This is a genomic window from Stutzerimonas sp. 21-1 (genome assembly GCF_056336065.1).
Genome location: NZ_CM150500.1, coordinates 1,467,672 through 1,580,741, shown reverse-complemented (window position 1 = coordinate 1,580,741; position 113,070 = coordinate 1,467,672). Strand labels below are relative to the sequence as shown.

108 protein-coding genes, 1 tRNA gene and 2 pseudogenes (2 of these 111 running past the window's edge) are annotated in these 113,070 nt (G+C 61.0%); 50 read left to right on the top strand and 61 right to left on the bottom strand.

Annotated elements, in window-relative coordinates:
* Positions 1-2,534 carry the 3' portion of an AAA family ATPase gene (locus tag AC0ZJQ_RS07830; RefSeq protein ID WP_476477645.1) on the top strand. 1,759 nt of this gene lie to the left of the window's left edge, so 2,534 of the gene's 4,293 nt are visible here — the last part of the coding sequence; its start codon lies off the left edge, out of view; it ends in the stop codon at positions 2,532-2,534.
* Positions 2,535-2,561: 27 nt separating this feature from the next.
* Here the strand turns inward: AC0ZJQ_RS07830 and AC0ZJQ_RS07825 are convergent, their stop codons facing one another.
* Entirely contained in the window at positions 2,562-3,164 is a 603-nt protein-coding gene (locus tag AC0ZJQ_RS07825) for a recombinase family protein (RefSeq protein WP_476477644.1), read from the bottom strand.
* A gap of 155 nt (positions 3,165-3,319) precedes the next feature.
* On the opposite strand from AC0ZJQ_RS07825, the pseudogene AC0ZJQ_RS07820 reads away from it, so the two are divergent.
* A pseudogene (locus AC0ZJQ_RS07820) lies at positions 3,320-3,442 on the top strand (DDE-type integrase/transposase/recombinase); the annotation flags it as partial.
* On the opposite strand, the pseudogene AC0ZJQ_RS07815 reads toward AC0ZJQ_RS07820, so the two are convergent.
* The 4 genes and pseudogenes from AC0ZJQ_RS07815 to AC0ZJQ_RS07800 all read right to left on the bottom strand — a co-directional run.
* A pseudogene (locus tag AC0ZJQ_RS07815) lies at positions 3,438-4,466 on the bottom strand (SNF2-related protein); the annotation flags it as partial. The pseudogenes AC0ZJQ_RS07820 and AC0ZJQ_RS07815 sit on opposite strands and share 5 nt — an antisense overlap.
* A 337-nt stretch (positions 4,467-4,803) precedes the next feature.
* Entirely contained in the window at positions 4,804-5,319 is a 516-nt protein-coding gene (locus AC0ZJQ_RS07810; protein ID WP_476477643.1) for a hypothetical protein, read from the bottom strand.
* A 292-nt stretch (positions 5,320-5,611) separates the two neighbouring features.
* Positions 5,612-6,553: an integrase domain-containing protein gene (locus AC0ZJQ_RS07805; protein ID WP_476477642.1), complete on the bottom strand. Its 942-nt coding sequence runs from the start codon at positions 6,551-6,553 to the stop codon at positions 5,612-5,614.
* A gap of 1,642 nt (positions 6,554-8,195) precedes the next feature.
* Positions 8,196-8,327 carry a molybdopterin cofactor-binding domain-containing protein gene (locus AC0ZJQ_RS07800; protein WP_476477641.1) on the bottom strand — a complete coding sequence of 44 codons (132 nt, stop codon included), beginning with the start codon at positions 8,325-8,327 and terminating at the stop codon, positions 8,196-8,198.
* 152 nt (positions 8,328-8,479) lie between these two features.
* Here AC0ZJQ_RS07800 and AC0ZJQ_RS07795 point away from each other — a divergent pair, with 152 nt between their 5' ends.
* The 5 genes from AC0ZJQ_RS07795 to AC0ZJQ_RS07775 are packed head-to-tail and all read left to right on the top strand — an operon-like array spanning position 8,480 to position 11,257.
* Complete coding sequence (locus AC0ZJQ_RS07795) at positions 8,480-9,148, top strand: hypothetical protein (protein ID WP_234302330.1); 669 nt, start codon at positions 8,480-8,482, stop codon at positions 9,146-9,148.
* An 8-nt stretch (positions 9,149-9,156) separates the two neighbouring features.
* Positions 9,157-9,498, top strand: a complete 342-nt coding sequence (locus AC0ZJQ_RS07790) for a hypothetical protein (protein ID WP_234302329.1) — start codon at positions 9,157-9,159, stop codon at positions 9,496-9,498.
* 13 nt (positions 9,499-9,511) lie between these two features.
* Positions 9,512-10,297 carry a hypothetical protein gene (locus AC0ZJQ_RS07785; protein ID WP_476477640.1) on the top strand — a complete coding sequence of 262 codons (786 nt, stop codon included), beginning with the start codon at positions 9,512-9,514 and terminating at the stop codon, positions 10,295-10,297.
* A complete protein-coding gene (locus AC0ZJQ_RS07780) occupies positions 10,297-10,551 on the top strand; it encodes a hypothetical protein (RefSeq protein WP_476477639.1) in 255 nt (84 codons plus the stop codon). The genes AC0ZJQ_RS07785 and AC0ZJQ_RS07780 overlap by 1 nt, the downstream gene beginning before the upstream one ends.
* A 37-nt stretch (positions 10,552-10,588) precedes the next feature.
* Positions 10,589-11,257 carry a hypothetical protein gene (locus AC0ZJQ_RS07775; RefSeq protein ID WP_476477638.1) on the top strand — a complete coding sequence of 223 codons (669 nt, stop codon included), beginning with the start codon at positions 10,589-10,591 and terminating at the stop codon, positions 11,255-11,257.
* A gap of 44 nt (positions 11,258-11,301) precedes the next feature.
* Here AC0ZJQ_RS07775 and AC0ZJQ_RS07770 read toward each other — a convergent pair whose 3' ends face one another.
* Positions 11,302-11,481, bottom strand: coding sequence for a DUF5334 family protein (locus AC0ZJQ_RS07770; RefSeq protein WP_476477761.1), 180 nt, complete (start codon positions 11,479-11,481; stop codon positions 11,302-11,304).
* 118 nt (positions 11,482-11,599) lie between these two features.
* On the opposite strand from AC0ZJQ_RS07770, the gene AC0ZJQ_RS07765 reads away from it, so the two are divergent.
* From AC0ZJQ_RS07765 to fdxA, 4 genes are all read left to right on the top strand, one after another.
* Positions 11,600-12,753 (top strand): IS3 family transposase gene (locus AC0ZJQ_RS07765; protein ID WP_476477637.1). Its coding sequence is split into 2 segments (ribosomal slippage): positions 11,600-11,837 and positions 11,837-12,753, totalling 1,155 coding nucleotides; the frame shifts between segments, so codons are not numbered across the junction.
* A gap of 122 nt (positions 12,754-12,875) precedes the next feature.
* Positions 12,876-13,679 (top strand): tyrosine-type recombinase/integrase, encoded by an 804-nt coding sequence (locus tag AC0ZJQ_RS07760; RefSeq protein WP_476477636.1) that lies wholly within the window; start codon positions 12,876-12,878, stop codon positions 13,677-13,679.
* Between the two features lie 50 nt (positions 13,680-13,729).
* On the top strand, positions 13,730-16,309 hold the full coding sequence (gene mutS, locus AC0ZJQ_RS07755; protein ID WP_476477635.1) for a DNA mismatch repair protein MutS: 2,580 nt from the start codon (positions 13,730-13,732) through the stop codon (positions 16,307-16,309).
* Positions 16,310-16,440: 131 nt separating this feature from the next.
* A complete protein-coding gene (fdxA, locus tag AC0ZJQ_RS07750) occupies positions 16,441-16,764 on the top strand; it encodes a ferredoxin FdxA (RefSeq protein ID WP_003290439.1) in 324 nt (107 codons plus the stop codon).
* Between the two features lie 62 nt (positions 16,765-16,826).
* On the opposite strand, the gene AC0ZJQ_RS07745 is transcribed toward fdxA, so the two are convergent.
* The 5 genes from AC0ZJQ_RS07745 to AC0ZJQ_RS07725 form a co-directional block, all read right to left on the bottom strand.
* Complete coding sequence (locus AC0ZJQ_RS07745) at positions 16,827-17,018, bottom strand: CsbD family protein (RefSeq protein ID WP_003290440.1); 192 nt, start codon at positions 17,016-17,018, stop codon at positions 16,827-16,829.
* Positions 17,019-17,109: 91 nt separating this feature from the next.
* Entirely contained in the window at positions 17,110-18,108 is a 999-nt protein-coding gene (locus AC0ZJQ_RS07740) for a lysylphosphatidylglycerol synthase transmembrane domain-containing protein (RefSeq protein ID WP_476477634.1), read from the bottom strand.
* Positions 18,105-18,866 (bottom strand): DUF2334 domain-containing protein, encoded by a 762-nt coding sequence (locus AC0ZJQ_RS07735; protein WP_476477633.1) that lies wholly within the window; start codon positions 18,864-18,866, stop codon positions 18,105-18,107. The genes AC0ZJQ_RS07740 and AC0ZJQ_RS07735 overlap by 4 nt, the downstream gene beginning before the upstream one ends.
* Positions 18,859-19,974 carry a glycosyltransferase family 4 protein gene (locus tag AC0ZJQ_RS07730; protein ID WP_102829437.1) on the bottom strand — a complete coding sequence of 372 codons (1,116 nt, stop codon included), beginning with the start codon at positions 19,972-19,974 and terminating at the stop codon, positions 18,859-18,861. The genes AC0ZJQ_RS07735 and AC0ZJQ_RS07730 overlap by 8 nt, the downstream gene beginning before the upstream one ends.
* A gap of 164 nt (positions 19,975-20,138) precedes the next feature.
* Complete coding sequence (locus AC0ZJQ_RS07725; protein WP_476477632.1) at positions 20,139-21,014, bottom strand: YihY/virulence factor BrkB family protein; 876 nt, start codon at positions 21,012-21,014, stop codon at positions 20,139-20,141.
* Positions 21,015-21,163: 149 nt separating this feature from the next.
* On the opposite strand from AC0ZJQ_RS07725, the gene AC0ZJQ_RS07720 reads away from it, so the two are divergent.
* A complete protein-coding gene (locus AC0ZJQ_RS07720) occupies positions 21,164-23,611 on the top strand; it encodes an acyl-CoA dehydrogenase (RefSeq protein WP_476477631.1) in 2,448 nt (815 codons plus the stop codon).
* A 136-nt stretch (positions 23,612-23,747) separates the two neighbouring features.
* The gene (locus tag AC0ZJQ_RS07715; protein ID WP_138299673.1) at positions 23,748-24,155 is read left to right on the top strand and encodes a PA2817 family protein; all 408 of its coding nucleotides are present in this window, start codon (positions 23,748-23,750) and stop codon (positions 24,153-24,155) included.
* Positions 24,156-24,514: 359 nt separating this feature from the next.
* Here AC0ZJQ_RS07715 and AC0ZJQ_RS07710 read toward each other — a convergent pair whose 3' ends face one another.
* The 18 genes from AC0ZJQ_RS07710 to ihfB all read right to left on the bottom strand — a co-directional run bounded on the left by AC0ZJQ_RS07710 (position 24,515) and on the right by ihfB (position 46,131).
* Positions 24,515-26,506, bottom strand: a complete 1,992-nt coding sequence (locus AC0ZJQ_RS07710; RefSeq protein ID WP_476477760.1) for a polysaccharide biosynthesis protein — start codon at positions 26,504-26,506, stop codon at positions 24,515-24,517.
* Between the two features lie 359 nt (positions 26,507-26,865).
* Positions 26,866-28,041 carry a DegT/DnrJ/EryC1/StrS family aminotransferase gene (locus AC0ZJQ_RS07705; RefSeq protein ID WP_043296636.1) on the bottom strand — a complete coding sequence of 392 codons (1,176 nt, stop codon included), beginning with the start codon at positions 28,039-28,041 and terminating at the stop codon, positions 26,866-26,868.
* Between the two features lie 10 nt (positions 28,042-28,051).
* Complete coding sequence (locus AC0ZJQ_RS07700; protein WP_043296637.1) at positions 28,052-28,669, bottom strand: acetyltransferase; 618 nt, start codon at positions 28,667-28,669, stop codon at positions 28,052-28,054.
* A complete protein-coding gene (locus AC0ZJQ_RS07695; protein WP_476477630.1) occupies positions 28,666-29,280 on the bottom strand; it encodes a sugar transferase in 615 nt (204 codons plus the stop codon). Before AC0ZJQ_RS07695 ends, AC0ZJQ_RS07700 begins: the two co-directional genes overlap by 4 nt.
* A 27-nt stretch (positions 29,281-29,307) precedes the next feature.
* Complete coding sequence (locus AC0ZJQ_RS07690; protein ID WP_476477629.1) at positions 29,308-31,428, bottom strand: CDP-glycerol glycerophosphotransferase family protein; 2,121 nt, start codon at positions 31,426-31,428, stop codon at positions 29,308-29,310.
* Between the two features lie 49 nt (positions 31,429-31,477).
* Positions 31,478-32,884, bottom strand: coding sequence for a hypothetical protein (locus tag AC0ZJQ_RS07685; protein WP_476477628.1), 1,407 nt, complete (start codon positions 32,882-32,884; stop codon positions 31,478-31,480).
* Positions 32,871-34,118, bottom strand: coding sequence for a hypothetical protein (locus AC0ZJQ_RS07680; protein WP_476477627.1), 1,248 nt, complete (start codon positions 34,116-34,118; stop codon positions 32,871-32,873). Before AC0ZJQ_RS07680 ends, AC0ZJQ_RS07685 begins: the two co-directional genes overlap by 14 nt.
* A gap of 529 nt (positions 34,119-34,647) precedes the next feature.
* A complete protein-coding gene (locus AC0ZJQ_RS07675) occupies positions 34,648-35,334 on the bottom strand; it encodes a hypothetical protein (protein ID WP_476477626.1) in 687 nt (228 codons plus the stop codon).
* A gap of 163 nt (positions 35,335-35,497) precedes the next feature.
* The gene (locus AC0ZJQ_RS07670; RefSeq protein WP_043296639.1) at positions 35,498-36,457 is read right to left on the bottom strand and encodes a Gfo/Idh/MocA family oxidoreductase; all 960 of its coding nucleotides are present in this window, start codon (positions 36,455-36,457) and stop codon (positions 35,498-35,500) included.
* Complete coding sequence (locus AC0ZJQ_RS07665) at positions 36,454-37,425, bottom strand: Gfo/Idh/MocA family oxidoreductase (protein WP_081973325.1); 972 nt, start codon at positions 37,423-37,425, stop codon at positions 36,454-36,456. Before AC0ZJQ_RS07665 ends, AC0ZJQ_RS07670 begins: the two co-directional genes overlap by 4 nt.
* An 8-nt stretch (positions 37,426-37,433) precedes the next feature.
* A complete protein-coding gene (locus AC0ZJQ_RS07660; RefSeq protein WP_043296641.1) occupies positions 37,434-38,141 on the bottom strand; it encodes an acylneuraminate cytidylyltransferase family protein in 708 nt (235 codons plus the stop codon).
* A complete protein-coding gene (neuB, locus tag AC0ZJQ_RS07655; RefSeq protein WP_043296642.1) occupies positions 38,138-39,211 on the bottom strand; it encodes an N-acetylneuraminate synthase in 1,074 nt (357 codons plus the stop codon). Before neuB ends, AC0ZJQ_RS07660 begins: the two co-directional genes overlap by 4 nt.
* Positions 39,208-40,359 (bottom strand): UDP-N-acetylglucosamine 2-epimerase, encoded by a 1,152-nt coding sequence (gene neuC / locus AC0ZJQ_RS07650; protein WP_043296643.1) that lies wholly within the window; start codon positions 40,357-40,359, stop codon positions 39,208-39,210. Before neuC ends, neuB begins: the two co-directional genes overlap by 4 nt.
* 65 nt (positions 40,360-40,424) lie before the next feature.
* Complete coding sequence (locus AC0ZJQ_RS07645; protein WP_081973326.1) at positions 40,425-41,648, bottom strand: glycosyltransferase family 4 protein; 1,224 nt, start codon at positions 41,646-41,648, stop codon at positions 40,425-40,427.
* A 1-nt stretch (position 41,649) separates the two neighbouring features.
* A complete protein-coding gene (locus tag AC0ZJQ_RS07640; RefSeq protein WP_476477625.1) occupies positions 41,650-42,705 on the bottom strand; it encodes a glycosyltransferase family 4 protein in 1,056 nt (351 codons plus the stop codon).
* Positions 42,706-42,788: 83 nt separating this feature from the next.
* On the bottom strand, positions 42,789-43,832 hold the full coding sequence (locus AC0ZJQ_RS07635) for an SDR family oxidoreductase (RefSeq protein WP_077683927.1): 1,044 nt from the start codon (positions 43,830-43,832) through the stop codon (positions 42,789-42,791).
* A 26-nt stretch (positions 43,833-43,858) separates the two neighbouring features.
* Positions 43,859-45,103 (bottom strand): Vi polysaccharide biosynthesis UDP-N-acetylglucosamine C-6 dehydrogenase TviB, encoded by a 1,245-nt coding sequence (gene tviB / locus AC0ZJQ_RS07630; RefSeq protein ID WP_223250062.1) that lies wholly within the window; start codon positions 45,101-45,103, stop codon positions 43,859-43,861.
* A 746-nt stretch (positions 45,104-45,849) separates the two neighbouring features.
* Positions 45,850-46,131 carry an integration host factor subunit beta gene (gene ihfB, locus AC0ZJQ_RS07625; protein ID WP_221104613.1) on the bottom strand — a complete coding sequence of 94 codons (282 nt, stop codon included), beginning with the start codon at positions 46,129-46,131 and terminating at the stop codon, positions 45,850-45,852.
* Positions 46,132-46,531: 400 nt separating this feature from the next.
* On the opposite strand from ihfB, the gene AC0ZJQ_RS07620 reads away from it, so the two are divergent.
* Positions 46,532-47,209: a TIGR04211 family SH3 domain-containing protein gene (locus tag AC0ZJQ_RS07620; RefSeq protein ID WP_476477624.1), complete on the top strand. Its 678-nt coding sequence runs from the start codon at positions 46,532-46,534 to the stop codon at positions 47,207-47,209.
* Positions 47,210-47,295: 86 nt separating this feature from the next.
* On the opposite strand, the gene fahA is transcribed toward AC0ZJQ_RS07620, so the two are convergent.
* Both fahA and hmgA read right to left on the bottom strand, forming a co-directional pair.
* Positions 47,296-48,615, bottom strand: a complete 1,320-nt coding sequence (gene fahA, locus AC0ZJQ_RS07615; protein WP_476477623.1) for a fumarylacetoacetase — start codon at positions 48,613-48,615, stop codon at positions 47,296-47,298.
* Position 48,616: 1 nt separating this feature from the next.
* Positions 48,617-49,921 (bottom strand): homogentisate 1,2-dioxygenase, encoded by a 1,305-nt coding sequence (gene hmgA / locus AC0ZJQ_RS07610; protein ID WP_476477622.1) that lies wholly within the window; start codon positions 49,919-49,921, stop codon positions 48,617-48,619.
* A 98-nt stretch (positions 49,922-50,019) separates the two neighbouring features.
* On the opposite strand from hmgA, the gene AC0ZJQ_RS07605 reads away from it, so the two are divergent.
* The gene (locus AC0ZJQ_RS07605) at positions 50,020-50,799 is read left to right on the top strand and encodes an IclR family transcriptional regulator (protein WP_476477621.1); all 780 of its coding nucleotides are present in this window, start codon (positions 50,020-50,022) and stop codon (positions 50,797-50,799) included.
* Between the two features lie 52 nt (positions 50,800-50,851).
* Here AC0ZJQ_RS07605 and AC0ZJQ_RS07600 read toward each other — a convergent pair whose 3' ends face one another.
* Complete coding sequence (locus AC0ZJQ_RS07600; RefSeq protein WP_476477759.1) at positions 50,852-52,279, bottom strand: sensor domain-containing diguanylate cyclase; 1,428 nt, start codon at positions 52,277-52,279, stop codon at positions 50,852-50,854.
* Between the two features lie 239 nt (positions 52,280-52,518).
* On the opposite strand from AC0ZJQ_RS07600, the gene AC0ZJQ_RS07595 reads away from it, so the two are divergent.
* The 5 genes from AC0ZJQ_RS07595 to AC0ZJQ_RS07575 all read left to right on the top strand — a co-directional run bounded on the left by AC0ZJQ_RS07595 (position 52,519) and on the right by AC0ZJQ_RS07575 (position 57,765).
* A complete protein-coding gene (locus tag AC0ZJQ_RS07595) occupies positions 52,519-53,433 on the top strand; it encodes a LysR family transcriptional regulator (RefSeq protein ID WP_476477620.1) in 915 nt (304 codons plus the stop codon).
* 20 nt (positions 53,434-53,453) lie between these two features.
* On the top strand, positions 53,454-54,341 hold the full coding sequence (locus AC0ZJQ_RS07590; protein ID WP_476477619.1) for a LysR family transcriptional regulator: 888 nt from the start codon (positions 53,454-53,456) through the stop codon (positions 54,339-54,341).
* Positions 54,342-54,504: 163 nt separating this feature from the next.
* Positions 54,505-55,131: a glutathione S-transferase family protein gene (locus tag AC0ZJQ_RS07585; protein WP_155552863.1), complete on the top strand. Its 627-nt coding sequence runs from the start codon at positions 54,505-54,507 to the stop codon at positions 55,129-55,131.
* Positions 55,132-55,179: 48 nt separating this feature from the next.
* Complete coding sequence (locus AC0ZJQ_RS07580) at positions 55,180-57,228, top strand: pyridoxamine 5'-phosphate oxidase family protein (protein WP_476477618.1); 2,049 nt, start codon at positions 55,180-55,182, stop codon at positions 57,226-57,228.
* Positions 57,229-57,288: 60 nt separating this feature from the next.
* Complete coding sequence (locus AC0ZJQ_RS07575; RefSeq protein ID WP_155552859.1) at positions 57,289-57,765, top strand: nuclear transport factor 2 family protein; 477 nt, start codon at positions 57,289-57,291, stop codon at positions 57,763-57,765.
* 217 nt (positions 57,766-57,982) lie between these two features.
* Here AC0ZJQ_RS07575 and AC0ZJQ_RS07570 read toward each other — a convergent pair.
* The 5 genes from AC0ZJQ_RS07570 to AC0ZJQ_RS07550 all read right to left on the bottom strand — a co-directional run bounded on the left by AC0ZJQ_RS07570 (position 57,983) and on the right by AC0ZJQ_RS07550 (position 62,572).
* Positions 57,983-58,058 (bottom strand) — tRNA-Thr (locus tag AC0ZJQ_RS07570).
* A 69-nt stretch (positions 58,059-58,127) separates the two neighbouring features.
* Complete coding sequence (locus tag AC0ZJQ_RS07565) at positions 58,128-58,892, bottom strand: DUF3618 domain-containing protein (protein WP_155552929.1); 765 nt, start codon at positions 58,890-58,892, stop codon at positions 58,128-58,130.
* On the bottom strand, positions 58,892-59,317 hold the full coding sequence (locus AC0ZJQ_RS07560; RefSeq protein ID WP_476477617.1) for a phage holin family protein: 426 nt from the start codon (positions 59,315-59,317) through the stop codon (positions 58,892-58,894). The genes AC0ZJQ_RS07565 and AC0ZJQ_RS07560 overlap by 1 nt, the downstream gene beginning before the upstream one ends.
* Entirely contained in the window at positions 59,314-60,045 is a 732-nt protein-coding gene (locus tag AC0ZJQ_RS07555; RefSeq protein WP_476477616.1) for a hypothetical protein, read from the bottom strand. The genes AC0ZJQ_RS07560 and AC0ZJQ_RS07555 overlap by 4 nt, the downstream gene beginning before the upstream one ends.
* A 424-nt stretch (positions 60,046-60,469) precedes the next feature.
* The gene (locus tag AC0ZJQ_RS07550) at positions 60,470-62,572 is read right to left on the bottom strand and encodes a glycoside hydrolase family 5 protein (RefSeq protein WP_476477615.1); all 2,103 of its coding nucleotides are present in this window, start codon (positions 62,570-62,572) and stop codon (positions 60,470-60,472) included.
* Between the two features lie 513 nt (positions 62,573-63,085).
* On the opposite strand from AC0ZJQ_RS07550, the gene AC0ZJQ_RS07545 reads away from it, so the two are divergent.
* Together AC0ZJQ_RS07545 and AC0ZJQ_RS07540 are read left to right on the top strand one after the other, a co-directional pair.
* Entirely contained in the window at positions 63,086-63,295 is a 210-nt protein-coding gene (locus tag AC0ZJQ_RS07545; protein WP_237264894.1) for a hypervirulence associated TUDOR domain-containing protein, read from the top strand.
* Between the two features lie 6 nt (positions 63,296-63,301).
* Positions 63,302-63,886, top strand: coding sequence for a DUF488 domain-containing protein (locus tag AC0ZJQ_RS07540; protein ID WP_237264895.1), 585 nt, complete (start codon positions 63,302-63,304; stop codon positions 63,884-63,886).
* 20 nt (positions 63,887-63,906) lie between these two features.
* Here the strand turns inward: AC0ZJQ_RS07540 and AC0ZJQ_RS07535 are convergent, their stop codons facing one another.
* The 3 genes from AC0ZJQ_RS07535 to AC0ZJQ_RS07525 all read right to left on the bottom strand — a co-directional run bounded on the left by AC0ZJQ_RS07535 (position 63,907) and on the right by AC0ZJQ_RS07525 (position 68,369).
* Entirely contained in the window at positions 63,907-64,743 is an 837-nt protein-coding gene (locus AC0ZJQ_RS07535) for a CvfB family protein (RefSeq protein WP_008570067.1), read from the bottom strand.
* Between the two features lie 48 nt (positions 64,744-64,791).
* Positions 64,792-67,125 carry a membrane-bound PQQ-dependent dehydrogenase, glucose/quinate/shikimate family gene (locus AC0ZJQ_RS07530; protein WP_314020269.1) on the bottom strand — a complete coding sequence of 778 codons (2,334 nt, stop codon included), beginning with the start codon at positions 67,123-67,125 and terminating at the stop codon, positions 64,792-64,794.
* Positions 67,126-67,223: 98 nt separating this feature from the next.
* The gene (locus AC0ZJQ_RS07525; protein ID WP_155552850.1) at positions 67,224-68,369 is read right to left on the bottom strand and encodes a PQQ-dependent sugar dehydrogenase; all 1,146 of its coding nucleotides are present in this window, start codon (positions 68,367-68,369) and stop codon (positions 67,224-67,226) included.
* Between the two features lie 157 nt (positions 68,370-68,526).
* Here AC0ZJQ_RS07525 and AC0ZJQ_RS07520 point away from each other — a divergent pair, with 157 nt between their 5' ends.
* From AC0ZJQ_RS07520 to AC0ZJQ_RS07505, 4 genes are all read left to right on the top strand, one after another.
* A complete protein-coding gene (locus AC0ZJQ_RS07520; protein WP_008570070.1) occupies positions 68,527-68,703 on the top strand; it encodes a hypothetical protein in 177 nt (58 codons plus the stop codon).
* Positions 68,704-68,790: 87 nt separating this feature from the next.
* Positions 68,791-69,516 (top strand): RNA pseudouridine synthase, encoded by a 726-nt coding sequence (locus tag AC0ZJQ_RS07515; RefSeq protein WP_155552848.1) that lies wholly within the window; start codon positions 68,791-68,793, stop codon positions 69,514-69,516.
* A gap of 158 nt (positions 69,517-69,674) precedes the next feature.
* Positions 69,675-70,442, top strand: a complete 768-nt coding sequence (locus AC0ZJQ_RS07510; RefSeq protein ID WP_155552846.1) for a substrate-binding periplasmic protein — start codon at positions 69,675-69,677, stop codon at positions 70,440-70,442.
* 73 nt (positions 70,443-70,515) lie between these two features.
* The gene (locus tag AC0ZJQ_RS07505; RefSeq protein ID WP_003289485.1) at positions 70,516-71,076 is read left to right on the top strand and encodes a hypothetical protein; all 561 of its coding nucleotides are present in this window, start codon (positions 70,516-70,518) and stop codon (positions 71,074-71,076) included.
* A gap of 7 nt (positions 71,077-71,083) precedes the next feature.
* On the opposite strand, the gene AC0ZJQ_RS07500 is transcribed toward AC0ZJQ_RS07505, so the two are convergent.
* On the bottom strand, positions 71,084-71,272 hold the full coding sequence (locus AC0ZJQ_RS07500) for a hypothetical protein (protein WP_314020267.1): 189 nt from the start codon (positions 71,270-71,272) through the stop codon (positions 71,084-71,086).
* Between the two features lie 152 nt (positions 71,273-71,424).
* On the opposite strand from AC0ZJQ_RS07500, the gene AC0ZJQ_RS07495 reads away from it, so the two are divergent.
* A complete protein-coding gene (locus tag AC0ZJQ_RS07495) occupies positions 71,425-72,303 on the top strand; it encodes a DUF6279 family lipoprotein (protein WP_476477614.1) in 879 nt (292 codons plus the stop codon).
* On the opposite strand, the gene AC0ZJQ_RS07490 is transcribed toward AC0ZJQ_RS07495, so the two are convergent.
* Complete coding sequence (locus AC0ZJQ_RS07490) at positions 72,278-76,594, bottom strand: DEAD/DEAH box helicase (protein WP_476477613.1); 4,317 nt, start codon at positions 76,592-76,594, stop codon at positions 72,278-72,280. The genes AC0ZJQ_RS07495 and AC0ZJQ_RS07490 overlap by 26 nt on opposite strands.
* Before the next feature lie 117 nt (positions 76,595-76,711).
* On the opposite strand from AC0ZJQ_RS07490, the gene AC0ZJQ_RS07485 reads away from it, so the two are divergent.
* The 4 genes from AC0ZJQ_RS07485 (at position 76,712) to AC0ZJQ_RS07470 (ending at position 81,164) form a co-directional block, all read left to right on the top strand.
* Positions 76,712-77,017, top strand: coding sequence for a hypothetical protein (locus tag AC0ZJQ_RS07485; protein WP_476477612.1), 306 nt, complete (start codon positions 76,712-76,714; stop codon positions 77,015-77,017).
* Between the two features lie 132 nt (positions 77,018-77,149).
* Positions 77,150-78,445: an ergothioneine biosynthesis protein EgtB gene (gene egtB, locus AC0ZJQ_RS07480; protein ID WP_476477611.1), complete on the top strand. Its 1,296-nt coding sequence runs from the start codon at positions 77,150-77,152 to the stop codon at positions 78,443-78,445.
* A gap of 2 nt (positions 78,446-78,447) precedes the next feature.
* Positions 78,448-79,410: an L-histidine N(alpha)-methyltransferase gene (gene egtD / locus AC0ZJQ_RS07475; RefSeq protein ID WP_476477610.1), complete on the top strand. Its 963-nt coding sequence runs from the start codon at positions 78,448-78,450 to the stop codon at positions 79,408-79,410.
* Positions 79,411-79,412: 2 nt separating this feature from the next.
* Complete coding sequence (locus AC0ZJQ_RS07470) at positions 79,413-81,164, top strand: S8/S53 family peptidase (protein ID WP_476477609.1); 1,752 nt, start codon at positions 79,413-79,415, stop codon at positions 81,162-81,164.
* 2 nt (positions 81,165-81,166) lie between these two features.
* Here the strand turns inward: AC0ZJQ_RS07470 and AC0ZJQ_RS07465 are convergent, their stop codons facing one another.
* A complete protein-coding gene (locus tag AC0ZJQ_RS07465; protein WP_476477608.1) occupies positions 81,167-81,553 on the bottom strand; it encodes a transcriptional regulator in 387 nt (128 codons plus the stop codon).
* Positions 81,554-81,710: 157 nt separating this feature from the next.
* On the opposite strand from AC0ZJQ_RS07465, the gene AC0ZJQ_RS07460 reads away from it, so the two are divergent.
* On the top strand, positions 81,711-81,992 hold the full coding sequence (locus tag AC0ZJQ_RS07460; RefSeq protein WP_476477607.1) for a hypothetical protein: 282 nt from the start codon (positions 81,711-81,713) through the stop codon (positions 81,990-81,992).
* 16 nt (positions 81,993-82,008) lie between these two features.
* Here the strand turns inward: AC0ZJQ_RS07460 and AC0ZJQ_RS07455 are convergent, their stop codons facing one another.
* The gene (locus AC0ZJQ_RS07455; protein WP_008570083.1) at positions 82,009-83,343 is read right to left on the bottom strand and encodes a DEAD/DEAH box helicase; all 1,335 of its coding nucleotides are present in this window, start codon (positions 83,341-83,343) and stop codon (positions 82,009-82,011) included.
* A 147-nt stretch (positions 83,344-83,490) separates the two neighbouring features.
* Here AC0ZJQ_RS07455 and AC0ZJQ_RS07450 point away from each other — a divergent pair, with 147 nt between their 5' ends.
* Complete coding sequence (locus tag AC0ZJQ_RS07450; protein ID WP_008570085.1) at positions 83,491-83,922, top strand: anti-virulence regulator CigR family protein; 432 nt, start codon at positions 83,491-83,493, stop codon at positions 83,920-83,922.
* A 14-nt stretch (positions 83,923-83,936) separates the two neighbouring features.
* Here AC0ZJQ_RS07450 and AC0ZJQ_RS07445 read toward each other — a convergent pair whose 3' ends face one another.
* Entirely contained in the window at positions 83,937-84,257 is a 321-nt protein-coding gene (locus AC0ZJQ_RS07445) for a hypothetical protein (protein ID WP_008570086.1), read from the bottom strand.
* 62 nt (positions 84,258-84,319) lie between these two features.
* Between AC0ZJQ_RS07445 and AC0ZJQ_RS07440 the strand changes: the two genes are divergently transcribed.
* From AC0ZJQ_RS07440 to AC0ZJQ_RS07430, 3 genes are all read left to right on the top strand, one after another.
* Complete coding sequence (locus AC0ZJQ_RS07440; protein ID WP_008570087.1) at positions 84,320-85,225, top strand: LysR family transcriptional regulator; 906 nt, start codon at positions 84,320-84,322, stop codon at positions 85,223-85,225.
* Positions 85,226-85,254: 29 nt separating this feature from the next.
* The gene (locus AC0ZJQ_RS07435) at positions 85,255-85,809 is read left to right on the top strand and encodes a peptidylprolyl isomerase (RefSeq protein WP_476477606.1); all 555 of its coding nucleotides are present in this window, start codon (positions 85,255-85,257) and stop codon (positions 85,807-85,809) included.
* A gap of 104 nt (positions 85,810-85,913) precedes the next feature.
* Positions 85,914-86,333, top strand: a complete 420-nt coding sequence (locus AC0ZJQ_RS07430; protein WP_476477605.1) for a DUF6306 domain-containing protein — start codon at positions 85,914-85,916, stop codon at positions 86,331-86,333.
* 42 nt (positions 86,334-86,375) lie between these two features.
* On the opposite strand, the gene AC0ZJQ_RS07425 is transcribed toward AC0ZJQ_RS07430, so the two are convergent.
* From AC0ZJQ_RS07425 to tcdA, 3 genes are all read right to left on the bottom strand, one after another.
* Positions 86,376-87,503 (bottom strand): GNAT family N-acetyltransferase, encoded by a 1,128-nt coding sequence (locus tag AC0ZJQ_RS07425; RefSeq protein ID WP_301620194.1) that lies wholly within the window; start codon positions 87,501-87,503, stop codon positions 86,376-86,378.
* A gap of 86 nt (positions 87,504-87,589) precedes the next feature.
* Positions 87,590-88,927 carry an OprO/OprP family phosphate-selective porin gene (locus AC0ZJQ_RS07420; RefSeq protein ID WP_476477604.1) on the bottom strand — a complete coding sequence of 446 codons (1,338 nt, stop codon included), beginning with the start codon at positions 88,925-88,927 and terminating at the stop codon, positions 87,590-87,592.
* A 196-nt stretch (positions 88,928-89,123) separates the two neighbouring features.
* The gene (gene tcdA / locus AC0ZJQ_RS07415; RefSeq protein WP_314020263.1) at positions 89,124-89,933 is read right to left on the bottom strand and encodes a tRNA cyclic N6-threonylcarbamoyladenosine(37) synthase TcdA; all 810 of its coding nucleotides are present in this window, start codon (positions 89,931-89,933) and stop codon (positions 89,124-89,126) included.
* Between the two features lie 128 nt (positions 89,934-90,061).
* Between tcdA and dapE the strand changes: the two genes are divergently transcribed.
* From dapE to AC0ZJQ_RS07400, 3 genes are read left to right on the top strand one after another with little or no spacing between them, the layout of a single operon-like run.
* Positions 90,062-91,210, top strand: a complete 1,149-nt coding sequence (gene dapE, locus AC0ZJQ_RS07410; RefSeq protein WP_314020262.1) for a succinyl-diaminopimelate desuccinylase — start codon at positions 90,062-90,064, stop codon at positions 91,208-91,210.
* Positions 91,204-92,007, top strand: a complete 804-nt coding sequence (locus AC0ZJQ_RS07405; protein WP_476477603.1) for a putative RNA methyltransferase — start codon at positions 91,204-91,206, stop codon at positions 92,005-92,007. Before dapE ends, AC0ZJQ_RS07405 begins: the two co-directional genes overlap by 7 nt.
* A 38-nt stretch (positions 92,008-92,045) precedes the next feature.
* Entirely contained in the window at positions 92,046-92,417 is a 372-nt protein-coding gene (locus tag AC0ZJQ_RS07400) for a hypothetical protein (RefSeq protein ID WP_476477602.1), read from the top strand.
* Positions 92,418-92,494: 77 nt separating this feature from the next.
* Here AC0ZJQ_RS07400 and AC0ZJQ_RS07395 read toward each other — a convergent pair whose 3' ends face one another.
* The 9 genes from AC0ZJQ_RS07395 to AC0ZJQ_RS07355 form a co-directional block, all read right to left on the bottom strand.
* Positions 92,495-92,704, bottom strand: a complete 210-nt coding sequence (locus AC0ZJQ_RS07395; RefSeq protein ID WP_008570095.1) for a cold-shock protein — start codon at positions 92,702-92,704, stop codon at positions 92,495-92,497.
* Positions 92,705-92,875: 171 nt separating this feature from the next.
* Positions 92,876-94,708, bottom strand: coding sequence for a GldG family protein (locus AC0ZJQ_RS07390; RefSeq protein WP_476477601.1), 1,833 nt, complete (start codon positions 94,706-94,708; stop codon positions 92,876-92,878).
* A 9-nt stretch (positions 94,709-94,717) separates the two neighbouring features.
* Positions 94,718-95,449: an ABC transporter permease subunit gene (locus AC0ZJQ_RS07385; RefSeq protein ID WP_043296683.1), complete on the bottom strand. Its 732-nt coding sequence runs from the start codon at positions 95,447-95,449 to the stop codon at positions 94,718-94,720.
* Entirely contained in the window at positions 95,446-96,369 is a 924-nt protein-coding gene (locus tag AC0ZJQ_RS07380; protein WP_008570098.1) for an ABC transporter ATP-binding protein, read from the bottom strand. Before AC0ZJQ_RS07380 ends, AC0ZJQ_RS07385 begins: the two co-directional genes overlap by 4 nt.
* A 163-nt stretch (positions 96,370-96,532) precedes the next feature.
* Positions 96,533-97,294: an SMC-Scp complex subunit ScpB gene (scpB, locus tag AC0ZJQ_RS07375; protein WP_043296684.1), complete on the bottom strand. Its 762-nt coding sequence runs from the start codon at positions 97,292-97,294 to the stop codon at positions 96,533-96,535.
* A 19-nt stretch (positions 97,295-97,313) separates the two neighbouring features.
* The gene (locus AC0ZJQ_RS07370) at positions 97,314-98,135 is read right to left on the bottom strand and encodes a segregation and condensation protein A (RefSeq protein ID WP_008570100.1); all 822 of its coding nucleotides are present in this window, start codon (positions 98,133-98,135) and stop codon (positions 97,314-97,316) included.
* A gap of 19 nt (positions 98,136-98,154) precedes the next feature.
* Positions 98,155-99,330: a tryptophan--tRNA ligase gene (locus AC0ZJQ_RS07365; RefSeq protein WP_051018688.1), complete on the bottom strand. Its 1,176-nt coding sequence runs from the start codon at positions 99,328-99,330 to the stop codon at positions 98,155-98,157.
* A 76-nt stretch (positions 99,331-99,406) separates the two neighbouring features.
* A complete protein-coding gene (locus AC0ZJQ_RS07360) occupies positions 99,407-100,030 on the bottom strand; it encodes an L-threonylcarbamoyladenylate synthase (RefSeq protein ID WP_008570102.1) in 624 nt (207 codons plus the stop codon).
* Between the two features lie 13 nt (positions 100,031-100,043).
* Positions 100,044-100,910 carry a PHP domain-containing protein gene (locus tag AC0ZJQ_RS07355; protein ID WP_008570104.1) on the bottom strand — a complete coding sequence of 289 codons (867 nt, stop codon included), beginning with the start codon at positions 100,908-100,910 and terminating at the stop codon, positions 100,044-100,046.
* Positions 100,911-101,154: 244 nt separating this feature from the next.
* Between AC0ZJQ_RS07355 and ispZ the strand changes: the two genes are divergently transcribed.
* The 6 genes from ispZ (at position 101,155) to AC0ZJQ_RS07325 (ending at position 105,092) form a co-directional block, all read left to right on the top strand.
* A complete protein-coding gene (ispZ, locus tag AC0ZJQ_RS07350) occupies positions 101,155-101,742 on the top strand; it encodes a septation protein IspZ (RefSeq protein WP_008570105.1) in 588 nt (195 codons plus the stop codon).
* Positions 101,743-101,744: 2 nt separating this feature from the next.
* Entirely contained in the window at positions 101,745-102,044 is a 300-nt protein-coding gene (locus AC0ZJQ_RS07345; RefSeq protein ID WP_003289447.1) for a YciI family protein, read from the top strand.
* 65 nt (positions 102,045-102,109) lie between these two features.
* A complete protein-coding gene (locus tag AC0ZJQ_RS07340; protein ID WP_476477600.1) occupies positions 102,110-102,454 on the top strand; it encodes a hypothetical protein in 345 nt (114 codons plus the stop codon).
* A 7-nt stretch (positions 102,455-102,461) separates the two neighbouring features.
* On the top strand, positions 102,462-103,139 hold the full coding sequence (locus tag AC0ZJQ_RS07335) for a response regulator transcription factor (RefSeq protein WP_008570107.1): 678 nt from the start codon (positions 102,462-102,464) through the stop codon (positions 103,137-103,139).
* Between the two features lie 144 nt (positions 103,140-103,283).
* On the top strand, positions 103,284-103,706 hold the full coding sequence (locus AC0ZJQ_RS07330; protein ID WP_167137786.1) for a Spy/CpxP family protein refolding chaperone: 423 nt from the start codon (positions 103,284-103,286) through the stop codon (positions 103,704-103,706).
* Between the two features lie 66 nt (positions 103,707-103,772).
* On the top strand, positions 103,773-105,092 hold the full coding sequence (locus tag AC0ZJQ_RS07325; protein ID WP_167137789.1) for a sensor histidine kinase: 1,320 nt from the start codon (positions 103,773-103,775) through the stop codon (positions 105,090-105,092).
* Here AC0ZJQ_RS07325 and AC0ZJQ_RS07320 read toward each other — a convergent pair whose 3' ends face one another.
* Together AC0ZJQ_RS07320 and AC0ZJQ_RS07315 are read right to left on the bottom strand one after the other, a co-directional pair.
* The gene (locus tag AC0ZJQ_RS07320) at positions 105,093-105,656 is read right to left on the bottom strand and encodes a nitroreductase family protein (RefSeq protein WP_167137792.1); all 564 of its coding nucleotides are present in this window, start codon (positions 105,654-105,656) and stop codon (positions 105,093-105,095) included.
* Between the two features lie 76 nt (positions 105,657-105,732).
* On the bottom strand, positions 105,733-106,104 hold the full coding sequence (locus AC0ZJQ_RS07315) for a YkgJ family cysteine cluster protein (protein ID WP_167137794.1): 372 nt from the start codon (positions 106,102-106,104) through the stop codon (positions 105,733-105,735).
* A 175-nt stretch (positions 106,105-106,279) separates the two neighbouring features.
* Here AC0ZJQ_RS07315 and AC0ZJQ_RS07310 point away from each other — a divergent pair, with 175 nt between their 5' ends.
* Positions 106,280-107,731 carry a TrkH family potassium uptake protein gene (locus AC0ZJQ_RS07310; protein ID WP_167137797.1) on the top strand — a complete coding sequence of 484 codons (1,452 nt, stop codon included), beginning with the start codon at positions 106,280-106,282 and terminating at the stop codon, positions 107,729-107,731.
* Here AC0ZJQ_RS07310 and AC0ZJQ_RS07305 read toward each other — a convergent pair whose 3' ends face one another.
* On the bottom strand, positions 107,732-108,661 hold the full coding sequence (locus AC0ZJQ_RS07305) for a DUF808 domain-containing protein (RefSeq protein WP_476477599.1): 930 nt from the start codon (positions 108,659-108,661) through the stop codon (positions 107,732-107,734).
* A gap of 309 nt (positions 108,662-108,970) precedes the next feature.
* Here AC0ZJQ_RS07305 and AC0ZJQ_RS07300 point away from each other — a divergent pair, with 309 nt between their 5' ends.
* The 3 genes from AC0ZJQ_RS07300 to AC0ZJQ_RS07290 all read left to right on the top strand — a co-directional run bounded on the left by AC0ZJQ_RS07300 (position 108,971) and on the right by AC0ZJQ_RS07290 (position 112,103).
* Positions 108,971-110,359 (top strand): adenylate/guanylate cyclase domain-containing protein, encoded by a 1,389-nt coding sequence (locus AC0ZJQ_RS07300; protein ID WP_314020258.1) that lies wholly within the window; start codon positions 108,971-108,973, stop codon positions 110,357-110,359.
* 29 nt (positions 110,360-110,388) lie between these two features.
* Complete coding sequence (locus AC0ZJQ_RS07295; RefSeq protein ID WP_476477758.1) at positions 110,389-111,135, top strand: AraC family transcriptional regulator; 747 nt, start codon at positions 110,389-110,391, stop codon at positions 111,133-111,135.
* 107 nt (positions 111,136-111,242) lie between these two features.
* The gene (locus AC0ZJQ_RS07290) at positions 111,243-112,103 is read left to right on the top strand and encodes a DMT family transporter (protein ID WP_476477598.1); all 861 of its coding nucleotides are present in this window, start codon (positions 111,243-111,245) and stop codon (positions 112,101-112,103) included.
* A 3-nt stretch (positions 112,104-112,106) separates the two neighbouring features.
* On the opposite strand, the gene AC0ZJQ_RS07285 is transcribed toward AC0ZJQ_RS07290, so the two are convergent.
* On the bottom strand, positions 112,107-112,388 hold the full coding sequence (locus AC0ZJQ_RS07285) for an Rdx family protein (RefSeq protein WP_213663028.1): 282 nt from the start codon (positions 112,386-112,388) through the stop codon (positions 112,107-112,109).
* Between the two features lie 70 nt (positions 112,389-112,458).
* Between AC0ZJQ_RS07285 and AC0ZJQ_RS07280 the strand changes: the two genes are divergently transcribed.
* Positions 112,459-113,070, top strand: the 5' portion of a protein-coding gene (locus AC0ZJQ_RS07280; protein ID WP_476477597.1) for a patatin-like phospholipase family protein. Its footprint extends 1,572 nt past the window's final position; only the first 612 of its 2,184 coding nucleotides appear in the window; its start codon is at positions 112,459-112,461; the stop codon falls past the right edge of the window.

Here is a 113,070-nt window from a genome sequence, read left to right as displayed (position 1 = left end):
CCCACGCACCCCATGATCTGATAGCGGCGCAGTTCGATCGCCTGAAGCTAAACACCGACCAACGACGTCAATTAGCAAAAAGAACAGACGACGAGTCGCTGCAGCAACGGTTGTTGGCAGATCAGGAGTCGCTGGTACGGGAGGCACTAGCAACCAACAAGGCCGTGGGCAAAAGCATTCAACATCAACTGGCCGAGGATGCGGTGGTCACCGTGCGCGAACGCCTGGTCAGCAACGACAACCTCTACCCCGAAGTACAGGAAGACCTCGCTCGCGATCTGTCCTACGAGGTGCGCGAACGCCTGGCCAGTCGTGACGAGCTGTGTGAAATGGCCCAACTACAGTTGGCTCGTGATGATGACCAAGACGTTCTCACAGAGCTTGCCAGCCGGACGGGAGCAGCTGACCTACCCGACCGAGTGCAACTTGAACTTGTGAAATTTAGTCCTGAGGTGCGCGCGGCTCTGGCACGCAACGGCAACCTGGGCGCCCCAGCCCAGTTGCTGCTAGCCCGGGATCCGAGTGCAGAGGTGCGGCGCGTTCTCGCCGAACATCCGAATCTCATCAGCGCCGCCCTTCAATGCCTGAGCACAGACGTCGAGGAAGTGCAGGCCAGCCTGGCAGGCAACCGTCATTTAAGCTCCGCACCGCTGCAAATGAGCTTGAGCCAACATGAGTCGAAATCCGTCCGAACCGCTTTGGCAGGCAACCCCGCACTTCACACTGAAATACAAGCGCGGCTGCTCAAGGACGATAGTCACGAAGTTCGCGAGGCGCTGGCAGAAAATAGCGGCATTGATGAAAGTTTCCTTGAAGTTCTGATGCGTGATGAAAACGAAACTGTCAGAGAGCGACTGGTGGGCTGGAATAAATCGGTTGCACATGACGTCCAGCGGCATCTGGCGAAAGATCCGAACTCCGACGTCCGAAAAAACCTAGCACGCACCGCAGACCTGCTGGAAGATGTGCAGCAACAGTTGGCCAACGATGAGCCCGAAGTGCGTCAGATACTTGCACAGAACGCGGGCCTATCTCCGGAGATCCAGCAACGCCTGCTTGAAAGAGGTGATACGCCCACACTTTGTGAACTGGCCTGCAACAGCGCCCTGATACCAGTGCTGCAGGCCAGGCTTGCCGATGACAGTAATGTGGAGGTGCGCAGCCGCCTGGCCCGAAATCCAGCCTTGAGCGGGCCTGTCGCTGACAAGATGGTCAACGATGTAGAAACAGTGCAGAAAGCCCTTGCCGTCAACCGCCACCTGGGCGAGGCACAGTACATGCCGCTTTACAAAGCCGGCAGTACTGAAATCCGCGAAACCCTGGCAGCAAACACGAGCATCGGCGAAAACCTGATGCGCCTGATCTTCCAGGCGAATACGGAAGCTAAACCCTGCGCTTCAACAGAGAGGGGCGTCAGTTCCTTCCTCTTCCCCAGCACGATCATGCAGGAACAAACTCCGAGCCAGGAACAACTGATACTGGCCGCTAAAGGCAACCTGCCGGATTACTTGCAGTCTGCATTATTGGGCCAGGGCGAAAATGCGGAAACCTTGCTAGAGGCGTTGGCCGGCAACTCAGTGCTGATCAGGCCCGTGCAACAGGCTCTGGCGGAGCACAAGTGCTCCAAGGTCAGAGCGCGACTGGCCGCTAACGAGGCCGTGGATATCGACATTCTGCGCCAGTTGCTTCGCGATCCAATAGCCGAAGTTCGCGCTGCATCGCTGCGCGACTATTGGATGGACCGGGCGATGGAACTGGAATTGGCCCAGGATAAAGCTGTCAGCGTGCGCTGCGCCGTCGCCGCCAAGAGTCACCTTGGCAAAGCCGTACAACTGATGCTCGCCAACGACCCGGAGAAAAGCGTACGTGCGCAGCTATTGAAACGAGATTTCGACTTCATGTTCGCCCTGCACCCAAAAGCACAGGAACTGCTTGCACGGGACAATAACCAATCGATCCGGGAATTGCTGGCTATCTATCCCCAACTGAAGCCGTCAGTACAATTGGTACTGGCCAGGGACGACAAGATCAGTGTTCGCGCAGCATTGGCAAGGGGTAACGATGAGTGGCTTGGGAACCACCTGTGTGAGGAAGCGCAACTGCTTCTCTGCGAGGACAAGGTAAGTAGCGTGCGCACGGCCTTGGCTGAAAGGCGCAGGCTTTCCACTGCCGCCCAGGCACTGCTGGCGCAAGATGCCCTGGCGAGCGTAAGGCTGAAGTTGGTAGAGGCTTCCAGTTACCTGAACCCACTTGCTCCCGAGGCTCAGAGACTCCTGGCCAAGGACCCGGATAGCCAAGTCCGTCAGGAACTGGCGCTGAATCTGTTTGGCGTGCTTGTCCAGCCCAGTGAGGAGGATGTGCAGCTAGCTCTAGCTGGCGACCCGGACCAAGATGTCAAACGCGCTGTCCTGGCTTGTCTGCGATATGGCAGCTCGCGAGTGAGCGATGAGGTAAAAGAGCTATTGGTCCAGGGGCTGGATGAGGAGACCCGTCACACCGTAATAGAAATGCTGGATAGTTACGAGGAAGATTAAGCTTCTTACCAGGTTTGTCTCCACGAGTTAGAGCAACTGCTCGTGGAGACCGCCCGCTTCGCCCTCTCCGACCGCCGGAGCTCGCAAGTACTCATAGAGCGTTGCCCTGCTGATCCCGAACTCTCGTGCTAAGCCTGCTTTTGGCTCACGAGCCTCGACGCGGCGGAGCAGGTCATCGACCTGATTGTCGCTCAGAGCTCTTTTTCTCCCCCGATAAACACCGCGCTGTTTCGCCAGGGAAATACCTTCCCGCTGACGTTCACGAATCAACGCGCGCTCGAACTCGGCGAAAGCCCCCATGACCGACAGCAGCAGATTGGCCATTGGCGAATCCTCCCCGGTGAAGGCCAGCGACTCCTTCACGAATTCGATCCGCACGCCCCGCCTGGTGAGCTGCTGAACCATACGGCGCAGGTCATCGAGATTACGCGCCAACCGGTCCAGGCTGTGTACGACCAAGGTGTCACCCTCGCGGATGTAATTGAGCAACGCCTCAAGCTGCGGGCGCTGTGTGTCCTTGCCTGAGGCTTTGTCGATGAACATCTTGCTCACCTGAACGCCTTCCAATTGACGATCTGGGTTTTGATCGAGCGTACTGACCCGTATGTAACCAATTCGCTGCCCGTGCATGCTGCCTCTCAGAGAAAATGTGTAACGCCGAGATCATAAAGGCAGCCGTACAGATGCCAAATAATGAAAAAAACGACCCTATCCAGACAGGTGCCAGTGAGTTTAAGGATGTCTGGTTAGGCTATAGGTCAGATGGGCAATGGATGAAAGAGCATCGGCAGTTCACCGTGAGCGGCCCGAACCAAGTGTGGTGCGGCGACATAACGTATATCTGCGCTGGTAATCGCTGGATCTACATGGCGGCGGTTATGGATCTGTATGCACGGCGCATCGTCGGCTGCGGGTCAGATCGGTGTGGCAGAGCACGTCGTAGTTGAAGCGATCCTTGGCGAAAAAATTGGTCTTGAGGTTGCGGTTGTAGTTCAGCCAGTTGTCGGCGAGCTTCTTCGGGCAGAGCACCAGGACGGATTTGTTGCGCAGCTCGTAGTACTTGATGACCGCCAACGCGGTGAAGGTTTTGCCCAGGCCCACGCTGTCGGCCAGGATGCAACCACTGTAGGTCTCAAGCTTGTTGATCAAGCCGGTAGCCGCGTCGCGCTGGAAGTTGAACAGCTTCTGCCAGATCAGGCTGTCCTGGTAACCGGTGCGGTCGTTGGGCAGTACATCTTCGTTCACGTCTTCCAGGAACTCACGGAAGATGTTGTAGAGCATCAGGAAGGAGATCCGCTCCGGTGCATTCTCCTGGTAGACCGACGCTATGTGGTCGCAGAGCCTCGCGGTTACATCCTCAAGCTTCTCCGGGTCGCTCCAGATCTGCTCGAACAGACTGAGGAACATGCCAGTGTGGGCCGGCTCATCGAAACGCGTGACGATGTTCGAGAGCGCGTTGCCTTTCTGGTAACCAAGGTCGACAGCGGTAAACCCCTGAACAGGCATAAAGACGGCGTCACCCGCCGCTGCGCGCGTACCTATAAAGGGCTGCATCGGAGCCTGGCCACGGTTGGAGCGGAACGTAGCTTTGCGGCGTATCCAGTCAGCACACTCTTTGGCGATAGCCTTTTGCGTGAGCTGATTCTTCAGCTGGATTTCAAATTCGCTGCCCGTCAGGCTGCGCTCGCGCTCAGCCTTGGGGATATGGAACTCACGCTGCTCTTTTTTGATCTTGTCGCTGGCCTCGTTGGGCACAAAGGTTGGCGAGGTGAAGATGAATTCAAGGGAGTCGATGCTCTCCAGTTCCCTCTTCAACGCCACGTAGGCGTAGATCGAAAAGCACGAAGCGGCGATCTTCAGCTTCGAGCCCGGCTTGAGCGTACCTTTGAGATTTTCACCAAGCAGGGTGTTGATGTTGTCGATCAGTTCCATGAGGCCTCTTCCCTTGTGCGTGCCGGCTGGATTATCCCCAACCAGAGGGAAAATGATGTCTCGGGAGCAGCAGGGACAACCCCAGACGAATATCCAATGGCAGCCTCTCAGTCAGCGCAAGAATTTCTGCTGTCCATGCGTAGCGTACGACCAGAAAAGCGGTCAGTAGAGCTTTCTCTGGAGGGAGCCTTCCAACCGCCGCTCACAATTAAAGATATTTGGTTTAATCGGTAGAACCATATTCCCTTATCATTAGAAACTTTTCAGCAGCGAAAACAAAAAACCTTGCTTGCACTGAATAAACAGCGCAAGCAAGGCATTGGGTCTGACCCCGTTATTACATTAGCTTTGACAGCAACCCGCGAATGGAAAAAGCTTTCACCACGGGAATAAACCTCTCCCCAGATAGAGCCCGAAAATTTTTATTCCGGTGATCTTTTCCAGCAGACAGCCTCACAGTACTGGCAACGTTAAAATAATAGCTAATCAGCTTTGCTTTATCCTCAGGCGGCAGCTCTTTCCCCTCTGCGTCAACCAGAGACACAAACTTAGAGTAGTAGATTTTATCCCCATGATAACTCCAGCATTTTTTACGCATACTGTTAAAAGATACTACATCGATGCGCGATGGGCCTTCTTTTACAAAAGGTTCTGGGCAGACCCGCAGCAAGACACTACCTTGGGTTAGATAGTGAAGCAAAATAATCCCACGCACCACCTTCGACTTATCCAACTCAGCATACAGCTGATCAACGCTTTGCTGCGGCACCATCACAAAGGCGTGTTTGATGCTGGGCATTTTCAGCGGCCTTTCACCTAAGTCAAATTTTATATGAACTTTATTTTCTAACATGTCGCAAATACCTGTTGAGAATAATTATTAAGAAGATGCCTTTACCGGCCTCTTCAGGGCGCATGGCTTGGGCGGTTCTCCAACACGCCCCATAAGCTCCCAAAGCGTTTTAATTGCGTACCAGTAATCACGCACGGTAGATGGTGCAAAGTTTTTTTCCTCAAAAAACTTATGGACATGTTTTTTCCCGGACTGATGTGCCTCGCAATTGCACCAATTAACAAACTCCAACATGCGCTGAGCAGAACGCCTCCGACTCGCCTTTCCACCGCGAGACTTATAAAGGTGGATTTTATGGTTGAGTTCGCGCGTCAGCATTGCGAGCTCCTAGATAAGAGTTAGTTACATCAATCCGACCATGTCCTAGCTCAATAGCAACTTTTATTCGAGCCATATTTCCTAGTGGCGTTTCTATACCTCCTAGCACTGGAGCAGGCACACCTGAAAGCTGCTCATAGCGCTCACAGGCATATGCCGCACGCAACTCGTGTAGTCGACTGATGCCGTGCTTCTGTAATGCCTCTCGCATCTGGCGAATCTGATTTCCTCGAAACTTCTCCCAGTTGCTGTCTTTTGGAATCAAAAGATTTCTCTGACCCTGAACAAAAGCACAAAACCCCAAGGCCTGAATCTGAGAAGATGATGAAAGTGGAACTTTTCTTTTGCGCCCACCTTTAGTGCCGCGCGTGATATTTACACGTCCGCCGTCGTGCGCTTCCTCAAGTGCTTTTTTGCTATCAAGGAGAGCTGCCTCTTTAGTTCTGAGCCCAAACTCCCGAGCTAGAATTGCAACCGCTTTTCCCTCGGAGAACTCGCCGTCTAACGCATTCAATGCGCGATAAAATGCCTCACGGCACAATCCATCTGGAGGCGACGTCCTTATGTGCGAGCGCTCCGGAATCCCGCAATCCAATGTCGGGCTGACCGAATGCCATGCACCAAGAGTTGCCATTTTCATAACCGTGTTAACCGCGCTTACCAGGTTCTGCGCATACGGAACGGATATTTCATCATCGCCAACACGATCAGAAAGCAGCACCCCATACCCAATCAGATCCTCTCGGGATAAATCCTTAAGGTCTTTGATATTATTCTCAGTCATATAACTAGCGAACGGTTTCCAGCGGTCAGCAATTGTCGCCGCAGAGCTAAATGAAAGATTGCCTCGCTTAAGTGAAAATTCGCCGGCTTTTTTAATATCTCTCGTTTTCAAACCTAAGTTGCGAGTTACCATACAAAACCTCAAAATGAAATTAGTTAAAGGAGAGCCCGCGCCCTTAAAACTGGTAAGTTTTTCGCGAGAGTTTTTTGGTTCTCGCCGACCGTGCGGGCAGCACCGTGCAGGCGGTGCGTACGAGGAGATTTTTTCCGTAGGGCGGGGGGTGGGAGCTATGGCGGGGCTAATCGCAACCCCCTGCAGTTTTTCGCTGCAGCAGTCCGGCATCGGCCTATGTCGGCCTGCCCACCGCCTCGACCGGTGGGCCCCAGTTCATTTCTACGGGTGATTCGTCCGGTTTCGTCCGTAAATCGAACGGCTGAAACCCACGCAGCACTAAGCGTCTGGCCCTTTTTGAGAGAGCCGTCTCTGTGTGCGACTTTTAGACTGGTGGCAGGGGCGCATGGGGGCGCAGGGCGTGTAGATGCCGATGAACGCTGCGCGGCGCGTGCTGATAGCCAGTTCGAGATTTGTGCTCAGCGGGCTCGTTAGGGCTACTGAGAGGTGATCCCTGGGATCGATTCGGCGGGCGCGCCTGTAGCGTGCACACCGCGGCTTTTGCCTTGATGCGGGCGTAAAGGCCCGATTTGATTATGTGTATCGCCGATTTGCGATCGCACTTTTTGTTAACTACACCACGCGTAAGGCAGTGTAGCGACGACACTACGTGTCGTATTTTCCGCCATTGGCGGCGGGGCGATAGGCTCGCCCGGTGCCTTTGTGAGCTTTGAGGCTATCTCGGCGTTCTCACCCTGTCCAGCCTGAAAGCTGAAAATTTTATAATTTGAAACTGACTATCTGAGTGTTCTGTTGAGAAAGTCCCTTTGTAGCTTCTACTAACAATGACCCACTGCTTTCAGGCGACCCTATCCATCGGAAGCTTCTTGGCTAGTGCCTTTCCAGCTGCGGAATTGAAGGCTGCGGGGCCAATGCTGAACTAGCAGCCTTGCCCAGCGACGGCCTTTGGCTCGGATGCCGTTCCGATTCACAGGATGAAGCTCGCCACGCCTCTTGAAAGCATCATAGTCGGCCTCGGGAATAATAAACGCTGAGGCCAGCGTTGCCGTTTGGCATCCGCTGCGGCAACAGAATTGCGCTTTAAGGGTGGTGTTTCAGTCAGACAGCGCCATCGCGTTGCCATCGGACATCCACTGCGGCAACACCCCCTTCCGCCAGTGCCGTTGAAGGGTTTGGTGGCGCTGCCTTTCCCGACGATCCCATCAGTAATCGCGCGCTCGTGCCGCTTCTGGCCGGGCGCTGCCATCTCACCGACGACGGCTAACGGCCAAGAGCAGCCCTTCGTTGACGTGGCTTGTCGACTCCTTTCGTCTCAGCTCCTCAGCTAAGACTGATCAAGCAGCGCATAACTTTCTTAGCCTGCCTGTATGCTCACAACCAGAGAATACTCACCCCACAGTGCGCACAGGCAAGCTACGCACCTGTTTGCCGGTTGCAGCAAAGATGATATTGCATAGCGCCGGTGCCACTGGCGGCACTGGGGGTACGCCTACACCGCTAGGTGGTAGGTTGTGGTCGTCGTTAACTAGATGGGTTCGGCTCGTTCGCGGAGATGCGTTATGGCGCAGCACTTCGTAGTCGTGGAGGTTGCTTTGGGTTACACGCCCCTTTCCAAAAGGGATCTCGCCACTCAGCGCCAGGCTCAGCCCATGATGGCGCCACCTTCGAGCTGCGCACGAGTACGTTCCGGGTTGACTTGTGGGCCGCAGTCAATCGCCATATCGACGCTCATCACTCGCACCTTGTTGGCGTTCTTCGACTGCTCTAATCGCACTGATCCGTCTCATTACAGTACTAGGGGCGGCAAGCCATCCTAGGCAGTGAATTCAACTCCTTCAAAATATTCCTTAACCGGCATCATATATTCACTTGCTCATATCATATTAGTAGCGCTATGCTGCGAGCACGCCCACTGGAGTGCCCGCCATGCGCCGCAAAGAACAGCTCGACGACGAAATTTCTATTCGACTTGAAGACCAGCTTTGCCCCTATGCAATACCCAATCTCAGGATCCTCCGCTCGGACCTAGAGAAAGAGGTCGCAGCGGCTTACCGCGGCCATCTGGAAGCTGAAGCAGAGAAGTACGGGTGCGATGTAAATGAACTTGATCGGGTCCTGGATGGATCCACACGCTTCTTGAGCATCGCCGAGCGCTGCTTTGACTACGCAGCGAATGGGCAGCTGAAGTCAGGGGGCATCGAATTGGAAGATCATGACTGGTTGGATTTCGCATCCTTCATCAATCAGGCTCGTTGGGATGCCGAGTTTCACTCCGTGAACTCTCTGCCTCTCAAGTTGGAACAGGTGTTCAAGCTTGCGTCGGTAAGAGCGAGACTGGACTGCGACATTCATGGGGATGTTGCCTACAACGCTCTACCCGAGATCCTGCGAAATACAGCCGAGGGCTATTTGACTCTCAACGACATCGCCTTCCTGGCCGGGATGACTGAGAAAGCAGTGCGCAATGCCGCACAGCCCAAGGTTGAAGATCGCCTAGTGACTAGCAAGAAAGGTGCTCGGACTGTCGTCGAATCGCACGAAGCTCTGCGTTGGCTGAATGGCCGCAGGCTCTTCGTAGCGACCCAGATTGTGTAGGTGACGCCGTGATCCTCACTAAGCACGCCGAACAACGTTGTCAGGAGAGACTGATCAACACCCAGCAGCTGGAATGGCTGCTCTGCTACGGCGAAGAAAGCCACAATCGCGGGGTTTGCCTGTTCCACTTTGACAGGGATAGCTATCTGCAGTTGCTCAAAGACGTGGATTCGAACGATCTAGAGCTCGCCCTGCGCAGTCGCAACATCTACGCGGTGATCACCGAGGAGGTAGTCATCACGGCGGGTTACCGAGACGCACGTCTTAAGCCAACGAAATCCCATAAACGCATTTGGCGGGGTGTACCCACCCACCCCGCTGGCCGTCGCCTGCTAAACGGCAAACGCTAATCAAGGAATGAACATGAGCCTTTTTGAAAAATTCACACCGCTGCTGTCCAATAACGCCGTTGCCCTGACCGGTTCCGAGCTGCCCAAGGACTTGTTGCTGTCCTCAGAAGGAAGCCTGCAGACGTTCTACGCGCCCTTCGACTACATCAACACGCAAGCCCGCATCACCATCTGCGGTATCACGCCTGGCATGCATCAAGCGGTGGTGGCTCTGAAAGAGGCACGTCGCCTGCTCAACGCCGGCGCCCCCAGCGAGGAAGTCAAGCGCAAGGCGAAGGAAACGGCCAGCTTTGCCGGTGCAATGCGCAAGAACCTGATTAACCTGCTCGACTCGGTCGGTATTGCTGACCTGCTAGGGATCAACAGCTGCGCCCACCTATTCGACACACATACCCACCTGGTGCATTACACCTCGGCCTTGCGCTACCCAGTGCTCATCAACGGTGGGAATTACAACGGCACCCCCAAAATGCTGACCGCCCCATCCCTGCGCCACCAGGTCGATACTTATCTGGCAGAAGAGGTGAAAGCCTTGAATGCCAACTGCCTTTTTGTCCCCTTGGGCGAGAAGGTAAGCGCAGCATTCGAGCACCTGCAGAGCAAAGGATTGGTGAAGGATGAGCAGGTTCTGTCCGGCTTGCCGCACCCCTCCCCGGCCAGCATGGAGCGCATCAACTACTTCCTCGGCAAGAAGGATCGTCCCGACCTCTCCATCAAAACCAATCCTGACAAACTCGATGCAGCTCGCGCCCAGTTGCTCACGAAGGTTGCAGGCCTGCGCGACAAGGGCTGGTTGTGATGCGCCACTTCTTTAACTGGCCGTTGGTGCTGGTGCTATCGCTCAAGCGACGCACCTTGCGCATGGCGCTGCGTATAGCCAAAGAACAGACCGAGGATGCAAAGGCGCTCTTCTGTAAGAACTGCAGCCCAAATACAGAAGGCTGCCAGCAACCTACGCAGTGCCGTGTTCAACGACTCAAGGATAGAGAAACGTTCTTTGTCGATGAGCTGGAAAACCTCCAACAACGCATCGCGATCCTCACCAGCGCTTAAGGCGCTGGTGGTACTAAAACACAAGGATCACGCCATCATGTCCCAGCTTTTTTCCGGCCCCTACTTCGACTATGTGATGTCCCAGGAGCCGCTTCGCGGTGCCGAATACTTTAAGCATGGATCATCAGCAATGCTGTTCCAGCGTGACGGCAATCTGTATCGCCTCAGCACCGATGGTAAATGCCATGTGTTTCTTGCAGAGCAGTCGGCCAAAGGCAATCCCTCGGTGGTACATGTGATCAAGGACTTTGGCCCGATAGCTCCGTTTGATGAGGATGAAGAACTCTATTACTGGCTGGCCCAGGTCGAATGGTTGGAACCGATTGCCCCCGAGAGTCCTCAGGGCACTCGCCTCAATGAGGTTCTGCTTTCGCTCACCAATGGGGAGTCAAATGTGGAGCCCCATGATCGCCCACAGTTCATGACTGATTGCGAAGCCGCTACCTCTGTGTACGAAGAGTTCGCCCCCCTACTGACGACTCTGTTGCTTGCTGCTAACTGCCTGCCTTCTATAGATGGCGTGGTCGACGCTAACCTCACGAATGTCATGCTCCGCCCATCGACACGTGAACTGGCATGGACAGATCCCATCAACGAGCCGCTCTCCCCTTTGACCGATGCACAAGAAGCGGAAATGGAGCGCGTCAAAGAACTGGTTATGGCCAAGACTTCTGTTACTCCAAATGAAGAGTGGCTCCCGGCCTAAGCATCTGCTCTTCTCATGTTTAAGTGATGAGGGTGGGCTGAATGTCAGTCCTCATCCATCTCGAACGTACGGTATTCACCGCTGGTTTCGTCGTAGACCTCTACATCAACGCTACCATCGCCGTTGCTCTCCATCGACTCGACGTTGCCGGAGTGGTAATTGCCTGAGTTGTAGTCGTAGTAGTCGATCGCTTCGCCTTCGCGGACAAGGTTTCCCGCATCAATCTCGATATCGGCACCACTTTCCTGATCGACGCCATCCCAGGCAAAAGCGAAGGGTGGGGTTCTACCCCGTTAGCACGGACACTTTCAAGTAAGCTCACACCGAGCTGAAGGAGTGTTCATGAAGCGCAAGAAATACAGTCCCGAGTTCAAGCGGGAAGCCATCGAGCTGGTTCGTCGTTCAGGGGCCAGCTGCCGACAGGTGGCCCTAGAGATTGGTGTGGCTCCCAACCTGCTCACCCGCTGGGTTCGGGAGGCGCAACCAGGCACTGAGAAAGTCTTCCCTGGAACGGGAAGTCCGCGGGATGAGGAGCTTGCCCGTCTCAAGCGCGAGTTGGCCCGAGTAACCAAGGAACGTGATTTTTTAAGAGACGCGGCAGCGTACTTTGCCAAGGAGTCATCGAGCGGTACACGGTGATCCAGCGCTGCCGCAACGAGTACCCGGTACGATTGATGTGCCGTTGCCTGAAGGTTTCTGCCAGCGGCTATTACGCCTGGCAGGATCGTGAACCAAGTGCGCGAGCTCAGGAGAATGCGCGCTTGGTGAAGCGCATTCGGGAGATTCACGAGGACAGCCGGGGCGTGATTGGAGCGCCACGAATGCACGAGGATTTGCTCGACGAGGGCGAAGTCGTCAGCCTGAACCGAGTTGCTCGCCTGATGGCGGCTGAGCGAATTCAAGGCTGGCCACGCCGGAAACGACGTGGCTTTGGAAGAGCCGTCAGTGGCCGCCCAGCAGGCGTGAAAAACCTGCTGGAGCGCGATTTCACCGCGCAGGAGCCGGAGCGCAAGTGGGTCACGGACATCACGGAAATAGCCACACTGGAAGGCAAGCTTTTCCTATGTGTGGTGCTCGACTTGTACAGCAAGCTGGTGATCGGTTGGTCGATGCATCACCGCCAGGATCGGCAGATGGTGATTCGAGCAGTGGAGATGGCGATTTGGCAGCGCCAGGGTGACTGGTCAGTAATCCTGCATTCGGATCGCGGTAGCCAATTCACCAGCACCGACTACCAGCGCTTTCTGAATCGCAACACGCTGGTCTGCAGCATGAGTGCCGTCGGGCATTGCGGCGACAACGCAGCCTGTGAAGGCTTCTTCGGTCAGCTCAAACGGGAGCGGGTTGCCCATCAGTCGTATCGAACTCGTGATGAAGCACGGGCGGATTTATTCGACTACATCGAGCGGTTTCATAACCCACGAATGCGTCGTAGAGTCGCCAGGCAAGATCTGAAGTTTTCAGCCCTTTTCAAACCGTCCGTGGAAACGGGGTAGAACCCGACATCACCAAGGAAACCGAGAGCCGATACGGAATCGCGCTCGACATCTGCACTGACATGCTAGGTCGAGACCGTCTTGGCAGCGTCCTGCTGCCCGAAGACATTCAGAAGCTGCGTGTGAGTCTGATCGAGACGCGCGCCACCTCGACGGTGAATCATTACCTCGCCACGCTCGCAGGATTTCTTGGATGGTGTGAGGCCAACGGCTATTGCCGTTCTGGCCTAGCCAATGCCTGCACGCGCTTTGAGATGACCGAGCGTGACCCAGACCCGCTTACCAAAGCCGAGCTGGACGCCCTCCTGACCAAAGGTTGCTTGCACCCAATGGATCGAGCTGCGGTGACACTGGCCGTTTACACCGGCCTGCGCCCTGGAGAACTCGGCGCATTAGCCAGGGAAGACATCGACCTGATCAAAGGCCAGATCCATGTAAACCGAGCCATTACAAGCAGGGGCACGTTCAAGCTGCCTAAGACCGGCAAGAAACGCGTTGTACTGTTATTTCCGCCAGCACTGGACGCGTGTAAGGAACTGCTGGCTATCGAGCACGGCATCGAGCCACGGACCATCACTGTGCAACTCACCCGCCACGAATCGATACGGGAAACCGTCACGCCGCTGATTTCTCCCGTTGTGCAGGCACGCAAGAAGAACGTAAACCCTTGGTTCATTCCGACGTCTTGGAACTCGAAGTGGGCCAACATCCAGCGTCGCGCCAAGATCCGCCCACGCCGCCCCTACCAGACGCGCCACACCTACGCCTGCTGGTGCCTGGTAGCGCGTGGTAACCTTGCGTTCATCGCCAAGCAGATGGGGCACAAGGACTTCACAATGCTGGTCCAGGTGTACGCCAAATGGATGGACGACGAGTCCCCGTTCGAGCTTCAACACATCTGGGCAGGCATGCAAAAAGCAGCGTGACATGCCCCAAATTTGCCCCATTACTTTTGCCGTACCGCCATAAATCTTTGATGAATAAAGAAATTTCCGACCTCTCCAAGCACACCCCGATGATGCAGCAATACTGGAAGCTCAAGCGCGAGCATCCGGACCAGCTGATGTTCTACCGCATGGGCGACTTCTACGAGCTGTTCTACGACGACGCCAAGAAGGCCGCGGCGCTGCTCGACATCACCCTCACCGCGCGCGGGCAGTCAGCGGGCACGGCAATTCCCATGGCCGGCATCCCGTTCCATTCCGCCGAGGGCTACCTGGCGCGTCTGGTCAAGCTGGGTGAGTCGGTGGTGATCTGCGAACAGATCGGCGATCCGGCCACCAGCAAGGGTCCGGTGGAACGCCAGGTGGTGCGCATCATTACCCCCGGCACGGTGAGCGACGAGGCGCTGCTGGACGAGCGCCGCGACAACCTGCTGGCGGCCGTGGTCGGCGATGAGCGCCAGTTCGGCCTGTCGGTGCTGGACATCGCCAGCGGCCGCTTCAGCGTGCAGGAACTCAAGGGCTGGGAAACCCTGCTCGCCGAACTGGAGCGCCTGAGCCCGGCCGAGCTGCTGATCCCTGACGATTGGCCGCAGGGCCTGCCGCTGGAAAAACGCCGCGGCGTGCGCCGGCGTGCGCCCTGGGATTTCGATCGCGATTCGGCGTTCAAGAGCCTCTGCCAGCAGTTCTCCACCCAGGACCTCAAGGGCTTCGGCTGCGAGAACCTGACGCTGGCCATCGGCGCCGCCGGCTGCCTGCTCGCCTATGCCAAGGAAACCCAGCGCACCGCCCTGCCCCACCTGCGCAGCCTGCGCCACGAGCGCCTCGACGACACGGTGATCCTCGACGGTGCCAGCCGGCGCAACCTGGAGCTGGACGTCAACCTGGCCGGCGGCCGTGACAACACGCTGCAGTCCGTGATGGACCGCTGCCAGACCGCCATGGGCTCGCGCCTGCTGACCCGCTGGCTGAACCGCCCGCTGCGCAACCGCGAGATTCTCGAGGCGCGCCAGGACTCGATTACCTGCCTGCTTGAGCACTACCGCTTCGAACAGCTGCAGCCGCAGCTCAAGGACATCGGTGACCTGGAACGCATCCTCGCCCGCATCGGCCTGCGTAACGCCCGCCCGCGCGATCTGGCGCGCCTGCGCGACGCCCTCGCCGCACTGCCGCAACTGCAGGCCGGCATGCAGGCGCTGGTCGCGCCACATCTGCTCCAACTCGCGACCAGCATCAGCACTTACCCGGAGCTGGCCGAGCTGCTGGCCCGCGCCATCATCGACAACCCGCCGGCGGTAATCCGCGACGGTGGCGTACTCAAGACCGGCTACGACGCCGAGCTGGACGAGCTGCAGTCGCTCTCCGAGAACGCCGGCCAGTACCTGATGGACCTGGAAACCCGCGAGAAGGCCCGTACCGGACTGGCCAACCTCAAGGTCGGCTATAACCGCGTGCACGGCTACTTCATCGAACTGCCGAGCAAGCAGGCCGAATCGGCGCCGGCCGACTACATCCGCCGGCAGACGCTCAAGGGCGCCGAGCGCTTCATCACCCCTGAGCTGAAGGAATTCGAGGACAAGGCACTGTCGGCCAAGAGTCGCGCCCTCGCCCGCGAAAAACTGCTCTACGACGAGCTGCTGGAACTGCTCATCGGCCATCTCGCACCGCTGCAGGAAAGCGCCGCCGCGCTGGCCGAACTGGACGTGCTGAGCAACCTCGCCGAGCGCGCGCTTAACCTCGATCTGAACCGCCCGCGCTTCGTCGAACAGCCCTGCCTGCGCATCGAGCGGGGCCGTCACCCGGTGGTGGAGCAGGTGTTGGAGACGCCTTTCGTCGCCAACGACCTGGGCCTCGACGACGCTACCCGCATGCTGGTCATCACCGGGCCGAACATGGGCGGTAAGTCCACCTACATGCGCCAGACAGCGCTGATCGTGCTGCTGGCGCAGATTGGCAGCTTCGTACCGGCGGCGGCGTGCGAACTGTCGCTGGTGGACCGCATCTTCACCCGCATCGGCTCGTCGGACGACCTCGCCGGCGGGCGCTCGACCTTCATGGTGGAGATGAGCGAAACCGCCAACATCCTGCACAACGCCAGCGACAAGAGCCTGGTGCTGATGGACGAAGTGGGTCGCGGTACCAGCACCTTCGATGGTTTATCGCTGGCCTGGGCTGCGGCCGAGCAGCTGGCGAAGCTGCGCGCCTTCACGCTGTTCGCCACCCACTATTTCGAGCTCACCGTGCTGCCGGAAAGCGAGCCGGTGGTGGCCAACGTGCACCTCTCGGCCACCGAGCACAACGAGCGCATCGTCTTCCTCCACCATGTGCTACCCGGGCCGGCAAGCCAGAGTTACGGCCTGGCGGTGGCGCAACTGGCAGGCGTACCGGGCGAGGTCATCCAGCGCGCCCGCGACCATCTGTCGCGGCTGGAAACCACCAGTCTGCCCCACGAAGCGCCGAGAATGGCAGCTGGCCAGTCCGCACCTCCGGTGCAGAGCGATCTTTTCGCCAGTTTGCCGCATCCTGTGATCGAGCAATTGCGTCGAATCAATCCCGATGATCTGTCTCCGCGACAGGCGCTGGACCTGCTATACAGCCTTAAATCACAAGCCTGATACGCCAATAAACTGGTAGAATCGCGCGCAATTTTTTTGGATACGGTGGCCTTTGCCTGGTGCCACCCTGTCTGCTGCCGCACAGGAGCGTCTGCCAACGCTGCCTGACCCGCCTGAGGAGATAGCTAGAAATGACCTTCGTCGTCACCGACAACTGCATCAAGTGCAAATACACCGATTGCGTGGAAGTCTGCCCGGTGGACTGCTTCTACGAAGGCCCGAACTTCCTGGTGATTCATCCGGACGAGTGTATCGACTGCGCGCTGTGCGAGCCGGAGTGCCCGGCCCAGGCCATCTTCTCCGAAGACGAAGTGCCGGACGATCAGCAGGAGTTCATCGCGCTGAACGCCGATCTGGCCGAGGTCTGGCCGAACATCACCGAGAAGAAAGATTCGCTGCCGGACGCCGAAGAGTGGGACGGGGTCAAGGACAAGCTGCAGTACCTCGAGCGCTGATCGCTCGGCGCGACGAAAAAATGCCCGCATTCGCGGGCATTTTTATGTGTGCAGCGCACCGATCAGGCCCGGTCGATGCCCTTCTTCAACGTATCCTTGACGTCACCCTTGACCTGCTGGGCGTCACCCTTGATCTCCTGGCGCTGCCCCTCCTCCTTCAGCCGCGGATTGTCGGTGGCCTCGCCAATACCCTGTTTGATCTTGCCGACCGCTTCGTTGGTGTTGCCCTTGATCTTGTCTTCGGTGCTGCTCATGGCGGCTTCCCCTTTACTGCTAGTCATTGGTTACAAAGAGTGGACCGGGTGCGCGCGCCGATAGTTTCCTCCCGGCCATCGGAACGGCGCGTCAGCTAGTCGCCCGCCGGCTGCGCATCAGTCGATTGAGCAGCGGTCGCCCGGCCAGTTGCAGGAATACCGGGGCACCCACGATCAGGTAGAAGTAATAGGTGACGAAGCGCCAGATCAGGATCGCCGCCGCCGTGCTGGATTTGCCCACCATGGGTGTGAGCAACGCGGCCGAGGCCAGCTCGGCGCTACCGGCGCCACCGGGCAGCAGGCTGAGCTGACCAGCCGTCAGCGCAAGGATCTGCACCACGAAGGTCCAGGCCCAGGCGATTTCGCTCTGCAGCCCGCGCAGCGTCAGATACAGCACGCTGAAGCGCAGCAGCCAGTGCAGCGTGGTCAGCGCGAATACGCCGAGCAGCACCCGCCGCGGCAGGCGGAAGCAATCGAGCAGCGCATTGCGAAACCCCAGTACCTTGCGCGCCCAGCGTCGCCGGCGCTTGGCGCGTATTCCCAAGTGCCGGACCAGCCAGCCGTTGAAGCGGAACACCTGACGATGGAACCGCCCGAGCAGCCCCAGCAGTATCAGCACGCCGAGCAGCAGCGCCGCGCTGAAGCCCAGCAGGCTGCCGACATAGGCATTGAAGGCGTGGGTCATGGCATAGATCAGCACGCCGACCAGTGCGCAGGCGAAGAACAGCAGGTCGCTGAGCTGCTCGACCGCGTAGGTCGCCGTGCCTCTTGCCGGTGTCACGCCTTGGCGCATCAGCAGCGCCATTGCGGTCAGCGGCCCGCCAGCGCCGCCGGGCGTCGCGCAGATGGCGAACTCGGTGGCCACCACGATGCCCAGCGCACGCCGCTGGCCAAGCGTGCGCCGGCCGACCAGCAAGCGCAGGCGCCAGGCATTCAGATACCAGCCGGCGAGCACCATGCCGAGCATGCCCAGCAGCAATCCGGGCGGAAAGCGCAACAGTCGGTCGAACAGGCCGGTGCCACCCAGCAGCAGCGGCACCAGCGCCGCGGCGAGCAACGCACCGAGCAACAACCAGGCGCTGCGGTTCATGCCGGTTGACTCATCAGCGGCTGCTGGCGCAGCCATTCGATCTTGCTGACCGGGCGCCGCCCCTCCGCGAGCAGGCGTTGCAGCAGCTGCAGCCAGTAGTGGCGGGAGAACTCGTGACGCATATCCACCGGGTGCAGGCCCAGACGCAGCAGCGGCGCCGCCTTGTGCATGCGCAGCTGTTGCTCGCAGACCAGTCGCGACAGCCCGCGACGCCAGGCGCTGCGCGCGCTCCAGACCAGCCCAGGCGCGGTGATGGGCGCAAAGTCCGGCAGGCGGTAGAACCGTTGCGGATCGCTGGTATAGCTCAGGCCGCTGCCCCGCAGGGCCTGCCGGGTACCGGCGCTCATCAGCCAGGCCGGCGCTACGAAACCATGCAACGGCCAGCCCTGCCTAGCGAACAGCTGCATGCCCTGCTCCAGCCGCCGGCGTGCCTCGGCTTCAGCCAGCGCGTAGAACTCCCCTTCATGGGTGTAGATGCGGCGCATGAACCAGTCGCGCGGCGTGCGCGGTGCCGGCGCGTCGTCGGCATGGTAGTAGCCGTGCAGCACCAGCTCGTCGCCGCGCGCCAGGCGCTCACCAAGCAGGTCGAGAAACCACGGGTGCGCTAGCAGCGGATTGCGCCGGTGGAAGTCCGGCACCACCAGCCAGGTGATGGGGATCGTGCCGAGTGCATCGACGGCCTCGACGAATGGCCGGTAGTCCGGCCAGGTTTGCGGCGCCACATCGTGCAGCACCAGCATCAGCACCGGTTCAGCCATGTACCGCCACCGGCAGATCGGCCGTACCGAGCACGGCGTGGTAGTGCGCGAGCAGGCCGGCGACCACCGCATCCCACGCGTGATGGGCTTCGACGTGCTGGCGCGCCTGCCTGCCGAGCCGCTGCGGATCGTCCTCGAACAACTCCTGCACGGTCAGCGCCATCGAGCGCGCATCCAGCGGCCGGCACAGACGGCCGGTGTGTGGCGGCACCAGCTCCGGCAACGCACCGGCGCGCGCGGCCACCACCGGAATGCCGCTGGCCATCGCCTCCAACGCCACCAGGCCGAACGTCTCCTGATTGCCGGCATGCAGCAGCATGTCGCTACTGGCGAGCAACCGCGCGACCTCGCTGGCCGGACAGAACTGGTCGATCACCGTGACGTTGTCCGGCACCCGATGCGGCATGCTCGACCCTACCAGCAACAGGTGATACGGCCGACCGAGGATGCGCGCGGTTTCCAGCAGGACATGCAGATTCTTCTCGCGCGAGCCACGCCCGGCGAAGATCAGCAGGCGGCAATCGTCCTCCAGGCCCAGCTCGCGTCGCAGATGCACGTCGCGACGCGTCGGGCTGAACGTTTCCAGATCGACACCCAGCGGCTGCACATACACGTTGCGCACCCGCAGCGCCGTCAGCTTGTCCGCCATGACCTGGCTGGGCGCCAGCACGCGATCGAAACTGCCGTACAGCCGCGAGACATAGCCGTTCATGTTGGTGCCCAGCCAGCCACCAATGCGGTTGCTGACCAGCAACGGCAGATCGGAGTGGTAGAAGCCGATCACCGGAATATCCAGCCGGCGGCCGGCATCCAGCGCCGCCCAGGCGGTCATGTATGGGTCGCCCACTTCGATCAGATCGGGGCGCAGTGACCGCAGCAGGTTACGCCAGGGACCGCGACGGATCGGAAAGCGATATCCCTTGCCGAACGGCAGGGCTGGGGCTGGCACCTCGTAGATGCCAGCATGCTGCTGATAGCTGCTGCCGGGTACCAGAATGCTGTGGCGAACGCCGGAATAAAGCTGCAGGCGGCGGTGCTTGGCCTCGAGGTAGGTACGCACGCCGCCACTGGCCGGCGCGTAGAACATGGTCATATCGGCGATGTGCAAGATGCAACGTCTCCATCCGGTTTCGGCCCAGAACCCCGGAATTGCCTCGGCGCCGCTGGTCGGCCGCCCCGCCATGCCGCTGCAGCTCGCAGGAATTCTGTAATGAACGGTATGGACCCTTCTGCAGAATAGACGTTCGCCGTACCGCTCGCCGGGCGGACCGGTCAGGAATCGGCGGTCTTCTCGCCCGGGTCCTTGCCCTCGACCGAGTGGTGCTCGATCACCGCATTCAGCTCGGCGCCCAGCAGCAGCACCGCCGCGGAAATGTAGAAGTACAGCAGCAGCACGATGATTGCGCCGATGCTGCCGTAGGTGGCGTTGTAGTCGGCGAAGTTCTGCACGTAGATGCCGAAACCTACCGATGCGGCGATCCAGACGATCACCGCCAGCACCGAGCCGGGCGTGATGAAGCGGAACTCCTGCTTCACATCCGGCGTGACGTAGTACAGCACGGCCACCAGCAGCATCATCAGGAACACCACCACCGGCCAGCGCAGCCACGCCCAGAGCAGCACGATCGTCTCCTTCAGGCCGACGAGATCGGCCAACCACTCCATCACCTGCGGACCGACGATCATCAGCCCGGCGCTGGCAAGCAGAATCACGGCGGTGCCGATCGTGTAGAGCAGTGACAACAGCATGAGCTTCCAGCTGGGCCGCCCCTCATCGACGTCGTAGGCCCGGTTCATCGCGTTCATCAGCGAACGGAAGCCCGCCGAGGCCGTCCACAGCGCCACGAGAATACCGACCGACAACAGCCCGCTTTTCTGTTGCTGCAGCTGGTCGATCACCGGATTGACCTGTTCCATCGCCACCGCGGGCAGTGCCAGCGCCGCCTGTTCACGCAGCCAGGCAAAGAACTCCGAGAGGTTGAGAAAGCCCAGCAGGGCCATGAGAAACAGCAGGAACGGAAACAGCGAGAACAACGCCCGGTACGCCAGCGCCGAGGCGTAGGTGGACATGTCGTCGTTGCTGAACTCCTTGATCGTGCGCTTGAGCAAGGTGCCGAAGCCGATGCCGCGCGTATCCAGAAATGCCATACCGCTCCCCGCCAACTGAACTGTCTGAACTGGGACGATAGCCCCGCGCAAGAGTTCGGGCGAGATCACCGCCGGGCACGCATCGCACCGGCATGCGGCGAGGACGCCTATGCTGTCAGCACACCCACGTCGATAAAGGAACGCTCTCCATGACGTTGATCTGGTTGCTGGTCCTGTTGCTTGGCCTCGTCGTCATCGCACATCTGCGCCTGGCGCTCGTCCCGAGTCTGGTCCTGGTTACGCTCTATCTGCTGGCGATGAGCGCCGCCGATGAGGTGTCCGGCTGGCTGGTCGCCCTGCTCTGGCTGCTGCTGGCCGCCGTCGCGGTGCCGCTGTTGATTACCGATATCCGCCGTCGCTACGTGAGCGAACCGCTGTTCGACTGGTTCAAGCGCGTGCTGCCGCCGATCTCCGATACCGAGCGCGATGCCATCGAGGCCGGCACCGTCTGGTGGGACGGCGAGCTGTTCAGCGGCAGGCCAGACTGGAACGTCTTGCTCGGTTATCCGCAGGCCCGCCTGACGGACGAAGAACAGGCGTTTCTCGACGGCCCAACCGAAACGCTCTGCGCGATGGTTAGCGACTGGGACATCGCCCAGCGCCTCGACCTGCCGCCCGAAGCCTGGGACTACATCAAGACGCAAGGCTTCTTCGGCCTGATCATCCCCAAGGAATATGGCGGCAAGGGGTTTTCCGCCTACGCCCATTCGCAGATCGTGATGAAGCTCGCCACGCGCAGCGGCGATCTGACCAGCACCGTGATGGTGCCCAACTCGCTCGGCCCAGCCGAATTGCTGCTGCACTACGGCACCGACGAGCAGCGCAGCCACTACCTGCCGCGCCTGGCCAGCGGCACCGACGTGCCCTGCTTCGCGCTCACCGGTCCATATGCCGGCTCCGATGCCGGCGCGATGCCCGACAGCGGTGTGATCTGCCGCGGCCAGTGGCAAGGCGAGGAAGTGCTCGGCCTGCGGCTCAACTGGGAGAAGCGCTACATCACCCTCGGCCCGGTCGCGACCCTGCTCGGCGTCGCCTTCAAAGCCTACGACCCGGAGCATCTGCTCGGCGAGGTGGACGAACTGGGTATCAGTCTGGCGCTGATCCCCACCGACACCCCCGGGGTCGAGATCGGTCGACGCCACCTGCCGCTCGGCGCGGCGTTCATGAACGGACCGAACCGGGGCAAGGATGTCTTCGTGCCACTCGATGCGCTGATCGGCGGACGCGACATGATCGGCAAGGGCTGGATGATGCTGATGAACTGCCTGTCGGTCGGTCGCTCGATCTCGCTGCCAGCCACCGGCGTCAGCGCAGCCAAGGTGTGCAGTTATGCCAGCGGCCGCTATGCGCAGATCCGCGAGCAGTTCGGCGTGCCGCTGGCGGCCTTCGAAGGCATCCAGGAGCCGCTGGCACGCATCGGCGGCAACGCCTGGCTGATGGACGCCGCGCGCACGCTGACCGCCAGCGCCGTGGACCTGGGCGAGAAGCCGTCGGTGCTCTCAGCCATCCTCAAGTACCACCTCACCGAGCGCGGTCGCCAGTGCGTGCGTGATGCGATGGATATCCACGGCGGCAAGGGCATCATCCTCGGGCCGAACAACTACCTCGGCCGTCTGTGGCAGGCCGCGCCGATCTCCATCACCGTCGAGGGCGCGAACATCCTCTCGCGCAACCTGATGATCTTCGGTCAGGGCGCGATTCGCTGCCATCCGTTCGTGCTCAAGGAAATGGCGCTGGTCCACGAAGCGGATCGCGACGCCGCCGTGCGCAAGTTCGACGGACTGCTGATGCAACACGTCGGCTTCGCTGTCGGCAACGCCGCCAGCACGCTGGTGCTCGGCCTGACGTTCGGGCGTTTCGGCAAGGCACCGGGCAACGACCTGAGCCGCCCGTACTTCCTGGCTTTGAACCGCATCGCCGCGGCCTTCGCGCTGCTCGCTGACCTTTCGATGTTGCTGCTGGGCGGCGAACTCAAGCGTCGCGAACGCCTGTCGGCACGTCTGGGCGATGTACTCAGCCACCTCTACCTAGGCTCGGCAGCGCTCAAGCGCTACCACGATCTCGGCCAACCCGCCGATCAGGAGGCGCTGCTGCAATGGGCGCTGGAAGACTGCTTGCACACATGCGAAACCGCTCTGCGCGACATCCTGCGCAACTTCCCCAATCGCGTCCTGGGCTGCCTGTTGCACGTATTGGTCTTCCCTTTCGGCGCGCGCCATCCGGGCCCGTCGGATGCGTTGGATGCCGAGGTCGCCGCCATCCTCGGTCGCCCCGAAGGCGATCCCGCGCTGGAACGCGTGCTCGATGGTTTCTATCGACCGCAGAGCGCGGACGAGCCGCTGGGCAGCTTGCACCATGCCCTGCATAGCCTGATAGCCAGCCAGCCGGCGGCGAAGAAACTGCACCAGGCGCTCAAGAGCGGCTCGCTCAAACCGGCACCGGGCAGCGATCCGCTCGCGGCCGCGCAGGAGGCGGGGATTCTCGACGAGAACGAGGCAAACAGCCTGTACGCCGCCGAAGCCGCCCGCCGACGTGTTATCGATGTGGACGACTTCAGCCAGGAGGAACTGCGGCTGCCGCCCGGATGCGTGCGTTAGCAGCACCTGACGAGGCAGCATCTCAGCTGGCGCCGCGTGCCGAACCCTCGGCACGCCCGCGAGTCAATCGAACAGGCCCGCCCGACGGCGCGCCTGTCTATAATCGCGCCCCCAGAAACCCGACACAGGTGCACACATGGCCAACTCTTATCACGATCACAACCTTGCCCTGCTGGCCCATCTGCGCGGCATCCTGCTCGCGATGGGCGAAGCCGAGCAGGTTTCGGAAGAAAGCCACGCGCTGTTCCTCGAACGCTTCGATGAACTGATCATGAACCTGCAGAACGTGCCGGAAGAGCGTCACCTGGGCCAGGATCTGATCTGCCAAGTCTTCCACCGCTACCCGCAGATCGCCCATCTCGTCCCGCGCGACCTGCTGTGGTTCTTCGGCGGCGATTGCCTGCACTTCATGCCTGACGAAGAAATCGCGATATTCCAGCAACTCGAAGAACGCCGCTACGAAGCCGAGCAGAACGACGAGCCGTTCGACTGGAACCATGAAAAGCAGCTGCTCAGCCTGCCGGAAGAAAGCCCGCGGCATTAATCATTCGGGCAACGCCGGCCGCTTGCGGTTGCGTGGTGGTGGTAGTGGTGGTGGAAAACGCCGCGCGGTTTTCCACCCTACGCATATGCCAGCCGCCCCCGGTAGGGTGGACAACGCGAAGCTTGTCCACCATGCCTTGCAACGGGAAGCCCGACCAGCGCTTGCGGTTTGCGGACGAGTGATGGTGAAAACGCTGCGCGATTTTCCACCCGGGCAGGACAAGTACGCTTGTAGGGTGGGCTTCAGCCCACCAAGGGGCCGCCGCCAAAGCCAGGACGCATGGCCGAGACACGCAGCGATGGGCTTTAGCCCACCCTACACACTGCACCCGGAAGTACCTCAACCGAAAAGAACGCCCTTCACTCCCCCGGTTCCGCTCGTCGCTGCTGATATATCCAGTCGACGATCTCCCCCTCCGGCTTGTAGCCACTCACCACTTCACGCAGCAGCTGACGCACCTGCGGGTAGTCATCTTCATCGACAGCCGCCATCAAGCGGCTGAGCAACACTTTTAGCTGATCCCACGAGAGGTACTCCTCGTTCGCGGTCATGATCATCGGATGCTCCGTGGGGCTGACGTTGTCGCCGATCAGCAGCTCCTCATAAAGCTTCTCGCCAGGACGCAGCCCCGTGTATTCGATGGCGATATCGCCATGCGGGCATTTCTCCGAGCGAATGCTCATGCCGGAAAGGTGGATCAGCTTCTCGGCCAATTCGGCGATGCGCACTGGCTGACCCATGTCCAGCACGAACACATCGCCGCCCTGCCCCATAGAGCCGGCCTGAATCACCAGCTGCGCGGCCTCGGGAATGGTCATGAAGTAGCGCGTGATCTTGGGATGCGTGACCGTCACCGGGCCGCCAGAGCGAATCTGCTGGTAGAAACGCGGAATCACCGAACCCGACGAGCCCAACACATTCCCGAAGCGCACCATCGTAAAGCGCGTCTTGTTGACGTGATGCACCGCATCGTCGGAGTCGAACAACACCGGCGCCGCTTCGCGGCTCAGCGCCTGCAGAATCATCTCCGCCACGCGCTTGGTGCTGCCCATGACATTCGTCGGCCGCACCGCCTTATCGGTGGAGATCAGCACGAAATTCGCCACGCCAGCCTGCACGGCTGCCTGGGCAGTATTCAGGGTACCCAGCACATTGTTCAGCACGCCCTCGGCGACATTGTGCTCAACCATCGGCACATGCTTGTAGGCGGCCGCGTGGTAGATCGTCTGGACCTTCCAGGTCTGCAGCACATCCAGCAGGCGATCAGCATTGCGGATCGACCCGAGAATCGGCACCAGCCGGGTGGAAAGCGCCTCCCGCTCGATTCGCCGCTCCAGCTCCATATGAATGCTGTACAGGTTGAACTCGCTATGCTCGAACAGCAGCAGCGTTTCCGGCGCGTTCGCCAAGATCTGCCGGCACAGCTCGGAGCCGATCGACCCACCCGCCCCCGTCACCATCACGATCTGGCCACGAATACAGCGCTCGAACAACGCCTGCTGTGGCGGCACGGCATCACGACCCAGGAGGTCGGCGATATCCACCTCCTGAATGTCCTCGACCTGCACTTTACCGCTCGCCAGATCCATGAAGCCCGGCACACTGCGCACGTGCAATGGCAAATGTTCAAGCATCTCCAGAATCTCGCGCCGCCGTGCGCGCGAGGCAGAAGGAATCGCCAGCAGAATCTGGCCAGCTCCGGTTTCATCCACCATCTGCGGAATGTGCTTGGCCGAATAGACACGCAGCCCGGCGATGGAACGGTTATGCAGGTTCGGGTCATCGTCGATGAACGCCACCGGCCGCATCGCCCGGCCCATGCGCAACGCTGCCACCAGTTGATTGCCCGCCGCACCGGCACCGTAGACAGCAATCTTGGGTAGCCCAGTGTCCTTGCCCTTGAACTTCGTGAGCGAAACGGGAGAAAACCAATCCCCCATGAAGTACTGACGCATGACCAATCGCAGGCCACCAATCAAGACCAGGCTGAGCCACCAGTAGTTGAACACCATCGAACGCGGAATCAGCTTGGGCACATCGCTGCGCCAGTAGACCGCAAGCGACAGCAGCAGCGCCGAGAGCGTCACCGCCTTGGCTATAGCCATCAGCGCGTCATTGCCGAAATAGCGCATCACTGCGCGGTACATACCGAAACGGATAAAAAACGGAATTGCGATCAATGGCGCAATACCAAAAAGCCAAGCATGGCCATCGAGCGGTTCGATATTGCGCGTTTCACCCAATCTCACCACAAACGCCAACCAGAGCGCAGCCCAGATCAGCACCACATCAGTCGCTACTTGGATTAGCCGCTTATAGCGCCTAGGTAAGCTCACCAGACGTGAACGCAGCTTCTCGGCAAGTCTTAACACAGGACACCTCGATCCTCGAGAGAAAATTTAACCAACAAAGCAACATAAGAATAAGCCACCTAGACAGTCACTTGCGGACATACCAGTTAATTCTTAACATTCCATATGACAACAGCTTTTGGAGTTTGATATCCAGGAAAACTTAGCACTGAAATCGGAATAGGTAGCTGGATCGTTGCCGAACCTTGCTACATGGTTAACAACCAAGGCAAAAAGCATAAAAAACGGTCGCAGAGTGCATTTGATCCCAAACACCCTTATCACAATGTCATGATGCGTCAGCCCTAATTAAACTCAGGAAAAATCAGTTCGAATGTTTCTTCCTGAAGTCCGGAAAACTACCGAGCCGCGGTCAACATTACCTCTTTAAGCACGGCACAGGTCCTTTCAATCTCTGGCTCGGACAATGTCGGATGAACCAAAAACATCAAACTGGTATTTCCAAGCTCATGAGCAATTGGCAACGGCTCAGCCGGGCGCCAACCAGTATTATCAAAAGCCTTTTCAAGATAAACTTCCGAACAGGACCCCGACATGCAGGGCACGCCTCGTGCTGAGATTTCCGCCATTATCCTATCGCGGTTCCAATCTTCTTTGAGCGACTCAGGCATGACAAACATATAGCATTTATATGCTGCATGCAGGACTTCATCTGGAAGGGAAGGAACCCGCAAGCCTGGGAGCAGTGCAGCCTGCTCCCAGATTTTTTTGGCGTTAGCTAGACGCTTCGCTTGCCACTCAGGCATACGCCGCAACTGGATACGACCGATAACCGCCTGGGTTTCAAGCATGCGCCAGTTGGTACCAAAACTTTCATGCAACCAGCGAAAGCCCGCAGGATGGGCACGCTCATAAACGGCCTCCCAAGACTTGCCATGGTCCTTGTATGACCACATCTTCGACCAAAGCTCACGATCATTGGTAGTAACCATACCGCCCTCACCACCGGTGGTCATGATCTTGTCCTGACAGAACGACCAAGCACCAATATGCCCAATCGAACCCACCGGACGCCCTTTGTAGCGCGCGCCATGAGCTTGGGCACAGTCCTCAATAACGAAGAGTCCGTATTCTTGCGCAAGCGCCATGATCGGATCCATGTCGCATGGCCAACCTGCAAGGTGCACACAGATGATAGCTTTCGTCTTGGCAGTCAAAACATTGCGTATAGAATCAGCAGTAATATTTTGCGAATCGCGGTCGACGTCAGCGAAGACCGGTGTGGCACCTGCGGTCACGATAGAGGAAGCAGAAGCCAGAAATGTACGAGAGGTCACAACGACCTCATCGCCAGCCCCGATTCGCAACGCTTTCAACGCAGCATCCAGAGCCAGCGTGCCATTGCCTAGCGCCACCGCATACTCAACTTCGGTCCATGCGGCGAACTCCTTTTCGAACTCGCGACATTCTTGTCCGGTCCAGTAGTTCACGCGGTTACTCAGGATGACATTGCTGACCGCTTCAGCTTCTTCTTCCGTGAAGCTAGGCCAAGGGGAAAAAGGAGTGCCCAACATAAAATAATGGTTACCTCACCTGAGTTGCAGGAACGCCTATCACCGTAGCTGCGTCCTGCACGTCCTTAACGACTACGGCACCCGCTGCAATCATCGCATGCGACCCGATACTAATTTGCTGCCTGACGATGGCGCCAATTCCGATCCAACTGCACGTGCCTACGACGACCTGCCCCGCAAGATGCGCCCCAGGAGAAATGTGCACCCCCGCGTCTAGCACACAGTCATGGTCAACGCTGGCAGCGGTGTTTACGATACAGGCAAAACCTATTCGCGCCCCCGCATTGACGACCGCGCCGGGCATGATAACAGCCCCTTCGGCAATTTGAGCATAGCGACTGACGGTAGCCGACGGATGCAGCAGGCTCGGCAAGAAATAACCGGCATCCAGCAACGCCTTGCATTTAGTCATTCGAATGTCGTTATTGCCTATTCCCACGAACGCCCCCCCAAAATCACCCTTGCGCTCCAGCAAAGTCTCGAACGTCCCGCAATAAGGCAAGCCTAGGGTCGCGCCGTCCATTGGCTCAGCATCGTCGAAAAAAAACACCTCCCAACCGCAGCACTCGGCTATGTCGGCGACGACCCTGCCATGCCCGCTAGCACCAAAAATCGCAAGCCTTTTCACTTATCGTTGCCCTCGAACCGCACCGAGGTCGCATGTCCTTGAGAAGAGACACCTTCCCTCTTGAACACTTTAACGACCGTCAGCCACAGGATTTTCATATCCAGTAAGAACGATCTGTTTTCAACGTACCAGATATCGAACTCGAATTTCTCCTGCCAACTCAGATTGTTGCGCCCATTTACCTGCGCCCAGCCCGTGATGCCAGGCAGGACATCATGCCGGCGCATTTGTCGTTTGTTATACAAGGGCAAATAATCCATCAGTAAAGGGCGTGGCCCGACAAGACTCATCTCACCCTTTAGCACATTCAGCAGCTGGGGTAGCTCATCGAGACTGGTACTACGCAAAAAGCGGCCTACGCGTGTCATTCGCTCCGCATCGCCGATACCGAGCAAACCATCAGGCTCCATCTCATACATGGTTCGAAACTTATACACTGTAAATTTGCGCCCTTTGTAGCCAGGTCGCTGCTGATTAAAGAGCGCAGGGCGCCCAAGATCTTGCAATACCAACAAATACAAAATCAAAAAAATCGGAGCAAACAATAGCATTAACAAAAAAGAAACCACGAAATCGAAGCCTCTCTTCATATGATATGAATTACCCTCCATACCCGCCTCATAAATGTAGAGAAAAGTCTATTCAAGTATTTTTTTTTCAGCCACTCTGCCCAAGATGAAATCGCATATTCTTTCGACTGAGCGGCCATCTTTTAGACGCATTAATCCTTGTGACCCACTCCCCCTCTCGCTTGAGGAATTCAATAAATAATTTAAATCATCCCGACCAACAAAAGGCCTCGCAACACCTAGCTCACACAAATCAAAAGGGACCGTCGAATAATCTTTTGGTCTATATGCCAGCACAGGCTTATCGAGGCAAAACGCCTCTAAACCAGCGGTACTAAAATAGGTAATAACCGCATCAGAAGCATTAAGATTATGATAAATGTTACCACGCGAAATGACTGCCCGTTGCGAGCAATCAAGGTTCCGCAACACAGCGGAATAAGCATTCGCAAAAGCATCATTTTCGTTTGGATGCATGCTGATCAAAAGAAACCAATCATCATGTGACTCTAAAAAATCACAGGCCACTCTTACCATTGAACTCATCAAGTCAATATCATAAGGCTGAGTCGCCAAACACAATATATTATAAGTCGTATCACAGATAGCTATAGCTTCACGACTTTGCTCTTTTGTAAAAGCTCTGATCGCAGATAATCGAGCATCAATCCTAGGGGCCCCAACCACCTCTACATTAGAATCGTTGACCCCCAAATAATCCACATAAACAGCTCTAGAGAAATCGTCCACAGCAAGAACATAAGTGGAGCCAGGTTTTTTATAGCGACCAGAACGAGAAAACGTCCCACTCTGTATATCGAATGATGCAACAGATTTCAAATAACCCACAGTAAATTGGGATGGCCACAGGCGTCCGGGATTTGAGATAAGAGCCGATACGTTCGCCACCAATAGCGTCCTATCAATTTCCCGCATAAGACCATAAGAATCTCTAAAAAGTCGATGAAGAGACTTTCTTGAATTTAAGGCAGCGTACAAGGCAAGCAATCCACTGCTTGTACCCTCCAAAAGAGGTGAAGATAAAAAAGCATCTAAAGCAAGATCAAAATACTTATTGAACTCAGCCATCCCTGAAGCATCATCTTTCTCAACTGACGGCAAAATATAAGTGTAGCGCTTATTATCGTCATCCAATACATCAGCATAGGGCAACAATACAAGAATTTTTTCGTTTGTTTTACGTACGAACTGCTGAAGGACTGGCAGCAGCGTCCCTTTATACATTGGATCTCGCAAATTCCCAAAGAAAATAAAAATATTATCTCCCTTCTCACAGCAGTCAGAAATATGATATTTCGTAGTCGTAAATCTATCCGAGGGAATCCAATCACGGCTAACCATATCACTCATCACCACTTGCGAGAGCGACTTGAATCTTCTGCCACACCAAAAGCGAACAATTGCGGTCGGAATTTTCCTTGAAGAACCAACCGCGAATGCCAGCAGATTATTATCAAGCAACCTATTTCCGAATATATAAAATTTTTCAACGGCGTGCGTTTCAGCAAAATTCAAAATAAAGTTATAGCTTCTTACCCACCCAACCAATCTATCCGACACCCCAACCTGCAATGAATTTAGAAAATGAGAAAATTTTTCATATTGCGGCGTGTTAGATAACTCACTCCCAAGACAATCAATAAACTTAGCAGAAAGGGTGTCCGCCTGAAGATAGACCGACTCATCGAGCGCCGGATCAATAGTGGGGATATAGAGAACCCTCCCGGATATATCATCCAGCAAAACACTCATTGATACCGCGCTATCAATAAACTCCAGATAGTCTTTTTTTGCTCTAAAAACAATGAAACATTGCTTAGTAAGTGAAAACTCTATCAACTGTTTATAATGAAATTTAGCCGCAGCACTTTCAATGAAAAGCAAGCTCTTAAGACCCTGCGTCTCCAAAAGGTCTTCAACATCAATCAAATCTACAGCAAACCGTAATTCATTGTGCTTTACAGGAATAAGCAGACCCGCATTAACAGACGCCCCTCCTGCCTGAAGCACGGATTCAAGAAATTTTTCATGAAGAGACATGATTGACTTAACTTTTAACCCAAGATACTTATTGCAAAAAATTGTGGCTCCTCGCGAAAACAACACAATCTTACGTTTAATAAATAACGGCAACGCCTTGCGTGCGCCAACATATAAAATATTTAGCATCTAAAAATCATCCATAAAATAATTCACCGCACCCCATACAGCGATTAGACTAATCTACTGCATAGGCGAATCGGCTTAAGGAAAATGCATGATTCTTCAACCACGAGTAATTCTCAGCATAAACCACCAATCCTTCCCTGATAAAATCTTCAAAATAAACACGCCCCAGCTCAGATACGACAATAGATCTAACCCCCTCGAAATAAGCGTCATATACAGAAGCGGACCAACCGGTAATATTGACATCGCTGACAGACATTAATAGATCAATTGGCATTCGAGATGGCTCAAGGACAAAAACATTATTGAAATGAGCACCAAGCCATGCCAGATGTGTAACAGCTGAGTCGCAAGCGAAATCAGGATGCGCTCTAATTAGAAAGCAATCATCGGCACCAGCGCCAGCGATCAGTTCCATTACAATCGGCGGAACAATGGTAGATTGCAGTGTTATAGTAATTCTCTTCCTGTAACTTGCAATTTTATGAATAAAATCGGCCCACTCGCTTCGACAAATTTCGGCTAGACCGGTCTCTAGTCTATAAGATCGCCATAGAGAACCGACACAACTTGCTTGATGAAGATTATGTCGAAATGGCGCGTGCTCATTGATTGCAGTGCTATCAAAATGCGTCCATGCTAGAAAATGGCTGGGTAAAGTCGTATAACCATCAACCGGGCACTTCATCCAGCCCGCGTACGCGCGCATATTCCTCCCAGATACACCATGCTGAACATCCGCGATAGGTATGCCCAAACGATGACAGGCTGCACATAGAGACATACCGAGAATAGAGTAATAACAGACAACATACGCCTTAGTGCATCCAGTCTTCTTTAAGATGCAAGAAAATAACTTCGCGGCAACTATAGAAAACACTATATTTTTGCGTAGCTGCCTTAATACTGCAGCAGAATCAATCTGCGCATCAGGGAAAAATGGCGTCTTATATAGCTCATCTAATAAAGCACGAAGATAGCCTGACAAGCCAGGAATCATATTAGACAAAAAATAAAACCTTGAAACAAATGCTGAAACAAGTAATATTGGATAAATTGATACGCACCGCTCCCTATCTACAATATTAAAATTAACATTAATCCCCTGTAATGCAATCATAACAGATCGCCGGTTAAGCTTCTCCCTTTCAGCTAGAGCATATGAATCTTTTAGATACAGTCTTCCATTAACTTCCTCGCAAAACTTACCATCACTAAGAATAAAGGTGTCCGCTTTTTTTAAAAAAATCAATTTAATTAAAGATATAATTAAATTAGTTATTGAACGGCGTCGCGTCGGAAATCGAGGAAAATAGCTATTACTCTTAGCATGGACCATCGAAAGAAAAGTATTTCTAATAACTGGCCAACAGTCTATTCCGAAAACACGTTTATTTAATTTATCAACGCGCAACTCGAAGCACTTCATCCATTCAACCGACTCAGATGGCTTCACTGCAAGCCACCATTTTATTGTAAATAACACTAGATGGAAGCTGCGATTCCTGTTTTTCAGAATTTATTATCTGAGCAGCAATTTCAGCGTAGCTGTTTTTAAAGCGCATAATTTTCAGCAACAAATACTCAAGATCATTTGTAATATACCCGCCGCGCTCAGTAATCCATTGTTTTTTTTGATAATCGAGAATTGATTCGCTGCCGACATAAAAAGTAATTCTCCCAGAGTAGAGCGCAAAATCGCAGAGATTCGAAAAAAAGCCAATAACAATATGAGCTCTAGAAAGGCAATCGCTCCAATTGTGGGCGACCGGCAAACCAGTAAGTTGTCCTGCGTCAAAAGCTGATCCGCGCGGGTGAGGCTTTATAGTAATATTTATCCTGGGATCCGCATTAATCGCATTTATAATTTTTAAAAATGACTTTAAAAAAGAAAAACTATATTCGCTACGCTGCATAACAGGCTGATCAACGAAAACAATATTCAATCTATCCTCATCAGCCAACTTAATATTATGCAATCTACTAGCGTAGTACTCGAACTCGGAGGAACCTGCAATGACCAAATTATCCACATGAAGATTTAGACGATTAAATACTTCCTCGCTGTGTATATCGTAGACAAACAGATTGTTTACGCTATAACCCGCAAAGTGCTTTTGCTCCATAGACGCTTGTCCAAACTGCAGGGCGCTAATTAAAGTTCTTTTTCCTGACCACTTAGCTCTATTCTTAAGCGCTGGAAGCTCTATTCCACCAGTGAGCCCCAACCAATTATCGCATGGGAGCGCATCGTATACACTGTAGAACATTTTTATGCGCGCCCGAGCAAGGGCCGCAAGGCAGGCAATGTTCAAACGAGCAGCGAATGGTTCGCGCAGCTTAAAGAGATTTATAATGACATTATTGAGCAAGGCGAGCTTTTCGATAAGCCCCTGAACTGGCGTAACGAATATGAGATCAATCTTTTCGTTCTGCAAATAATCCAAAAAACATTCTGTATAAATAACTCGCGCGCCTTGTAAGTCCTTTTCAGCCACAAAGACTACCAAATTTACTCTTCGGCCCTTTTCCAAACAGCGATCGACAATAGGATAAAAACTCACTAATTTCTGTCGAACACTAGATGCTCTAGCCTCTGTCATAATTAAATTCAAAAAAGAAAACTTGTCGGATAGCTCTTTATAAGAGCAAATAGACATCCTGCTAGCTATAAAATATTTTATGCTCATTTTAAACGTAATCTATGCCAGCGCAATAACTGTTCTTCTAGCATATGAATGATCGAAAAAATATAATTTAATCTTGGAAATAGAATAAAAAATCGTGAGTGAAGGGCATGACACCAGGAGATATTCATCTGAAGCGCTGGGGTGGCATCTTCACTACAAAGATAATGCGATACAAATGTCACTGACCGGATGGCCTTCCTCTCCGCTAGCGAGGATTTCTGCAGAAAGGCAACCGCATTCAGATAAGATCTAGCCTCAATGCGGAGCTCCGATAGACGCAAGACACGTCGCATTAGGTCTGCATCATCACCAAGCGAAGCTAGACGTAGTATGTTGCGTTCGATGCAACTTTCTACGATATCTGTTTCTTTCATAGAGTCCACTTGTGGATTAGGCAACTGGTAACACGAAACTTGAGCCCCAGGTAGCGAAACTTCATGAGTTGAAAAATAATATATTCTATCGCCATTTAACCTAAGCAATTGCTTGGCCGCCATAGAACTAAGCGAACCCAATAGAAATATAATTCTCATCCCCTAGCCTTTTTTGCGATCAATACATCATAGATAGCAGCAAGACTCTTATTATATGCACCGGCCCTTAATACAACATTACCGAATGACCTTACTTGCAGAAAAGCGACACCAGTAAGTATCGCCATATATCCAACCTGCCCTCCATGCGAGGCAAAGTATAACTTAGCAGCAACTATACTTACTACAATTGACACAGCGACTATCACCACCGAAATAAGCGTTATATAATTCGGCAAAAGCAGTATCCTATAGAACGCCAGATGTTCCTCACTACCAAAATAACTATTTATTTTGTTTCGAGCCGAAACAACCCTATACCGTTTCGCAGAAAAGCCTACACCTTTTTTTAGAAACCACGTCCCCACTAATATAAAAAAAACAAATAACAACAAACTGTAAGGGGTTATAAATAACCACAATGCCGATACGAGAAGTATCATCCCAAGAGGAACAGCAACATCCATGATAGAGATAATCAATTTTACGATGCTCTTTAAGTCCCCCTTAGTCACTATAACGCCATTCACTAGGCTTTGTTCGACTACAACTCTCTCGAACTTGAACGTGGCTTTCAAAATACTTATCTTAGAAAGCAACGAGAACAAAGTTGCGCTAATAAATCCAGCCGCGCCAATGCAGAGATAAACATATGAGACTGCTGGCAAACCAATGATATCCAAAACATGCCCATTGACCTTTCCCCCGACCCACCCAAAAATGAACCAGATTGAGAGCACTTGCATTGCAATGAATAAAAAACGAAACCCCATACTTGTTATAACAAATATGGGGGCCGATCTTACAAAACGAACCAGTACAGGTACCAGTTTGCTTTTGTAAAGACTAAGCATTATTGGGATAACCGGCTATATCGCAGAAATAATTATATCTCTCCTTTAGTTCGCTGAACGTACATAGCCCACCGGCATTGCCAGATAAAAAAAGCTCGGTTTGGCGATACAACCCCGGCTTGAATTTTTTATCCATTTCGCAGTCAAGCACAATTTCTTGTTCTGCCACCGTCCCCTTTCGGGTTTCCAGCAGCTTCTCCATTGGACAAAGGCGCAGCTTGCGCAACGGCGTGAAGAGTTCGAGCCACCAGCGGCCTGCCGAGCCCCAGTCAGAGCCGTAGGAGAAAAGCACACCGTTCTGACTGATACCTGCACCGGAGAACACTTTTGCGCTCGGATGCCAGCTCAGCGCGCCGCCACGATAAGCAGTTAATTCCTTTGGCGTGCCGGCGAGGTGAAACGCAAGGTCAATCACATGAGTCGAATTGGCCAATAGCCAACGGGCCTTTTCATAGGGGTCTTTTTCCAGCCCTTCGATAACATGAGCCCACTCGGTGAAATCAAACTTGACCATCTCCAAGCCGCCGTCGGCCTCGATGATTTCACGGGCCTTGATCACCGAGCTGAAGAATCTCCGATTGTAGGCAATGAAGACTTCAGCAGAATTGGCTTTGGCCAGGCGATAGGCATCATCCAACGACTCTTGGTCCAAGACGAACGGCTTCTCGACGAGAATCTTTTTCGCGCCTGCAAACAAAAGACTACGAACGTTGCCATAAAGCTGCGTTACGTTGGTAGTAACAATGCAGTGGGTGAAGCTCGCGATATCGAGCGTGCCGATATTTGCTTCCAGGCCACCGGATAATGCAACTATCCCCGTATCGCGCTTAAAATTCTCCACACCTGTAGTACTTCTCCCTACAACCGTTACAGGGGTATTCAGCGCTTTCAGTACTTTAATGTACTCTTTGGCCATTGCCCCACTGCCCACGACCAGAACATTCATACTCATGTAATCGGCACCGTTTTCATATCGTTTTCTTCATACTTCGAGGCATACAGTTCATATGCGGCATTGATGAACGGTCGATGCAATGCCATCGACTCGGAAAATGTCGTAAGTCCACACTGCTGGGTTTCAATTATTGCATCGACCAACGGCCCCGTCAGCTCGCTCTGATAAGGCTGGCGAAAATCTTGAGTTTCGCATCTGCCGTTTTGATCAGTAACTTTTATCTGACCACTGATCTCATTGATGCGGTACTCATTGAGAGACGTGACAACTCGAATATCGAAGCTAACTCCGCTCGGGCCTTCGCGGCAGTCAATCTTGAACTCGGGACCGGAGTCAAAAGCACCAACTGCTGCTCCAAAAAACTCAATATAGTTACTGCGCTTGCTAGGAACAATATTCTGCACTTTATCCAAGCTTATAGTATAGGTGTGCCGCTGAGCTAAGTAGCTAAACAAGTCTATAAAGTGAATAGCATTACAGGCCATACCAAAATTTTCGCCACTGACCTCGAATCGAATGATTGCCTCATTTTGCAAAATTGTGCGCAGCTGGATATAAAACGGATTTAACCGGCGCGGACAATTAACCCACGCATGTGCCGAAGTTTGCTCGATTAATGCAGCCGCCTGGTCAATATCACCTACCGAGTTGAACGCTACCTTTTCCAGAACAAGGTCTTTTGCACCTAGACTTAAGGTGCGTCTCAGTATCTCTAGACGCCCAGTTGCAGGTGTCGCATCGATGACAATATCGATTTTCTGGTCAATATCATCGAGCGAACCGTGAAAACTAACTATTTTCTCGGGTTGGCTGCCTGGGGCCTGCTCCATAGCTGATTTGGCCAACGACCGTGCCTCGTCGAACGACTCTACAACGAATATCCTGATTGGATATCGGCTGTTTTTCAGGCTTTGTAAATGCCGTCGTCCCAGGTTTCCAGCACCCACTAATAAAACATTTTTCATCGTTGCACCTAGATTATATCGTTCCAAAACTTAGCCAGTAGAAAGTCGGTGGACGTATCAACATCAATGGATGATGCAATATCCATTTCGTAGGCGAAGGTTCTATCATTATAAAAAAACGCACGGGACGAGCTGAGCGCCTTAATGTCATATATATAAATCGCGCCGTTCAGTCTGTAGCGCTGGGTAAACTCCTGCGAGCGCTTCTGCGCGCCCAGCGTCTCGCCGAATTTTTCCATGCTGCCAGTAGGGCCAAGCTCAGCACACCACTCAAGCGGATGCTCAAGCTTGCATATGGAGACAACCGCTTCGGCCTCCAGCCGCTCGAACAGCGCAATTGCTTCTCGTAAGTGCTTTTGCGAACGCAAGGGCGAAGTGGGCTGCAAAACGACCACCGCATCAAAAAAACGACCGTTGTCAGCAAACCATTGAACGGCATGCATGACTACATCGATGGTCTTGGCATCATCCGTAGCCAAGTACTCAGGACGCATGAACGGAACATAGGGGCCATAGCGACGAGCTTCGTCGGCAATCGCCAAGTCATCCGTCGTGATGCATATATCCCCATTGACCACATTCTTCGCACAAAGAATCGCTCGGCCTATCAGGGAATGGTCGTCAATTTTCATTAAATTCTTGCCAGGCAGGCGCTTGCTACCTCCCCGGGCAGGAATGACAACTAGGTAGCGTTTGTTGGCAGCAGCGTAACTCAAATGCTTTCCCCTACCGTATAGGCCTTTCGTGCTGGCTCACCAAGCAAATCCCAATACTGGTTGGGCAACATCCCGGCTGCGGATCGCTTAATTTCCATATTGTCCTTGGTGAACAGCTCGCCTGGCGCAATGTCGGTAGCAGCAACCAGATATTTGCGGGCTACCTCAAGATTGGCCAACTCGCGCTTGGTCGGCGCTTTGATTTTGGGTCGAAGGGCAAGTTCAAGATTGCGGATTGCCGCGACGAACTCCTTGAACTCTTGGGGTGAGGAGGATGCAGCATGGTCTGGCCCACTCATGGATTTGTCCAAGGTGATGTGCTTTTCAAGGCAAGTAGCCCCTAACGCAACGGCTGCACAGCATGCTTCCATCCCCAACGCGTGATCTGAATAGCCGACACGTAGCTTGTAGGCTTCCCGGAGCTGCCGAATAGCATCAAGGTTCAGATCCTGAGGTCGGGCTGGATAGTCCGTTACGCAATGCAGCAGGGTAACCTTGTCTTGGATTTGCTCAATGGCCTCGGCAGTAAAGTAGTTATGCTTCAGCCAACGATAGTTACTAGGCTGCGTGTCATCGTCCGTCAGATAACCGAACGCCAGAGCAGCGAGCGCATCCTCGACTTCAGAAAGAGTCGCCATGCCAGTGGAGATAATGATATTAATGCCTTTGCGGGCATGTTCGATCAGGAATGGCAGATTTGTCAGATCGCCAGAACCAATCTTAAGTGCTTTGGGCAATGTCATTCGACATATAATATCGAGAGATTCCTTATCAAAGCAGGTTGTCATGAAGTCGATGTTATATTTTTTACATTCTTCACTCAGTTCAATAAAATCTTCATAACTCAACTCAAGTCGCTTGAGCATTTCAGCCTGAGTCGAAGAGCCAATATCATTCTCAATCTGATATTCGGCCTTTTTCGCATGGCGTGTCACTAGTTTTTCTGTGACGAATGTTTGGAATTTTACTGCATCGGCTCCACATTCACTTGCCACCCGAACTAGGTCCTTAGCCAACTCTAAGGATCCATTATGGTTAACACCCGCCTCAGCAATCACATAAACGTTCATAATTCGAATTCCACATCAAAGAACTTCTTTTGGATACCTGCTTTTTGCGCGCGTAAGGTATCGACGATGACCCTCGATGGGGAAGCACCGTAATAGGGGTTTTCCACGCCGAGCATATAATCTCGGAAATTTTCCGATAGTGCCTTTCGCATTGCCGCGGAAATTTCTTGATAATCAAGCTGAACATCGAGCGTAGATGGTGAGCGAATGCGCCCCTTCTGACGATCGCCAATATTGATTACTGGGCGCTTGAGCGAAGGCATTTCAATAATCCCAGAAGATGAGTTTCCAATATAAAGCTCACAATATTGCATCAATGAAAGATAAAACTCTCGCTGCAGTGATTTAATCAATAAGACGTCATCTGGGAATCGTGCAGCGAAGTTCTCTATCGCCACAATAATGTCTCGGCTCATCATGTCGGAATTAGGATATATAATAACCTTCTTAATGTCCGAGTAATCAGACAAAGCAGCCAGAAGATCATCGATATTCTCGGAGTCTTTGTTTGTCTCTGGGTGATAAACCACGAGAAAATACTTCTCTTGCGGGCCGATACCTACTACTTCCGCCATTTTTTCACGAGCCAAAATGCCTTGCCGCACCAAAGACTCTAATCCTAGAGCACCACAATTTATTACACACTCAGGGCTTTCCCCCATTTGGATAACACGGCGTCGATAAGCTTCGGTGGAGGTGAAATGCAAACTCGAAAGTTTACTGATCGCATGCCGTACTTTATCGTCCACTGCACCTTCGGTTATTTCCCCGCCATGCACATGGACGATGGGCACTTTGGCAATAATCGCAGCCTCACACGCAGCCAGAAGCTCAATCCTATCGCCTAGAACGACGAAATAGTCGGGCTTCTCACGTGCGAAATACTCACTTAACGCTATCGCGAGCATGGCTGACGAACGAGTAATCGCCTGTGGAGAATCATCTGAGATCAGTGTAGCGATACATTCTGTTGGACTAAAACCATCCGAAATAATATTATTTACTGTATAACCATACTCGTGCGACAAATGTGTACCCGAAACTATTAGCTGCAGCTCAAAATCCTCACTTTCATGTAAGTCTTTTATCAGCCAATAAAGCAATCCATATTCAGCTCGAGTACTTGTAAAAACCGCAACCTTTTGCATTTAAAAATCCCTAGCTTTTTTCATTCCAGCCAACCACAATTTCCTCACAAAGCACTACTGTATTTTTATAATTCTATCAACGCACTTGGATAGAGAGCTTCATTGCAAAGTCTCTCAAACAACCCATCCCTCGAATAGTTCTCGCGCGCAACGGCCAGTATACGCTCAGCGCTTACCGCTTCGATTTGACCAAGAAAGCTAATAAGCTTGCGAGCACTTTCTTTGCTATCCATTCCTAGAACAAGCCCAATTTTATTCTCCTCAATTACTTCGGCTTGCCAGCCACCATAATTGATAATTATAGGCCTACCCGCAGCCAACGAATCGAAGAATTTATTGGCTGAATTATTATATAAAATTGGAACATCACGCACTATTGAAAGGCATGCATCGGCCGCCTTTAAGAAGGAGATCAATCTGGCTTTGCTCATTGACGGCATAAACAACACATAATGATCAAGCCCCTTATCACGAACCAAATTTTGTAGCTTTAACTTCTCGGCCCCGTCACCTATCAAAAGGAATTTCACGTTTCCTTTCAGTTTTTCTATTTGCTCGGCCAAATTAATTAAATACTCTAAATTATTTACGTAGCCAAATGTCCCGGCGTAAATACAAATTCGTGAATTAGACTCTCCGCGCAGGACACCTAGGTTATCATCCGCACCAATACCGGTTGTAAACTCCTGGATATCGCAAGCATTCGGCACCACGACAATTTTATTCTGCGGCACACCTTTCTTAAGCAACTCGTCAAGCATTCCGGTCGACAGCACAACCACTTTTTTTGATACTCGATAAATATGGTTTTCGAACCTATATAGTATATTGATCAGCACTTTAGATCGAAGAATACCCAAGGTGACCGGAATGTCTGGCCAGAGATCTCTAACTTCAAACACCAAAGGAACACGCTTTATTTTGCAGTAAATCAGAGCAGGTATTGCGATCGTTAGCGGAGTGCTACTCGCATATAAAAGATTGCAGCGAGGCAAGGTTAAGCTGTAGAACGACGACACAAGCATGAATAAAATAAAAGCATAAATCCGACGAAAAAAACTCATTTTATTGTTATATGGCACATGAATTACATGTACCTTTATTCCATCTACCTCCTGTCGGCTCACCCATTGTAAACGCGATTTCTGAGGGATAGGAAAAAAAGCGGAGGAGGTAATCAGGTCGACTTGATGCCCCTCTTCTACCAAACGTTTGGCAAATTGATATGATCGCACCCCTCCAAAATTTTCAGGGGTTGTGAAATATTGATGAAGATAGATAATATTCATACTAATAAGCTTGGCTCAGCAAGAGCTTGGCGCGTGCCTCCCAGGAAAACTCACAGACAGGATTTCTTTCTGAAAATACCAAACCCTCAGGAAAACTATCAAATACGAGGCTAATCGCCATGGCGATACTGTCTTGTTCAGCTGGATTGCAGCTAAAGCCTACCGAGCCCTCCGGGTACAGCCCATCAATGCCCTGGTGACGACTGTAGACTACGGGGACGCATTGACTAATAGCTTCTAAGTATGTAAGACCGAATGTTTCCATATACGAAGGCATAACCAACACTTGACTGTGGCGCAGCAAATCCATAATTTTATTTTTATCTTGCGTTCTTTCAACAAAGGTGACCTTACCTATCAGCTCTTCTGCCAAGTCCCCAAATATCGTTCGATAGGCCTGATAGCCTCCTCCCACAACAGTGAAGCGCGCGGGCACCCCGCAATTGGCTTCAAAAAATGCCAGTATGGAGTTTCGGATATTTTTATTTTTATTAATTTCTCCTATGTATATTCCCTGTCGCTCCTCTTGCTTTTTTAGCGGCCGTTTCAAGAGAGAATTTTTTATCCAGAAATCATCCACGCCATTAGGTAACAATAGAGTTCTCGGTAAAAAATTAGAATAACTTAACTCAATATATCTCTTATGGGCCGGAGATATAAAAATCAAGCAGCGTGCATTTTTTATTATGCGACGCGTCATGAAGCGCCATTGAGGCAAACAGCGCTCAAAAATACTGACATCGGTAGTTCGAATACTCAACACATATGGAAGTCGATATCTACGGCTTAAAAAATATGCCAAAAAGCCGTCTGAATAAAGTGTATGAGCATGAATAATATTGCAGCCTTCGATTATCTTTGACAGCCGCGCCTGAGATTGAAAGCCCACAATCAAGCGCACCACTTTATACAGAAAAGATAATCGAGTCAGGAGACTCAGGCATTTATTGTATATATAATGAACCCCAGGCTCAGCAGAGGCGTTAAGCCCTCGGTGCTTTTCATCTCGCACAGGAATCCAAATGTACTGCTCATTTATTACCGACTCACGAGCCAATTGTTTAAAGAGATTCTTGTATACGACCGAACCTACATAGTAGGTGCATAGGTGTAAGATTTTCAGAGGCTGGCATTCCGATTTCAACGAGTTTCAACCATTTGCTTGAGATTATCGAGATACCAAGGCATCGCAGCCTGCAGACCTGCCAACAGGTGATGAGAAGGACGGTAGCCTAGCGCGTTAATAGCTTTACTTATGTCAGCCTGCGAATGCATCACGTCGCCTGATCTAAAATCCCTGTAGCTAGGCGCTTGGTTATATATAACCCCAAACTCGCTTAGAACTCTCATTATGCTATTAAACAGTTCGTGGAGTGTCGTTCTATTACCCAATGCGACATTATATACCTCGCTAGAGCTCGGCGGCGCAGAGACTGCAGCTAAAAGGTTCGCCTGCACTACATTCTCAACAAAGCAAAAATCTCTACTAGTGCTGCCATCGCCGTTGATTACAATTTTTTCACCGCGGATCATAGTCGCAATCCATTTGGGAATGACGGCTGCGTAAGCTCCAAAAGGGTCCTGTCGGGGACCAAACACATTGAAATAGCGCAAACCTATGCTGTTAAAAGCGTAGCACCTACTGTAAATTTCAGCATATAACTCATTAACATACTTTGTTACTGCATACGGTGATAAAGGCCGCCCAATATGCTCCTCCACTTTAGGCAGCGCTGGATGATCGCCATAAGTTGAACTGGAGGCCGCATATACGAAGCGCTTCACTTTTGCTTTTCTGGCAACGTCCAGCATATTTAAGAACCCATCAACGTTTACTTGATGGCTGCTGATAGGGTCTTCCAGTGAGCGGGATACCGATCCTAGCGCGGCCTGATGCAGAATATAATCAACATCAGCTATAGCATGCTCACACGCCTCCCTATCTCGTATGTCACCTTCATAAAAACGGAAAGCCTGCCACTGCTGCTCGGATACACTAGCTCTTACTTCTTCTAAATTTCTGACTTGCCCGGTCGAAAAATTATCCATTCCTACGACCTTTTGATTCAGCTTGAGCAACGCCTCCAGTAGATTAGAACCAATGAAGCCTGCAACACCGGTGATTAACCAAACAGCTGGGTTTGCTTTAAGCGCCTCGCATTTAGTGGCATAGTCATTGAGCATTTCTATACTCGACACAGGTAAGTTCTTTAAAGTCGGAGATCTGCCTGATCTGCAGGCAATATATATTTCAAATCATAGAGCACATGATTTCTCTTACCCAGACGGTGAATCTCATGCCCCCCCATACGCACAAACTCACAATGAGCCACTGCCAAAATAATACCGTCGTAGGTGGCGGGTTGAGGCTTATCGACTAATGAAATCTTATGCTCTTGCAGAGCATCCTCGGGAGAAACTACGGGATCAAATACGTCCACTTTAATCTCATAATCCATCAACTCACGAACGATATCAATAACTCTAGAATTACGTAAATCAGGGCAATTCTCTTTAAAACTCAGCCCCATGACTAAAACGCGACAACCTTCGATCAAAATACGCCGTTTAAGCATAGCCTTTATCATTTGACCCGCAACATATTTTCCCATGCCATCATTCAAACGCCGCCCAGCTAGAATAATTTCTGGCTGGTAGCCAATGGCCAGAGCTTTATGCGTGAGATAATAGGGATCAACACCGATACAGTGCCCACCAACAAGGCCGGGGCGAAAAGGTAGAAAATTCCACTTTGTCCCGGCTGCCTCAAGTACCGCCTCGGTATCTATACCTAATTTATTGAAAATAATAGCCAACTCATTGATCAAAGCAATGTTTAGATCGCGCTGAGTGTTTTCAATAACCTTTGCTGCTTCGGCTACACGAATACTAGGTGCCAGATGGGTTCCCGCGACAACAATTTCTCGATACAGCTCATCAACACGACGCGCAATCTCAGGCGTAGAGCCCGATGTAACCTTTTTTATATTTTCGAGACGATGTTCTTTATCCCCTGGATTTATTCGCTCTGGACTGTAGCCGATGAAAAAATCACGATTAAATTGCAACCCGGACTCATACTCTAGAACCGGAACACACTCTTCTTCAGTTGCCCCCGGATATACGGTAGACTCATAAATAACCAGATCGCCGCGCTTGAGATATTTCCCCAACATTCGACTAGCAGTAATTAGCGGTGAAAGGTTTGGCCTTTTATGCTCATCAATCGGGGTAGGGACAGTCACTATAAATATAGTGCAATGCGCCAACCCTTCGGGGCTACCAATTAGTTTTAATCCCTTCGCGCAAACCAATTCGCACTCGCTGACCTCCCCCGTCAGATCCTGGCCTTCAAGCAAGCTCTTAAGACGTTTAGGATTAGACTCATATCCAACCACCGGCCTTCGTTGGGAGAATGCAACAGCCAAGGGCAACCCAACATAACCCAAACCAATAACTGCTAAACCATTATTATTTTCTCCCTCATCCTGACTAGAAAAGGAGAGGGAGACATCTCGCCTAGAATATTGAGAAGGCACTATTGGTCACTCCGGCTAAGGCTCTTAATTCAAAAAAGGCGACTCGGCAATAATAGCGATGAGGCTAGGCTGCCCCCTAATTTCAGAGGCGCAGTTTGCAAACAGCTGGTAAGACATCCACCGCTATTATCACTACCGATAAACCATGATTTTCGGGCACGCGATGTGCGTAAGACAATCATCATTTCCACGCTAATGTGCTGTCCAGCAGTAGCCGCCAATCGTCCCACCGGAGAAAGATTGTACGCGCTTGGAGTACCTTGCCGCACCGCCTCAGAGCCCTCCAAGAGCTTTGCTTGCTCGACCTCCGACTGCCTTGATCGCGGAGCGTAAAGAAGGTGATTTAGTCGATTCGGGATACGACGACTAACGGTAGCCTAGCGATGGTACGAGTGATGCAAACCACGCGCGGTTGTCTTGCACCGAAGATCGTGGCACATCGATAGCCCGACGCGGAAGTGCAGCTGTTCTCACATGGCAGCAGCCAAAACCGCACGTACGATTACAAACCTTACCTCTGCGGCATCGCACGGTGCTCAACCACTCCCGCCCGGTATAACCGTTCGGATAATTTCGCGATGGATAATTTTTTCCTAGGTGAGGAGCGCACGGACTCAGCTCAGAACAGACCAAACAGCACAGAGAAGTGCCGGCCAATCCTGCTATTCCTCATTCACCCGATCCCGCAACTCCTTCCCCGGCTTGAAATGCGGGACGAACTTGCCGTCCAGGCTGACCGATTGGCCGGTCTTGGGATTTCGGCCCACGCGGGGGGCGCGGTAGTGGAGGGAGAAGCTGCCGAAACCGCGAATCTCGATGCGGTCGCCAGTGGCCAGCGCCTGTGCCATCTGCTCGAGCATGGTCTTGATGGCCAGCTCGACATCCTTCGAAGAAAGCAGCCCCTGCTGGGTGACGATACGCTCGATCAACTCCGACTTGGTCATGGTTTTCCCTTCGTTTTCAAGCGGCTAGATGATTCGGGTTGCGGTCGTTTGTAGCATGTTGTTCAGACTTTGAACAGCCCGGCGGGATTGACGGGCGGCGGCGTTCTTTGTATGGCGCGTGCGGAGTAAATGGTCCTTCGGAGCATGCCGACGCTCTTTCGGACAGCATGATTCAGCTACCGCGACCGGGGAACTCGGGCTACATCCGACTGTCTGTCCCCTGACGGACTACCCGGACGGCGCGGCAGGCCACATCCGCCCAGAAGCATCTTTTGCTCTCTTCTATCCGCTCGCGGACCGCCACTGCGGCGGGCCGGCATCCAGCCGCTGCACCGTCCACTCGCTCACCGGCCCGGTCATCGGGGCCTTTATCTTCTCCTTATATATGTTGAACACCTGCATGCTCATATCTCGTTACCGTTCTGTATTCCTTCGTGCGCGCACCGTGCGCCTGCCCCTGTATCGCACCTTGGGTGTTGGCATCTTCGGGGCCTGGTTTGCCAGCGCACCGGCACACGCACAGCAAGCCAGCGACTCACAGCGCTGGGTGAGCGACACATTGAGCACCTATGTGCGTAGCGGCCCGACGGAGGGTTATCGCATTGTTGGCACGCTGCAGTCGGGGCAACCGGTGGAGCTGATCACCAGCAAGGGCGATTTCAGCCAGGTCCGCAGCGAGAACGGCGACACCGTGTGGATTCCCAGCCGCGAATTGCAGACCGTGCCCGGCCACGCCGAACGGGTGCCGCAGTTGGAACAGCGCGTAGCCGAGCTGGATGAACAGTTGCGCACCATCGACGACAACTGGAAGGCCCGCGTACAAGGGATGCAGGAGACACTGGACGCGCGCAAGACGCTGATCGACGAGCTGGAGGCGCGTCGCCAGCAACTCGACAGTGCGCTGAGCCAGAGCCAGTCCGAACTGCGCGAAGCACAGGCGCGGCTGGGCGATGAAAACAAGCAAGTACTGATGCGCTACATGGTCTACGGCGGCAGCATCGCCGGTGCCGGCCTGTTGCTGGGCCTGATCCTGCCGACGATAACGCGCGGGCGTAAACGCAACGACCGCTGGTTCTGATTACGGCGCCACGTGCCTCTCATCGCATGCGAGGCACCGGCTGCTAGCTCGGGCAGGTCATCGCCCTGCCCTCTTGCTTCGCTGGTTTAGAGCGGTATCACTGCGCTCGCCGGCAGCACGCGCCCGCGGCATTCACCGAAGCCGATCGACGGGTACCCCTCGCGGCGGCAGCGCGCCTTGAGGATGATCTCGTCGCCGTCTTCCAGGAAGGTGCGCGTCTCGCCACTGGGCAGCTCCAGCGCGCGTTTGCCGCCTTCGGTCACTTCCAGCAGGCTGCCGCAGCTGTCGGCGCTCGGCCCTGACAGCGTGCCGGAACCGAACAGGTCACCCGGTTGCAGGCTGCAGCCGTTGACGCTGTGGTGCGCGACCATCTGCGCCACGGTCCAGTACATGTTCTGCGTGCTGCTCAGGGCAATGCGCTGGGCTGGCAGGCCCTGAGTGCGCATGGCCTCGGTGAGCAGCAGCACCTCGAGCTCAATGTCCAGCGCGCCCAGTTGCTGGTCCTGCTCATCGAACAGATAAGGCAGCGGTTGCGGGTCGCCCGCCGGGCGCGGCGGCTGTGCGCAGCGGAACGGCGCCAGCGCCTCCGGCAGCACCACCCACGGCGACACGCTGGTGGCGAAGCTCTTGGACAGGAACGGCCCCAGCGGCTGATATTCCCAGGCCTGCAGATCGCGCGCCGACCAGTCGTTCAGCAGGCAGAAGCCAGCCACGTGCGCGGCCGCCTCGTCGATCGGAATCGCCTCGCCACGCGCATTACCCGGTCCGATCCAGATTCCCAGCTCCAGCTCGTAGTCGAGCCGCTTGCTCGCGCCGAAGACGGGCTCGTTCGCGCCCGCCGGCAGGGTCTGGCCGTTGGGCCGCCGAACGGGCGTTCCCGATACGTCAATGGTCGACGCGCGCCCGTGATAGCCGATGGGTACGTACTTGTAGTTCGGCAGCAACGGATTGTCCGGACGGAACAGTTTGCCGACGTTGTTGGCGTGATGAATGCCCACGTAGAAATCGGTGTAGTCGCCGACTCTCGCCGGCAAGTGCAATCGGCACTGGCTCATGGGCTTGAGCAGCGTCTCGCCCATCGCCTGCAGTCGCGTACGTTGCACGCTGTGCTCACCAAGCAACTCGCACAAGCCGGTGCGCAATGCCATGCGCGCCGAGGCACCGCGCGCGAAGAACGCATTGAGGCTGCTGCCCGCCGCGCTCCGCGCCGCCTCCAGTGCCGCTCCCGCGAACAGTCCCGCATCGCAGGCCGCGGCCAGATCGAAGATGAAATCACCGATGGCCACACCGCCTCGCGGCTCGTCGCCGCCCAGGCTGAACACGCCCAACGGCAGGTTGGCGAGTGGAAAGTCCGGGTGGCCGTTGGCCGATTCGACCCAGCTGTGTAGCTCTGTCTGTGCGCTCATGTCATTTCCCCTGCATGTCGAAAGTTTTATCCAGGCCGGCCCAGCAGCTGTCGTAGTCGGCCTGCAGCTGCGGGCTTTGCAGCGCCTGGCGCGTGGGCCGCAGTACCTGACCGGTCTCGAACATGAACGCCAGGGTGTTATCGATCTTGTGGGGTTCGAGTGCCGCATTGATCGCCTGTTCCGTAGAGGTGCGATCCGGCCCGTGCGCGCTCATGCAGTTGTGCAGCGAGGCGCCGCCGGGCAGGAAGCCATCGGCCTTGGCGTCGTAGGCGCCGTCGATCAGGCCCATGAATTCGTTCATCAGGTTGCGATGGAACCACGGCGGACGGAAGGTGTGCTCAGCGACCATCCAGCGCGGCGGGAAGATCACGAAGTCGATATTGGCCATGCCCGCAACGGCGCTCGGCGAGGTCAGCACGGTGAAGATCGACGGATCGGGATGATCGAAGCTGACTGTGCCAATCGTGTTGAAACGCCGCAGATCGTATTTGTAAGGCACGTTGTTGCCATGCCAGGCGACCACGTCTAATGGCGAGTGATCCAGTTCGGTCACCCAGAGTTCGCCGAGAAACTTCTGCACCAGTTGAACCGGCCCGTCATGCTCCTCGTAGCACGCCACAGGCGCGAGGAAGTCGCGCGGATTGGCCAGGCCGTTGCTGCCGATCGGTCCGAGCTCCGGCAGGCGCAACGCGCAGCCGTGGTTCTCGCAGACATAGCCGCGCGCCGACGCGTCCAGCAACTCGATACGCACGCGCATCCCGCGCGGAATCACGGCGATTTCCAGCGGCGCGACGTCGAGCACGCCCAGCTCGGTGACCAGCCGCAGCGCCCCCTGCTGCGGGACGATCAGCAGCTCGCCGTCGGCATCGAAGAACACGCGCTGCATCGAGCGGTTGGCCACATAGCAATACAGGCTCGCACCGCTCGTTTGATCGGCCTCGGCGTTTGCCGCCAGGCACGACAGACCGTCGAGGAAATCGGTCGGCACGGCCGGAATAGGCTGCGGATTCCAGCGCAGGCGATTGGGCGTGATCGCCCCCAGCCCGGCATCCAGCTGTCGCTCCAGACGTTGGTAAGGACCGTGGGCGGCGGATGGCCGCATGCGGTACAGCCACGTCCTGCGCGCTTCGCTGCGTGGCACGGTGAAGGCGGTGCCAGACAACAGCTCCGTGTAGAGCCGGTAGGGCACCTTCTGCGGCGAGTTCTGCCCGACCGGCAACGCGCCGGGCAGGGCTTCGCTGCTGAATTGATTGCCGAAACCGGACAGATAGCCGGCAGGCGCTGCAGATTGTGGCTGGGATCGCATGGCAACCTCGTTTTTTGTAATCAGATTACGCAAAACGTAATTTGAACTCCCCACGACGTCAAGCTATAAACAGCGCCTTTGCCACCGGACCGCCTCGCATGCCAGACCGCAACGCCGACACCGCGCCCCGTCGCCAGAAAGTACAGGCCGCCGAGGTCGGCACCGATATCCTCACCGCGCTGGCCGAACTCGCGCCGGCCACCTCGCTGTCACGCCTGGCCGAGCACGTCGGCATGCCGGCCAGCAAGGTCCATCGTTATCTGCAGGCGTTGATCGCCAGCGGCTTCGCCGAACAGGATGCCCAGACCAATCACTACGGGCTGGGACGAGCCGCGCTGTTCGTCGGGCTGGCCGCGCTCGGGCGACTGGATGTGGTTCGCCTGGCGACGCCGCACTTGGCACAGCTGCGCGACGATCTCAACGAAACATGCTTCCTCGCCGTCTGGGGCAACTGCGGACCGACCGTCGTGCATGTCGAGCAGGCGGTACGGACCGTGACGCTGGTGACACAGATCGGTTCGGTGCTGCCGCTGCTGGGTTCGTCCACCGGCCTGGTGTTCAACGCCTTCCTGCCGAACCTGGAAACGGCGCCGCTACGCGAAGCGGAACTGCAGCTGCCAGCGGCACCCTCCGCCGCGACTCTGACGCAACAGATGAGTGAGATGCAGCACCGCCACGTGCAAGCGGTACACGGCCTGCTGATGGCCGGCGTCAATGCACTGTCGGCACCATTGTTCAGCGGCGACCGGCGCCTGGCGGGGGTGATCACCGTCGTCGGTACGGCGCCGGGCTTCATGGCGGAAGTGGATGGCGCTGCGGCGCAGCGCCTGCTCGCAACGGCACGCGCAATCAGCGAACGCATGGGCGCGTCGTTCTGACGGGAAGTCACCGCGCGGCCGGCCATTTGCGCCGCACAACCTGCGATGTTGGCTAGGCGCCGGCAACTCCACCTTCACGCGCCGCGCAGACGCGGTTACGCCCATTCTGCTTGGCGTCGTAGAGCGCACCGTCGGCCCTGACCAACAACGGCTGGAGGTCGTCGCAGCCGGCCGCCGAGCTCACCAGGCCGATGCTCACGGTCAGGGTGATCGGGCCGGCCGAGGTCGAGATCGGCGCTTCGGCGATTGCACGCCGAATTTTCTCCGCTACGGACAACGCGCCCTCGAGATCCGTGCTCGGCAACGCGATGGCGAACTCCTCACCGCCGAGCCGGCCGAACAGGTCGTGCGCGCGCAGCACCCGAGAGCAGGTCGCGGTGAGCGCCGCGAGCACCTCGTCACCTATCGGATGACCATAGGTGTCATTGATGCGCTTGAAATGATCGATATCGAGCATCAGCAGGCTGACGTCATCACCATGCCGCCGCGCGCGGGAAAGCTCCGCTTCGCAACCGGCCAAGAACGAGCGGCGGCTGCTGACGCCGGTGAGCACATCGGTATTGGCCAGCTGCGTCATCTGCTCGTGGGCCTCGCGCAGCCTGGCGGTATTGCGGAAATGTCGGCGGCTGAACGCGTATATCAGCAGCGCGACCGCCAGCAGCAGCAGGGAAATGACGCTTGCCGAAACGATCAGCAGCTTCCGATGTTCCTCGAACGCCGCCATGAAATCCTTCGGCGACAGCAGCACGAGCACCAGGACGCTCTCCTCCTCCAGGCGCCGATAGGCAGCGAGGTGGTACTGGCCGTCGAGCGAACTGACCCCCTCGTAGTAGCCAACCCGCTCGCCATTGACGAAGTACGGCTTGTCCTCGGGCAGCTTGAAGCGCCCGTAGCGACCGGGAATGGGCGCACCGGAAGCGATGGCGCGAACGCTGCGGTCGGTACCCAGCAGCACGATGCTGCCATTGGCACCGACGTCGATCTGCTGGAAGTAGTCGGAAAACAGATCGGCCGGCACGGACAGCGCCAGCACACCGGCGAATTTCCCACCGTCGAAGATCGGCCGGGTGAACTGGATCGACCACCGATGCGACAGCCGCCCGAGCACCGGTTTGCTGATGAACAGCCGATCGGCCTGCGGATTGTCGCGGTGTACGCGAAAGTGCTCGCGGTCGCTCAGATCGATCGGTTTGCGGATCGGCGCGAGATTGGAAAACACCAATTGGCCGTTCGCATCGATCACTCCCAACTGCGAAACGAAGCTGCCGTAGGCTTGCAGTTCCTCCTTCACGTGATTCTGAAAATCGTCGGGGTGTTCGAGCACGTCCTCGCGCATGTCCAGCAACACGATATCCATCAAGCGGATGGTGCTGCGCACATGCGCCTCGAAGGCAGTCGCCAGGTTCATCGCATCCTTGCGCGCGGCAGCTCCGGCCAACGCATGCTCATGCCTGATTTCCCCCAGCACGAACGCCCACATCGGCACCAGCGCAAGTAGCAGCATGGAAGATGCAAGAAACCCGGCTGCTCTGTCTTTCAACGCTCTGCTCCGCTCGCGCCATGCTCCACATGGCACGGCATTCTCGTGACTCTACGACGCGCGACGACCTCGGCCGGCCACAAATAATGTGCAATTGCCATCATTGAAGACTGCGGTGTGCGAGGCACCCGTCAGCCGCTACGCTGTGGTCGGCTCAACTCTGCAAGCTGGCGGTGATCGTGGACAGGTTTCAGGAAATGAAGGTGCTGGTGGCGGTTGCCGAGGCACAAAGCTTCGCCGGCGGCGCCCGTCTACTGGGCATGTCGCCGCCGAGCGTGACGCGGGTGATCGCCGGCCTGGAAAACCGCCTGGGCACCCTGCTGCTGGCACGCAGTACGCGCAGCCTGCGCCTGACCGAAGCGGGCCGGCGTTATGTCGAGGACTGCAAGCGCATCCTGCTCGATCTCGAAGAAGCCGAAGAGCTGGCTGCCGGCAGCGCCGTTCGCGTGCGCGGCAACCTGACGGTGACGGCGCCGGTGATGTTCGGCGAGCTGTTTCTCATACCGCTGATTACCGAGTACCTGGCGGTACAGCCCGAGGTGACGCTCAACGCCGTGCTGGTGGATCGCGTGGTGAACATGGTCGATGAGGGTGTGGATGTCGCCATCCGCATCGGTGAGCTGCCGGAAAGCAGCCTGCAAGCCATCAGGGTCGGACAGATCCGGCCGGTCGTCTGCGCCTCGCCGGGCTTTCTCGAACGCGTCGGCCGACCGCAACAACCCGAGGACGTGCTGGCGCTATCGATGGTGATGTCCTCGACCAGCACCCTGCTCACCGACTGGCAGTTCAGGGTCGGCGACCGTGCCATCGCCCTGCATCCCGAACCGCGCCTGACGGTCAGCTCCAATCAGGCGGCGGTCAATGCGGCGCGCCTGGGCTGGGGGCTCACGCGGGTGCTGTCCTACCAGGCCGCCGAGTGGGTGGCCAAGGGCGAGCTGGAAATCGTCCTCGAGGCGTTCCAGACCCCGGCGCTGCCGGTGCATGTGCTGTATCAAGGCGGCAACCGGGTTCCCGCCAAGGTACGTACCTTCGTCGATCATTGCGCCAGCCGATTCCTTGCAGACCCGGCGCTGCAGGCCATGCCGGTAACCTGACCGTGAGTCGATATCGCCAGATGCAGACCTTCGCAGCCGTGGCACAGGCCGGCAGCCTGGCTGCGGCGGCACGCCACTTGGGCCAGTCGCCGGCCACCGTCATGCGCACCATTGCCGCGCTGGAAGCGCGCCTGCAGACCAGCCTGCTGATGCGCGGACCGCGTGGCGTCGCGCTGAGTCCTGCTGGCGAGCAGTTCGCCCAAAGCTGCCGGCTCATCCTGGAGCAAACCGCGCAGGCCGAGCGCTCCGCGGCCGGCGTGCATACCAGCCCCTACGGGCAGCTGACGGTGGCCTTGCCGCTGCTGATGGATCTGCAGATATTCACGCCCATCGCCGTGGCCTACCTGAACGCCTTTCCTGACGTGCAGCTGGATATCCGCGCCTGCGAAGGCGTACCCAAGCTGCTCAAGGAAGGCATCGATATAGCGCTGGTTATCGGCCAGTTACCCAACTCATCGGAGTTCGCCGTGCCGCTGGGCGCCGTCAGGCCGATTGTCTGCGCCTCACCCGCCTATCTCGGCAAATGGGGGCGACCGGCGGCACCCGATGACCTCAAGGCACATCGCGCAGTGGCCACGAACTCGGCAGGCTACGACGCGCACTGGCAGTTCCGCTGTGGCCGTTCCATTCGCTCGGTAAAACCGGCGCCGGCGCTCACCTGCACCACCCAGCGCGCGGCCATCCGTGCGGCCACCCTGGGGCTGGGGCTGATTCGCTGCATGAGCTACGAAGCCCACGACGAACTGCGGCGCGGCCTGCTGGAGCCGGTACTGAGCGCGTTTGCCGCCCCCGACGTACCGGTGCAACTGATCTACCGACATGGCCGCCGTGCCGAGGCGCGCGTGCGGACCTTCATCGATTTCGCTACGCCGCAACTGCGCGCCCATCCCGCCTTCCAATCGCGCTGACCGAGCGTTCTTCCGCCGCGCCACGCCTGGCGTTATTCCAGAAAACGAAATTATGGATTGCGCCGCGTGGTGATTCTGCTCAGCCCGACGAGGGCGCAGCATGGCTCCGCCAGCGCATCTACCGCTGCGCCGATCCCCTTGCATCCATTGCGGAGCCAGCACCATGTCACAGCCCATCAAACTCTACCGCCACCCGCTCTCAGGGCACGCCCACCGCGTCGAACTGATGCTTTCGCTGCTGAAGCTGCCTTATGAGCTGGTGTCCGTCGACCTGGCCAACGGCGAACACAAATCCGCCGAGTTTCTCGCCATCAACGCCTTCGGCCAGGTGCCGGTCATCGATGACAACGGCACCTTCATCAGCGACTCCAACGCGATTCTGGTCTATCTCGCCAAGCGCTACGGCGGCGACAGCTGGCAGCCGCAGGACGCACTCGCCGAGGCACGCGTCCAGCGCTGGTTGTCGGTGGCCGCCGGCCAAGTGGCCTACGGCCCCGCGGCGGCCCGGCTGATCACCGTGTTCGGTGCGCCATTCAATGCCGATGAGGTCATCGCCCGCGCTCACACCCTGCTCAAGGTGATGGACGCCGAACTGGGCCGCAGCCCCTTCCTGGCGGGCGCCGAACCCAGCATTGCGGATGTTTCCAACTACAGCTACATCGCCCATGCGCCGGAGGGCAACGTCTCGCTCGAGCCCTACCCCAATGTGCGCGCCTGGCTGCAGCGCATTGAGGCCCTGCCCGGCTTCGTGCCCATGCAGCGCACCGCCATAGGTCTGCAAGCCGCCTGAGTAGGCACCGGACTGCCGGGCCCCGGCAGTTTTCCAGGAGCGTCAGTCATGAATGATCTGCCCGAACATCCCGCATCGCCCTGGCATGCCGGTGAGAGAGCGCTGCAGGAGCGCTTCAACGTAGCCGAACGGTTGGCCGTACTCGGGCGGCAAGTCATCCGCGACTACATGCCTGAGCAGCACCGCGATTTCTTTCGCCAGTTGCCATTCATGGTGGTCGGCGCGGTGGATGCCGACAATCGTCCCTGGGCCACCGTGCTCGAAAGGCCGGAAGGCTTTGTCACCTCCGCGGACCCGCAGCATCTGTTTCTGGCGGCGCACGCCGACCCACAAGACCCGGCGGCTGCCGGCCTGCGGGCGGGCCAGGCGATCGGCCTGCTCGGCATCGAGCTGCATACGCGCCGGCGCAATCGCATGAACGGCGTGATTCGGCGCGCCTCGGCCGATGGCTTTGAGGTGGTGGTCGAGCAGTCCTATGGCAACTGTCCGAAGTACATTCAGGAGCGCTCCTACACCCGCGTGCCGCCCCCGGCAGACGGCGTCGCACCGCGCCAGGATTTCAGCGCGCTGGACGAACGCACCCGCGCGCTCATTCGTGCGGCCGATACCTTTTTCGTCGCCAGCTACGTCGCGCATGACAGCCAGGCGCGCGCCGTGGATGTTTCCCATCGTGGCGGCCGTGCCGGTTTTATCAAGGTCGAAGGCAACCGCCTGACCATCCCCGATTACGCCGGCAACCGGTTCTTCAACACCCTGGGCAACCTGCAGACCAACTCGGTCGCGGGGTTACTGTTCATCGACTTCACCACTGGCGACCTGCTGCAACTCACCGGTCGCACCGAACTGCTGCTGGACAGCCCCTTGATCAGCACTTTCGAGGGCGCCGAGCGGCTCTGGACCTTGGAGGTCGAGCAGGCGGTGCTGCGCCCGGGCGCGCTGACGATCCGCTGGCAATTTCACGACTACGCCCCCACCAGCCTGGCAACCGGCACCTGGGCGGAAGCTGACCAGCACCTGCAGCGGGAGGCACAACGCCGGCAGTGGCAGTCATGGCGGGTCACGCATGTGCAACAGGAGAGCAGCGACATCCGCTCGTTCTTTCTCGAGCCGCCGGACAGCGCTGCCGTGCCATTCGCCGCGGGCCAACACTTGCCGATCCGCATCCACACCGCCGAGGGCGATGCCTTGGTCAGAACCTACAGCGTTTCCAGCGCGCCGTCGGACGGCTACATCCGTATCAGCGTCAAGCGGCAAGGCCGGGCCTCCGCGCATCTGCATGACAAGCTGCGGGCGGGCGACATGCTGGAGGTACGGCCGCCGCTGGGCAGCTTTACCCTGCAAGAAGACAGCGGACGGTCAGTGGTATTGCTGGGCGCCGGGGTCGGCATCACGCCGCTGATCTCGATGGCCCGAGAGCGGGTGGCGCAGAACCGGCAGCACCGCAAGGCGCGTGCGATTCATCTGTTCCAGAGCGCCAGAACCCTGGCCGACCTGCCCTTCCAGAATGAACTCACCGAACTGCAGCAACGCTCGAACGGGCTGCTGCACATCCACCGCGCGCTGAGCGCACCCGGCTCGGCGCAGCCGGAGCGCGATTACCAGATGGCGGGCCGCCTGGATTTCGCGCAGGTCAAGGCGCGACTGCCGCTGGATGATTACGACTTCTACCTGTGCGGCCCGGCGGGCTTTCTCCAGGACATGTACGACGGCCTGCGCAGCGTGAACATCCCGGACCAGCGCATCCATGCCGAGGCATTCGGCCCGTCGGCCTTGCGGCGCTCCGAAACCGGGCGGCCGCCGGCGCAGTCCCTTGCAGCCAGCGCACCGGTGCCGGTGCACTTTCGCGCATCAGCCACCGAAGCACACTGGACACCCGACAGCGGTAGCCTGCTGGAACTGGCGGAAAGCCGCGGCCTGAACCCCGAATTCAGCTGCCGTGGCGGCTCCTGCGGTACCTGCAGCACCCGGCTGATCCGCGGCAACGTGCATTACCCCACCCCACCGGCGCAGAGGCCTGCCAGCGATCAGGTGCTGATCTGCTGCGCGGTACCGGCGCAAACGGAGGGCGATCCTCAACCTCTGGTTCTCGATCTCTGACGTGGCCGGCGCTGATTCCTCGCCGCCATGGCCCTCTTCCCCGCCAACGGAGCAACCACCATGTCCACCTCGGAAATCCGTCAGCCCGTTCCTCCCTTCACCCGCGAGACCGCCGTGCTCAAAGTACGGCTCGCCGAAGACGGCTGGAACAGCCGCGATCCGGCCAAAGTGGCCCTCGCCTATACCGCCGACACCCGCTGGCGCAATCGGGCCGAATTTGCCAGCAGCCGCGCCGAGGCCCAGGCGTTTCTCACGCGCAAATGGAACCGGGAACTCGACTACCGCCTGATCAAGGAACTGTGGGCATTCACGGAAAACCGCATCGCCGTGCGCTACGCCTATGAATGGCACGACGACTCCGGCAACTGGTTCCGCTCCTACGGCAACGAGAATTGGGAGTTCGCAGAGAACGGCCTGATGGCCCGCCGCTTCGCCTGCATCAACGACCTGCCCATTACCGAGGAGCAACGAAAATTCCGCTGGCCCCTCGGACGCCGCCCGGATGACCACCCGGGTCTTTCGGAACTCGGTCTGTAAGGAGAGCGCGCATGGCGCTGCGCGAGCGTCCCGGCACAGCCTGTCGAGTCAGCTGACAGCGATTCGCCGCCCGGGAAGGATGAGGGCGTGCGAACCCGGCGGATTGCATCCAGCGCTGCCGCCGATCCGCTCTGAATCGTCAGCGCCTGCGGATCGGCCGCGTGACTGGATAGCAGGAAACAAAAAGCCCGCACTAAGCGGGCTTTTTGGAATTTCGTGGTGCCGGAGACAGGAGTCGAACCTGCGACCTTCGCATTACGAATGCGCTGCTCTACCTACTGAGCTACACCGGCGCCAGGCGGCGGATTATCGGGGGTTATGCGGTCGGACTCAAGCCCGACCGCATAACTTCTTTGCCACCCTTAATGCGGGCCAGAGGTAGGACGGCTCGGGTCGTGGTGCAGGTTCTGCTTGACCTTGCCGACCACCTCATCCGCCATCTCCCGGCCCTTCTCGCTCGCCTGGGCGTAACCGGCACGCGCCTTGTCGCGCAGTTTGCCGGTCACCCTGTCGCTGGTATCACCCATCAGCTCGTCTTCGCGACGGGTCAGCGGCATCGTGGCGGCGAGCAGCGCACCGAGGGCGATGCCCATCGCGCCGACGGCCAACGGCTGCTCGTCGAGCAATTGCGCAAACCCGCCGCGAGCACGCTCCGCCGTGTGCTTGAGGCTGTCGGCAGCCTGCCGGCCGGATTCGCCGACGCGGCTGCGTGCATCGCCCAGCGAATGCGAGACGCTGTGCCCGAGCTGGCTGGCGCGGTCCTTCATGCCGACGCCCTGCTGCTTCAGGTTCGAGGCCTTGGCGGCGAGCTTGTCGGTAGCGGACGGACCGCTGGTGGCGTGGTAATCCGGGCAGCGATTCTGGCCCGCCATCAGCCAGAGCAGGCCAACCGAGGTCAACACCGTCGGCACCGGATTGGCCTTCAGCGTATCGCTGAGGTTGTGCAGGAATTCGCCGCCGCCACCTTTGGCGTAGCCGAGAGCAGTGTCGATCATCTGGCCGGGCGACAGTTTGCTTTCCAGCGCATGGACGATGTTGCCGATCTCCGCGCGCTGCTGGTCGATTTCGCGCTCAAGGGTGTCCGGGTCCTTCTGCGCTTCTACGTCGATCTGGTTGTGCGTGCTCATCATGCATGCCCCCTGACGGCTTCTTTATCCTTCTGGATGGAATGGAGGGTGCGGTCGGGCTTGAACGACGAGGCCTCGAACTTCTTCTTGCCGGCCGAGACCATGATCAGGCCGATGACCACCACCACCCCGCCGACGATCAGGGCAGCGAGGGAGGGCTCCATCATCGTGGCGAGGAAATACACCGCCGCCAGCAGCAGAATGATGAACCCCGCCAGCAGCACCGCGCCGCCGGTCGCCACACTGGCGGCGCCGGCTTTGGTAGCGCGAAGCGATTCGCTGAGTTCGGCCTTGGCCAGTGCCAGTTCCTTGGTGAACAGGGAGGGCACCTCACGGGTCAGTTGGCGCAGCAGGCCGCCAACGGAGTTGTCCTGTTCGGTGTGCAGCGGTTCGTATGGCGTATTGAGGTTGCGTTGTTCGTTCATCGAGTCAGCCCTCCGTCGGTGCCTTTGCCATTGGTGGGATAGCTGGTCGCGCCGGAATCATGCCGGCGTGCCCCGGCGGGCGTCGTGGTCGCACCGGCGTTGCTGATGCTGCCCACCGGAGCGGCTGGCTGACCGCTGGACAGTCGCTCGTCGAGCTCCATCTGACTCGGCAGATCGGGAGTACTCGGCGTCGCACCGGCGCGCCCGAGCGGCGAGGTCGGATGCGGTCGCAGGGCGTCCGAATGGCCGTAGTCGACGGTTGGCTCATGCGCCTGCGCGCGCTGCCCGGAGGCACGGGCGAAGCGGGTCAGCCCAAAGCCGACGGCGATGCTGCCGGCGATGAACAGCGCCGGGTTATTGCGGGCGAGGCGATTGACCTCCCCGACCAGCTCGTCGACGCTCTTGCCGCGCAGGTTGTCGGCCAGTTCGACCATGCCCTGCGCCATCTCCGAGACGTATGTGGAAAGGCCGTTGTCCTGGTGCTGCAGCTCGTCCGCCGCGGCCTGCGCACTGCGCGCGACCTTTTCCAGCTCGTCGGCGGCGGTGCCGCGGTAGCTGTCCAGCTGCGCCTTGCCCTGTTGCTTCACCTCGTCGCCGACTTCTCGCGCCTTGGCCTTCAGATCGGCATCCGCGGCGCCATGCGAGCTGCCAGGGGTGGCGCTGTCCGGCGTCGGGCCTGATTGCGGCAGGCCGCCATAACCTGTGATGTCTTCATCGGGTGTCGTCATGTTGATCCACCTTCTATGAGTTTGGCCGAATGACTGTGTCCGCTGAAACACAGCGTTGCGGGCTTGTCCCGCCACGAGCCGCGCGGTTCACGGCGTGCACATAGAAGGTGACCGGACCCCATTTTTCGAGTTCCGTCGTTCTGGCCCAGCGGTCCGGGGGCTGGCGAGCGCGTTCCGGGCGCGGCAAAGCGCTCGGCTGCCCAGCGATCCGCCGGCGGATCGCCAGCTCGGTGCGCCAAGGCGGCGCCAACCGCGGGCTGCGGCGATTGCACGACCAACCAAGCGAAACGGCGCGCCGCAGGTCGCCGCATGACCGCGCAGTCAGTTTCAGCGCAGCGCGCCCCGACGAGCTGCATGCGGCACATTCGCCAGAAACGCAAAAACGGGCCCTGAGGCCCGTTCCTGTTTGCGCTGCGGAGTCGGCTTACAGTGGGCCGATGCTGCTGCAGCTGTTACTCGCCTTGGCGTGCTTCTGCAGAACCGGCAGTTGCGGACGCGCCTTGCCACTGGTCACGTCCAGCGAGAGTGCGTACTCGCCCCACCACGGACCTGCTGCCCAGTAGGTGCTGGGGATGCAGTTCTGCCGCAGGTAGGCCAGCAGGTTGTCGGTGGCGACGATGGCCGAGGGCGAGAAGTCCGGCACGCCGTGCTCGCCGATGTAGCCGCGCAGGTTGTTGCTCTTCAGCCACTCGACGAAGGGCTTGACGCGATTCACGCCGATCATCGGGTCGAACACTTCAGCCTTGTCGAAGTAGTTACCGGAGAAATCTTTGTCCACATACATGTGCGCTTCGAACACCAGGTTGTTCTTGCGATCGCGCATCCACGGATCGTTGATCAGCTGGGTGTTGTAGTGCGGCCAGTGGTAGGCGCTCGACCAGCGATCACCCGCCACGTAGATCCAGCGCTGGCTGTCCAGGGTTCGGATCGCCTTGGCGGCGGCCAGCGCAGCCTGCGGCCACAGTCCGTTGGTGGAGTACGGCTCGTTCATCAGGCCGTAACCTTCGACGGCCGGATGGCTGACGACCTGCTCGACGATCTGCTTCCACACACCAGCGAACGAGCTGATGGGTACTTCGCTGGAGCCGATCAGCTTGCCGAAGTAGCGGTAGTAGTTGTGCAGATCGAGGATGACCTTCACGCCGTGCTTGTGCGCGAAGTCCAGCGATTGCTTCAGACGCGCCAGCTCGGTGGCATTGAGTGGAGTGTTCAGCGTGGGCTGGATACGCTCCCAGAGGAACGGCAGGCGCACCAGTTTCATGCCCAGATCGGCGTACTTCTTATAGTACGACTCCGCCGGATAGGTGTAGTTGGTGCCGTGCACGCCCGGTACCACCGACGGGCCGAAGCCGGCGCCGGACAGGTTGACGCCGACCAGGCGCGGCTGGCCGTTGGTGGTGTCGGCCGGTGCCGTGGATTCAGCCGGTGCGCTAACGACCGGCTCCGAAACAGTCGGGCTGGTGACAGTGCCGCTGGTACTGGTGCCGCTGATGGCCGAAATGGTCTTCGGATAGCCCACCGCGTTGCCATCCAGAACCGCGCCATCCAGATAGACGCTCATGTTGCTGCCAGAAATGTAGGCGGCGGTGATCTTGCGCACCTGACCATCGGCCAGTTTCACCGAATTGCCCAACTTGAACGCAGCCTGGTTGGCAGCCGTGGCGGCAATGGAGAAACCAGGCGACTTGCGCCATACCCCGTTGAGCCAGTCGGTATTGGTGAAGTTGTTGAGGCCGCTGGTAGCGAGTGTGGTTTGCGTCGGTGCGGTAATTGCGGTTTCGGTCGAGCTACCGGAAACAACCGTCAGCTTGTTCGGATAGCCAACCACACTACCGTTTACTGCCGCGCCGTCGACCCAAACACTCATGTTGGAGCCTACAACCTGCACGGTCTTGATCTTGCGCAGCTGGCCATCAGCCAGTTTTACCGTAGCGCCCACAACGAACGCGCTCTTGCTTGCGCTAGTTGCCGGAATGGAGAAACCGGCCGACTTGCGCCATACGCCATTGAGCCAATCGGTACTGGTGAAGCTGTTGATACTGGAGGCGTAGGTGATGCCGCTCGAAACAGTGGTCGAAGTCCCGCTGGTGGGAGTCGTCGTCGAGCTGGTGGTCGACTCGGTGGTCGTGAATGTCACCGCGCTCACGCTGTTCGGCGCACCCACCTTGTTACCGTCGACAGCCGCGCCATCGAGGAACACGCTGAGGTTGCTGCCCACCACATAGACCTTGGTGACTTTGCGCACCTGCCCATCGGCCAGACGCACGCTGGCGCCGACCTTGAACGCGGCGTTATTGGCAGTCGAGGCCGGAATCGACAGCGCCGGCGCGGCGCGCCAGACCCCATTGAGCCAATCGGTGTTGGTGAAGCCGTTGATCTTCGCGCTGAGGGTCACAGTCGTCGACGCAGTGCTGAGCGCATCAGCGGCGAACACTGCAGAGGAAGCGGTAACGCCGCCCAGTACGGCAGCCAAGGCGATGGAAGCTACGAGCGCCTTACGGGAGCCGGCAAAAACGTTGATAGACATCTTTCTCTCCGAAACTTAATACGTCTAAAGGCGCCTTCGCGGCCTTTAAAAAAGTGCGGGAGGTCAATTGAGTCGTGGGTGGCACTGCTTGTCGGGAAGCCGCTTTGTCACAACTGAATGAACCAGTCAGCAATCGGAAAACCCGCTGTTCCACCCCTGAACAATCCGAATTAATCGTTGCGTGGCGGCTTTATAATAGGTTCCAAAAAATAATGGAAATCCAAACGACCATTTGCAGTCGCCAAAATATCGACACGCTTTAATAGTTGCTATTAATTCGCCACTGCAAAGTAGCAACTTGCCAGCAATCTAAGGGATTAATTACTGGCCTGCTAGAACGCATTTAACCGTCTAAAGGCGTCATTTTTTTGAATTGGCGGCGCAGTTTGTTTCAATTAAAAGTCCAATCTTTTCCGACAAACGGCGAGGCATCTGGGCGGCGGGAGGCCGGCCGCGAATCTTCCGTTGGCAGGCGTTGTCCCAACAGAACTGAGGTCACCACGGAGCAAGGCCATGAATCGATTCAAGGTGGGCGATCACGTCAGCTGGAATTCCGAGGCGGGGCGGGTCAGCGGCACCATCATCAAGGTCCATACGGCCGATACGCAGTACAAGGGGCACACCCGGCGCGCCAGCGCGGAGGAGCCGCAGTACGAGATCAAGAGTGACAAGACCGATCACATCGCCATGCACAAACCCGGTGCACTGACGAAGCTGGACTGACCCGGCATGAGCATGCCGGCCACGGTCTGGACCATCGGTCATTCGACGCGCCCGCTCGAGCAGTTCATCGCCCTGCTCGAGCACTACCGCATCGAGGGGATCGCCGATGTGCGCCGCCATCCGGGTTCACGCCGACTGCCGCAGTTCGGCTCGGACGCCCTGCGCGAAGCGCTCGCTGCCCGCGGCATCGCCTATGAATGGTTACCGGAGCTGGGCGGCCGCCGTCGCGCCGCGGCCGACTCGGTCAACCAGGCGTGGCGCAACGCTTCGTTTCGTGGCTATGCCGACCATCTGGCCAGCGCAGAGTTTGCCCGCGGCCTGGAACGCCTGCTGGCGCTGGCCGGCGAGCGCCGCACCGCGATGATGTGCGCCGAGGTGTTGTGGTGGCGCTGCCACCGCTCGCTGGTTTCCGATGTGCTGAAGGTGCGCGGCATCGAGGTGCTGCACATACAGGACGAGCAGCATCTGATCGCACACCCGTTCACCGCGCCGGCGCGGCTGGTCGATGGCGAGCTGAGTTACGCGCAAGACGCGGGAGAACCCCTGCGCCGGGATGCCGACGGTGGACGGCAGGCGCGCCTGGACATCTAGCGCGCCGCGACCCGACGCACTCAGGCGCGCTCGATGCGATCCGGGTGGATGACGATGCGCCCGTGCTTGTACAGGCCGCCGATGGCCTTCTTGAAGTTGCCTTTGCTGACGCCGAACTGGCGCGCGATCTCTTCGGCCGGGCTCTTGTCGCTCAGCGCCAGCACGCCCTGCCCCTCTTCCAGCTTCTGCAGGATCAGCGCCTGCAGCGCGTCAAGCGCTTCGCTGCCCACCGGCTGCAGGCTCAGGCTGATCTTGCCGTCGGCGCGCAGCTCCTTGATGAAGCCGCTCTCGCGCATCCCCGGGCGCAGGAACTTGAACGCTTCGTTCTTGTGGATCAGCCCCCAGTGCTGGCCGTTGATGATGGCCTTGAAGCCCAGCTCGGTGGCCTCGACCACGAGCAGATCCACCGCCTCGCCGACGGCGTAGTGCGGCGGCGTGCGGTCCAGATAGCGGTCGAGCCGCGCGGTGGCGGTGATGCGCCGCGTGCGTTTGTCCACGTAGACATAAACCACGCAGTAGTCGCCGACCTGCAGCGGGCGCTTCTCCTCCGAGTGCGGCAGCAGCAGGTCCTTCGGCAGGCCCCAATCGAGGAACAGGCCGACGCGGTTGATTTCCACCACCTTGAGGCTGGCGAACTCACCGACCTGCACCTTGGGCTTGTCGGTGGTGGCGATCAGTTTGTCCTCGCTGTCGAGGTAGACGAAGACGTTGAGCCAGTCGTCCACCTCGGTCGGCGCGTTCTTCGGGATATAGCGCTTGGGCAGGAGGATTTCGCCGTCCGCGCCGCCGTCGAGATAGAGGCCGAAACTGGTGTGTTTGACGACCTGCATGCTGTTGTAGCGCCCGATAGCGGCCATGATCCTGCCCTGTGTGTACAAAGGCGCGATTCTAGCAGCGCCGCGCGGTTAACGCGGCAATGCGTAGGCGATCACTGAATCCCCGGCATCGGTCCCCAGTGAGCCGTGGCCGCCGGCGACCACCACGACCATCTGCCGTCCCGAGGGGCTGCGGTAGGTCATCGGCGTCGCCTGTCCACCAGCCGGCAGGCGGGCTTTCCACAGTTCGCGCCCGGAGGTGCTGTCGTAGGCGCGCAGGTAGTAGTCCAGCGTGCCGCTGAGAAAGGCCACGCCGCCAGCGGTCAGCATCGGCCCGCCGAGGCTCGGCACGCCCATCTTGAACGGCAACGGCAGCGGCGCGCGATCGCGCACGGTGCCGTTGGTCCGCAACCAGTGGGTCTTGCCGGTGCGCAGGTCCGCGCCGGCGACGTAGCCCCACGGCGGCGCGCTGCAGGGCAGACCGAGCGGTGAGACAAACGGCTTGAGCTCGACGGCGAACGGCGAGCCGAAATTCTCGTTGAGGTAAGGCGGCTTGTCGGACACCAGCGTGCTGCTGTCGTCGGCACGCGGCACCAGCGTCGAGGTGAACGCCAGGTAGGCGGGCGCGCTGAAGACCAGCTGCCGGACCGGATCGACCGCCACCCCGCCCCAGTTGAACACGCCGAAGTTGCCCGGATAGACCAGCGTGCCCTGGGTCGACGGCGGCGTGTAACGTCCCTCGTAGCGCAGCGAATGGAACTGGATGTGGCAGAGCATCTGGTCGATCAGCGTCACGCCCCAAAGGTCCTTGCCGGTCAGTTTCGGCGGCTGGTAGGACAGCGCCGACACCGGCTGCGTCGCGGCCGTCCAGTCGCCCTCGGCCGCGCCCTGCGGCGCCGGCTCCTCGCGCACCGGCAGAATCGGCTCGCCGGTGCGGCGGTCCAGGACATAGATGTCGCCCTGCTTGGTTGGGGCCACCAGCGCCGGCACTGGCCCGGCCTCGGTCTGGATGTCGACCAGGCTCGGCTGCGCCGGCACGTCCATGTCCCAGAGGTCGTGATGTACCGTCTGGAACACCCAGCGCAGACGCCCGGTCTCGATCTCGAGCGCCGCCACCGAGGACGAAAAGCGCTCGCTGTTCTCGCTGCGCCGGCCGCCCCACTGATCGGGCACCTGATTGCCGAACGGCACGTAAACCAGCCCCAGCGCCTCGTCCGCGCTGGAGATGCTCCAGCTGTTCGGTGTGCTCTGGCTGTAGGTCTGGCCAGGGGCGATGGGCTCGGTCCGCTCCGGGTTGCCGGGGTCGAAGTTCCAGCGCAGCTCGCCGCTGCGCACATCGTAGGCGCGGATCACCCCGGACGGTTCGTGGCGGCGCACGTTGTCGTTCACCGCCCCGCCGATGATGACCAGCCCACGCGCGACCACCGGCGGCGAGGTCGAGTAATAGAAGCCTTCCTTGACGTTGGGCATGTTGGCCCAGAGGTTTACCTGACCGCCCTCACCGAACCCGGGGCAGAGCTTGCCGGTCTTCGCATCCAGCGCCAGCAGGCGGGCATCGGCGGTCGGCATGAACAGCCGCTGGCGGCATTGCTGCTCGTCCGGCGCCTGGCGCTCGACGTGGTAGGACAGCCCCCGGCACGTCAGGTGCTGGCGATTGCTGGAGTCGGGCACCTGCGGATCGAAGCGCCAGCGCTCCTCGCCGGTTTCGGCGTCGAGCGCGATGACGAGGTTGTGCGGCGTGCAGAGGTAGAGCGAATCGTCGATCTTCAGCGGCGTGACTTCGTAGGTGGTCTCGTCGGGGTCGCTGGGCCGGCGCAGGTCACCGGTGTGGTAGTGCCAGACCGGCTCGAGGCGCTCGACGTTCTGCGGGGTGATCTGCGCCAGCGGCGAATAACGCTGGCCCAACTGGGTGCGGCCGTAGGCGTGCCAGTCGCCGTCGGGTACTTCGCCCGGCCCGGTTGCCGGCGCCTCGGCCAGCGGCGGCGGCAGCATGCCCTTGACGTCGTTCACGTCGCGCCCAAGGGCCAGTACCGCCGTCGTGCCCCAGAGCACGACGGCCAGCAGCAGCGGCAGCGCCGCGCCGCCCCAGGCGCGCAGGCCGAAGTGCTGCCAGCTCAGGCGCTGAACGATCCAGGGCATCAGCAGCCACAGGCCGAACGGCGCGATGAGGCTGCCGCGCGGCGCCAGCTGCCACCAGTCCAGCCCGACCTCGTACAGCGCCCAACCGAGCGCCGCGAGCATCAACAGCGCATAGAGCCACAGCGCCGCGCGCCGACGCATGAGCAGCAGAATGCCCACCAGCAGGAATCCCGCGCCGACCGCGGCGAAGTACCAGGTGCCGCCGAGATCGAACAGCCGTACGCCGCCGATGATGAGTGCGAGCCCGAGAAGAATGCCGAATACACCGCTGATGACGACCGCCACTGCTGCCTCCTGTCCAGTGGACTGCGCACGCTGCCGCCATGGCGGCCCTGGTCAGTGGACCGACATGTGGCGCAATCGCTCCCTGGACGGCAGGAAATTCACTCCCCTTCCAGCCCCAGCCGCAGCAACCGGCCATCGCTGTCGTCGGTCAGCAGATACAGATAGCCATCCGGTCCGAGACGGACGTCGCGGATACGCTCGCCCATCGACTCCAGCAAGCGCTCCTCGTGGACGATACGGTCGCCGTCGAGCTGCAGGCGGATCAGGGTCTGCGCCGACAGTGAGCCGATGAACAGGTTGTGCTTCCAGGCGGGGAAGCGCTCGGCATCGTAGAAGGCCATGCCACTGATGGCGGGCGACTTCTTCCAGACGTACAGCGGTGGCTCGGTGCCTTCCACGGTCGTGCCCTTCGCCTCGGGAATCGGCAGCAGGCTGTAGTTGATGCCGTGCGTGGCCAGCGGCCAGCCGTAGTTTTTCCCGGGCTGGGGAATGTTGATTTCGTCGCCGCCGCGCGGGCCGTGCTCGTGAGTCCAGAGCTGCCCGCTCCAGGGGTTCAGCGCAGCACCCTGCTGGTTGCGGTGGCCATAGGACCAGATTTCCGGCCGCGCGCCCTTGCGATCGACGAAGGGGTTGTCCTCCGGCACGCGGCCATCGGGATAAAGCCGCACCAGCTTGCCCTGCAGCTTGTCCAGTTCCTGCGCGGTGGGCCGCTGGTTGTTCTCGCCGAGCGCGATGAACAGATAGCCGTCGCGGTCGAACACCAACCGCGAACCGAAGTGCACGCCCGTCGACAGCTTGGGTTGCTGGCGGAAGATCACCTGAAAATCCTCCAGCCGCGTGCGATCTTCGCTCAACCGCCCGCGCCCGACCGTGGTGCCGGCCCGGCCGTTTTCGCCAGCCTCCGCATAGCTGAGATACACCAGCCGGTCACTCTGGAACGTCGGCGACAGCGCCACATCGAGCAATCCGCCCTGGCCACTGGCGAACACCTCCGGCACGCCAGCCAGCGGCGCTGAGCGCGAGCCGTCCAGCCCCACCAGGCGCAACCGGCCGGGTCGTTCGGTCACCAGCAGGTGCTCGCCATCGGGCAGGAACGCCAGCGCCCAAGGGTTTTCCAGCCCCGCCGCCACCTCTTCCAGCCGCAGCTGACCGAGTTCGCTGCGGTACCGTTGTGGCTCGGCGGCGATAACCGGGGCCGAAGCAAACAGGGCGACAAACACAACGGCAATGAGGGGATGCGACATGAGTTTCTCCACAGTTCGAGCCGACGACCGCCTCAGTAAAGAACAAAGCCAGCGGACGCGCACCCAACACCTCCGCACGACTGCTCAGCGGAAAAGTGAACAAAAGTCAACAGAATCTGTATAATGCCCGGTTCGACTGATATACGGAAAAGTGATCATGGCCACCAAAGCCGCTGCCAAGCGCAAGCCCGAACCCGCTTTCGAAACCAGCCAGTCCCTGGCCGACCAGATGGCCGCCTTCCTCAAGGCCGGCGGTGAAATCCAACAGATTCCCAACGGAGTCAGCGGCCAGACCCAAGGGCCGTCGCGTCAGATCACCATCAGCAAGAAGTGATCGGCTCCTCCCGCTGAAACGCCCCTCGGCGAGCCCTGCCATCCGCGCAGCGGCTCGCCGCGTTTTTTACCCCCTTCCGAGCCCATCATGACCGACCCCGTACGCCTGTCCAAACGCCTCGCCGACCAGCTCGGCTGCTCCCGGCGCGAAGCCGAGCTGTATATCGAAGGCGGCTGGGTGACGGTGGACGACCAGGTGGTGCAGGCGCCGTTCTTCAAGGTCCAGCCAGCGCAGCGACTGACCCTGCTGCCGGGCGCCACCGCGAGCGAGATTGCCCCGGTCACGCTGCTGCTGCACAAGCCGGCTGGCGCGTCCGTGCCGACCGATGCCGCGGCCGCCCTGCAATTGCTCTCGGCCGCCGGCCACTGGGCCGAAGACCCGAGCACCACCGCCCCGCTGCAACGCCACCTGCTGCGCCAGAACGTGCTGCTGCCGCTCGAGGACGAAGCCAGCGGGCTGCTGGTGTTCAGCCAGCAACGCGAAGTGATCCGCCTGCTGAGCGATGCGCGCAGCAAGCTGGAGCAGGAATTCATCGTTGAGGTCAGCGGCGAACCGGAAGCGGACGGCCTGGCACTGCTCGGCAAAGGCATCGGCCATCGCGGCCGAATTCTGCCCAAAGCCAAGGCCAGCTGGCAGAACGAAACCCACCTGCGCGTGGCCGTCAAACAACCGCAACCCGGCGAGTTGCGCATGCTCTGCGAGGCCATCGGCCTGCGCGTGCTCGGCTACAAGCGCATTCGCATCGGCCGGCTGTCGATGGCCAAGCTGCCGCTGGGCCAGTGGCGCTTCCTCGGCGAACACGAGCGCTTCTGAGCCCACCGTTCGGCGGCTGGCTTTACCAGAAGCGCTGGCAACCCGTACGCTCGCTTGCAGCATCCGCCGGCTGAACCAGTCCAAGCGGAGCGCTGTCCGACGACAGCATTGCCACCGAATCCGTCGCGGCGGATTCGTTTCCCTCCGGCGGATCATCGATGTTCAGACTGCTTGCGCTGCTGATTCTCTGTTCGTTGAGTGCCCAGGCGACCGAGCGGATCGAGGTCTGGACCTATCACACGTCACCGCCGTTCGCCAACGAGCAGAGTACGGGCCTCTCGGAAGCGCTGGTAGCGCTGCTCAACGAGCACCCGTCCAACCACGCCCGCTATTTTTTCGTGCTGAGCCAGCTGCCACGCCGGCGGCTCGATGCCCGACTCGCCGAAAACCGCCCCGGTGTGCTGCTGTGGGCCACGCCCACATTCTTTCCGTCCAAGCTGGTGGCCCGCGCGCGCTGGACGTCGCCGCTGCTCTGCGACACCCAGGACTTCGTTTCGCCAGCGAGCCGTCCGTTCGACTACGAAGGCCCCGAATCGCTGTATGGCCAACGCCTCGGCGGCGTGCTCGGGCATTACTACCAGACCCTGCAGGACGACATCGACAAAGGCCGGATTCGTCGCGAGGACGTGCATTCCGATCTGCAGAACCTGCACAAGCTGCTCTCCGGGCGCATCGACGTCGCGCTGCTGCCGCGCTCGGCGCGCTACTTCTACGAAGCCACCGAGATACCGCCGGCACGCCTGCACGTATCGGATGTGCCGCTCTACACCTTCGAGCGCCACATCCTCATCACCTCCAGTCTTAACCCGGCCGCGACCCAGTTCATCCAGCAGCTGATCACCGATCTGCCGCACAGCGCCCGCTGGCAGGGCCTGTTGCGCCGCTACGGGCTGCAGCGGATGAACGCCCCCTGCACCACCTACTGAGCGCAAACGACTCTGGCGAAGCGCGGTGCGCACGGCCCATACTGGCGAACCTCAAAAGGAGAGCGAGTTCACAATGAGACATGCGCTGGCGATTGCGCTGCTGATGTTGCTCGGCGGCTGCGCTTCACAATCGTGCGACCAGCCCTGGAGCGACAGCCGCTGCCGGGCGGAACGCCTGCTGTACCAGAACGACCTGCTGCAGGCGAAGATCCTGATCGCCTCCGGAGACGAGGAAGGCTACGAGCTGGCCGATGCGCTGCTCGACCGCAGCGCGCCACAGGATCGACGCGGCGAAACCGAGTTCTACCAGGCGCTGTTGATGATCCGCCTCGGCCCGGAACCCTCCGAGGTGCTGCACCTGCTGGAGAAGGCCAAGGACAAGGGCCATCCGCACGCGGTCGCCCTGCTCTACAAGATTTACATGGAGCCCTATCTGATCGAGGAGCGCGACATCGCCAAGGCGGACGCCTACCGCGAAGCCTACGCGCAGCTCGACGTCGCCCAGAGCGGCTATCCGTCCTTCGAGAAGGCCCTGGCGCTGGTGTCGCAACTGGTCGAACCGCCGCCGCCAGCCGCCGAGTATCGCGCGCCCTGCCCGCAGTACTGCCTGGAGCAGGCGCAACAGCCACGCTGAACGCCAGTCAGGGTGCCGGCGTCTGCGACAGGCGCGGCTCCTCGTCGCCGTTGGCCACCGCACGGGCCTGCGCTTCGCTGGCGTAAGGCCCGCCGATCACCGCGCCATCCAGCTCCACGACCCAGCACACCGCCCAGGTCGGGCGCCATGCCTTGGGAACATCCTCACCGCTCAGGTGCTTGATCTGTGCGCGCATGATATTTCTCCCGCGTTGATTGAATGAATCGCCACCGCGCCCTGGGACGCGGCCTACGCTAGAAGTGACCGCGTGCGCGGCGGGTTCTCACCTGTCGCCCGACGAAAGCCCAGCCCAGGCGCGCGCAGAAGACGAACAGACGAGGACCGACGATGCACTGCACCTGCCGGGTACTGTTGTCGCTACTGTTCTGCAGCGTTGTACTGGTCGGCTGCAGCCGCGCGACGCTGGTCTATCGCAACCTCGACGTGCTGGTGCCGTGGTCGCTCAACGACTACCTCGACCTGAACCGCGCACAGCAAGACCGGCTTCGCGAGCGGATCAGGACGCATCTGGCCTGGCATTGCCGCAGCCAGCTACCGGACCTGCTCGACGACCTGCAGCGTCTGCAACACGACAGCACCCACCGCAGGCTGGACGGCGACCAGCTGCAGCCGTACTACCGGGACATCCGCCAGGCGATCCAGGCCATTGCGGTAGAGATCACCCCCACCGCCACCGAACTGCTGCGCGCACTGGACGACACGCAGGTGCGCGAGCTGGCGCAGGCGCTGGAGGCGGATCGGCGCGAACACCGCGAGCAATACCTGGCGCCGCCGTTGCCCCAGCAGATTCGCGAACGTGCCGAGCGCATGGGCGAACGTCTCGAACACTGGCTCGGCCCGCTCGATGCGGCGCAGCGCCAGCGCGTGCTGGCCTGGTCGCACAGCCTGGGCGAGCAGAACGCACGCTGGCTGAACAACCGCGAACAATGGCAGCGCGAGCTGCTCGACACCGTACGCCAGCGCGATCGGGCCGATTTCGCGGCGCGCATCGCCCGGCTGCTGCAGGACCGCGAAGCGCTGCTCGGTGACGCCGACCGTGCCGCACTGCAGCACGCCGAACGGGCCGCGCTGGCTCTGCTGGCCGACCTGCACGGCATGGCCGACGCGCGCCAGCGCGAGCACCTTGTCCAGCGCTTGCAGCAGATGCGCCAGGACCTCGCCGGCCTGGAATGCTTACCGGCTAGCGCCGCGCCAGCGCGCGCCTGACCAGCTCCTGCTCCGGCGCCTGCAGCTCGACCAGCCACTGCGGCTTGCCTGCCACCAGCGCCGCCAGCGGCACGCCGTCGCGGTAGAGAATGCGGTTGCCCGGCAACGCCGGCACCTTGTTGCCCGGCAACAGCGTACCCAGCTGGTTCAGCGGATCGACCGCCGATACCGCCAGCAGCTCGCCGGAGGGCGGGCGCTTGCGCACTTCGCGCAGCAGACCGAGCGCGTCCGGCAGCGCGAACTGTTCGCCGGCCACGCCCGCGACGAAGCGCCCGCCGCGAATCTCGCCACGCGCCTCCAGCCGGTGATACACCCGCAGCAGCTCGCGCCAGGGCGGCAGCCAGTCTGCCTCGCGCGCCAGCAACCGCCAGAACACCACACCGTAGCGGCGCAGCAGTACCCGGGCGATATGCTCCAGCGCCTCGCCATCGACCGCGGATCGACTGTCCGCCAGCGCCTCGGCTGCCGCCGGCCTGCGCACCAGCGCCCAGCGACCAGCATCCGCCATGCCGCCGATGAAGGCACCGCCGCGGCTGCGCCGCGTGGTGCGCGCACGCTTGCTGGCCGGCGTCAGCAACGCGCGCAGGCCGGCGAAGCTGTCGGCGTTCACCTGCCCCGCCGCCGCCAGTTCGCCAAGCGCATCCTCCAATTCGCTGCGCAGCAGGTGTGCCTCGTGCTGCAGCTCGTCGAAGAACAGCGCACCGAGCGTCTGCAAACAATCGAGCACCCGCTGTGCCCGCGACGACAGCTGCGCCAGCGGCGCGCCGCTGGCCAGCGCCTGCCAGACCGCGAGCTGGCGCCGCGGCAGCAGCACGATGGGCGTGCCGCGCACCGGCCCGCCGCCGGCCTTCGGACGCCCGGCCAGCCGCGTCCAGACGATGCGCCCGGAGCGGCACAGCTCGTCCAGCCAGTGGCCGCCGTAGTCCTGCAGGCGCGCTGGCAGCAGATCGCTTTCCCATGCGCCCGCAGCCGCCTGGAAGCCTTCGAGCTGCTCGACCAGGGTGTCCAGCGCGTCGCGCCCCTGCATGCGCGTGGCGGCGGACAGGTGCTGCCAGTCGGCGAGAAAGCGCATGAAATCGGCGCGTTCCACCGGCTCGATCTCGCGACGCAGACGCTTGACCGTGTAGCGATGGATGCGCGCCAGCAGATGCCGCTCGCACCACTCATCCTCGCCCGCCGCCGGGGTGAAGCGGCCGCGCAGCACGTAGCCCTGGGCTTCCAGGCGGGTCAGCGCCTGCGCCACGGCCGAGGCCGGCAAGGCCAGCGGCCGGGCGATCAGCGGCACCGGCAGCGGGCCGAAGCCGCTCAGCCGCGCGCGGATCAGCTCCACCAGCGCATCCTCTTCCGCCAGCTCGCGGTCGTACCCGGCCGGCGGCTGCAGCCTGGGCTCGCACGGCGCCTGCGGGTAGATCGCGCGCAGCCATGCCAGCCGCTCCAGCGCCACCCACAGCGCGCGATCATGGGCGACCTGCAGGCGCGTCGCCCGGCCGCCGCGCGCCAGCTCGGCGAGCCAGTCGGGCCATTGCGACTGCGTGGCGGCCTCGGTTTCGGCGATGCAGCCCAGCGCCATCAGCGCCTCGTGCATCTCGTCGGCCGAGCGCGCCTCGGGCCAGGCTTCCTCGCTGACGGCGGCAATCGCCAGCGGGTCCAACGCGCCAAGGTCATCGGCCGATTGCGGGTCGCTCCAGCGCCGAGCGAGCACCGCCTGGGTGCGGCGCTCCTCCAGCGGGGCGTCATCGAGAAAGGCGTAGGGACGCGCGCCAAGCACCTCCATCGCCAGCGGCGACGGCGCCGGCAGGTCGCGCGCCAGCAGCTCGACCTCGCCGCTTTCCATGCGCCGCAGCAAGGCCAGCCAGCCTTCGCTGTCCATCGCCTCGTGCAGGCAGTCGTCGAGGGTCTGGCGCACCAGCGGGTGCTCGGGAATCTCCCGTTCACCGACGATGTTCTCCAGGCAGGCCACCTGATCGGGAAACACCGTGGCCAGCAGGTCTTCGCTTTTCATCCGCTGCAGCTGCGGCGCCACCTTGCGCCCGCCTGCCATGCGCGGCAGCGCCAGCGCGGTGGTGGCGATCCAGCGCCAGCGCACGCCGAACAGCGGCGCGTCGAGCAGCGCCTGGATCAGCACCTGCTCGGCGCTGGCCGAATGCAGGTAACGCCAGACCTCATCCAGCGCAAAGCTGTGGCTGGTCGACAGCGACAGGATAATCGCATCCTCGGTCGCCGCCGCCTGCAGCTCGAAGTTGAAGGTGCGGCAGAAGCGCTTGCGCAGCGCCAGCCCCCAGGCACGGTTGATACGGCTGCCGTAGGGCGAATGAATGACCAGCTGGGTGCCGCCGGATTCGTCGAAGAAACGCTCCATGATCAGCCGCCGCTGGGTCGGCAGCGCGCCCAGCGCAGAGCGCGCGCGGGCCAGGTATTCGACGATCTGCCGCGCCGCCGGCTCGGTGAGACCGAGCACATCCAGCAGCCAGGCGATGGCCGGCTCCAGGCGCGCATCACCGGCCTGCTCGGCCGCGGCCAGGCGCTGGTCGATCTCCTCGCGCAGACGCGCCACGGCGAAGGACAGCTCGTCGCTGCGGCCCGGCGCCTCGCCGAGCCAGAACGGAATGTTCGGCGGTGTGCCCTGGGCGTCCTCGACGCGCACCCGCCCCGGCTCGATCTTGAGGATGCGATAGGAGGTGTTGCCAAGCTGGAACACGTCGCCGGCCAGGCTCTCCACGGCGAAATCCTCGTTCACCGTGCCGATGTTCAGGCCCTGGGGTTCGAGCAGCACCGCGTAGTCGGCGTTGTCGGCGATGGTGCCGCCGGAGGTCAACGCGACCAGCCGGCCGCCGCGACGGGCGCGCAGGCTGTGCGTCGCCAGGTCGCGATGCAGGTAGGCGCCGCGGGCGCCGTGGCGGGTCGTGTAGCCCTCGGCGAGCATCGTCAGCAACGCCTGGTAGCCGGCCTCGTCCAGCGCGGCATAGGGCATGGCACGGCGGATCAGCGCCAGCAGCGCCGCCTCCGGCCATTCGCCACAGGCCACTTCGGCGACGATCTGCTGGGCCAGCACATCCAGCGGCGCCTGCGGAATGCGCAGCACGTCCAGCTCGCCGCGGCGCACGGCATCAAGCAGCGCGGCACATTCGATCAGGTCATCGCGCGAGCTGGGAAACAGCCGCCCCTTGGAGATCCCCGCGACCTGATGCCCGGCGCGACCGACGCGCTGCAGAAAGGCGGCGATCGAGCGTGGCGAACCGAGCTGGCAGACCAGTTCCACGTCGCCGATATCGATGCCCAGCTCCAGCGAGGCGGTGGCGACCAGCACCCGCAGGTCGCCGCGCTTGAGCTTCTGCTCGGCCGTCAGCCGCTGCTCGCGCGCCAGACTGCCGTGGTGCGCGGCAACCACGGCGCTGCCCAACCGCTCGGCCAGATGCCGGGTGGTGCGCTCGGCCATGCGCCGCGTGTTGACGAACACCAGCGTGGTGCGATGCTCACCGGCCAGCGCCGCGAGGCGGTCATAGACCAGCGCCCAGGCGTCGTTGCTCATCACCGCTTCCAGCGGCACCGGCGGCACTTCCAGCGCCAGATCGCGCGCACGGCCGTGGCCGATATCGACGATTTCGCACGGCCGTCCGGTTCCAGCCAGAAAGCGCGCCACGGCCTCGATCGGCTTCTGCGTCGCCGACAGCCCGACGCGCACCAGCGGCCGCCCGCACAGCGCCTCCAGGCGCTCCAGCGACAGCGCCAAGTGGCTGCCGCGCTTGTTGCCGGCAATCGCATGGATCTCGTCGACGATCACGCTGCGCACGTCGCGCAGCATCTGCCGCCCGGACTCCGAACCCAGCAGCACGTAGAGCGATTCCGGCGTGGTGACCAGAATGTGCGGCACCCGCTTGCGCAGCGCCGCGCGCTCGGCCTGCGGCGTGTCGCCGGTGCGCACAGCGGTGCGAATGGCCACCGGCGGCAGGCCGAGGCGCTCCAGCTCGGCGGCGATGCCGGCCAGCGGTAGCTCCAGGTTGATATGGATGTCATTGGACAGCGCCTTGAGCGGCGAGACGTAGAGCACCTGCGTGCCATCGGCCAGCCCGTCGTCGGCCAGGCCCTGGCGCACCAGCGCGTCGATGGCAGCGAGAAACGCGGTCAGCGTCTTGCCCGAGCCGGTCGGCGCGGCCACCAGCGTCGAGCGTCCCGCGTGGATCAACGGCCAGGCCGCGGCCTGGGCCGGCGTCGGTGCCGGAAAGTTGCGGGCGAACCAGCCCGCCACAGCGGGATGGAAAAGGCTCAGCAGATCGGTGCGCGAGGTGTTCATGCGCTCGAATATGCTGCCGCGCAGGATGCGGCACAAGCGACAGCCGGTCGGCGGCGCGGAAACGGCATCGCGATATGGCGGTCAACCTTCTGACATCGCCACGCCACGGAGCCCGCCATGACCACCACCCCGCTCAGCCTCGACAACGCCATGCAACTGGCCGCCGAAGCCTTCCTGCCCTGCGGCTGTGTGACCAGCGCCAACCCCGCTGACGACAGCTTCGGCTTCACCGTGATGAGTGGCAGCGGCGCGGAGCTGGTGCGCGTGGCGCAGGTGCGCGACTACGCCGATCCTCTACGCATGGCCCAGGTGATCGAGCAGACCCGCCAGGAACTGCTCGCCAAGGGCTGCACCTTGGAGCCCTGGACAATGCCCTTCATCACCGATGACAGCGCCATCCCGGAAACCACGCCGAACTACTGAGCGCCCCGGCTTTCGCAACGGGCGATCTCCTGCTTTTCTCAAACGGGGCGGCCTGCGCGCGAACTTTTGCGCTGCGCTTCGAGTCGCTATCTGGAGGCGGCCGCGACCGCACGAACGGCAGGGGGAACGCTCATGATCAATCTGGCAGGACAGGCGCGGGCGCATCCGGCAGCGTCGCAGCCAGGCGGTCTGCTCGACCGCTACCGGCAGGTGCGCGACACCAGCGAGGCGCTCTGCGCGCCGCTGCAGGTCGAGGATTACGTGATCCAGAGCATGCCTGCCGTCAGCCCGCCGAAATGGCATCTGGCGCATGTCAGCTGGTTCTTCGAGACCTTCCTGCTGCTGCCCTACCTGCCGGGCTATCAGCGCCTGAACGACGCCTACGACTACCTGTTCAACTCCTACTACCAGACCCACGGCACGCCATTTCCGCGCGCCTCGCGCGGCGTGCTGTCGCGCCCGGGGGTCGACGAGATCTACCGCTACCGCCGGCATGTCGACCAGGCGATGGGCGAGCTGCTGATTGCCCTGCCGCCCGCGCAGGCCGGCGAGATCGCCCGGCGCGTCGAACTCGGCCTGCAGCACGAGCAGCAGCACCAGGAGCTGCTGCTGATGGACATCAAGCACATCCTCGCGCAGAACCCGCTGCACCCGGTCTATCGCGACGACCTGCAACCGCCACCCAGCACCCCGCCGCAGCGGCCGCGCTGGCACGAGCATGCCGGCGGCGTGCAGCACATCGGCCACGCCGGCGGCGGCTTCGCCTTCGATTGCGAAACGCCACGGCATCGCCAGTTCGTCGAGGACTTCCAGCTCGCCGAGCGGCCGGTGAGCAACACCGAGTACCTGTCATTTATCGCCGACGGCGGCTATGCGCGCCCGGAACTTTGGCTGTCCGATGGCTGGGATTTGATCCAGCAGGCCGGCTGGCACGCGCCGCTGTACTGGCTGCGCGCCGAGGACGCCTGGCTGGAGATGACCCTCGGCGGACTGCGCCCGCTGGACCCGCACGCGCCGGTCTGCCATGTCAGCTATTACGAGGCCGACGCCTATGCCCGCTGGGCCGGCGCCCGGCTGCCGAGCGAGGCGGAGTGGGAAGTCGCTGCGGCCGACCAGCCGCTGACGGGCAACTTTCTCGAGAGCGACCACCTGCAGCCGGTCGCTGCATCCAGCAGCCATGACGGCCCGCAGCAGCTGTTCGGTGACGTCTGGGAATGGACGGCCAGCGCCTACCTGCCCTATCCGGGTTTTCGCCCGCTGCCCGGCAGCCTCGGCGAGTACAACGGCAAGTTCATGTCCGGCCAGATGGTATTGCGCGGCGGTTGCTGCGCCACGCCGCAATCGCACCTGCGGATCACCTACCGCAATTTCTTCCAGCCGGCGATGCGCTGGCAGTTCGCCGGGCTGCGCCTGGCCAGGGGGCTCTGAAGATGGCGCTGGCCATTCATTTCCATGACCGACTGCAACAACCGCATGCGGCCTCGCTGCGCGAGGAAACCCTGCGCGGGTTCGCCGCCACGCCGAAACGGGTGTCGCCCAAGTTCTTCTACGATCGGCGCGGCTCCGAGCTGTTCGAGCAGATCTGCCAGCAGCCGGAGTACTACCTCACCCGTACCGAGGAGCGCATCCTGGCCGACGCGGCGGGCGATATCCGCGAGATCGCCGGTCCGCGCAGCGATCTGATCGAGCTGGGCAGCGGCGCCAGCCGCAAGGTGCGCCTGCTGCTCGAAGCGCTGCATCCGGCCAGTTATCTGGGCATCGATATCAGCGAGGACTTCCTGCGCAGCAGCACCCAGCGCCTGGCCGCCGACTACCCGTGGCTGGAGGTGCACGCCGCCTGCACCGATTTCTCCCACGAACTGGCGCTGCCCGAGGACTTCGCCAGCGAGCATCCGCTGGTGTTCTTTCCCGGTTCGAGCATCGGCAACTTCACCCCGGAGGAAGCCGCGGCCTTGCTGCGTCACCTGCACGAAGTGCTGCCGGTCGGCGGCGGACTGCTCATCGGCGTCGATCTGGTCAAGCCGCGCGAACTGCTGGAAGCGGCCTATAACGACCGCGCCCAAGTCACCGCCGCCTTCAACCTGAACCTGCTGCAGCGCATCGGCAACGAGCTGGACAGCGACATCGACCCGTCGCGCTTCGCCCACCACGCCTTTTTCAACGAGGCCGAGTCGCGCATCGAGATGCATCTGGTCAGCCGCCAGGCGCAGGATGTGATCGTCGAGGGCCGGTGCTTCCATTTCGACGCCGGCGAAAGCCTGCACACGGAAAACTCCTACAAATACACGCTGCACTCCTTCGCCGCGCTGGCCGATGGCGCCGGCTTCGACTGCCGCGCGCAGTGGACCGACCCGCGCGAGCTGTTCAGCGTGCACTACCTGCAGCGCCGCTGAACATGCTGTTCACGCCCCGTCTCAGCGGCCTCTGCCTCGGCCTGCTTGGCCTGTGTGCCAGCGCGACGCTGCCCGCCGCGCAGCCGGAGCTGCGCATCACCCAGTTGCAGCGCTGCGGCGATCTGCTTGCCGAAGGACCATCGAGCTGGTGCCTGCAGGCCAGTGACCCGCTCGACGGGGATGTGCGGGTGCTGCTCGCCGGCCAGCCGCTGCGTGCCGATCAGCTCGAACGCGATGGCGCACGCCTGCGCCTGACCCTGCCAGCCGGGCAGGCCAGCGCGCCGCTATGGCTGGAACGCGAGGGTCGGCGTAGCAATCCGGTGTGGCTGTCGCGCGGGCGCAGCCAGGTGCTCGCCGCCAGCGCCAAGGAAGTCGCCGAAAACATGGACGGGCTGACCACCTACGTCGATCTGGCGAGCCTGATCATCGAGGAAGATCAGGACGGGCTCGCCACCGCGCAACGTTTGGCCGAGAAGTTCGGCGCGAAGGTCGTCGGCGCCATCGCGCCGCTCAACACCTACCAGCTGCGCCTGCCGGTGGCGAACCTGACCGAGCGCGATGCCATGCTGCTGCGCCTGGGCAGCGAGGTTGGCGTCGATGCCGTGGTGATCGAGGAATCCGGCGCCGAGAGCGGCGAAGCCGAGCCGGGCCGCGCGCGCCGGCAGAACCCCGAGTGGGCGGCCAACCGTTTCCTCGATGCGGTGGACTTCTATCGCCGGCATCTGCCGCCGCGTGCGACACCCGGCGAAGCCGAGCCGATCCGCATCGGCGTGATCGAGCGCAACGTGGATTTCGATGCGCCGGGCTTCGCCGGTTACCTGCAGCCCTGCGACCCGACGGCGGGCCGCACCTGCCTCTACGCCCGCGACGCCCGCCAGCCCGACGGCCACGGCAGCAGCGTCGCCGGCATTCTCGCGGCGCGTGGCGAGGCGCACGACAGCGGTTTTCTCAGTGCGCTGGACGAAACCGGGCCCGGCTTCGAGGTGATCGTCGAGCGCAACTCCGACGCCGGTATTACCGCCAACATCGCCGCCTCGGTGAACCTGGTGCAGGACGGCGCGCGCATCCTCAACTGGAGCTGGGGTATCCACCGCATCGGCACACTGAACGTCGAAGGCGAGCCGGTGGACTCATTGCTGCGCTCGGGCATCGCCATGAGTGGTTACGAGGAATTGCTGGAGGAGTTCTTCCTCTGGCTGCGCCGCGAGCATCCCGACGTGGTGGTCATCAATTCGGCGGGCAACGGCTCGGCCCGTTCCGGGCACGACGATTACCGCCTGCCCTCCTCGTTCATCACCGAGCAGCTGCTGGTGGTCGGCGGCCATCAGCTCAGCGAACAGCGCGGCCTGCCGGTCGAGGACCCGCGCTCGGTGGAAAAACGCCAGTCCTCCAACGTCGACATGCGCGTCGACATCACCGCCGCCGCCTGCATTCGCGCCGCGACATACGATGGCGAGCCGGGTGAGGTGCATTGCGGTACCTCCTACGCCACGCCGCTGGTGGCCGGCGCGGTGGCGGCGATGCTGTCGATCAACCCGCGCCTGCAACCCGAGCAGTTGCGCGAGCTGTTACGCCGCAGCGCGATGACCATCGGCGCTGACTTCGAGGCCGCCGAAGCGGACGACCTGACCGCACCGATCCTGCCATCCGAACGCAACTACCAGCTGGACAACCGCGACGTCGGTCGCTCGGCCCGGCTGGACATGCGCAAGGCACTGGAGCTCGCCGCCGACAGCCTGCGGCACCGCCGCTGAAGCTAGTGGCCGCCGGCGGCCAGGCGGTCGAACAGTTCGGGCACCAGCGCACCCTCGCCCTGCTCGCTGAGGCGCTGGCGCAGCGTATCGCTGCCCGGCTCCTGGCCTTCGAGGATCGCCAGCAGGCGCGAGCCGCGTTCGGTCAGCACGAAGTTTTCGCCGTTGCCACCAGCCTCCTCGGGCCGCGAGGCGATGAAGCCGCCCTCGAACAGCAGCCGTTCGTAGTCCGCCGCCTCAGCGCGCAGACTGTCGAGATTGGGAAGCGGTCGCCCGACGCTCTCCAGCTCGGCGGCGTAGTCCTCGGCGTAGCGGCGCGGCTTGAAGCTGTCGTTGGCTGACAGCCGGACTTCGTGCAGCAGGCGCAGCAGCAGGTCCCAGTTGTAGCTCATGGCTCGTCTCCCGTGGCTGATCATCGCCCCGCGGAAAACGAGGCGTCTACAGTTGGGACTAGCCGGCGCGACGAGGGTTCGCCTCACGCCAGGCGCTGAACTAAAGCGTGCGCGTGGCGATCCACCGTTGCAGAACGCCGAACCGAGGAGAACCGCCATGCGCTATCTGATCGTCCCGCTCGCCGTCGCGCTGCTCGCCAGCCCGGGCGCCTACGCCACCTGCACCCCGGATGAGGTCACGGCCAAGGCCGAACAGCTGGCCGAGCGCGTCAACCAGCTGGCGCGCAGCGACCCGCAGCGCGCCAAAGAGATCAACGAGGAAATCCGCGAGATGCAGGCCAAGCGCACCGCCGACCAGCTGGGCGACGAGTGCCAGGCCTACGACAAGCGCCTGCAGCAGATCGAGCAGGCGGAATCGAAGGTGCAGACCAAGGATTGAGCGAGGTCGCCGGCTGTCACTCGGCAGCCGGCTTCTTGCGCTTGAGCGGCGCCAGCCCGTCCTGGCTGACCACCGGCGACGGCGCCGGACGCGGCGAGTTCTTCGGCCGCTTGGCAGCCGGCTTGGCCTTCTTGTCGGCGCTGCCTTTCTTCTTCTCGAGCTTCTTTTTCTTGCTGCCGGCGGCCTTGCCCGAGGCCTTGAGGTTCTTCGGCCCTTGATAGGTGCCTTTGAGGCCCTTGATCACCCGGCGCTCGAAACGCTGCTTGAGGTAGCGCTCGATGCTGGACATCAGGTTCCAGTCGTTGTGGCAGATCAGCGAGATGGCCAGACCTTCGCCGCCGGCCCGCCCGGTACGGCCGATGCGGTGGACGTACTCGTCGCCGGAGCGCGGCATGTCGAAGTTGATGACCAGGTCCATGCCTTCGATATCCAGCCCGCGCGCCGCCACATCGGTGGCGACCAGCACCTTGACGCCGCCCTGCTTGAGGCGCTCGATGGCGAGCTTGCGCTCCTTCTGGTCCTTCTCCCCGTGCAGCACGAAGACCTTGGTGCCGGCAGCAACCAGATGCCCGTAGAGGCGGTCGGCCTGGGCGCGGGTGTTGGTGAACACCACGGCCTTCTGGTAGGTCTCGTTGGCCAGCAGCCAGTGCACCAGCTTTTCTTTATGCGCGATGTCGTCGGCGGTGATGATCTGCTGGCGCGTGCCCTCGTTCAGCTCGCTGACGCGGTTGAGCTGCAGGTGCAACGGCTCGCGCAGCACCTGCGCGGCCATCTCGCGCAGGCTCGCACCGCCGCTGGTGGCGGAGAACAGCAGGGTCTGCTGGCGCTTGGCGCACTCGCCGACCAGTCGCTGCACGTCTTCGGCGAAGCCCATGTCGAGCATGCGATCGGCTTCGTCGAGGATGAGAATTTCCACGTCCTTGAGGATCAGCGTGCCGGCATTCAGGTGCTCGATCAGCCGTCCCGGCGTGCCGATCAGGACATCCGGCACCTTGCGCAGCATCGCGGCCTGCACCTTGAAATCCTCGCCGCCGGTGATCAACCCGGACTTGATAAAGGTGAACTGCGAGAAGCGCTCGACTTCCTTCAGCGTCTGCTGCGCCAGTTCGCGCGTCGGCAGCAGGATCAGCGCACGCACATCGACGCGCGGCTGCGCATCGCCGATCAGCCGGTTGAGCATCGGCAGCACGAAGGCAGCGGTCTTGCCACTGCCGGTCTGTGCCGTCACGCGCAGGTCCTTGCCCTCCAGCGCCGGGGGGATAGCGGCGACCTGCACGGCGGTCGGCTCGACGAATTTGAGTTCGGCGACTGCCTTGAGCAGGCGTTCGTGCAGGGCGAATTGGTCGAACAAGGGTGCTACCTCGGAAATGTCGGATAAGAACGGTGGCATAGGTTAACCCGTCTGCCAGGCAAAGGCGCGATTACGTAACCGCGGCATATTCTGCAAGCGCAACTGACGCTAAGCTGAGTGCACGGCTTAATTCCATGAGGACCGAACATGCTCAAGCACACGCGTATCGGCGTTGTGGTCACACTGACCGCCCTGCTCGGCGGAATCCCTGCGGTCCAGGCTCAGCCGCCACACGACGGCAAGCCAGGCCGTGGCGACAAGGGCAACAATCATGCACCGCGTTATGACCAGGACTATCGCCGCCACGGCCCCTCGGTCGATCTCGGCGATGTACGCATCACCCTGCGCAGCCACCGCGATCTGCTGGCGCCGGCCGGTGCTCTGCCGCCGGGCATCGAGAAGAACCTGGCGCGCGGCAAGCCGCTGCCCCCGGGTATCGCCAGGAAGATGGACGGCCGCCTGCTGAGCCATATGCCTTATTACCCGGGCTACGAGTGGCGTCAGGTCGGCCGTGACGTGGTGCTGGTCGCCATCGCCACCGGCATCGTCTACGAGATTCTGGACAACGTCTTCGACTGAGGCAGCGGCGCCGCTCAGCGCGGCTCGCAGGTGAGCTGGATGCGCAGGCGGAGAATCTCGCGCTTGAACTTGGCGGTCAGGATCTTCTGCTCGCCGGGCTGGATCTCGGTGCGGCGGGTTCGCGGCGCCTCCGGTCCATTGCGAAACACCACGGTGCAGCGTGCAACAGTCTGCCCGTGGTTATGCAGCTGCAGGCCGGCCATGTCGCGGTCGATGGTTTCGGCGGAGGCCATGATCTCAGCCCCGTTGAGCTGCTGATCGAGGTCGACCGGATAGGTCGCCGCCAGCGCGGTGAGCGGCAGCCAGGCCAGCAACAGGTAGCAACGTCGTTTCATTTCGGCTGTCTCCAACAGAAGGCGGCCAGCGTAACAGACCTACGGCACAGGAAGACCAGGGAATGAAAGGGCCTCGCGTGACACTGGAGCAATGGCGCACCCTGCAGGCGGTGATCGATCACGGCGGCTTTGCCCAGGCGGCGGAAGTGCTGCACCGTTCGCAATCGTCCGTCAGTTATACCGTCGCGCGCATGCAGGAACAGCTCGGTGTGCCGCTACTACGCATCGAAGGCCGCAAGGCAGCACTCACCGAAGCCGGCGAAGTGCTGCTGCGTCGCTCGCGACAGCTGGTGACTCAAGCGAGCCAGTTGGAAGAACTCGCCCACCACATGGAGCAGGGTTGGGAGGCCGAGGTACGACTGGTGGTCGACGCAGCCTATCCCAACGCCAAGCTGATCCATACGCTCACTGAATTCATGCCCAAGAGCCGCGGCTGCCGGGTGCGTCTACGCGAGGAAGTGCTGTCCGGCGTCGAAGACGTGCTCAAGGACGGCTCCGCCGATCTGGCGATCAGCGCGCTCGATATCACCGGCTACCTGGGCGCCGAACTGAGCACCGTCGAATTCATTGCCGTGGCGCACGCACAACATCCGCTGCATCAACTGGGCCGCAAACTGAGCGTGCAGGATCTGCAGAGCCAGATGCAGGTGGTGGTGCGCGATACCGGCGCACGCCAGCCGCGCGACAGTGGCTGGCTGGGCGCCGAGCAGCGCTGGACGGTCGGCAGCCTGGCGACCTCCGTGGCGTTCGTCAGCAGCGGCCTGGGCTTCGCCTGGCTGCCGCGGCACATGATCCTGCGCGAGCTGGCCGAGGGTGTTCTGGTGCCGCTGCCGCTGATTCAGGGCGGCATCCGCCGTCCGCTGTTCTATCTCTACACCAACCCCGACAAGCCGCTCGGCCCCGCCACACGGATTCTCATCGAGCTGTTCAGGACGTACGATGGCGAGCAATCCGCCGTCAGCGGCTGACCGTCATTGCCACCATCAGGAAAACCACCATGCTCAAACGCCTCGCCCTCGCCGCCTGTTCCATGCTGCTCGCCGGCCAGCTGCTGGCCGCCGAAAATCCGCACGTCCTGCTCACCACGAGCCTGGGTGAAATCGAGCTGGAACTCGACGCCGAGAAAGCGCCGATCAGCGTCGAGAACTTCCTCGGCTATGTGGAAAGCGGTTTCTACGACGACACCGTGTTCCACCGTGTGATCCCCGGCTTCATGATCCAGGGCGGCGGCTTCGGCGAAGGGCTGAACCAGAAGCCTACCCGCGAGCCGATCAAGAACGAGGCCGATAACGGCCTGCACAACGTGCGTGGCACCATCGCGATGGCGCGTACGCAGAACGTCAACTCGGCGACCAGCCAGTTCTTCATCAACCACCGCGACAATGACTTCCTCGACAACGGTACGCGCGATTTCGGCTATGCCGTGTTCGGCAAGGTGGTGCGCGGCATGGACGTGGTCGATCAGATCGCCCAGGTACCGACCGGCAATCGCAGCATGATGCAGAACGTGCCGCTGACCCCGGTGAAGATCGTCAGCGCCAAGAAGCTCTGACCCCTCCGATGACCGGCCTCGCCGGTCATCTCGCTTGCGGCAACGACGCGGCGGCCGAGCCGCTGCGCCCATCCGCGCAATGCTCTGCTACAGGAGATCGCGTAATGAGTGCCCCACAAAGCCCCCTCAATACCCCCGAAGGCCAGGCCCAGCTGTTGCAGGACCTGCTCAGCGCCGAGCGTGCCGGTGCCAAGGTCGTCGGAGAGTCGCTGCAACAAGCCACCGATCCGCAGCAGCGCGAGCTGCTGGAGCAGATTCGCCAGGGCGAGATCGACAGTTGCAAGCTGCTGCTCAATTGCCTCAAGCACCTGGGTCTGGAGCCGAACCGGGACACCGGCGCCTTCTACGGCAAGGCGATGGCCATCGAATCGCTGGACGAGCGCCTGCCCTTCGTCGATCGCGGCCAGCAGTGGGTCATCCGCAAGCTGCGTGAATACCTGCCCGGCTGCGACGACCCGCTGCTGCGTAGCGAACTGGAGCAGATGCTGCGTATTCACGAAGAGAACAGCGCCGCGTCGCACTGATTTTTCTCGTCGTGCGTATCACTGCGTGCCTACTGGGCGCCGTCAGTCAGCCTGCCGATACGGCAACGCCTGGCGCGCCGCCTCGGCATAGGCCTGTACACCCGTGCGTTCCTGAGTGAGGAATTCGGCCACCGCGGCACGCAAGCCGGGATGCGCCAGATAGTGCCAGGAGCGCGTGATTAGCGGCTCGAAGCCGCGAATCAGCTTGTGCTCGCCCTGCGCGCCGGCATCGAAACGCTGCCAGCCGGCGGCAATCGCCTGCTCGATGCCCTGGTAGAAACAGGTCTCGAAATGCAGCCGATCGAACTCCCCCAGACAGCCCCAGTAGCGGCCGTATAACACCTCGCCATCGGTGAGGCTGAAGGCCATCGCGACCGGCCGCCCATGCTGGCGCGCCAGCACCACGCGAATGGCCTGCGGCATGCGTTCGGCCAGCAGGCTGAAGAATGTCCGTGTCAGGTACGGCGCCTGCCCGCGCACGTGGTAGGTGTTGGCGTAACACGCGTAGACGAAATCCCACTGCGCCTCGCTGAGCTGGTCGCCGCCCAGCCAGTCGAATTCGACGCCCTGAAGCGCCACCTGCTCACGCTCCTTGCGCAGCTGCTTGCGCTTGCGCGAGGCGAGCGCGTCGAGGAAATCCTGGAAATCGCGATAACCCCGGTTGTGCCAGTGAAACTGGCAGCCGATCCGCTCCAGCCAGCCGGCGCGTCCGCTCAGCACCGCATCGGCCGCCGCATCAGTGAAGTTCAGATGCAGCCCGGAAATGCCCAGGCTGGGCAGTGTTTCCGTCAGTTCGTCGAGCGTTGCGCCGTGCGCCGACAGATCACCCAGCAGGCGCGCGCCATGCACCGGACTGAAGGGCACCGCGCAGAGCAGCTTGGGATAGTAGGCGATGCCGGCACGCTGACAGGCATCGGCCCAGGCCCAGTCGAACACGTATTCGCCGTAGGAATGGCTCTTGCGGTACAGCGGCAGCGCCGCCAGCAGTTCGCCACGCGCATCGCGCAGCAGCCGATGCTCCGGCTGCCAGCCGGTACCGGCACCGACGCTGCCGCTATCCTCCAGCGCCGAGAGGAAGGCATGGCGCACGAACGGTTGCGCCGAGGGCAGCAAGGCGTCCCAGCTGGCGGGGTTGAGGTCGGCGAGTCGGGAAAGGGTTTGGATAGGCATGCCGGGCAGTCTGGCCCGTCGCGCAGACGAAAAAAAGCCCCGCCTGGGGCGGGGCTCAAAGGGAGCATCACGGATGAAGTGATGTTTTAGAACACGTACTGGCCGCGGATCACGAAGCCGTCGCCGTCGTCGTCACCAGCTTGGTTGGTGATGCCATCGGTCTTGACCTTGACGTAGGTGGCGCTCAGCTTGACTGCCTCATTGGCATACCAGTTGACGCCCAGGTTGTGCGTCTTGCCGTCGACTTCGCCGACATCGCGCAGACCGGTGCCGTAATCGACCACGCCTGCTACCGCGCCATTGCCGTTGTCGTCCTCGACGGTGAAATCGTCATAGCGGTAGAACACTTCCCACGCGCCGGTCTGCTTGTTCTCCGGCTTGATGGCGTCGAACTTGCCGAGCTTGTAGCCACGCGCCTCGCCGGTCAGGGTATAAGCAGCCTGGACATAGAAACCATCGGCTTCGACGTCTTCGGCAGCATTGCCAGCTTCCAGGGTTCTGCTCATGTACTCACCCTGCAGGGAGAACGGACCAGTCGCCCAAGCGCCCTCTACAGCCCAAGCGCTGTCCGTATCCCAATCACCCTGTCCGGCATTGTTATAGCCGCCGAACTGGCCCCGGTTACCGTTCTTAGCCTCGGTACCGCCATCTGTGGCGATCCCGCGCATGCCCATACGGCTGCGGAAGCGACCGTCGTAGCCTTCCTCATCCGCATTGCGCTGCGCATAGTTCAGGCCCAGATGCAGGACATTGCCCGCTTCATGCAGGGGCGCAAATACACCACGCAGATTGAACTGCTTGGTGGTCTGCCCACTGTCATCACTGTTGTCTTTAGCGCTAACTGTTGCGGCACCGAACAGTGAATCGCCAACGGTACCGGATACTTCAATACCCATACCGCCATCATGGCTGTTGGCCCAATCCATCAAATCGTAAACGGCGTTACGCTCCGGCGCGGTAACCCACTTGGAGCTGGTGGCTTTTTCCAGGCCGAAGATCGGGTCGAAGCGACCGAAGCGAATGGCAACCGGATTGAAACCGGTGTAGGTGATCGATGCTTCATCGAAGTAACCGTCGTCGTCCTTATTCGAACCACCGGCGTTGTGCGAGAAGTCATAGCTGAGCAGGTATTTCCAATCTTTGTAGGCCGTACCTGACAGCTCAAGAAAGGCCCGACGGAAATAGGTCGCATCTTCTGAGTCACCATCTTCGGTGTAGAAGCCGTCGAACTGGCTGTAGTCCGCCTGCAGGCGACCGCCGAGCTTGAAGCTGAATTCCTTGTCCGCTGTGGCTACTTCCAGGCCACCCTTGGTCTTGATAACGATATCGGCGCCATCGGTGGTGACGGTACCGGCGAAAGCCTGGGCGGAAACGGCCAGAGCCAGGGCGCTGGCGGCGAAACCGGCGAAGTGCTTACGGATCATCCAAAATTCCCCTTTATGTTTAGCGTCGGAAACACACGAGATGGGCTCTTTGTGTTGGGGGGAATCTTGGCGACGGCTTATTGCAGCCAAGTGGCTGTTAGATAAAGGTTTTATGACACCGGAACTTTCCTGCGAGGCGCATTCCAGAGCATTCCGGCAGTGTCGGCAGCCCTCTTGAAGTGCCGTAGGGGCGCCTTCAGTCCGCCGTCTTTCGCTCGGCAGGCCGCCGCGCGCCGGCGACCAGCTTGTCGATCGCCTTGGCCGCCGCAGCCATGCCGAAGCTGGCGGTAACCATCATCACCGCGCCGAAACCGCCGGCACAGTCGAGCTTGACCCCTTCGCCGACGAAGCTCTTGCTCTGGCACACGCCGCCATCGGGCTTGGGGTAGCGCAGCTGCTCGGTGGAGAACACGCAGGGCACGCTGTAGCTGCGTCCCGGCGTGCGCGAGAAGTTGTATTCGCGACGCAGCAGGGAACGCACCTTGGCCGCCAGCGGGTCGTTGAAGGTCTTGTTCAGGTCGGCGACCTGAATCTGCGTCGGGTCCACCTGCCCGCCTGCGCCACCGGTGGCGATGATCTGGATCTTGCGCCGCTTGCACCAGGCGATCAGCGCTGCCTTGGCCGGCACGCTGTCGATGCAATCGATGACGCAATCCAGGTTTTCGGTGATGTACTCGGCCATCGTCTCGCGGGTGACGAAGTCCGCCACCGCATGCACGCGGCAAGCCGGATTGATGGCGTGGATACGCGCGGCCATCTCGTCCACCTTGGGCTTGCCCACGGCGCCCTCGACGGCCTGGATCTGCCGGTTGGTATTGGTGATGCAGACATCGTCCAGATCGAACAGGCTGATCTCGCCGACACCGCTGCGCGCCAACGCCTCGGCCACCCAGGAGCCGACTCCGCCGATGCCGACCACTGCGACGTGAGCAGCAGCCAGTCGCTCGAGGCCGGTGCGGCCATACAAGCGGGCGATGCCGCCGAAACGCTGTTCATCGATAGACATGCCGACTCCCCGAAAAAAGACCCGCCGATTATAAGACCTAGCCGCGCCACAACCACCGCAGCCGAGCGTCACCGCCGCCACGGCTTTGCTTTAATATGGCGCCCTTTCCCCGCCGTACCGGAGCCGTGATGACCGCCCCCGCCCTCTCCCCGACGCTCGAACTCGCCTGCGAGCTGATCAACCGTCCGTCCGTCACACCACTGGACGAAGGCTGCCAGCAGCTGATGAGCCAGCGCCTGGCGGCCTGCGGCTTCGCCATCGAGCCGATGCACATCGAGGACGTGGAGAATTTCTGGGCGATCCGCGGCAACGAAGGCCCGGTGCTGTGCTTCGCTGGCCACACCGACGTGGTGCCGACCGGCCCGCTGCAGGCCTGGCAGAATCCGCCGTTCAGCGCGCGCATCGACGACGCGGGCATGCTCCACGGGCGCGGCGCGGCGGACATGAAAGGCAGCCTGGCAGCGATGATCGTCGCGGTGGAGCGTTTCACTGCTGACTATCCGCAGCACCAGGGACAGATCGCTTTCCTCATCACCAGCGACGAGGAAGGCCCAGCGCACCACGGCACCAAGGCGGTTGTCGAGCGCCTGCGCGAGCGCGGCCAGCGGCTGGACTGGTGCATCGTCGGCGAGCCATCGAGCACCGCGCTGGTCGGCGATGTGGTGAAGAACGGTCGCCGCGGCTCGCTCGGCGGCACGCTGACCGTACGCGGCCAGCAGGGCCATGTCGCCTATCCGCACCTGGCGAAGAACCCGATCCACCTGGCCGCGCCGGCACTGGCCGAACTGGCTGCCGAGCACTGGGACGACGGTAACGCGTTCTTCCCACCGACCAGCTTCCAGATTTCCAACCTCAACGCCGGCACCGGCGCGACCAATGTCATCCCCGGCACGCTGGAAGCAGTGTTCAACTTCCGCTTCTCCACCGAATCCACCGTCGAGCAGCTGCAGCAGCGCACCGCCGCCATTCTCGACAAGCACGGCCTGGACTGGAGCGTCGACTGGGCGCTATCGGGCCTGCCCTTCCTCACCGAGCCGGGCGCGCTGCTCGACGGCGTGGCCAAGGCGATCCGCAGCGTCACCGGCCGCGAGACCGCGCCGTCCACCAGCGGCGGCACCTCGGACGGCCGTTTCATCGCCACCCTCGGCACCCAGGTCGTCGAGCTGGGACCGGTCAATGCGACGATTCATCAGGTCGACGAGCACATCCTCGCCAGCGACCTCGATCTGCTGACCGAAATCTACTACCAGACCCTGGTGAACCTGCTCGCATGCTGATCTGCCCGATCTGCCAGGCGCCGCTGAGTGCGGTCGACAATGGCGTCGCCTGTCCGGCCAATCACCGTTTCGACCGTGCGCGCCAGGGTTATCTGAACCTGCTGCCGGTGCAACACAAGAACAGCCGCGATCCGGGCGACAACCAGGCGATGGTCGAGGCGCGCCGACGCTTCCTCGACGGCGGCCACTATGCGCCGCTGGCCCGGCGTCTGGCCGAACTCGCGGCCGAACGCGCACCCCAGCGCTGGCTGGACATCGGCTGCGGCGAGGGCTACTACACCGCCCAGCTCGCCGCGGCGCTGCCGCAGGCCGAAGGCTATGCACTGGATATTTCCCGCGAAGCGATCAAGCGCGGCTGCAAGCGGGCGCCGCAGCTCGAGTGGCTGGTGGCGAGCATGGCCCGCGTGCCGCTGGCCGACGCCAGCTGCGATCTTGCCGCCAGCGTATTCAGCCCGCTCGACTGGAACGAAGCCCGGCGCCTGCTCGCCCCAGGCGGCTGCCTGCTGCGCATGGGACCGACGCGCGAGCACCTGTGGGAACTGCGCGCACGGCTGTATGACGAAGTGCGCGACTACGATGACGAGAAGCACCTGTCGCTGATCCCGGACGGCATGCACCTGGCGCATAGCGAAACGCTCAGCTACGAGCTGCAGCTGAGCGATGCACAGGCGCGTGCCGACCTGCTGGCGATGACGCCGCACGGCTGGCGCGCCAGCGCCGAGCGCCGCGCCGCGGTGATCGATACAACGCTGAGCGTGCGGGTTGCGATACGCTACGACCTGATCCAGCGCGACTGAGCTACGACCCAACAAGCGACCCATACAAGGCCACCGACATGCGTCAACCGGACATCGAGATCTACCTCAGGGACGCCAGCCAGGAGGCTGTCGGCGCGTGGCTGGAGCAGGCCATCGGCACCTGCACGCCCTGGCAGCAGAAAGGCCAGACCTTCAAGTGCAGCGCCGCCGGCATTCCGGTGACCTGGCTGCCCAAGGCGGTCGGCAAGTGGCACTGCCTGTTGCTGGAAAGCGATGCCACGCCGTGGGAAGACGACCTCGCCTGCGCGCGCGCGGCGTATCAGGCGCTCGGCGTGGAAATTCGCTGTGCGCCGGGTAGCTGGCAGGAAGAGGAAGCCATCGAAGAAGCTGACCGCTGGATTCGCGTCAGTACCGACGGCGAAGAAGAAATCGTCTGGCGCACGGGCTGATCCGCGGCTGGCGCCGATACCCCTGAAAAACACAAAGCCCGTCATCTAGACGGGCTTTGTGTCTGCGCGAGCGAAGCTCAGACGCCGGCAACGTCCTCGGCCTGCAGGCCCTTCTGGCCCTGGATCACAGAGAATTCCACCTGCTGACCCTCGGCCAGCGAGCGGTGGCCGTCGCCACGAATCGCGCGGTAATGCACGAACACGTCGGCACCGTTACCCCGCTGAATGAATCCATAGCCTTTTGCATCGTTGAACCACTTGACGGTTCCGGTCTCGCGTTCAGCCATTACCCACACTCCAACTCGCTTTTTGTTATTCCTCTGACGAGGGGCTTATCGGTGCTGCGGCCTTAGAGGCTACTTAGGCCGGCAGCCACCGTCGCCGGAGTATAAAACAACGCCCGTGGCTGTCAGCCCCCCCTTTCCTCCCGATATCGGGCGGTAGCCAAGCCGCCCGGCTCAGGCCCGACGCCGGCGCCAGAGCCACAGGGCCAGCGCCGCCAGTGTCAGCAGCAGCGGCACCAGCACGATATTGGCGAACTTGAGCGTCCGCCCCAGCGCCTCGATATCGGCGTTGAGCTGGTAGCGCACCTCGCGCAGCTCCTTGCGAATACGCAGCTTTTCCTGCAGGAACTGCTGCAGCGCGCTTTCCTGCTCGGCAGTCAGTTCCAGCGCCTGCTCCGGATCGCTGCTCTGCAGCTCGGCCAGTTTCTGCTCGGTGGCGGCCAGCCGTTGCTGGAGCACCTCCTCCTGCTCGCGGAAGCGGTTCTCCGCCTGACGCTGCAGCTCCTCGACCACCACGAACGGCCGCGTGAAGCGACCGCGCGAACGCACGCTGATCAGCGCATCGGTGCCCGACAGGTTGTCCAGCGCATTGATCACGAAGGCGCCGTTATCGGCCCACGGCTGCGGCACGCGCTGGCCGAAGAAGTCCTGCACCTGCACCCACATGCGATCGCTGAGCAGATCGGTATCGGCGATCACGATCACGTTGATGCGCTCGCTGTCGGCAAGGCCGTCCTTGCGCCCCTCGATGCCGTTGGGGAATGCCGTCTTCGCCGGCCCCTGGATGCGCGCGCCGAGCGTGTAACGCTGACCGCTCGGGTCCAGGCCGCGCAACAGGGTTTCCGGGTTGTCCAGCGTGACGAAGCGCTGCGCCTCCACCGGCATAGCGTAGGTCGAGCTGTGCAGCAGCGGCGTGAAGGTCGTCCCGGCGCCCTCCAGCGGTTCGAGGATACCGGCGCTGGCCAGCGTCAGGTTTTCCAGCGAGGCGGTGGTGACATCCTGCGCGTCGACCGCCGCGTGTGGCAGGCTCAGCCAGCCCGGATGGCGCACCGGCCGGCGCTCGGCGCCCATGCCCACGGACATCGCATAGGAGGCATCGGCAATCACCTGCCCTGGCAGCAGCCGCGCGCCCCAGGCCTTGAGCAGCGGTTCCAGATCGGAGGCGCGATCCTCGGCGGACTCGCCCGGGCCGAAGCTCATGCCCGGATCGGCTTCGCTGAACGGATCGACGAATGCCAGCAGCTTGCCGCCGCGCAGCACGAACTGATCGATGGCGTACAGCGTCTGCTCCGGCAGCTGCTTGGGATGGATCAGCAGCAGCACCGAGACGTTTGCCGGAATCATGTCGATGTCGCGCTTGAGGCTCTCGATATGGAACAGCTGGCGCACTTCCTCCAGCACCATCCACGGCGGCGTCGCCTGCTGGGTGCGCATGTCGAAGCCACCGTTGATCTGCAGGTCGGAAAGCACGCCGACCACCGGCAGCTCGGCCTTCGCCAGGCTCTGCACCAGACGGCTGATCTCGTATTCGAGGAACTCCTCCTGGTCCAGCGGGAAGAACGGGATGACCTGCGTCATGCCCTCGGCGTTACGCCCGGCAAGGCCGAAGTAAACCTTGTCGCCACCCTGGTTCAGCGGCACCGCCTGCAGGCCGAACTCGGCGGCGCGATCCTCGTCCTCGGAGAACGGCTGCGGATCGATCACCTGCAGCTTCAGCTTGCCGCCCGAGGCGCGCTCGTAGGCACGCAGCATTTCCTCGACGCGCCGCGCGTAGTTGCGCAGCTGCACCAGCTCCTTGGCGGTTTCGTCGGAATAGAAGAAGTGCAGCTCGATCGGCTCCTGCAGGCTGTCGAGAATGCGCTCGGTGCCCTCGGAGATGGTGTAGAGCTTCTGCTCGGTCAGGTCCAGCCGCGCATTGGTGAACAGCACGCCGGACAGCCCGTTGAACACCAGGAATGCCAGCGCGATCAGCAGCAGCCCGGCACCGGAATAGATGACTCGTTTCATGGCGGTTCCTCAGGCGGCTTTCTTCAGATCGACGACCACGGCGGTGGCAGCCAGCCAGGCGACGATCAGCGTGACGAAATACAGCAGGTCGCGCAGGTCGATCACACCCTTGCTGATGGAGTCGAAGCGCACCAGGAAACTCAGCGAGGCGACCGCATCGACCAGCCACTGCGGTGCCCAGGCGAAGGCATCGAGCACCATCGGCAGGCCGCTGACGATGAACAGGAAACACACCGCGACCGCGAGGATGAAGGCGATCACCTGGTTCTTCGCCAGCGCCGACATGCACGAGCCGATGGCCAGGAAGGCGCCGGCCAGCAGCCAGCTGCCGAAGTAACCCGCGAGGATCGCGCCGTTGTCCGGCTCGCCCAGGTAGTTGACGGTGATGACCATCGGGAAGGTCAGCAGCAACGCGATGCCGGCGAACACCCAGGCGGCGAGGAACTTGCCGGTGACCGCCTCGAAACGGGTGATCGGCAGGGTCATCAGCAGCTCGATGGAGCCGGATTTGCGCTCCTCCGCCCACAGGCGCATGGCGACGGCCGGGATCAGGAACAGGTACAGCCAGGTATGGAAGCTGAAAAACGGCGTGAGATCGGCCTGGCCGCGCTCGTAGAAACCGCCCAGGTAGAAGGTGAACACACCCGACAGCACCAGGAAGATCAGGATGAACACATAGGCGAGCGGCGTGGCGAAATAGCTGGCCAACTCGCGCTTGAAGATAACCGGCAACTGGCTCATTGGGCCTCCCCGCGGGTCAGAGTACGGAACACCTCATCCAGCCGGCCGCGCTCGACGTCCAGCTCTTTCACCGCCCAGCCACGCTGGCTGATCAGCGCATTGACCTGCGGGAAGATCACCTGCCCCGGCTGCGCCAGCACGGTCAGGCTGCCCTCGCTGCGATTGACCTCCACCCCGGCAACCCCCGGCAACGCCGCCAGCGCATCGGCATCCAGTGCGCCGTCACCGACCAGCGTCACCGCCTGGTGGTATTTCGAGCGCCCTTCCAGCTCCAGCGGCGTGCCGTCGGCCACCAGTCGGCCGCCGGCGATCACCAGCGCGCGGGTGCAGACGGCACTGACCTCTTCGAGGATGTGGGTGGAAATGATCACGATCTTGTCGTGCGCCAGCCCCTGAATCAGCTCGCGCACCTGATGTTTCTGGTTCGGGTCGAGACCGTCGGTGGGCTCGTCGAGAATCAGCACGCGCGGATCGTGGAGGATCGCCTGCGCCAGTCCGACGCGGCGCTTGAAGCCCTTGGACAGCGTCTCGATGGACTGGCCGAGCACCTTCTCCAGCTCCACCTGCGCAACCGCCGCCTCGACCCGCTGGCGCTTGGCCGCGCCACGGAAACCGCGCACCTCGGCGATGAATTCGAGGAAGCCGCGCACGCTCATGTCGCCGTAACAGGGCGCGCCTTCGGGCAGATAGCCGATCTGGCGCTGGGCCTGCAGCGTCTGCGTCTGGATGTCGTGGCCGAAGATGCTGGCGCTGCCGGAGGTCGGCGCGAGGAAGCCGGTCAGCATCTTCATGGTGGTGGACTTGCCGGCGCCGTTCGGGCCGAGAAAGCCCAGCACCTCGCCCGGTTGGACGCTGAACGACAAGGCATCCACCGCCGTGTGCTGGGCGAATCGTTTCGTCAGACTTCTTAATTCGATCATGAGGGTCTGTTCCTGGCTCTCACCCTGCTGGAAGGTCCGCCCCGCTCGTCGAGGCGATCCGATGCGGGCAGGACTATAAGGAGAGGCCGGACAGCATTGCAACGGCCGCGCGTGCGCGAACCAGCCGCCGCGCAATGACCGTTTCGCCTTGCACGGCAGGCGGTTACGGCGCGGACTCGTCGTCCGCATCGGGGATTGCCGGTTCCAGCAGATCGTCGAAATCGGTCTTGAGGCCCTGCTCCATGCCATCCAGCTCGGCGAGCAGGCTGCGAAAGCTGGTCTGCTCGCGCGGCTCGTCTTGCGGCTCGTCGGCCGCCAGATCGGCCCGTGCCTGCAGATCGGCCGGCACGGCAGCGTCTTCCTCATCCACCACCGGCCGCAGTTCCGGCTCCATCTCGCGCAGCACCGCCAGCGGCGGCAACTCGTCGAGATTCTTCAGGTTGAAGTGATCGAGGAACTGGCGCGTGGTCGCAAACATCGCCGGTCGGCCTGGGACGTCGCGATGGCCGACCACGCGGATCCACTCGCGCTCCAGCAGCGTCTTGACGATCTGGCTGTTGACCGCCACACCGCGAATGTCCTCGATCTCGCCACGGGTGATCGGCTGGCGATAGGCGATCAGCGCCAGGGTTTCCAGCAGTGCGCGCGAGTAACGCTGCGGGCGCTCCTCCCACAAGCGGCCGACCCACGGCGCGAAGCGTTCGCGCACTTGCAGGCGGTAGCCGCTGGCAACCTCCTTCAGCTCGAAGGCGCGGCCCTTGCAGGATTTCTCCAGCACTTCCAGCGCTTTCTTCAGCTGCGCCGAAGATGGCCGCTCGGCCTCCTCGAACAGCTCGGCGAGGCGTTCCAGCGACTGCGGCTTGCCCGAGGCGAGCAGAAAGGCTTCGAGCAGCGAAGCGAGGTCCTTGGGATCGGACAGGTCCACGGGTGACTCCTGACTTGAGCTATTCGGTACGGCTGCGCACGTGGATCGGCGCGAAGGGCTCATTCTGCACCAGCTCGACCAGCGATTCCTTGATGAGTTCGAGCACCGCCATGAAGGTCACGACCACGCCGAGGCGCCCTTCGTCGACGCGAAACAGCGCGACGAAAGGCACGAAAGCGCCGCCCTTGAGGCGTTCCAGCACCTCGCTCATGCGTTCGCGGGTCGACAGCGCCTCGCGCGTCACCTGATGGCTCTCGAACATGTCGGCGCGACGCAGCACCTCGGCCATCGACACCAGTAATTCTTCCAGGCTGACATCCGGCAGCAGCTTGCGCGCGCGCGCCTCGGGGGCGTCCAGGCGCGGCACATGCAGTTCGCGACCGACGCGCGGCAGTTCATCCAGATCCTCGGCGGCGGCCTTGAAGCGTTCGTATTCCTGCAGGCGGCGGATCAGCTCGGCGCGCGGATCGTCTTCCTCCTCGGCGACTTCGGCCGAGCGCGGCAACAGCATGCGCGACTTGATCTCGGCGAGCATGGCCGCCATCACCAGATATTCGGCGGCCAGCTCCAGACGCACGCTCTTCATCAGCTCGACGTAGCCCATGTACTGGCGAGTGATCTCCGCCACCGGAATGTCGAGGATGTCGATGTTCTGCTTGCGGATCAGGTACAGCAGCAGGTCGAGCGGCCCCTCGAAGGCTTCGAGGAACACCTCTAGCGCATCCGGCGGAATGTACAGGTCCAGCGGCAGCTCGGTGACGGCCTCGCCGTACACCAGCGCCAGGCGCAGCTGCTCGCCGGGCTGGCTCGATTCGACGTCAGGCGTCTCGGCTTGTTGCATGGAAGTCTCCTCGGGCCGCTCAGCGATAGCCGAGGCCCATTGCCTGGCGGACCTCGACCAGCGTCTCGCGCGCCTCGTCGCGGGCACGCTCGGCGCCGTCGGCAAGGATACTGCGCACCAGATCGGGGTTCTGCTCGTAATCCAGCGCGCGCTCCTGCAGCGGCGCCAGCTCGGCGCGAATGGCGTCGATCAGCGGCGCCTTGCACTCCAGGCAGCCGATGCCGGCACTGCGGCAACCCTGCTCGGCCCACTGGCGGACCGCCTCGTCCGAATGCGTCAGGTGCATCTGCCACACCGGGCAGCGCGTCGGCTCGCCCGGGTCCTGGCGATGTCCACGCGCCGGGTCGGTGGGCATGCGACGAATTTTCTCGGCGATCTCGTCGGGCGTGTCGCGCAGGAAGATTGCGTTGCTGTTGGACTTGGCCATCTTGCCGCCGTCGAGGCCGGAGATTCTCGGCGCATCGCCCAGCAGCGCCTGCGGCTCTGGCAACAGCAGCTTGCCGCAACCCTCGAGGTAGCCGTACAGCCGCTCCTGGTCGCCGAGGGTAATGGTCTGTTGCTCCTTGATGATGGCGCGCGCGGTGCCCAGCGCCTCGACGTCGCCCTGCTCCTGATAGCTCTTGCGCAGGCTGGCGTAGAGCTTGGCGGTCTTCTTGCCGAGCTTGCGGATGGCCGCCTCGGCCTTGTCCTCGAAATCCGCCTCGCGCCCGTACAGGTGATTGAAGCGCCGCGCCACGTCGCGGGCGAATTCGATATGCGGCAACTGGTCGGCGCCCACCGGCACCAGCCCGGCACGGTACAGCAGGATGTCCGCCGCTTGCAGCAGCGGGTAGCCGAGAAACCCGTAGGTATCGAGTTCCTTGTGCTGCAGATGCTGTTGCAGCTCCTTGTAGGACGGCACCCGCTCCAGCCAGCCCAGCGGGCAGATCATCGACAGCAGTAGGTGCAGCTCGGCGTGCTCGGGCACATGGGACTGGATGAACAGGGTCGCCGAACTCGGGCTGACGCCGGCAGCCAGCCAGTCCACCGCCATGTCCATCACGTGCTGGGCAATCGCGCCGGTGGCTTCGTAGTCGGTGGTCAACGCGTGCCAGTCGACGATGCAGAAGTAGCATTCGTATTCGTGCTGCAGGCGGGTCCAGTTCTTCAGCACGCCGTGGTAGTGGCCCAGATGCAGACGGCCGCTGGGGCGCATGCCGGATACCACGCGCCGCTGCGAATCGATGGAACTCAAAAGGCTGTCCTTGTCGGATTGAGAGAACGCAACGGGCTCAGACCATGAACGGCGCGGGATCGCCGCAACCGACCCGCAGCACCTGCGGCTGGTCATCCACCAGACTGACCACGGTGGAGGCTTCGATCCCACCGTAACCGCCGTCGATGATCAGATCCACCTGATGCTCGAGGGCGTCGCGCATCTCGTACGGATCACTCATCGGCAGCTCGTCACCCGGCAGAATCAGGCTGACGCTCATCAGCGGCTCGCCCAGCTCCGCCAGCAGTGCCTGGGCGATCGGCTGTGCCGGTACGCGCAGACCGATGGTGCGACGCTTGGGATGCAGGAGCATGCGCGGCACTTCGCGGGTGGCCGAAAGAATGATGGTGTATGGCCCCGGAAGGTGCGTCTTGAGCAGCCGGAAGGCTGCGGTATCGACCTTGGCAAACATGCCGAGCTGCGACAGGTCGCGGCAGGCCAGGGTGAAGTTGTGCTTGTCGTCCAGCTGGCGCAGCCGGCGGATGCGTTCGATACCGGACTTGTTGCCTATCGAGCAGCCCACGGCATAGCTCGAATCGGTCGGATAGACCACCACGCCACCCTGGCGGATGATCTCCACGGCCTGCTTGATCAGCCGCGGTTGCGGATTATCCGGGTGAATCTGGAAAAACTGACTCATGGCGACTCCCTGTTCAGCTGGCAGCAGATCTGCGGCACTCATGATCGAAACATCTCCATAGCGGCGACAAATCCTCCGGCAGGGGGCGGTACAGCCCCAGCTCGGACCAATCGCCCGGCGCGTGAAAATCGCTGCCGGCACTGGCCTTCAGGCCAAACTCGCGCGCCAGAATCGTCAGCCCGCCCACCTGATCGAGCGGTTGCATACCGTTGACCACTTCCAGCGCATGGCCGCCCGCCTGGACGAAATCGGTCACCAGTCGGCGGCGCTTGCTGCGTGTGAAGGCGTACTGCCAGGGATGCGCCAGGCTGATCCAGGCGTCGGCTTCACGCAGCGTTGTCACGGTCTGTTCGAGGCTCGGCCAGTGCTGCTTCACATCGCCCAGCTTGCCCGCCCCCAGCCACTTGCGGAACGCCTCCGCGCGATCGCGCACATGGCCGGCGCGCACCAGGAATTCGGCGAAATGCGGCCGGGCCGGCGCGTTGCCGCTGTCGCCCAGCTCCTGCTGTATCGCCCGCGCGCCGTCCAGTGCACCAGGCATGCCCTTGGCCGCCAGACGCTCGGCGATCAGCTCGGCACGCCGCCAGCGGCCATCGTGCAGCGCGGCAATGGCGTGCAGCAGCGCCGGCGCCGTGCGGGAAAAACCATAGCCCAGCACATGAATGGTAGCCCCGTTCCACAGGCACGAAAGCTCGATGCCATTGATCAGCCGCACCCCCAGCGCGCTGGCGGCGGCATGCGCCTCGTCGAGCCCTTCGAGCGTGTCATGGTCGGTCAGTGCCAGCAGCTCGATGCCGCGCCCGTGCGCGCGCTCCACTACCAGCGACGGCGCAAGAACGCCATCGGAAGCGGTGCTGTGGCAATGCAGGTCGACAATCATCAGAGGGCTCGTTACTCAAGAAACGGATCGGGAAGCCGGACGGCCGTGGTGGCCGGCGGCGCTGGCGCACCGGAAAGAACAGTGCCTCAGTGTACGCCGCCAGAGGGGCGTCTGGCGCGCACGCGGGCCAACGTTGTCGTTGAGACCGCCCGGCAAAGGCTTGGTGCTGCGCGTTCGGCGCATGCGTTCCGCCGACAATCCGGTTTGCTATTATGCCGCGCACTCAAGGTTGCCGGCCCGCATCGTGAAACAATTCATCGATTTCATCCCGCTGCTGCTGTTCTTCGCGGTTTACAAGATCGAGCCACGGATCCTCGAAATCGCCGGGCATGAGTTCGCCCTCGGCGGCATTTTCAGCGCAACGGCAGTGCTGATCCTCAGCTCGTTGCTCGTCTATGGCGCGCTCCTGGTCAAGCAACGGCGCCTGGACAAGAGCCAGTTGATCACCCTCGCCGCCTGCCTGGTATTCGGCGGGCTGACCCTCGCGTTTCACAGCGAAACCGTGCTCAAGTGGAAGGCGCCGGTGGTCAACGCGTTGTTCGCGCTGGCTTTCGCCGGCAGTCAGCTGTTCGGCGACAAGCCGCTGGTTCAGCGCCTGATGGGCCATGTGGCCGAGCTACCCGCCGCGCAATGGGCCCGGCTGAACGCCGCCTGGGTCGCGTTCTTTCTCGTCTGCGGCGGCGCCAACCTGTTCGTCGCATTCACCTTCCCGGCCATATGGGTCGATTTCAAGGTCTTCGGCAGCCTGGGCCTGACCCTGCTGTTCATGATCGGCCAGAGTTTCTACCTCGTCCGCCACATGCAGACGACTCCCGCACCGTCCAAGGAGTAACCATGCTGTACGCCATCATCGCCACCGACGCCCCGAATTCCCTGCAGGAACGTCTTGCCACCCGCCCGGCCCATCTCGCCCGCCTGGAAGCGCTTAAGGATGCAGGCCGACTGGTACTCGCCGGACCGCATCCGGCAATCGACAGCAACGATCCGGGCGCGGCCGGCTTCACTGGCAGCCTGGTAGTGGCCGAGTTCGACTCGCTGCAGGCCGCGCAGGAATGGGCCGAGGCCGATCCCTACAAGGCCGCCGGCGTCTACAGCGATGTGCTGGTCAAGCCGTTCAAGAAAGTGCTGCCCTGACCGAAACACAAGGATCAGCCTGGCTGCGGATTCACCGTGGCCAGCACCAAGGAGAAGGTAGTCAGATGCATCGTTTCCTGTTTCCCCTGCTGCTGGCCGTGAGCCTGCTCGCACCGACCGTTCACGCCCAGGAAGCCCCCGCAGCGGATGTGGAGGAGCAGATGAGCGACGACGCTGCCCCGGCAGCGACCGAAAATGCACCGGGAATCGACACCCTGGCACTGCAGCGCCTGCGGCAGGAGAACCAGCGCCTGCGTCTGCAGCTGCAGGAAGCGCAGAGCCAGGCCCCGCTGCCCTTGCTCAGCGAAGAACAGAAATGGTTCGCCGTCGGCGGCAGCGTCGGCGTCGCGAGCTTCTTGCTCGGCCTGCTGGTGACCCGCGGGCGCCGGCGCCGTCAATGGCTGAACTGAATCATTCATGAACGAACTGCTGCTGATCGATGACGACCACGAACTGTGTGAGCTGCTGATCAGCTGGCTGGCGCAGGAAGGCTTCGTCGCCCACGCCTGTCACGACGGTCAGAGCGCCCGCGCCGCGCTGGCCGAATTCCAGCCGGCCGCCGTGGTACTGGACGTGATGCTGCCCGACGGCAGCGGCCTGGAGCTGCTCAAGCAGCTGCGCAGCGAACATCCCGGTCTGCCGGTACTGATGCTCTCCGGACGCGGCGAGCCGCTGGATCGCATCCTCGGCCTGGAGCTTGGTGCCGACGACTACCTGGCCAAGCCCTGCGACCCACGCGAACTCACGGCGCGCCTGCGTGCCGTGCTGCGCCGCAGCCTGCCGCCGGCCACGCCCAGCCAGCTCGAACGCGGCGACCTGTGCTACAGCCCGGCGCGCGGTGTCGCCAGCATCGGCGGACACGACGTCAGCCTGACGCTCTCCGAAGGCCGCATCCTCGAAGCACTGCTCGCCCAGCCCGGCGAACCGCTGGACAAGCAGGCACTCGCCCAGCATGCACTGGGACGCAAACTGACCCTCTACGACCGCAGCCTCGACATGCATGTCAGCAACCTGCGGCGCAAAATCGGCCCGCATGCCGACGGCAGTCCGCGCATCGTCGCACTGCGCGGACGCGGCTACCTGTACGCCGGCTGAGCGTCTTTACCGAGCCTTTACCCGACGCTGACCGCGCTTGACCTTGCCCTCCCTAGACTGAACTCATCCGGTCACAGACCAGCCGCCGCCCGGAAAACCCGGCGCAGTGGCCCCGAACCGGCTTTCATCACAGGAGTAACCAAGATGCGCAAATCTCTCATCGCCCTGCTGTTCGTCACCGCTATTCCCACCGCCGTCATGGCCATGCCCGGCGCCATGCGGGACGGCGGCCAGTGCCCGATGGGTGGCAAACAAGGTCCGCGGATGTTTCAGGAACTGGACCTGACCCGCGAACAGCAACGCGAAATGCACAAGCTGATGGGCGAGCAGATGCAACAGCGTCGCGCCGTCACCCAGCGCTACCTGGACAAGCTGCCGGAAGCCGAACGCAAGGCCATGCAGGACGAAATGCAGAAGAGCCGCGACGGCGTCCACAAGCAGATGCGCGCCCTGCTCAAGCCCGAGCAGCAGAAGGCCTTCGACGAAAGCCTGAAGAAGATGGAGGAAAAGCGCGCCGAACGCGCCGAGTTCCTCAAGTGGAAAGCCGAGCGCGATCAGCAGAACTGATCGTCGCACTTACCAACCGCCCGGCCCGAGCGCACGCTCCGGCCGGGCTTCGCCGTGGAGACAGCCGTGCGATCACTGTTCTGGCGCATTCTCGCAACCTTCTGGCTCGCCATTGCGCTAGTCGCCGGCCTGGCCCTGCTGCTCGGACACGCGCTAAACCAGGACGCCTGGATTCTCAGCCGCCATCCGACCGTCAGCGGCCTCGCCGAGACCTGGACCCAGGTCTACGAGCAGCAGGGTGCGGTCGCGGCCCAGCGCCTGCTGGAGCAGCACCGGCATCGCGCGCATATCGACGTGCAGGTGCTGGGCGAGAACGGCCAGCCAGTCATTCGCGGCACCTTCCCGCCACGCGCGGCGGCATTCGAAGCGCGTCAGCGCGACCGCGACCACTCGCTGCCCTGGCGCCGGTTGACGGAGGACTACACCAGCCCGGCCAGCGGCGATACCTACCTGTTCATCTACCGTATTCCGCACCCCGAGCTACGGGCCTGGCACCGCGGCAGCCTGTTCTGGCCGCTCAGCGCGCTGGCGATCGCGCTGGTGGTGCTGAGCGGCTTCAGCCTGCTGCTGACGTTGTCCATCACGCGGCCGCTGGATCGCCTGCGCAGCGCCGTCCACGACCTCGGCCAGACCACCTATCAGCAAAACTCGCTGGCGCGTCTGGCCAAGCGACGCGATGAACTGGGCGTGCTGGCCGGCGACTTCAACCGCATGGGCGCGCGCCTGCAGACGCTGATCGGCAGCCAACGCCAGCTGCTGCGGGACGTGTCCCATGAGCTGCGCTCGCCGCTGGCGCGCCTGCGCATCGCCCTGGCGCTGGCCGAGCGCGCCACACCGGCCGAACGCGAGGCGCTCTGGCCGCGCCTGACCAAGGAATGCGATCGCCTGGAAGCACTGATCGGCGAGGTGCTGGAACTGGCCCGGATGGATGCCGAGCCCGGCGCGGCCGAGACCATCGACCTGCCGACGCTCTTCGAGCAACTGCAGGACAACGCGCGCATCGTCGCGCCGGATCAGCGCATCGACAGCCACATCGACCCCGGCAGCACGCTGCGCGGTTGGCCGGACATGCTCGAACGCGCCCTCGACAACCTGCTGCGTAACGCCTTGCGGTTCAACCCGGCCGACCAGCCCATCGAACTGCAGGCGCACCGGGATGGCGACTGCCTGACGCTCAGCGTGCGCGACCACGGTCCGGGCGTGGATGCCGCGCATCTGTCGCAGCTGAGCGAGCCGTTCTTCCGCGCGCCGGGGCAGACTGCCGCCGGGCATGGCCTGGGCCTGGCCATCGCCCGTCGCGCGGCGGAGCGCCACGGCGGTCAGCTGCAACTGGGCAACCACCCGGCCGGCGGGTTCATCGCCAGCCTGCGTCTGCCGCTCGCTTAATCAGCGCGACGGCCAGGCGCTGACGAAGTCGGCCGGATCGAGCAGCGGCGCCGCGCGCACCCGCCCTTCCGGCGTGCCCAGATAGAGAAAACCCAGCACGCGTTCGTTCGCCGCCAGACCGAGGCCGGCGGCGACCTGCGCGTCATAGGCGAAATCACCGGTACGCCACACCGCACCGATGCCCTGCGCGTGAGCGGCGAGCAGCAATCCGTGTGCCGCGCAACCGGCGGCGAGCAGCTGCTCGCCTTCGGGCACCTTCGGATGCGCCTGCAGGTGCGCAATCACCACCACCAGCAGCGGCGCGCGCAACGGCATGCTGCGTGCCTTGTGCAGGGCCTCTTGTGCGCAGTGCGGGTCACGCGCCTGCAGTGCCGTGGCGAACAGCTCGCCCAGCTGGTCACGGCCTGGCCCGGCGATGGTCAGGAAACGCCACGGCCGCAGCTGGGCATGATCCGGCGCGCGCAGCGCGGCGCGAAACAGCAGGTCGAGCTGCGCGGCATCGGGGGCCGGATCGCACAGCCGGGTGACCGAAACACGGTTGAGCAACAGGTCGAGAGCGTCCATCCATTACCTCCAGAGCGAAGCGGACATTCTAGAGGCCGATGGCGGCGCCAGGGCAAGTCTTGCGCTGGCGTGGGCCTCAGGCGACGCGATCGGGCGACAGATGCGGCTGCAGCGGCGGCACCAGCGGCGGCAAGCCATGCGCCGCGCGCGCCGCATCGCAATGCGGATTGGGCTCGCCATTGCTCCACGCGGCCTCGAACTCGCGGCAAGTACTCGAGCGCTGCTCGTACAGCGTGCAGCGCACACCGCAACCCACCTCGCCCAGCAGCCCGACGCAGCGGGCCGGCTTGGACTCGGTGCCCTGCATCGCCACGTGGTAGGGGCTGACCTGCACCACCAGCTGATCGGGCACGGTACCGCCGGACGACGTGCATTCGCCCCAGAAGAAGGACACGCGGAAATAGGCGCAGCAGGCGCCGCAGGTGAGGCAGGGATTGTCGACGGACATGGAGGCAATACGCGCAGATGCCGGAACCGGCCGGCGCCGGGCCGCTATTCTATGCATCGCCATGCGCTTGTGAAGAGGCCCCAGGCACACGCTTGTCGGCAAGATGCAGGCGGTTTACTGGTGTGCCGACACAGGTAGAATGGCGGCCCTCATTTCTGGCGCCGAGTTGCACCCAATGGCCTTACCGACGCTGCGCATCATCGGTTTTCTCCTCGGCATTTTCCTCATCACGCTGGCGATCGGCATGGTCGTACCGATGCTGACGCTGCTGGCGTTCGAGCGTACCGACGACCTGCAGGCATTCATCTGGGCCAGCGCAATCACCGGTGGCTGCGGTGTCGCCCTGGTCGCGCCGGGGCGTCCGGCCAACGCCAAGCTGCGGCCACGCGACATGTACTTCCTGACGACCGCCAGCTGGTTGGTGGTCTGCTGCTTCGCCGCACTGCCGATGATGCTGAGCCGGCACATCAGCTACACCGACGCGTTCTTCGAAACCATGTCGGGCATCACCACCACCGGCTCCACCATCCTCACCGGCCTCGACGACGCCTCGCCCGGCCTGCTGATGTGGCGCTCGATGCTGCACTGGCTGGGTGGCATCGGCTTCATCGGCATGGCCGTAGCGATCCTGCCGCTGTTGCGAATCGGTGGTATGCGCCTGTTCCAGACGGAATCGTCGGACTGGTCGGAAAAGGTCGTGCCGCGCTCGCACATCGCCGGGCAATACCTGATCGCCATCTACGTGGGAATGACGCTGGCTGCCGTGGCGGCCTTCTGGCTGGCGGACATGAGCCTGTTCGATGCGATCAACCATGCGATGTCCACGGTATCCACCGGCGGCTTTTCCACCTCCGACGCCTCGATGGGCAAATTCAGCCCGTCGGCGCACTGGGTGGCGGTGTTCTTCATGGTGCTCGGCAGTCTGCCCTTCACCCTGTACGTCGCCACGCTGCGCGGCCACCGCAAGGCACTGATCCGCGATCAGCAGGTACGCGGTTTCCTGGTCCTGCTGGTGGTCAGCAGCGTGCTGTTCAGCGGCTGGTACTGGCTCACCCACGATGCCGACTGGCTGTACGCGCTGCGCATCGTGACCTTCAACGTGGTTTCGGTGGTCACCACCACCGGCTACGCCTCGGGCGACTACACCCAGTGGGGTGGCTTCGCGATGATGGTGTTCTTCTACCTGACCTTCATCGGCGGCTGCTCCGGCTCCACGACCGGCGGTTTGAAGATCTTCCGTTTCCAGGTCGCCTATGCGCTGCTGCGGGCCAACCTCAAGCAGCTGATCCATCCGCGCGCAGTCATTCGCCAGCAGTACAACGGCCACACCCTGGATGAGGACATCGTCCGGTCGATCCTGACCTTTTCCTTCTTCATCACCATCACCATCGGCGCGCTCGCGCTATGCCTGGCGCTGCTCGGGCTGGATCTGATCACCGCGCTGACCGGCGCGGCGTCGGCGGTGTGCAACGTCGGACCGGGGCTCGGCGCCATCATCGGCCCGGCCGGCAACTTCAGCCCGCTGCCGGATGCGGCCAAATGGCTGCTGGCGCTCGGCATGCTGCTGGGTCGGCTGGAGATCATCACCGTGCTGGTGGTGCTGACCCCCGCGTTCTGGCGCCACTGATCAGGACGCCGCGTCGCGCCTGCCGAACAGGCGGCCGCCCAGCGTCAGCACCGCCAGGATCACGCCGCCGGCGACGATGCCGAACGCGGCGTCGAGCAGCGTCGGCAGCAGCCCGCCGAGCACCGCGCCGATGTACGGCAGATGCTGCGTCTGCTCGGCGCTGTTGGCGATCCAGTGATGCACCACGCCGATGCCGTGGGTGAGGATGCCGCCACCGACCATGAACATCGCCGCGGTGCCGACGACCGACAGCGTTTTCATCAGCCAGGGCGCCAGCCACAGGATGCCACGACCAACGGCTTGCACCGCTCCGCTCGCCGCCTTGCTCAAGGCCAGGCCCAGGTCATCGAGCTTGACGATACCGGCAACCAGCCCGTAGACGCCGATGGTCATCACCACGGCGATGCCGGCCAGCACCATGACCTGCTGGGTGAAACTGGCATTGGCCACCGTGCCCAGGGTGATGGCGATGATCTCGGCGGACAGGATGAAGTCCGTACGGATCGCGCCGCGAATCTTGTCCTTCTCGAAAGCCACCATATCCACCGCCGGATCGGCCAGCGCCTTGGCGGTTTCGGCGTGCGCGGCGGCATCGTCATGCAGGAAGCGATGCGCCAGCTTCTCGAAACCCTCGTAGCAAAGAAACGCGCCGCCGAGCATCAGCAGCGGCGTGATCGCCCAAGGCGCGAAGGCGCTGATCAGCAGCGCCGCTGGCACCAGGATCAGCTTGTTCTTCAGCGAACCCCGGCACACCGCCCAGACCACCGGCAACTCACGGTCAGCCTTGACGCCACTGACCTGCTGGGCATTGAGCGCCAGGTCGTCGCCCAGTACGCCGGCGGTTTTCTTGGCAGCGACCTTGGTCATCACGGATACGTCATCCAGAACCGTCGCGATATCGTCGAGCAAGGCAAGCAAGCTGGTAGCCAAAGGGAAATCCTGTTCGTAGGGGGAAGAAAGAGGCGCGCGGCGCCGCTGTAGTTTAGGGCGCTTTCGTCTCGGCGGGTTCCGCCGTGGGCGTTCCTGCCAAGCGCCGCGCCCCAATGCCGCATGCTTTAGTCGACTGCGGTTTGGCTGCGCGGCGCGGCTTGGTTATGATCCATCGGCTCGGCGTGCGCCACGGCAGAACAGCGCAATGCACCGCCACCGGCAAGGCCCCTTCCAAGCGTTCGGCGCATGGGCGCTTCAGTCAGCAAGGCGCTTAGAAAAGGCGTCGATTTTACAAGGGAACGTAAGTACATGACTTCCGCCACGGCAGAGCGCCGCAACGGTCTCGCCAATCGCACGCTGCGCGAGTATTACTCCCGTGTGTTCGCCTACCTGGCCGGCGCCGCCACTCTCGCGGCCGGAACCTATACGCAGTTCTTTCCCATCGACCTATTGTGGATGGTGCCTTATGCGCTGCTCTATCCACATCTGGCCTATCACCTCGGTTATCGCTTCAAGCGCGATCATCCGCAGCGTACCTCGCAAGTACTGCTGTGCCTGGATGCGCTCAACACCGGCGTCGCCATCATCCTGCTGGGCGCGCCCATCGTGCCCAGTCTGATGTTCCTGCTGACGCTGTGTTTCACCGCGCTGGTCACCGGCAGCCTGCAGTACCTGCTGCTGGCTGTGCTCGGCGTAGCCGGCGGCATCGGCCTGGGCAGCGTCCTGGTACCGCTCGAGCTGCGCGGCGCCACGCCACAGCTGGTCTCGCTGGTGAGCATCCTGTTCGCTTCGCTGTACATCTGCGCCACGGCCTACTTCGTGCACCTGCAGGGCCTACGCCTGGCCCAGGCACGGCGCGACATCGAGGCCGAACAAACTAAAGCCGCGCGCCTGGCGCGCAATCTGGCCAAGTACCTGTCGCCCCAGGTGTGGGAATCGATCTTCTCCGGCAAGCGCAGCGTGCGTCTGGAGACCCAGCGCAAGAAGCTCTCGGTGTTCTTCTCCGACATCAAGGGGTTCACCGAACTGTCCGAGGAGCTGGAAGCCGAGGCGCTGACCGACCTGCTCAACAACTACCTGAACGAAATGTCGAAGATCGCGCTGAAGTACGGCGGCACCATCGACAAGTTCGTCGGCGACTGCGTGATGGTGTTCTTCGGCGACCCGGCCAGCCAGGGCGCGAAGAAGGACGCCGTGGCCGCCGTGTCGATGGCCATCGCCATGCGCAAGCACATGAAGGTGCTACGCCAGCAATGGCGCGCACAGGGCATCACCCGGCCGATGGAGATCCGCATGGGGATCAACACCGGCTATTGCACGGTGGGCAACTTCGGCGCCGACACCCGGATGGACTACACCATCATCGGGCGCGAGGTGAACCTCGCCAGCCGCCTGGAAAACGCCGCCGAAACCAGCGAGATCCTCATCTCTCACGAAACCTATTCGCTGGTGAAGGACGTGATCATGTGCCGCGACAAGGGACAGATCGGCGTCAAGGGTTTCACCCGGCCGGTGCAGATCTACCAGGTCGTCGATTTCCGTCGCGACCTCGGCGCCACCTGCAGTTTCGTCGAGGCCGAGCTGCCGGGCTTCTCCATGTATCTGGACACCAACGGTGTGCAGAACTTCGACAAGGAACGCGTGATCCAGGCCTTGCAGGAGGCCGCGGAGAAACTGCGCGACAAGGTCATCCTCTGAGCGGATGCCATAGCGAGGCCGCGATGCAGATGCTGACCCTTCGGCATTACAACCAGGACCAGATCGCTCACAGCCACGAACATGCGCAACTGGTCTTCGGCCTGCGTGGCCAGCTGGAATTCGAGATCGCCGGGCGCGGCAGTCGCATCGGCCAGCAATGCCTGGCAGTCGTGCCCGCGTCCCCCCATCATGCCTGCGGCAGCGCGCGCGGCAGCCACTGCCTGGTGCTCGACATTGCGCACCCAGACTGGATTCGCGAGCACCTCGGCCCGCACAGCGCATCCAGCCTGCGACTGCTCGAACGCCCCGACTCGCTGCGCCTGAACACGACACAGCAGCGCCTGGTGGAGTGGCTGGCCAGCAGTCCGCTGAACGATCCGCTGATCGCCGAACAGGGCACGGTACTGCTGCTGGCGACCCTGGCAACCGGCTGCGCGCCGCTCGGCAAACGGCCGCCGCTGTCGCTTGCGGCGCTCACCGCCTACATCGACCAGCACCTTGCCCATCCGCTGCAGGTAGCGGACCTGGCGCATGTCGCCGGGCTGTCCGTGGCGCGCCTGCATGCGCGATTTCTCGACGAAACCGGACAGACGCCCATGAACTACGTGCGCCAGCGGCGTCTGCAGCGAGGCGAGGCGTTGCTGCGCGGCACCCGGCTGCCGGTCGGCGAGATCGCCGCGCAGGTCGGCTACGCCTCGCAGAGCGCCTTCACCGCGGCACTGGTTCGCGCACACGGCTGCACGCCGCGAGAGTTGCGCGACAAAATCGCTGGCTGACGCGACAGACGAGCGCACGCGACTGTCCTAGCATGATCGCCCTGCCATCTCCGTCGCGGTAACTGCATGCTCCCTTCGTACCCACCGCTGACCCGCGGTATCGACACATGACCCCACGCCGTGCCCTGCTGGCGATTCACCTCGGCGCGCTGATGTTCGGCCTGTCCGGCGTGCTCGGCAAACTCGCCGAGAGCCAGCCGCTGATGATCACCTTCGGCCGCGCCCTGTTCGCGGTCATCGCGTTGCTGGCAGTGGCCATGCTGCTACCGCGCAACGGCGCGCGCCCCGACTGGAAACGCCGCTGCGGCCTGATGCTCGGCGGCGTCCTGCTGGGCGCGCACTGGCTGACGTTCTTCGTCGCGGTGAAGGTCGCTGGCGTCGGCATCGCCACGCTCGGCTTCGCCAGCTTTCCGGCATTCACCGTGCTGCTGGAGGGGCTGCTGTTTCGCGAACGCACCCGGGTGATCGAATATGCGATGGTCGGGCTGGTCTGCCTGGGCCTCCTGCTGGTCACGCCGAGCTTCGACGTGTCCAGCGCGGCGACCGGCGGACTGCTCTATGGCGTGCTGTCGGGCCTGCTGTTCGCCTTGCTGTCGCTGCTCAACCGCGCAGTCACCCGCGGCATCGATGCCGTGCAGGCCGCGCTGTGGCAGAACCTGGCGATCCTGCTCGGCCTGCTGCCGTTCGCCTGGGCGGACGTGCCCGCCATCCCGGCGCAGGACTGGCTCTGGCTGGCGCTGCTCGGCGTACTCTGCACCGGCCTGGCGCACAGCCTGTTCGTCGCCAGTCTGCGGGTGCTCAAGGCGCGCACCACCTCGGTGATCTTCGCCCTCGAGCCGGTCTACGGCATCGCCTTCGCCTGGTGGCTGTTCAACGAGCAGCCGACCCTGCGCATGCTCGGCGGCGGCGCGCTGATCATTCTCGCCAGCATCATCAGCAGCCGCCTGAAGAGTCCGCCGGCGTCCTGAACCTCAGCGATCGTTGTGGCCCAGCGAACGCTGCGGGTCGATACGGTCGCGTACCCGCCGCTTGAGTTCCTTGGCTTCCGGGAAGCCGCCATCGAGCGTGCGCTCCCAGATCTGCTCACCGTCGCAGGTGATGCGAAACACCCCGCCGGTGCCAGGCTCCAGCGCGACCCGGGCGAGATCGTCGGTGAAGGTCGACAGCAGCTCCTGGGCGAGCCAGGCCGCGCGCAGCAGCCACTGGCACTGGGTGCAATAGACGATGACGATATCCGCTTTGCCGTTGGACATGCGCGCAACCCTGGCTGGTAATGGGAGCGGCCTATAATAGCGGCCTTTTCTTTCGCACCCGGAATCCATCATGCGTCGCCTGCTGCTTGTCCTGCTGTTCTGCCTGCCCCTGAGCGGCCTCGCCGACACCGCGGCACCGAAGACCGGACTGGTGCTTTCCGGTGGCGCGGCGCGCGGGCTGGCGCATATCGGCGTACTCAAAGCGCTGGAAGAACAAGGCGTGCGCATCGACGCGGTGGCCGGCACCAGCATGGGCGCGGTGATCGGTGGGTTGTACGCCGCCGGCTACACCGTCGACGAACTGGAGAAACTGGCGATGACGCTGGACTGGCAGCAAGTGCTGTCCGACGATCCGGCCCGCCAGGACGTGCCATTCCGGCGCAAGCAGGACGACCGGGACTTCCTGGTCAAGCGCAAGCTCAGCTTCCGCGACGACGGCAGCCTCGGTCTGCCGCTGGGGGTGATCCAGGGGCAGAACCTCGCCCTGCTGCTCGAACGCTTGCTGGTGCACGCCAGCGATACGCGTGACTTCGACCAGTTGCCGATCCCCTTCCGCGCGGTGGCGACCGACATCGCCAACGACGAGAAGGTGGTGTTCCGCAGCGGCCACCTTCCGCAGGTGATCCGCGCCAGCATGTCGATCCCGGCGGTGTTCGCGCCGGTCGAGCTCGACGGACGCCTG

Bases quoted from the DNA above. Each gene is read 5' to 3' on its own strand.
- AC0ZJQ_RS07825 (WP_476477644.1), bottom strand. From the start codon at position 3,164: ATGCACGGGCAGCGAATTGGTTACATACGGGTCAGTACGCTCGATCAA.
- AC0ZJQ_RS07810 (WP_476477643.1), bottom strand. From the start codon at position 5,319: ATGTTAGAAAATAAAGTTCATATAAAATTTGACTTAGGTGAAAGGCCG.
- AC0ZJQ_RS07805 (WP_476477642.1), bottom strand. From the start codon at position 6,553: ATGGTAACTCGCAACTTAGGTTTGAAAACGAGAGATATTAAAAAAGCC.
- AC0ZJQ_RS07795 (WP_234302330.1), top strand. From the start codon at position 8,480: ATGCGCCGCAAAGAACAGCTCGACGACGAAATTTCTATTCGACTTGAA.
- AC0ZJQ_RS07785 (WP_476477640.1), top strand. From the start codon at position 9,512: ATGAGCCTTTTTGAAAAATTCACACCGCTGCTGTCCAATAACGCCGTT.
- AC0ZJQ_RS07780 (WP_476477639.1), top strand. From the start codon at position 10,297: ATGCGCCACTTCTTTAACTGGCCGTTGGTGCTGGTGCTATCGCTCAAG.
- AC0ZJQ_RS07775 (WP_476477638.1), top strand. From the start codon at position 10,589: ATGTCCCAGCTTTTTTCCGGCCCCTACTTCGACTATGTGATGTCCCAG.
- mutS (WP_476477635.1), top strand. From the start codon at position 13,730: ATGAATAAAGAAATTTCCGACCTCTCCAAGCACACCCCGATGATGCAG.
- fdxA (WP_003290439.1), top strand. From the start codon at position 16,441: ATGACCTTCGTCGTCACCGACAACTGCATCAAGTGCAAATACACCGAT.
- AC0ZJQ_RS07745 (WP_003290440.1), bottom strand. From the start codon at position 17,018: ATGAGCAGCACCGAAGACAAGATCAAGGGCAACACCAACGAAGCGGTC.
- AC0ZJQ_RS07740 (WP_476477634.1), bottom strand. From the start codon at position 18,108: ATGAACCGCAGCGCCTGGTTGTTGCTCGGTGCGTTGCTCGCCGCGGCG.
- AC0ZJQ_RS07735 (WP_476477633.1), bottom strand. From the start codon at position 18,866: ATGGCTGAACCGGTGCTGATGCTGGTGCTGCACGATGTGGCGCCGCAA.
- AC0ZJQ_RS07725 (WP_476477632.1), bottom strand. From the start codon at position 21,014: ATGGCATTTCTGGATACGCGCGGCATCGGCTTCGGCACCTTGCTCAAG.
- AC0ZJQ_RS07720 (WP_476477631.1), top strand. From the start codon at position 21,164: ATGACGTTGATCTGGTTGCTGGTCCTGTTGCTTGGCCTCGTCGTCATC.
- AC0ZJQ_RS07715 (WP_138299673.1), top strand. From the start codon at position 23,748: ATGGCCAACTCTTATCACGATCACAACCTTGCCCTGCTGGCCCATCTG.
- AC0ZJQ_RS07705 (WP_043296636.1), bottom strand. From the start codon at position 28,041: ATGTTGGGCACTCCTTTTTCCCCTTGGCCTAGCTTCACGGAAGAAGAA.
- AC0ZJQ_RS07695 (WP_476477630.1), bottom strand. From the start codon at position 29,280: ATGGAGGGTAATTCATATCATATGAAGAGAGGCTTCGATTTCGTGGTT.
- AC0ZJQ_RS07690 (WP_476477629.1), bottom strand. From the start codon at position 31,428: ATGCTAAATATTTTATATGTTGGCGCACGCAAGGCGTTGCCGTTATTT.
- AC0ZJQ_RS07680 (WP_476477627.1), bottom strand. From the start codon at position 34,118: ATGAGCATAAAATATTTTATAGCTAGCAGGATGTCTATTTGCTCTTAT.
- AC0ZJQ_RS07670 (WP_043296639.1), bottom strand. From the start codon at position 36,457: ATGAGTATGAATGTTCTGGTCGTGGGCAGTGGGGCAATGGCCAAAGAG.
- AC0ZJQ_RS07665 (WP_081973325.1), bottom strand. From the start codon at position 37,425: ATGAAAAATGTTTTATTAGTGGGTGCTGGAAACCTGGGACGACGGCAT.
- neuB (WP_043296642.1), bottom strand. From the start codon at position 39,211: ATGAACGTTTATGTGATTGCTGAGGCGGGTGTTAACCATAATGGATCC.
- neuC (WP_043296643.1), bottom strand. From the start codon at position 40,359: ATGCAAAAGGTTGCGGTTTTTACAAGTACTCGAGCTGAATATGGATTG.
- AC0ZJQ_RS07645 (WP_081973326.1), bottom strand. From the start codon at position 41,648: ATGAATATTATCTATCTTCATCAATATTTCACAACCCCTGAAAATTTT.
- AC0ZJQ_RS07635 (WP_077683927.1), bottom strand. From the start codon at position 43,832: ATGCTCAATGACTATGCCACTAAATGCGAGGCGCTTAAAGCAAACCCA.
- ihfB (WP_221104613.1), bottom strand. From the start codon at position 46,131: ATGACCAAGTCGGAGTTGATCGAGCGTATCGTCACCCAGCAGGGGCTG.
- AC0ZJQ_RS07620 (WP_476477624.1), top strand. From the start codon at position 46,532: ATGCTCATATCTCGTTACCGTTCTGTATTCCTTCGTGCGCGCACCGTG.
- fahA (WP_476477623.1), bottom strand. From the start codon at position 48,615: ATGAGCGCACAGACAGAGCTACACAGCTGGGTCGAATCGGCCAACGGC.
- hmgA (WP_476477622.1), bottom strand. From the start codon at position 49,921: ATGCGATCCCAGCCACAATCTGCAGCGCCTGCCGGCTATCTGTCCGGT.
- AC0ZJQ_RS07605 (WP_476477621.1), top strand. From the start codon at position 50,020: ATGCCAGACCGCAACGCCGACACCGCGCCCCGTCGCCAGAAAGTACAG.
- AC0ZJQ_RS07600 (WP_476477759.1), bottom strand. From the start codon at position 52,279: ATGTGGGCGTTCGTGCTGGGGGAAATCAGGCATGAGCATGCGTTGGCC.
- AC0ZJQ_RS07590 (WP_476477619.1), top strand. From the start codon at position 53,454: ATGCAGACCTTCGCAGCCGTGGCACAGGCCGGCAGCCTGGCTGCGGCG.
- AC0ZJQ_RS07585 (WP_155552863.1), top strand. From the start codon at position 54,505: ATGTCACAGCCCATCAAACTCTACCGCCACCCGCTCTCAGGGCACGCC.
- AC0ZJQ_RS07580 (WP_476477618.1), top strand. From the start codon at position 55,180: ATGAATGATCTGCCCGAACATCCCGCATCGCCCTGGCATGCCGGTGAG.
- AC0ZJQ_RS07575 (WP_155552859.1), top strand. From the start codon at position 57,289: ATGTCCACCTCGGAAATCCGTCAGCCCGTTCCTCCCTTCACCCGCGAG.
- AC0ZJQ_RS07565 (WP_155552929.1), bottom strand. From the start codon at position 58,892: ATGAGCACGCACAACCAGATCGACGTAGAAGCGCAGAAGGACCCGGAC.
- AC0ZJQ_RS07560 (WP_476477617.1), bottom strand. From the start codon at position 59,317: ATGAACGAACAACGCAACCTCAATACGCCATACGAACCGCTGCACACC.
- AC0ZJQ_RS07555 (WP_476477616.1), bottom strand. From the start codon at position 60,045: ATGACGACACCCGATGAAGACATCACAGGTTATGGCGGCCTGCCGCAA.
- AC0ZJQ_RS07550 (WP_476477615.1), bottom strand. From the start codon at position 62,572: ATGTCTATCAACGTTTTTGCCGGCTCCCGTAAGGCGCTCGTAGCTTCC.
- AC0ZJQ_RS07545 (WP_237264894.1), top strand. From the start codon at position 63,086: ATGAATCGATTCAAGGTGGGCGATCACGTCAGCTGGAATTCCGAGGCG.
- AC0ZJQ_RS07540 (WP_237264895.1), top strand. From the start codon at position 63,302: ATGAGCATGCCGGCCACGGTCTGGACCATCGGTCATTCGACGCGCCCG.
- AC0ZJQ_RS07535 (WP_008570067.1), bottom strand. From the start codon at position 64,743: ATGGCCGCTATCGGGCGCTACAACAGCATGCAGGTCGTCAAACACACC.
- AC0ZJQ_RS07525 (WP_155552850.1), bottom strand. From the start codon at position 68,369: ATGTCGCATCCCCTCATTGCCGTTGTGTTTGTCGCCCTGTTTGCTTCG.
- AC0ZJQ_RS07520 (WP_008570070.1), top strand. From the start codon at position 68,527: ATGGCCACCAAAGCCGCTGCCAAGCGCAAGCCCGAACCCGCTTTCGAA.
- AC0ZJQ_RS07515 (WP_155552848.1), top strand. From the start codon at position 68,791: ATGACCGACCCCGTACGCCTGTCCAAACGCCTCGCCGACCAGCTCGGC.
- AC0ZJQ_RS07510 (WP_155552846.1), top strand. From the start codon at position 69,675: ATGTTCAGACTGCTTGCGCTGCTGATTCTCTGTTCGTTGAGTGCCCAG.
- AC0ZJQ_RS07505 (WP_003289485.1), top strand. From the start codon at position 70,516: ATGAGACATGCGCTGGCGATTGCGCTGCTGATGTTGCTCGGCGGCTGC.
- AC0ZJQ_RS07500 (WP_314020267.1), bottom strand. From the start codon at position 71,272: ATGCGCGCACAGATCAAGCACCTGAGCGGTGAGGATGTTCCCAAGGCA.
- AC0ZJQ_RS07495 (WP_476477614.1), top strand. From the start codon at position 71,425: ATGCACTGCACCTGCCGGGTACTGTTGTCGCTACTGTTCTGCAGCGTT.
- AC0ZJQ_RS07490 (WP_476477613.1), bottom strand. From the start codon at position 76,594: ATGAACACCTCGCGCACCGATCTGCTGAGCCTTTTCCATCCCGCTGTG.
- AC0ZJQ_RS07485 (WP_476477612.1), top strand. From the start codon at position 76,712: ATGACCACCACCCCGCTCAGCCTCGACAACGCCATGCAACTGGCCGCC.
- egtB (WP_476477611.1), top strand. From the start codon at position 77,150: ATGATCAATCTGGCAGGACAGGCGCGGGCGCATCCGGCAGCGTCGCAG.
- egtD (WP_476477610.1), top strand. From the start codon at position 78,448: ATGGCGCTGGCCATTCATTTCCATGACCGACTGCAACAACCGCATGCG.
- AC0ZJQ_RS07470 (WP_476477609.1), top strand. From the start codon at position 79,413: ATGCTGTTCACGCCCCGTCTCAGCGGCCTCTGCCTCGGCCTGCTTGGC.
- AC0ZJQ_RS07465 (WP_476477608.1), bottom strand. From the start codon at position 81,553: ATGAGCTACAACTGGGACCTGCTGCTGCGCCTGCTGCACGAAGTCCGG.
- AC0ZJQ_RS07460 (WP_476477607.1), top strand. From the start codon at position 81,711: ATGCGCTATCTGATCGTCCCGCTCGCCGTCGCGCTGCTCGCCAGCCCG.
- AC0ZJQ_RS07450 (WP_008570085.1), top strand. From the start codon at position 83,491: ATGCTCAAGCACACGCGTATCGGCGTTGTGGTCACACTGACCGCCCTG.
- AC0ZJQ_RS07445 (WP_008570086.1), bottom strand. From the start codon at position 84,257: ATGAAACGACGTTGCTACCTGTTGCTGGCCTGGCTGCCGCTCACCGCG.
- AC0ZJQ_RS07440 (WP_008570087.1), top strand. From the start codon at position 84,320: ATGAAAGGGCCTCGCGTGACACTGGAGCAATGGCGCACCCTGCAGGCG.
- AC0ZJQ_RS07435 (WP_476477606.1), top strand. From the start codon at position 85,255: ATGCTCAAACGCCTCGCCCTCGCCGCCTGTTCCATGCTGCTCGCCGGC.
- AC0ZJQ_RS07430 (WP_476477605.1), top strand. From the start codon at position 85,914: ATGAGTGCCCCACAAAGCCCCCTCAATACCCCCGAAGGCCAGGCCCAG.
- AC0ZJQ_RS07425 (WP_301620194.1), bottom strand. From the start codon at position 87,503: ATGCCTATCCAAACCCTTTCCCGACTCGCCGACCTCAACCCCGCCAGC.
- AC0ZJQ_RS07420 (WP_476477604.1), bottom strand. From the start codon at position 88,927: ATGATCCGTAAGCACTTCGCCGGTTTCGCCGCCAGCGCCCTGGCTCTG.
- tcdA (WP_314020263.1), bottom strand. From the start codon at position 89,933: ATGTCTATCGATGAACAGCGTTTCGGCGGCATCGCCCGCTTGTATGGC.
- dapE (WP_314020262.1), top strand. From the start codon at position 90,062: ATGACCGCCCCCGCCCTCTCCCCGACGCTCGAACTCGCCTGCGAGCTG.
- AC0ZJQ_RS07405 (WP_476477603.1), top strand. From the start codon at position 91,204: ATGCTGATCTGCCCGATCTGCCAGGCGCCGCTGAGTGCGGTCGACAAT.
- AC0ZJQ_RS07400 (WP_476477602.1), top strand. From the start codon at position 92,046: ATGCGTCAACCGGACATCGAGATCTACCTCAGGGACGCCAGCCAGGAG.
- AC0ZJQ_RS07395 (WP_008570095.1), bottom strand. From the start codon at position 92,704: ATGGCTGAACGCGAGACCGGAACCGTCAAGTGGTTCAACGATGCAAAA.
- AC0ZJQ_RS07390 (WP_476477601.1), bottom strand. From the start codon at position 94,708: ATGAAACGAGTCATCTATTCCGGTGCCGGGCTGCTGCTGATCGCGCTG.
- AC0ZJQ_RS07385 (WP_043296683.1), bottom strand. From the start codon at position 95,449: ATGAGCCAGTTGCCGGTTATCTTCAAGCGCGAGTTGGCCAGCTATTTC.
- AC0ZJQ_RS07380 (WP_008570098.1), bottom strand. From the start codon at position 96,369: ATGATCGAATTAAGAAGTCTGACGAAACGATTCGCCCAGCACACGGCG.
- AC0ZJQ_RS07370 (WP_008570100.1), bottom strand. From the start codon at position 98,135: ATGCAACAAGCCGAGACGCCTGACGTCGAATCGAGCCAGCCCGGCGAG.
- AC0ZJQ_RS07365 (WP_051018688.1), bottom strand. From the start codon at position 99,330: ATGCGCCCCAGCGGCCGTCTGCATCTGGGCCACTACCACGGCGTGCTG.
- AC0ZJQ_RS07360 (WP_008570102.1), bottom strand. From the start codon at position 100,030: ATGAGTCAGTTTTTCCAGATTCACCCGGATAATCCGCAACCGCGGCTG.
- AC0ZJQ_RS07355 (WP_008570104.1), bottom strand. From the start codon at position 100,910: ATGATTGTCGACCTGCATTGCCACAGCACCGCTTCCGATGGCGTTCTT.
- AC0ZJQ_RS07345 (WP_003289447.1), top strand. From the start codon at position 101,745: ATGCTGTACGCCATCATCGCCACCGACGCCCCGAATTCCCTGCAGGAA.
- AC0ZJQ_RS07340 (WP_476477600.1), top strand. From the start codon at position 102,110: ATGCATCGTTTCCTGTTTCCCCTGCTGCTGGCCGTGAGCCTGCTCGCA.
- AC0ZJQ_RS07335 (WP_008570107.1), top strand. From the start codon at position 102,462: ATGAACGAACTGCTGCTGATCGATGACGACCACGAACTGTGTGAGCTG.
- AC0ZJQ_RS07330 (WP_167137786.1), top strand. From the start codon at position 103,284: ATGCGCAAATCTCTCATCGCCCTGCTGTTCGTCACCGCTATTCCCACC.
- AC0ZJQ_RS07320 (WP_167137792.1), bottom strand. From the start codon at position 105,656: ATGGACGCTCTCGACCTGTTGCTCAACCGTGTTTCGGTCACCCGGCTG.
- AC0ZJQ_RS07315 (WP_167137794.1), bottom strand. From the start codon at position 106,104: ATGTCCGTCGACAATCCCTGCCTCACCTGCGGCGCCTGCTGCGCCTAT.
- AC0ZJQ_RS07310 (WP_167137797.1), top strand. From the start codon at position 106,280: ATGGCCTTACCGACGCTGCGCATCATCGGTTTTCTCCTCGGCATTTTC.
- AC0ZJQ_RS07300 (WP_314020258.1), top strand. From the start codon at position 108,971: ATGACTTCCGCCACGGCAGAGCGCCGCAACGGTCTCGCCAATCGCACG.
- AC0ZJQ_RS07295 (WP_476477758.1), top strand. From the start codon at position 110,389: ATGCTGACCCTTCGGCATTACAACCAGGACCAGATCGCTCACAGCCAC.
- AC0ZJQ_RS07290 (WP_476477598.1), top strand. From the start codon at position 111,243: ATGACCCCACGCCGTGCCCTGCTGGCGATTCACCTCGGCGCGCTGATG.
- AC0ZJQ_RS07285 (WP_213663028.1), bottom strand. From the start codon at position 112,388: ATGTCCAACGGCAAAGCGGATATCGTCATCGTCTATTGCACCCAGTGC.